The organism is Serratia sp. FDAARGOS_506 (assembly GCF_003812745.1).
Taxonomy (GTDB): Bacteria; Pseudomonadota; Gammaproteobacteria; order Enterobacterales; family Enterobacteriaceae; genus Serratia.
In genome coordinates this window covers 4,562,538-4,674,356 of sequence record NZ_CP033831.1, presented here as the reverse complement: position 1 = coordinate 4,674,356, position 111,819 = coordinate 4,562,538, and the positions used below count along the sequence as shown (strand labels likewise).

The following is a 111,819-nucleotide window of genomic DNA, read 5'->3' as shown; positions in this document are numbered from 1 at the left end:
GGGCCTCGCGCGAAACGCACTTCATCATGTTGAACGCCCGCACGCTGCGCAGCACCCAACTGTTGACGCTGAGCTCGCTGGAGTCGCTGGCGCTGTTGATGCGCGAAGGACCGCAGGCGCAGCGGCAGGCAGCGGCGGGGCAGCTGACGGAGATCGCCGGCGAGCTGAAAATGCTGATGCGGGAGGTCAGCCTCGGCCAGCACGGCGAAGCGCCGATTTACGGCTATGTCTGGCTCAGCATGGAGCTGGCGCAGCAGCTGGAAGAACTGGGGGATCTGCTTCAGGTCTGCACCGCTGCAGGGCGTGAATAAGGGGTCAGATCATGAAGGCGGCGCTTTGGGTTTTGGCCGCCGGGGCAAAGTGGGTAAGATAAGCAATCACTGTTGTGCCGGACCGCCACAAACCTGTATCTTGGTGCCATGTGGCCGTAAGCAAATGAATCTGTGTATTACTAAAGCAAGGGTATAAAGATGGATAATGCAAATAAGCCGAGTTTCCAGGACGTGCTGGAGTTTGTGCGTATGTTCCGCCGCAAAAACAAACTGCAACGCGAGATCGTCGACAACGAAAAGAAAATTCGTGATAACCAGAAGCGCGTGCTGCTGCTCGACAACCTGAGTGAGTACATCAAGCCCGGCATGAGCATTGAAGACATTCAGGGCATCATCGCCAACATGCGCAGCGACTACGAAGATCGCGTTGATGACTACATCATCAAAAATGCCGATCTGTCCAAAGAGCGCCGCGAGCTGTCCAAAAAGCTGAAAGCGATGGGCGAAGTGAAGTAACCCGCTCTAGCGGGCCGGGCATCCTGCCTGGCCCGCATCCTTATTCTGCCTGATTTGCCGTTCTTGCCGACACTGCCGTTTCCGTTGGGGCGTTCCCCGGCGGCCGAAGGCGCCTCCCCATCCTGCAGGCTCTGCAGGTGACCGCCGGGGAACGTTTGTTACTGCTCCGCGCCGTACATGTCGAAGTCGAAATACTTGTCGTTGATTTTCTTGTAAGTGCCGTTGGCGCGGATCGCCTGCAGCGCGGCGTTGAAGGCGTTAAGCAGCGCGGTATCGTCTTTGCGCACCCCGATGCCGTCGCCGACGCCGAAGTATTTGCTGTCGGTCAGCTCGGCGCCGATAAAGGCAAAGTCTTTGCCGCCGGGGGTTTTGAAGAACTCGCTGGCGCTGACGCTGGCCAGCAGCGAAGCGTCCAGCCGGCCGTTGGCCAGATCTTCATTCACCTCCTGTTGGCTTTGGTAGGCGACCACGTTGACGCCGGCCGGGCGCCACAGCGCATTGGCGTAGGCCTCCTGGCTTGAGCCTTGCTGCACGCCGACCGATTTGCCCTTCAGCGAGGCGACGGTAGGCTGCAGGTTGCTGCCCTTATGTGCCACCAGCCGCGCCGGGGCGTTGGAGACTTTGCTGGAGAAAGCGATCTGCTGCTGACGCTGCGGCGTGATGGTCATCGACGAGGCGATGGCGTCGAATTTTTTCGCCTGCAGGCCGGGGATCATGCCGTCCCAGCTGCTTTCCACCCACACGCATTTGGCCTGCATCTGATCGCACAGCGCTTGGGCGATATCGACGCCGAAGCCGGTCAGCTTGCCCTGCGGGTTTTTATACTCCAGCGGCGGAAAGGTGGGATCGATGCCCAGCTTGATCACTTTGCCGCTGAATTCACCGCTCAGCGCGGGAAAACTCGCTGCCAGCGGCAGCAACAACAACAGCCCTTTGATGGTTTTCATGTCATTTCCTCAGCGTTGGCGATTAAACTGCGGGACGAGCCAAAAAGCGCTCGACCAATTTGACCCAGTAGGTGGCGCCCAGCGACAGACTGTCGTCGTTGAAGTCATAACCGGGGTTGTGCAGAGAATTGCCCGGCGTGGCGGGGCCGTTGCCGATCGAGATGTAGCTGCCCGGGCACTTCTCCAGCATAAAGGCGAAATCTTCGCTGGCGGTGAACGGCCGCAGCGTGGGGATAACCCGGCTCTCTCCGGCCCATTCCAGCGCCACCGCGCGCGCCAGCTCGGTTTCTGCCTGATGGTTCACCAGCACCGGGTAGCCGTGCTGATAGTCGATCTCCGCGCGGGCGCCGAAGCTGGCGGCCTGCGCCGTGACCAGCTCGGTGATGCGCTGCTCCAGCCGCTCACGCACCGCCGCCGTCAGCGCGCGCACGCTGAGCGTCAGGGTGGCGGTCGCCGGGATTACGTTGGCGGCCTGGCCGGCCTGCATCGCCCCCACGGTGACGATCGCCGTTTCCTGCGGATCGATATTGCGCGCCACGATGGTTTGCAGGCTCATGACGATGGCCGCGCAGGCCACCACTGGATCGACGGTGCTCTGCGGCACTGCGCCGTGGCCGCCGTGGCCGTGCAGAGTGATGTGTACCGTATCGGCCGAGCACATGAAGGGGCCGCTGGCGAAGCCCAGGTGGCCGGTGGAGAAGCCGGGCACGTTGTGCATGGCGAACACCGCGTCGCAAGGGAAGCGCTCAAACAGGCCGTCTTCAATCATCACTCTGGCGCCGCCGCCGCCTTCTTCCGCCGGCTGAAAGATCAGGTGCAGCGTGCCGCTGAAGTTTGGCTGCCGCGCCAGATAGCGCGCCGCCGCCAGCAGCATGGCGGTGTGCCCGTCGTGGCCGCAGGCGTGCATCACTCCGGAATGGGTGCTGGCGTGCGGTAAACCGGTCGTTTCGGCGATCGGCAGGGCGTCCATATCGGCGCGGATGCCGAGCGATCTTCCCGGCCCGCGCTGCAGTGTGGCGACAACGCCGGTTTGTCCTACGCCTCGCGTGACGTGGTAACCCCATTCCTCCAGCCGCTGCGCCACCAGATCCGACGTTGCGAACTCCTGGAAGCCCAGTTCCGGGTGGGCGTGAATATGGCGGCGAAGCGCGACCATCTCATCATGAACGGCGGCGATCTCAGGCAGTACGAGTGAAGGGCTCATCACGGTCTCCGGCAAAAGGGTCCCGGCCAACGGGCGGGGAGCGGGGCAGAGGGGGTAGGCATCGAGACTAGCAAACTCCGTTTTTGCCGGGTAGCCGCCGTTCGGTTATGCTGACAACCAATGATTGTCAGGAGGTGAACATGAAACTGCACCAACTGCAGGCGCTGGTGGCCAGCGCCGACAGCGGCAGCATTCGCGCTGCGGCACGGCATCTGGGGCTGTCGCAGGCGGCGGTGACCCGCGCACTGCGTGAACTGGAGCAGGAGCAGGCGCTGCCGCTGCTGATCCGCACCCCGACCGGGCTGGGATTTACCCCCTACGGCAAAACCCTATTGGCGCACGCCCGGCTGGTGTTGAATCAGCTGGAGCAGGCGCAGGGCGAAATGGCGGCGCTGCGCGGGCGAACGGCGGATCTGGTCAAGGCGGCGATCACCCCCTGGCTGATGCTGACGGTGTTGCCGCCGGCGGTGATGGCATTTCGCAGCAAGGCGCCGGCGGTGCGGCTGGAACTGTCGGAAAGCCTGATGGCCAACGCCCAGTCGCAGCTGCGCGAGGGCACGATGGATTTCGCCATCACGCCGCTGCCGGCGTCGTCGGCGCCGCAGGAGTTTCACTGCGAACCGCTGCTGGAGTATGAAACGGCCTACATGGTGCGGCGCGGCCACCCGCTGGCGCACAGCACCTCGCTGCACCAGTTGCTGGAGCAAGATTGGGTGATGAGCTATACCCAGGAAAGTTTCGATGCGCTGCTCGACGCGGTGTTCCACCGCCACGGCGTGCGCCTGCCGCACCAGCGCATTATTCAGGCGCATTCGTTCGGCATGCTGCAAGCGCTGGTGGAATCCGCCGAGATGTGCACCTGGTGCCCGCGGCCGATCGCCGCGCTGCCGCAGTTTGCCTCCCGCCTGCAGCCGCTGGCGCTGCGGGAAAGCGGCCAACCGACGCAGCTGAATATCGTCACCCGGCGCAACAGCATTCTGAGCGCCGCCGCCCATACGTTTATCGACACACTGGTGCGCACCCTGCGCCAGCAGGCGCGATCGTCACGGCCGGAAGACCGCCAGATCTACGATCGCGTACGCCTGCTGATGTAGCGGAACTGCCTGGATCGACGATCCCGTAAATGGGATCGCGATCCGTATTTGTAGCATTTTTAGCCGCAATGTTAACGATATGTGATTTTGCTCAAATAATTATTTTTGCAGCTTTGGTTATATGTCGTCATATGTTCACGTTGTCATTTTTAGTTATCGGGATGTGTCATGATTAATCTATTGAAATTTATAGTTTTATAGTATTGATTGTTTTTTGTTAGATAAAAATGACAACGTCAACATTTATAAGATTCAAGCATTTAACGAGTGTATTGGAGGAAGAGATGAGCCAGTTGCCGGAAAAAATGCGCGCGGTCGTTTGCCATGGCCCGCAGGACTATCGTTTCGAACAGGTGCCCACGCCGCTGCCGAAGGCGCGCGAGCTGGTGATCAAGGTGGAAGGCTGCGGCATCTGCGCCGGCGACTGCAAGTGCAAGAACGGCGCGCAGATGTTTTGGGGAGAGAACCCGTGGGTTAAACCGCCGGTGGTACCGGGGCACGAGTTTTACGGCCGCATCGCCGCGCTGGGCGAGGGCGCGGAAGGCAAATACCAGATCGGCGAGCGGGTGATCGCCGAGCAGATCGTACCGTGCTGGGAGTGCCGTTACTGCAAATCCGGCAGTTACTGGATGTGTGAGACGCATAACATTTACGGTTTCCAAAAAGACGTGGCGGAGGGCGGCATGGCGGAGTACATGCGTTTTTCCGAGAACGCCATCGTGCACAAGATCCCGGAAAGCCTGAGCCATGAAGATGCGGTATTGATCGAGCCGATGGCCTGCGCCATCCACACCGTGGCGCGCGGCGACATCCAGCTGGACGACGTGGTGGTGCTGGCCGGCGCCGGGCCGCTGGGGCTGTGCATGGTGCAGGTGGCGCGCCTGAAAACGCCGAAGAAACTGATCGTGATCGACGCCATCGACGAGCGGCTGGCGCTGGCGAAGGAGTTCGGCGCCGACGTGGTGATCAACCCGCTGAAGGAAGACGCCGACCAAATCGTCAAATCGCTGACCGGCGGCTACGGCTGCGACGTGTATATCGAGGCCACCGGCGCGCCGATCGGTGTCACCCAGGGGCTGCAGATGATCCGCAAGCTGGGCCGCTTCGTGGAGTTCAGCGTGTTCGGCAAGGAAACCACCGTCGATTGGTCCATCATCGGCGATCGCAAAGAGCTGGACATTCGCGGCGCGCACCTGGCGCCCTACAGCTACGAAATCGCCATCGATCTGTTCGAGCGCGGGCTGGTGACCTCAAACGGCGTGGTCACCCACAGCTATTCATTGAACGACTGGGACGAAGCCTTCGCTCTGGCGGACTCGACCGATTCCATCAAGGTGATCCTGGTTCCCTGACCCTCCCGCCGTACCGCTGTTGCAGTCACGACCGCCGGCCCGTCCGCAACGGAGGGGCCGGCCGGTCGGCCAAACGTAAAGACATGCTGTTGCTCTGATAACCACAACAAGAAGCTTCCCTACAGGAGAATTGGCTATGTTTTCATTTTTCAAAAAGACTCTGCCTTTTATCGTCGCCGGTGGAATGTTGGCGGCCAGCCATGGGGCGCTGGCCAAGCAAATCACTATCGGTATGTCGTTCCAGGAAATGAACAACGACTACTTCGTCACCATGAAACAGGCGCTGGATCAGGCGGCGGCGGATATCGGCGCCAAGGTGTACGTGGCCGATGCACGCCATGACGTCGCCAAACAGATCGGCGACGTGGAGGACATGCTGCAGAAGAAGGTGGATATCCTGCTGATCAACCCGACCGATTCGGTGGGGGTGCAGTCGGCGGTGATCTCCGCCCATAAGGCCGGCGCGGTGGTGGTGGCGATCGACGCCCAGGCGGAAGGGCCGCTGGACTCGTTCGTCGGCTCGGAAAACTACGACGCCGGTTTCCAGGCGGGCGAATACCTGGCGAAAGCGCTGGGCGGCAAAGGCAAGGTGGCAATCCTCGACGGCATCCCGGTGGTGCCGATCCTGGAGCGCGTGCGCGGCTTTGAAGCGGCGATGAAGAAATACCCTGACATCAAGATCGTTACCAAGCAAAACGGCAAGCAGGAGCGCGACACCGCGCTGACCGTGACCGAAAACATGCTGCAGTCGGCGCCGGATCTGGCGGGCATCTTCAGCGTCAATGACGTCGGCGCGCTCGGCGCCCTGGCGGCGATCGAAAGCAACGGCGCCAAGGTCAAGCTGGTGAGCGTCGACGGCCAGCCGGAAGCCATCAAAGAGATCCTCAAGCCGAATTCGCCGTTCATCGCCACCTCGGCGCAGTTCCCGCGCGACCAGCTGCGCATCGCACTCGGCATTGCGCTGGCCCGCTACTGGGGCGCCACGGTGCCGAAAACCGTGCCGGTCAAAGTGAAGCTGATCGACCGCAGCAATGCGGCCGGCTTTAGCTGGTAACAGCGGCCAGGTTCGCCCCGCTGCGGCGGGGCGTTCGGCGCGGAGGGCAATGCGGTGACACCTTTACTGGAACTGAAGCGAATAAAAAAGAGCTTTCCCGGCGTGAAGGCGCTGGACGGCATCGATCTGGCCATTCAACGTGGCGAAGTGCACGCCCTGCTGGGCGAAAACGGCGCCGGCAAATCGACGCTGGTGAAAATCATGTGCGGCATTTATCAGCCGGACGAGGGCGATATTTTTATCGACGGCGAGCAGCGCCGCTTTAACAACTATCGCCAGGCGATTGAGGCCGGCGTCGGCATTATTTTTCAGGAATTCTCGTTGATTCCCTACATGAGCGCCATCGACAACATCTTCCTCAACCGGGAGATCAGGAACCGCTGGGGCCTGCTGGATCGGCGGGCGATGCGGCGCAAGGCCGAGGCGATCTTCAAGCGGCTGACGGTGGCTATCGATCTCGATTGCCCGGTGGAGCAGCTGAGCGTGGCGCAGCAGCAGTTTGTGGAGATTGCCAAGGCGCTGTCGCTGGAGGCGCGGGTGCTGGTGCTGGACGAACCGACCGCCACGCTGACGCCGGGCGAGGCCGAGCACCTGTTCAGCGTGATGAACGATCTGCGGCTGCTGGGCGTCGGCATGGTGTTTATCTCGCACCACCTGGACGAGATCTTCACCATCTGCGATCGCATCACCGTGCTGCGCGACGGTGCCTACATCGAAACGCTGGCCACCGGCGACACCAACGTGGAAGAGCTGGTGCGGCTGATGGTCGGGCGCAAAATCGAGAACGCCTTCCCGGTGAAACAGCACCCGGTCGATACCGCGACGGTGCTGCTGGAGGCGGAGATCCAGCGCGAGAAGCACGGTGCGACCGACCGCTTCCACCTGCACAAGGGCGAAATCCTCGGCTTCGCCGGGCTGGTGGGCTCCGGGCGTACCGAGACCGTCTCGGCGCTGATCGGCGCCAGCCGCTGCCACCGCAAACGCGTCACCCTCGGCGGCCAACCGGCGGCGCTGCGCTCCCCGGCGCAGGCGCTGGCGCAGGGCATCGGCCTGCTGCCGGAGAGCCGCAAAACCGAGGGCCTGGTGCTGCCGTTTTCGGTGGCGCAGAACATCACCCTCAACCGGCACCACCGGCGCGGCAAGATCTTCGTCAGCGCGCGCAAGGATCGCGACGTGGTGCAGCGGCTGATCCGCGCCGTGGGGGTGAAAACCCCGGACGCCGAGACCGCCGTCAGCACCCTGAGCGGCGGCAACCAACAGAAGGTGGTGATCGCCCGCTGGCTCAACAACGACTGCAACATCCTGATCTTCGACGAACCGACGCGCGGCATCGACGTGGGCGCCAAGGCCGAGATCTACCAGCTGATGCAGCAACTGACCCAGCAGGGTATCTCCATCATCATGATTTCCTCCGAACTGCCGGAGATCATCGGCGTGTGCGACCGCGTGCTGGTGTTCCGCGGCGGCCACATCGTCGCCGAGCTGACCGGCGACGACATCGAATCCAACCACATCATGCTTCACGCGACCGGGAGTGCCTTATGATCGGAATTGAACAACCCGCCGTGGCGCGCCGCGCCGCCGGCCCCAGTCTCGGCAAGCGCTGGGACAAACTGCTGCATCACCCGGCGATCTTGCCGTTTATCGGCTTCGCTGTCCTGTTCGTATTGATGAGCCTGCTGAACGACAGCTTCCTCAGCGTCAACAACCTGACCAACGTGGCGCGCCAGGTGTCTATCAACGCCATCATCGCGGTAGGCATGACCTGCGCCATCCTGACCGGCGGCATCGATCTCTCGGTGGGGCCGGTGATGGCGCTGGCCGGTTCGGTCGCCGCCGGGCTGATGCTGGCGGCGGTGCCTATCCCGTTGGCGATGGTGGCGGCGCTGGCGGTCGGCGCGCTGTTTGGCCTGGCCAACGGCGCCTGCATCGCCTACCTGCGCATGCCGCCGATCATCGTCACCCTGGCGTCGATGGGCATCGCTCGCGGCCTGGCGCTGCTCTATACCGGCGGCTACCCGATCTCCGGCCTACCCGACGTCTTCTCCTTCTTCGGCCGCGGCACGGTGCTGGGCATCCAGGTGCCGATCCTGATCATGCTCGGCGTGTACGTGTTGGCCTGGCTGATGCTCAACCAGCTGCCGTTCGGCCGCTACGTCTACGCGATGGGCGGCAACGAAGAGGCGGCGCGCCTGAGCGGCATCCGCGTGCCACGTTACAAAATGTTGGTATACGTGATCAGCGGCCTGACCGCCGCGCTGGCCGGGCTGGTGCTGACCTCGCGCCTGATGAGCGGGCAGCCCAACGCCGGCGAAGGCTTCGAGCTGGACGCCATCGCCGCGGTGGTGCTGGGCGGGGCGGCGATCTCCGGCGGGCGCGGCGCCATCGTTGGCACGCTGGTGGGGGCGATGATGCTCGGGGTGCTCAACAACGGCCTCAATCTGATGAACGTGTCACCGTATATCCAGAACGTGGTGAAGGGCGGCATTATCCTGGCCGCCATCTACCTCAGCTCCGTGCGGCGCAAATAGGAGGCGCGATGTCAGTCTTTCTTGGCATAGACGTCGGCGGCACGGTGATCAAGGCCGGGCTGTACCGGGCAAGCGGCGAAGAGCTGGCGATCGCCGAGCGCGACGGCGCGGCGATTGCCGCCCGGCCGGGCTTCAGCGAACGCAATATGGACGCGCTGTGGGATGACGTGTGTGCGGCGATCCGCCAGACGCTGCACGCGGCGGGGCTGGAGGCCGGGCAGGTGCGCGGCGTCAGCTTCTCGGCGCACGGCAAAGGGCTGTACGCCATCGATCGCCACGGCAAACCGGTCGGCAACGGCATTCTCTCTTCGGACAACCGGGCGGCGGCCACGGCGGCTGAGCTGCGCCGCGCCGGGGTGGACGCGCAGACCTACCCGCGCAGCTTGCAGCCGCTGTGGCCCAGCCACCCGGCGCTGCTGCTGCGCTGGCTGAAGCAGCAACAACCGGCGCAGTACGCCGCCGTCGATCGTATCCTGATGGCGCACGACTACCTGCGCTTTCGCCTCACCGGCGAGGCGGCGGCCGAGGTGACCAATATCTCCGGCAGCAACCTGTTTAACCAGCGCAGCGGCGCTTACGATCCGGTGCTGCTGGCGGCCTTCGGCATCGAAGAGGCGCAGGAGAAGACCGCGCCGGTGATCGGCTCGGCGCAGCTGGCCGGGCGGGTGACGGCCGCGGCGGCGGCGCAGTGTGGTCTACGAGTAGGCACCGCGGTGTATGGCGGCCTGTTCGACGTGGTGGGCGCGGCGCTCAGCTCCGGCGTGGCCGACGATCGTACGCTCAGCGCGGTGGCGGGCACCTGGTCGATCGCCACCTGCGTGACCGAGCGCATCATTCCCGCCGAGTACCCCTACGCCTGGGGGCGCTACTGCATCGACGGCCGCTATTTCGTGCACGAAGGCAGCCCGACCTCAGCCGGCAACCTGGCCTGGTTCCTGCGCCAGTTCTGCGCCGACGACCGGCAGCGCTACGCCCAGTTCAATGCCTGGGTGGCCGAGCGCCGCGAGCAGCCCAGCGGGCTGCTGTTCCTGCCTTATCTGTACGGCTCCAACCTCGGCGGCAACACGCCGGGCGGGCTGATCGGCCTGAGCGCCCACCACGAGATGGCGGACGTGGTGCAGGCGATCTACCAGGGCATCGTGTTCTCGCACCTGATCCATCAGGAGCGCATGGTGCAGCTGAACCCGCGCATCGAGCGGGTGCGCATGACCGGCGGGCCGACACAGTCCGAGGTCTGGATGCAGATGTACGCCGACGCCGGCAACCTGCCGCTCGAGGTGGTGGAAACCCGCCAGAGCGGCTGTCGCGCCGCCGCCCTGTGCGCCGCCGTCGGCGCCGGGGAGTACGCCGGGTTCGCCGAAGCGATCGCCGCCGCGCCGCCCAAGCTGCGCTGTTATTATCCCGCGACCGCCGCCCATCGGCGCCTGCGCGCCCAGCAGGCGCGCTATCTGGCGGTCGCCCAGGCTTTGAGTGAGGTGACTGATGCAAACGACTAACGCCGCCTGTCTGGGGCTGTATGAAAAGGCGCTGCCCGCCGATCTGAGCTGGCCGCAGCGGCTGGCCACCGCCGCCGAGCTGGGCTTTGAGTTCGTGGAGATGTCGATCGACGAGCAGCCGGCGCGCCAGCAGCGGCTGGACTGGGATCGCCGCCAGCGGCTGGCGTTTATCCAGGCGCGGCTCGACAGCGGGGTGACGGTGCCGAGCCTGTGCCTGTCGGCGCACCGGCGCGATCCGTTCGGCAGCGCGGACGCCGCCACCCGCGAACGGGCGCGGGTGCTGATGAGCAAGGCGCTGGAACTGGCGACGGATCTCGGCATCCGCAACATCCAGCTGGCGGGCTACGACGTCTATTACGAACCCGCCGATCGCCACAGCCGCGAACGCTTTATCGAGGGCATGCAGTGGGCGGCGGCGCAGGCCGCCAGGGCGCAGGTGATGCTGTCGGTGGAGGTGATGGACACGCCGTTCATCAACAGCATCAGCAAATGGCGCGACATCGCCCGCCATGTCAACTGCCCGTGGTTCACGGTGTATCCCGATCTCGGCAACCTCAGCGCCTGGGGCAACGACGTCGCCGCCGAGCTGGCGCTGGGCATCGGCAGCATCACCGCCATACACCTCAAAGATACCGTCGCGGTGGGGCCGGGCAGCGCCGGGCAGTTCCGCGACGTGCCGTTCGGCGAGGGCTGCGTGGATTTCGCCCATGCCTTTTCCGTGCTCAACGCGCTCGGCTATCGCGGCCCCTACCTGCTGGAGATGTGGGCGCGCGAAGACGGGCAGGATAAGCAACGTATCGCCCAGGCCAAGGCCTGGATCGAACAACAGATGATCGAGGGAGGCATCGCATGCTGAACGAACTCAAGCGGCAGGTGCTGGCCGCCAACCTTAGCCTGCCGGCGTACGGGCTGGTGACCTTTACCTGGGGCAACGTCTCGGCAATCGACCGCCAAAGCGGGCTGGTGGTGATCAAGCCTTCGGGCATCGCCTACGAGGCGATGACGCTGGAAGATCTGGTGGTGGTGGATCTGGAGGGCAAGGTGCGCGAAGGGCACCGCAAGCCCTCATCCGACACCGCCACCCACCTGGCGCTGTACCGCGCCTTCGCCGAGATCGGCGGCGTGGTGCACACCCACAGCCGCAATGCCACCATCTGGGCGCAAGCCGGGCAGCCGATCCCGGCGCTGGGTACCACCCACGCCGACTACTTTTACGGCGACATTCCCTGCACCCGGCCGATGAGCGAGGCGGAGATCGCCGGGGATTACGAAGGGGAAACCGGCAAGGTGATCATCGAGACCTTCAACCAGGCGGGGCGCGATCCGCAGCAGGTGCCGGGGGTGCTGGTTTATTCCCACGGCCCGTTCGCCTGGGGAAAGAGCGCGGCGGATGCGGTACATAACGCGGTGGTGCTGGAAGAGGTGGCGATCATGGCGATGGCGACGCGCCAGCTGGCGCCGGCCATCGCCCCGATGCAGCCGGAGCTATTGGACAAACATTTCCTGCGCAAGCACGGCAAACACGCTTACTACGGGCAATAGCGCCCGTCAGCGATTCAACAGCGAGCCGGTGAAGAACTCTCTGCGCACCGGCAACTCGCCGCGCGGGCTGTTAATGGCGCTGAACAGCAGCTCCGCGGCGATCTCCCCCAGTTTCTGCGTATCGTGATACACCCCCGGAATGTGCAGGCCGTAAGCGCCGGCGCGCGGCGGTTCGTCTATCGAGAAGAACTTCACCTGCTGATAGAGCCCCATCTCGTGGCAGATGGCGATGGCGCCCAGCGTAATGATGCCATTCAGGCCGATGATGTAATCCGGGCGGTTCTCCGGCTGCGCCAGATAGGTGCGCACCTCGCTCTCTTGCGAGGTGAAATCGTAGTCGCCGTTGATGATGTGAATCTCACGCCCGCTGCCCTGCAGCGCCGCGACGATGCCGGCGGTGCGCGTTAGCGTAATTTCCGAATCCGCCGGGCCGCCGATAATCAAAAGCTTCTGCTCCGGCTGCTCCGCCAGATAACGGCCGGCCAGCACGCCGATCTCGCGGTTATCGAGGAACACGCCGCTCAGCTGCTGATCGTAAAGGTCACGGTCGATCAGGATCAGCGGCACGCCGTACACCTCGGCCAGCTCGAGATAGGCGGGGCGGTAGCGCTTGTCGTCGCGCACCGCCGACAGCAGAATGCCGCGCGCCTTGTAGCCGAACAGCGCCTGAATGGCGCGCATTTCCGCCTCTTCGCTGCCGTCGGTGTCGAACAGCATGATCTGGTAGCCCTGCTGGCGCGCAATGCGCGACACGGTCTTGATCAGGCCGGAATAGAACGGGTTGTACATGCTGCTGGTGACGATGCCGATAATCTGGCTGCTGCTGCTTTTCAGCCCCTGCGCGAAGGCGTTGGGCACATAGTTCAGCTCTTTGGCGATGGCGTGAATGCGCTCGCGGGTTTCCGGCTTGACCAGCTCGGGCTTATTGAAGGCGCGGGAAACGGTGATATTGGTCACCCTGGCGCGGCGGGCGATATCCACGATAGTGGCATTGGGATTGGCTTTCGACACCGTCTTTCCTTGCGTTATGCCTCAACAGATCCCTTATTGTAGGGAAAGGGCGGGGGCGGTGCTAGGGGGGAGTTGGGGGGCTGGAGCTGGGGGAGGTAAAATAATGGAATGAATATAGAGGTAATAATGTCGTTGATTTATTAATTGTGAGTCAAATCATTTTGTGTGGTTGTGTTTTTTTGAGGAGAGGTTGGTAAGGTGTGTTTCATTGTTGAAGTTAGGTATCAATGGCTGCTTTGTGCCAGAAGCGGAAGTTGCTTGCATCATGTTATGTTAGTTTACGGGAGCAGGTCACCCAGATAAAAATAAACATTTATTGAAACCTTGTGTTAGTTCAAGATAATGAAATTGTAAATCTTGTTATGCTTTAACTATGAAATGTTGGAGAGTTAATTTAAATGCCATTGTTTTAAGAAAAGTGTATCGGTTAGCTTCTTGGGCTGTGTTCAACTCATGGATAGGTCAAATGTATACTTCTGATAAGTCGTTTTCTTTAACCAGTGGTCAAGCTGCTAAGGTGAAAAATTTTTAGCTTACTTCTAAAGATTTAGGGAAGAGATGATGGCACCCCGTAAAAGCATCCCAAATGAAATCAAATTACAATTGTTTTCTGCATCAGCAGGGCATTGTCAGCATCCTGATTGTCATAAGCCACTGTTTCCTCAAGAGATGGGCGGTTATAAGCATATCGGGGAAATGGCACATGTCATTCCCCATGGTAATAAGGGGCCAAGGCATGAGGAGAGACCTGAAGAGGTATTTGAAGCAGACTCTTTTGAAAACCTTCTTTTACTATGCCCTAATTGCCACACTCTCATCGACAAGGCTCCTGAGGCTTATCCCAGAAGCCTCCTTCTAGACTGGAAGACAAACCACCTTGTTGCTTTGGCCAATCGGCAAGGCATTATTCGCTATGAAAACAGAGAGCAAGCAAGAGAGGCTGTTTTAGCCGCTATGGATGAAAATAAAGCTCTTTGGGCAAAATTTGCGCCTGGTGAAGGAGAGCGTTTTACCTATGATCCTGAATCTGAAACGGCGGAATTATGGTCTCTAAGAATACGTAGTGTCATTTTACCTAATCATTATCGAATTCAAGCTATTTTAGGCCTGAACAGATGTCATATGACACCTGATGAGAGAGGTATTTTTGCGCAGTACCTTGAGCACGTTCGTGGGCTTACAGAACGTCATGTCTGTGGCGTTTCCGGTAAAGCCATAAGGTTTCCAAGAGAAATGGATGGAATATTAGCATGAGTTGGCAAGTAAATTATGCGATTGAATATATTAATGATGATCTAAAAGAATCAGGGTCTGCAGTGCATGTGAATGGAGATGCTATTAGAATATCTATTCGCGATAGGCCTGATGTATTAGCGGTAATTTCAGCATCAGAAGAAATTAGCCTGGAGATTGCTCAGAGATATCATCATGATTTCCCGGATGTAGATTTTATATGTGGGTATAGAAAAGAGTGTGTATGGACTGGAGAGGCCATTAGCTATCTTACATCAGCTAAAATAGGATGGGGTAACGCTGGAACCTTTTACAGCGCACTGTCTAATGACACTCTCAATACTGCCTCCCATAAAGACTACTTTTTCTCGTATCGGCTCATAACGCAGATGAGGGTAGTAAAGGAAGTAGAGAGACAGTTTGATCGTGTTTTTATTATTACTTTAGCAAATAATCGAAAGTTAAGAGTAGGTATGTTAACTGAATACGAACCGACTGCAGATTCTGTGCGCACTTTTTGGGGAATATTTGGCCCTGTTGATATTTTGTGGAATATAAATCCCAATGGAAGTCCTGCTCGAAATGCCTATGAGGCAGGTAGTGAACTTGGTTGTGAGGTAATGAAATGGCCGGAGTTAAAAGCGTTGATCACTCAAAAATAATGACCGCGAGTGAAGTTGCAAAACATCTGTTAAATAATTGCAAGACATTAGCTTTGTATGAGAGTTTTATGTTTGGTTCGTCCCTTTTAGGGATAGGTTGTGATTACGATATATTGATTATTGGACCATCAGGTGATGCTTTGCATAAACTTAAAGGTGAAATGAAATATGCTGGCGCCGAATTACCGTTAGATATTTTATATATGCTGCCAATCGAAGCTGAAGAAACACAGTTTGTGAAGAAACAAAAATGTGTATCTCTTGCACTTTTAGCTTCACAAGGGCGTTAGAAAATAATTCGCATTATGTCTTTGGGTTCAGATGGTGTCATCTGTAACTTAGCATTTCGACCACAAAGGTTCATCTGTGCAAAGCTAAATTTTTCCATATTAACATATATTAATGTCCGCATCTCGCTCAAGGTGGATCTAAGTCTCCTCACAAATCCGCTCCGTGCCAACTGCGGACATTACGAGCTAGATCATCTATATAGATAAAATACACTCACCATCCTGTGCGTTGGAAAATACTACCTAGCAGTTACCGAACCTGCACGTCTTTTCGCGTAATTCCGGTTTACTGCTACATTGATAGCCTGAAGTCTTCAATTTTCTGCCCCAATATTTCTTCAGGCTGGCGACCATCTGACTTGGCAACTAGCATCGCTTTAACATCTTCGTCATCCAGCACCAAGATCATTTTTTTATGAACTAGCCATTGTTCTCTCAACGTATGTTCACAACCTAATGCGTCGCCACCCTTGCGAGATATGATTAACCCAAAGAGACCAGCTCCATGTGGTTTCAAGTAGTTCGCGATTTGCAAGATCTCAGACTTTTTGACTTTTCTTGAGTAGTTTTTTGCATCAATCACAATGTAATCAGCTTCATACTTTTGTCGCAAGAAAGACCAGAATCCCTTATCAGTATAGTTTGGCATGATGAAGTCGCGGCGATTGGCTTTCAACTTGTCAGATAGCTCTGGAATTGGCTTCCCAAGAGGGGGCGTGAACAAATGTTCAAGAATATCTCCAACGAGGTTCTGATACACATAGCAGTCGTTCTTCCCTGGAATACAGGAAGATAAAGAATTAATTAACTCTTGCTCGCGAGTAATCTTTTTTGTTGGACGCGTGATCCGTGCAAGAAATAATGCCCTATAATAGCTTGGAGATGCAGCCTCTATTTGTTTAGAAAAATTGTTTGCAATGTATTTAATATCCCACGCTTCAATGTCCGCCGCATTCAGAGCCGACAAGTCAGTTGCTCTCAAGGTTGCTGGAATAGCGAGGACCATCCTGCCATTACCGTAACTGGATTTGTATTTTTCCAATTGTCCAATGACATTATGAATATGGCCGGAAGTTAGTGCTAAATAGGTCTTGCACTCGATTAGCAAAACTTCCTTTGTATCATTTAACCGTCGGTTTACTAGAAGATCAGCCCTATAACGAATTTCGCGGCCTAACAGTATATCCTGTTGTATGTCACTGAAGTTAGGATGATTTTTCAATAGCTCAGTGAGAAAACTGACAAATTCATATTCACGTGGCTGGCGATCAAATGTTCGGTGACAATTTGGGCAAAGAATTGTCAAATTGTCTTCAGATGATTCACCACCTGCATAGGTGGGAACAAGATGAGCAAGCTCAAGTGGAACCACGTCATCTTTAACACCACAGGCAGCGCAAGCATGATCGTATTTCTCAAGCAATTTACGTCGGATCGCTACAGGAACTCCGCGATTTCGTTTTAATCTTGATACATTCTCGATGCTCATTAAGGATCTCGCCTTGTAGCCTTAAAAGTGTTTATGTGGGCATCGCCCTTACCCAGATGGCCATTATTTCACTCGTTCGACAAGTCTTTCAATCCTTAGTCATGATTTTTCCGTTGACCCGCTCCCAGTTGATTGGCACACGGCTTTGCTAGCAACATTTATGGCGATTCAATTACGAACGTCCGCTCCTCGTTCAAAGTTGCCCCTCAGCTCCACGCCAGGCGCGGAGTAAACGCATCCGTGTAAGTGCACAATTTTCATGTGCCACTAAAGCAGCGTGTTCCCATCGACATTCAGTCAGCTTTATACGCCTGCCACTCGCGCCAGACATTCTCAGGATCAATATCGCGGTAGCCACGCTCTCTGATTATATCCTCGGCTGCTTCGGCCGGCAGGCGGATGGCTGTAGCGTCATCGCGGATGGACTCAACCTCATCGCGGGTCAATTCCCGTCCCATGTCCTGTTCTTTATCAATCAGGACTATGATCAACGCAGGGATAAAAACAATCTTCATACTGATAAGCCTCTGAAATATTCGCATGCCACTGTATCACTGACAGTTTTGATATAGTTTGACCTGTTCCTAGTTGATTGATACACGACATTGTGAGCAGGATCTATGGCGACTCAAGTACGAACGTCTGCTCCTCGCTCAAAGCCGCCCCTCAAATGCCACCATTCAAAGCAATAAGCCAGCGCCAGCAGCGGTGGGGCGAAGGTGGAGAGGGGCTCCATTAGTAGAAAACAGCAATCCCCGCCAAAGAACGATCGAATAAGCAACGCGGACGATGAACGCTGCGATCCACTACCAGTAACAACACCGCTAATCTACAGCGACGTTTCACCCACCAACCCCCATCCACAACCCCGGCAACAACCCCAACGTCTCATCAATCAGCGCACGCCGGTCATTGCCCGGTTTCCAGATGGTCACCATGGTTTGGCTGATCCCCTGGCTGCCCACTTCGGTGCGCAGCGTGTTGACGTTTTTCCACCGTTCGGCATGCATATGTGTCGGCAGGAATCCCCAGCCGCAGCCCTGTTCGAGCAGGGCGCGCAGCATCTCCAGCTCGTTGGTGAAGATAGTGTGCCCTGAAATTTGCAGGCGGCGCGCCACCGGTTCGTCAGAGTCCGGGTGCATGATTACCTGCGGCGTGAGTGAGAGCTCCAGCAGCGAAAGCGGCTGTTCCGCGCCGGGGAAAAGCGTTTTGGCGGCGTAAAAATCCATCTCTATCGCCCCTAAGGCGCGCCACTCCATGGTGTCGCCCACGCTGCGGTTGCGCGCCTGGCAGATGCCCAGATCGGCCTGGCCGCTTGCCAGCAGGCTTTCCGCTTCGTCGCGCGAGGCGTTAATCAGGCTCAGGCGCGTGTTGCGCTGGGCCATGGCGGCAATCAGCGCCTGCAGCAATGCGCGTGGCGTGAAAGGATCGTAGACCAGCGAGATTTCCTGCGCCGCGCTCTTCGGCACGTCTTTAGCAAACGCCTCAAACGCTTTCACCTGGCGCATCAGCAGGTGCGCCTGGCGCTGCAGCTGTTCGCCTTCCGGCGTCAGGTGCAGGCTGCGTCCCTCGCGCAGGAACAGCGCATAGCCTAAGCCATCCTCGAGAAAATCAATCAAATCGCGTAGCGTCGTGCGGTCTTTGCCCAGCTTGAGCGCGGCTTTCGCCAGGCTGCCGTGCTCGGCCACGGCGGTGAAGGCTTCCAGTTGGGCAAAGGAATAAATCAGGCTCGGCACGCGGTTCCCCCGTCGATTTTGCGGGGGATTTTCCCCCATCAGGCGTTTTTTATTATAGGCCGCGTTTTTTTAAGCTGAACGCCTTCCTGAGCTAAGCGAGAAAAAATATGAAAAGCAAAGTGTTTAACCGCAGCCTGCTGGCGGGCGTTGTCATCAGTCTCTGCAGCGGCCTGTTGGCGCCCGCCGCGCTGGCCGCCTGTGCGGGCACCGAACTCAGCGCCTGTCCCGCGCCTTTCGATACGCAATTGCCGGACACGCACAAGATGCTCACCTGGAGCCAGAGCGACCGGGTGATCGGTTTTCGTAACGACTACCGCAACTATGCCGGGGATGTGTTTCACCACGGCAACGCCGCGCCGCTGCTTACTGCCGCTAAACCGTTAACGGACGCCACCTATCGGGTGAATGGCAAAACCTACCACCTGCAGGATTACCTACAGCGCCAGAACGTCAGCGGCATGCTGGTATTGAAAGACGGTAAAATCGCCTGGAAATATCTGGGGCAGGGCAATACCGACGCTACCCTGTGGACGTCGCGCTCCGTGGGAAAATCCGTGGTCGCCACGCTGGTGGGCGTGGCGATTAAACAGGGCAAGATCCGCTCGCTTGACGATCTCATCACGCAATACGAACCCGATCTGAAAGGCACCGCGTGGGACGGTGTGACCCTCAGGCAGCTGATCACTCACACCTCCGGCGTGGCGTGGAATGAGGATTACACCAACCCGAAATCGGACTTCGCGCAGCTGACCGAGTGTGAAGCCAAGCCCGGTACCTACGCCTGCGTGCGCAAGCTGGTAGCCGGTTTGCACCGCGCGCACCCGGCAGGGCAGAACTGGTCTTACTCCTCCGGTGGCGCGTGGCTGCTGGGCGACGTGCTGGAGCGCGCCACCGGCATGCCGCTGGCGGCCTATCTGCAGCAAAGCATCTGGCAGCCCTACGGCATGGCGAGCGACGGCGTGTGGCATGCCTACGCCAAAGGCCAGCACGACGTGGGCGCGCACGGCTTCAACGCCACGCTGGAAGACTGGGGGCGTTTCGGCGAATTCATTCTGCATAACGGAAAGTTGCCGAACGGCAAACAGATCCTACCGGAAGATTGGGTAGCCCAGTCGTCCAACTGGACGCGGGCGGCAGGCTCGGTGTCGGCGGCGCATCCCAACGGCATCTACGGCTTCCAGTGGTGGAACAACGAAGTGCCGGTGAATGCGACCAACGTCGAACCCGCTCCGCAGGCCTCCCTCAAGCATTCCCTGTGGGCGCTGGGGATCTTCGGCCAGATGATTATGGTCAATCAGGCTGAGAATCTGGTGATCGTCCAGTGGTCCACCTGGCCGCAGGCGGAGCCGTCCTTCAGCGCCCAACCGCTGGAGGCATCGCTGATGTTCAGCGCGATAGCGCAGGAATTGCGTTAATTCCACGGAACGAGCAGGGGCGGATGGCGGTTGCCATTCTGCCTCTGAGCGGCATATTCCATGTCTTCGACGCTGACCTTAAGGGAGTCTCAATTCTCTACAGGTAGAGGAGGCCAGTCTCCACCGTTTTTAATTAATAACTCTTTTATCTTGTTAATTTTCTCTTTATCCTCGGCATCGCCTACCCCTCTATCTATAAAGCGTTGGAGCTGATTGCCCATAGTCCAACCAAACTTACCCTTGATTTTATTATCTGCACCTCTCTCCAACAGAAGTATAGTATGATCAAACGAACGAGAATCCAGAGAGCTTATTAATATGGTATTCCCCAATGAATCCATTGTATTTATATCCGCACCATAATCCAGCATCACCTTTAACGTTTCAGGGTTTTTCGCTTCTAAAGCTTCGAATATAATGGGTTGATTGAATACCTTATCTTTTGCGTTTGGTGATAAACCGCCGTCGAGCATGGCCTTGATCCAAATTCCCTTATCGGCTTTCATGACAAATTCCGCCGGGCTGCTTCCCCCTTCCGGTCGGGGCTGCAACGGGTCTGCGCCCGCTTTAACCAGGTCGGTTATTATTTTCAGCCTTTCCGGCGTATTTTTATCATAGATTGCGTTCAGCACCGACCAAAACAGCAGGGTCATGTCTGCTTTCACCGGTCGATTCAGTTCTTCCTTGCTTATAGAGGGAAGCTTCTCTTTCAGTTTCACTTTATCGCCATCATAAATCAGCTGTGCGATGTCCAACTGCCGGCCTTCAAAAAAATCCTGTGGCTCATATTCCATGCTTTTGTTGCATCCTTGCACCATGAGAACAGCAAACAGTAGTGCTATTGCCATTATCAATTTACTCATATTCTTCCCCTGAGAATGGTGACATCCTCGTCTTTCTGGTCTTCAATACGTTTTATTGCGTGGTCTATAGCGTGTGTATCGAAAACCAGATGCAATCTGACAGCCCCAGTATAATAACCGGCAGCTGTCAGATCTGCGTTGATGAAATTACGGCGTTTCCTTTGCTCCTTTCAAAAGCATGAGTTCGAGTATTTTCTTACACTGTACATTGTATTCTGAGCCATCTTGGCTGTCTTTTATTTGCCGGTTTACTGCTGTTAACAGCGAAAGATTGTTTATATTTACCGGGTTAGGATCCGCACCCCGATTGAGCAGTAGGGCCATGTGCTCAAAGGCTGAGCTAAAAAAAGCATCCATTAATAAGGTTTGTTGCAAGGAGTCTCTGATATTTATATCCGCGCCATAATCCAGCATCACCTTTAACGTTTCAGTGTTTTTGGCTTTGATTGTTTGGAATACAATGGGTTCATTGAATACCTTATCTTTTGCGTTTGGCGGTAAACCACCGTTGAGCATGGCTTTGGCCCAAATCCCCTTGTCGGCTTTCATGACAAATTCCGCAGGGCTGCTTCCTCCCTCTGGTCTGGGCTGCAACGGGTCTGCGCCAGCTTTAACCAGGTCGGTTATTATTTTCAGCCTTTCCGGCGTGTTTTTATCATAGATTGAGTTCAACACCGACCAAAACAGCAGGGTCATGTCTGCTTTCACCGGTCGATTCAGTTCTTCCTTGCTTATTGAAGGAAGCTTCTCATTCAGTTTCACTTCGTCGCCATCATAAATCAGCTGCGCGACTTCCAGTTGACGGCCTTCAAAAAAATCCTGTGGTTCATATTCCATGTTTTTTTTGCATCCTTGCATCATGAGAACAGTAAACAGTAGCGCTATTGCCATTATCAATTTACTCATATTCTCCCCCTGATAGTGGCGACATCCTCGTCTTTCTGATCTTCAATCAACTTTATTGTCTGGTCTATACCGTGTTTATCGAGCAGGGTTCCTGTCCCACCGGCAAGCGTGTGCGGTATGCCAGCGGCATCAGGCATCGCCAGTGACGACCACTCTTTCAAGGTGAAAGGCAATGCTACGCCCCAGGGTTTTTGCAAAGAATCGGGCAGGGAATTTTTTATAAGCTCATAGTCACTTTCGTTATTAACCTCCTGTAACGTGGTTAATAGTTCTCCCTCAACTCGATAGGCCTGTATGTTCTTGGCTGAACCAATCATCTCAGCTCCGTATCTTCCTACAGTTCCATGATGGAGTCCGGCTGCATTGAACGTCCAGGCGGGTTTTCCACTGGACATTGATGCAGCTGAGGCCATTCCCCCGCCCAATGAATGACCAGAAATATCGACGCCGGAGGAGTTCTTTACTTGTAATCCTATTTTAACCGCCTGCTTATAATAATCTGAGTTCGCCCCCATCCCCTGAGCACCATTATTTATCCAGTCATTCACATTTTTAACACCTGAGAAGTCGCCCCTAAGGGCCTTTTTGGCGGCGCTGCCGATTCCCTCCGGGAATTCTGGCGCTCTTGATCCTCTGAACACGACCGTTGGGTTCATCTCTTTACCAAAAACAGTGCTATCAGGTTGATATACCCTTGCCAAAAAATCCGGAGATTCATCTCTGTCGAAGAGCATATTTCTGTTTAGCCCAATTTTACTCAGGGCCGCATTATCGTTACTGATATCTTTCCAACCCTCGGGAACGCCGGGAGTCTCCTTTAGCGGATTCGTGCTCTTGTAGATATTCTCCGCCAGTTTTGCCTTCTCGACGGCGACATTGTTTGCCGCCAGGCGTTCCGAGGCGATTCGGGCGTCCGGGTAGATACTCCGTTGCCCGCGGCCAATGAGGTATTTTCGCTCCTGCCAGCGTTGCGCCTTGGTCAAGGGGCCAAACACGACCGACTGTGAGGCTCTTGCACCTTGCGCCGGGATATCCGGGCCAAGGGCCGGTTTGGCCCGCGTGACTTGTGCGGGGAAGACGGACGGGCGCGCCCGGCGGCCGCCGTAAGACTTCACGGCCTCTTCGTACCGCTTCACTATCCTGTCCACCGGGTAGTTGGGCTCTTGTCTCCCCTGCGGTATCAGGTAGCCGTCGATGTCGGCGTAAAATGGCCCCATCGTCGCCAACACGCCGGGCCGGGTTTCGACCGCTACGACAACGCCGCTCATTAGGTCGCTCTGCACTCTTGCGCGCAGGTTAGAGCTTATTCCGTTTTGCGTAACGCCGACTTCACGGCGGATCCGTTCACCACCGCGAAAACCAGAAAAAAGCGACAGAATGTCATTGTCCGGCATGTATGAAAGGCCGTGACAGGCGCGGGAAGGGCTGACTATACGGGGGAATTCATCAGGTGAAATAATATCATCGGCGATATACAGCAGTTTCAAACTGGAAAACATAGTGTGTCTCTTCCTTTGCTTGCTGCACCTTGGCCTGTTCAGGCGGGCGCTCGCACTCCTTGCACTCGATGGAGCCCCGAGGGGCATGTTATCGAACGGCAGTCAGCGATAGCTAACGGCGCATAGGACACCAGATAAGGGATGATAACGGCTTAGGCCAATTTGTAAAGCCGGCCAAATGTTAACCGGAAAGTTCTTGTTTTCCAAAGGCTGCTGCGGCGGCAAGGCAGCACCCGTCTTATCTTAGACGCCTGATCGTCAGTCCATCAGCCTGGCAAGCGTTTTGCGGCCCACCGATACCTCAATCTCCCACCGGTGGTTCAGAGCGGTTTCATCGCTATTGCCATCGCGGCTATAATCGGGCCTGACGACGCTATCCCCTGTGAACCGGCGTTTACCGCTAAGGCGGGCGGGCGCAGGAGATGTCTTGATATTCCTTGAGGCAATGCATCATTGTAACCAAATCCCATTATGGTCACTCGTTGTTGATCTGGGTTCATTGAGCTAAGCTTAAAAAATGACTGAATACACAAATGCGAATCCCTCTCGGGGCCCCTCTGACCATAGCGTCCGCGATCAGATCGTGGACGCCGCCACGGAGCATTTCGGGCACTTTGGCTATGAAAAAACCACGGTATCCGATCTGGCTAAATCAATAGGCTTCTCCAAAGCCTATATCTATAAATTCTTTGACTCCAAGCAGGCGATAGGCGAGGTGATCTGCGCCAACCGGCTGGCGACAGTCATGGAGATTGTCAATGCAGCGATCGCAGAGGCGCCGACGGCAGCCGAAAAAATGAGGCGCTTATTGAGGGCGCTCACTGAGGCCGGCAGCGATCTGTTCTTTCACGATCGCAAGCTGTATGACATTGCGGCGGTGGCTGCGCGCGATAAGTGGCCTTCCGCCGTGCGGCATGAAGAGCGCCTGCGGCAACTTGTTGAGCACATTATCCTTGAAGGACGGCAGACGGGGGAATTTGAACGAAAAACGCCGCTGGATGAGACCGCGGATGCAATATATCTGGTCATGCGGCCTTACATCAGCCCGATACAGCTGCAATGCAATCTGGAGACGGCATCCTCAGCTGCCGCGCTCCTGTCATCGCTGATACTGAGAAGCCTGTCGCCTTGATTTGTGACTATTGACAATATTGGTCACTAGTCTGAGAATGCGGTTACTGTCCTGTTAATTCAGTAAGGGAACCCATGCTCCGGCTTAACCCCGCCACCTTCGCTATTTGCCTGTTGCCGTTTGCCCTGGCGGGCTGCAACGATGCTTCCGGTATTGACGATCCGCGAACGCAACCGCCTTTGGTGAGGGCGGCGACCGTAGTCAATGCCGTCGATACGGCTCGCGCATTCAGTGGCGTGGTCGTCGCACGCATTCAAAGCGATCTCGGTTTTAGAGTGCAAGGTAAAATCCTTGAACGTCTGGTGGATGCCGGCCAGAGCGTTAAACGCGGCCAGCCCTTAATGCGCCTGGATCCTGTTGATCTGCACCTGCAGGCGCAGGCTCAGCAACAGGCCGTCGCCGCTGCGCGGGCCCGTGCCCGGCAGACCGCCAATGATGAAGCTCGCTATCGCGGTCTGGTTACCGCCGGCGCCGTCTCGGCATCGGCTTACGATCAGATCAAGGCCACTGCGGAGACGGCCAAAGCGGAACTCAGTGCTGCCCAGGCCCAGGCTAACGTGGCGCAAAACGCGACGGGCTACGCGGTGCTGCTGGCCGATGCCGACGGCGTGGTCATGGATACGTTGGCTGAACCCGGTCAGGTTGTCAGCGCGGGTCAGCCCGTCGTCCGGCTGGCCAGGGCGGGGCAACGCGAGGCCTTGGTGCAGTTGCCCGAGACGCTGCGCCCGGCGATCGGAAGCGAAGCCCAGGCTGCGCTGTACGGGAACGATAAACAGTCAGTGCCTGCGAAACTGCGCCTGCTCTCCGATGCGGCTGACCCAGTGACGCGAACCTTCGAGGCGAGATATGTGCTTGAGGGCGCGCTGGCGAGCGCACCGCTCGGCTCCACCGTCACGCTCCACATTACCGAAGATAAAATAACCCGTCAGGTAGTGCAGGTGCCTTTGGCGGCCATCTATGATGCGGGCAACGGGCCGGGCGTCTGGGGGATTGTCGGCAAGCCGGCCAAAGTGTCATGGCGATCCGTCCAGGTGCTGAGCCTCCGGGACGATGCGGCAAACGTCACGGGCGCACTGCAAGCCGGTGAACAGGTGGTCGCGCTCGGGGCGCATTTGCTGCATGACGGTGAATCTGTACGCACGGCGCAACAAGACGCTGGTGCTGTCGCGGGGAACCGGCCATGAGCGGCGGGCGCTTTAATCTCTCGGCGCTCGCCGTTCGTGAGCGATCCATTACTTTATTCCTGATCGTCCTGATTACGGTCGCCGGGATCCTTTCGTTCTTCGAACTGGGGCGTGCGGAAGATCCGCCGTTCACGGTCAAGCAAATGACGATCGTTTCCGCCTGGCCGGGGGCCACCGCGAAGGAAATGCAGGAGCAGGTCGCCGAACCGCTTGAAAAACGGTTGCAGGAGCTCAAGTGGTATGACCGCAGTGAGACTTACACGCGTCCAGGCCTGGCTTTTACCCTGCTGTCATTGCAGGACAGCACGCCACCCGCACAGGTGCAGGAAGAATTCTATCAGGCGCGCAAGAAGCTGGGCGATGAGGCGAAAAACCTGCCGGCAGGCGTGATCGGGCCGATGGTGAATGACGAATTCTCCGACGTGACCTTCGCGCTTTTTGCGCTGAAGGCGAAAGGGGAGCCGCAGCGGTTACTGGTTCGCGATGCGGAATCGTTACGCCAGCGTCTGCTGCACGTGCCTGGGGTCAAGAAGGTCAATATTATCGGCGAGCAGGCGGAGCGCATCTTTGTTTCGTTCTCGCATGACAGGCTGGCGACGCTGGGCGTTTCTCCTCAGGAAATTTTCTCCGCTCTCAACGACCAGAACGTTTTGACGCCGGCCGGTTCGATAGATGCCCAGGGAGCGCAGGTCTTTATTCGCCTGGATGGCGCCTTTGACAAGCTGGAGAAGATCCGCGCAACGCCTATCGTCGTCCAGGGCCGGACGCTGCAGCTCTCAGACGTGGCGACGGTAGAACGCGGCTACGAAGATCCGGCGACTTTCCTGGTGCGCAATCAGGGGGAGCCGGCGCTGCTGCTGGGCATCGTCATGCGCGAGGGGTGGAACGGTCTGGATTTGGGCAAGGCGCTGGATGCGGAAACGGTGAAGATCAATCAGGGCATGCCGCTGGGCATGACATTGACGAAGGTCACCGATCAGGCGGTTAACATTAGCTCCGCCGTTGACGAGTTCATGATCAAATTCTTTGTCGCGCTGCTCGTGGTCATGGGGGTTTGCTTCGTCAGCATGGGATGGCGCGTGGGGGTGGTGGTCGCGGCGGCGGTGCCGTTGACGCTGGCTATCGTTTTTGTGGTGATGGCGGCGTCCGGCAAAAACTTCGACCGCATTACGTTGGGCTCCTTAATCCTGGCGCTGGGGTTGCTGGTGGATGATGCCATCATCGCCATCGAAATGATGGTGGTGAAAATGGAGGAGGGATACGATCGCATCAAAGCCTCCGCCTATGCCTGGAGCCACACCGCCGCGCCGATGCTGGCCGGTACGCTGGTCACGGCGGTCGGTTTTATGCCGAACGGATTTGCACAGTCCACCGCCGGCGAATACACCAGCAACATGTTTTGGATCGTGGGTATCGCGCTGATGGCCTCCTGGGTGGTGGCGGTGGTGTTTACGCCTTATCTGGGCGTGAAAATGCTGCCGAACATCAAAACGGTGCAGGGCGGGCACGCGGCTATTTACGACACCCGGCACTACAACCGTTTTCGCCGGCTGCTGGCCAGCGTCATCGCGGGCAAATGGCGAGTCGCGGGCGCCGTTGTTGCCGTCTTTATCGTGGCGATTCTCGGCATGGGGCTGGTAAAAAAACAATTTTTCCCTACATCCGATCGCCCGGAGGTGTTGGTAGAAGTTCAGATGCCTTATGGCACCTCTATTGAGCAGACCGGCGTCACCACGGCGAAAATCGAAGCCTGGTTGAATAAGCAGGAAGCCGCGAAAATCGTCACGTCTTACATCGGACAGGGCGCGCCGCGTTTTTATCTGGCTATGGCCCCTGAGCTTCCCGATCCCTCGTTTGCGAAAATTGTCGTGCTGACGGACAGCCAGGCCGCGCGTGAGACGCTCAAGTTGCGCCTGCGTGAAGCGGTGGCGGGCGGGCTGGCGCCGGAGGCGCGTATCCGCGTGACTCAACTGGTGTTTGGGCCGTATTCACCTTATCCGGTGGCATTCCGCGTCATGGGGCCGGATCCCGCCAAACTGCGCGAGATTGCTGAGGGCGTGGAAAGGGTGATGCGGGCCAGTCCGATGATGAGGACCATCAACACCGACTGGGGCCCGCGCGTGCCGACGTTGCATTTCGCGCTCAATCAAGATCGCTTGCAGGCGGTGGGATTAACCTCGAATGCGGTGGCCCAACAGCTTCAGTTTTTGCTCTCAGGTATTCCTGTCACCTCCGTACGTGAAGACATCCGCTCGGTGCAGGTCATGGCGCGCGCAGCGGGCGATATTCGGCTCGATCCGGCGAAAATAGCGGGTTTTACCCTCGTCGGATCTTCCGGGCAGCGCATTCCGCTGTCTCAGATCGGGACGGTTGACGTGCGAATGGAAGATCCCGTCCTGCGTCGCCGCGATCGCACGCCGACCATGACCGTGCGGGGGGACATTGCCGAAAACCTGCAGCCGCCGGATGTCTCCACGGCAATCATGAAAGCGCTGCAACCCACCATTGACGCGCTTCCGGCCGGATATCGCATTGAGCAGGCCGGATCCATTGAGGAGTCGGCAAAGGCGACCAAAGCGATGGCGCCCTTGTTCCCGATCATGATTGCCGTGACGCTGTTGATCATCATTCTGCAGGTGCGTTCGATGTCGGCAATGGTCATGGTGTTTCTCACCGCGCCGCTGGGGCTGATTGGTGTGGTGCCAACGCTACTGCTCTTTAACCAGCCCTTTGGCATCAATGCGCTTGTGGGGTTAATCGCGCTGTCGGGCATTCTGATGCGCAACACCTTGATCCTGATTGGCCAGATCCATCACAACGAGCAGCAAGGGTTGGCGCCTTTCCACGCGGTCGTGGAGGCGACGGTACAGCGAGCCCGGCCGGTGTTGCTGACGGCGATGGCCGCCATATTGGCATTTATCCCGCTGACTCACTCGGTGTTTTGGGGAACGCTCGCTTATACCCTGATTGGCGGGACGTTTGGCGGCACCGTTATCACGCTGGTGTTTCTGCCGGCAATGTATGCCATTTGGTTCAAGATACGCCCAGACGATCGGCAGCAGAAGGAAAAGGCTGCGTCTTAGGCCTGTGTTTGGCCCGCATTATTCACCGCGTAGTCTAACCGCAGACCATGGCCATTGGGCGACGGTCTGCGGTTTTTCATCATTGGCGGAGAAAGGAAGGTTTGCAAGCGAACGATCACCGCCTCTCTCTGAATTCTAACCCCGCCGATCAAACCGATAAACCAGTGCCAACGCCAACGCCAGGATCAAAAGCGGCGGGGCGAGGGCGGTGAAGGGCGCGTTGAGGGCGAACAGCAACCCCAGGTTGAGGACGATCTGGTAAGCGATGTAGGTCAGCAGCCCGACGATCGCGCCGAGCGCTAACCGGCTGCCCATGCCGGGCGCGCGCGGGGCGGTGAAGGTAAACGGGATGGCCAGTAAAATCATCGCCAGCACCAGCAGGGGCTGGCCGAGTTTTTTCCACAGCGCCAGGCGGTATTCGGTGCTGGGCTGCCCCGATCCCTGCAGGTAATCAATATAGCGATCCAACTGCCGGAGCGAGAAGCTGCCGGCGGGCAGGGTCAGCTCTTTCAGGCTCGGCACGGTGAACAGCGAGCGCCACGGCAGGCTGCTTTGCCGCACAATCGTCTCTTTTCTGCCTTGCCAGCTTTTCTGCATCACGTTGTACAGCAGCCAGCTGCCGTCGGCGGCGGTGCTGGCGCTTTCGGCGTAGATATAAGACGCCAGCGTGCGGTTGGCCTGATAACGGAAGATCTCAATGCCGTGGGGCTGGTCGTTCTCATCGACGGTTTTGACCGTCACAAACTCGTTGCCGTGCCGCGCCCACAGCGGGTTAACGGTGACGTCGTTATCGTTCGACTGCGCCAGGGCGTTGTTCTTCATCTGCAGCGCGCGTTGCTGCAGCGGCGAGGCCGCCCACTCATCGAGGGCGCCGAGTGAGAGGTTCATCAACAGCCCGGCGGCGAGCATCACCAGCGCAATACGGAATATCGACATCCCGGCGGAGCGGATCGCCGTCAGCTCCAGGGTTTTAGACAGCTGGCCCAGCCCGACGATGCCGCCGAGCAGCGAGATAAACGGCCCCAGATCGACCAGGCTGCGCGGCAGGGTCATCAGGGTCACCAGCAGCGCCTGCTGCCAGCGGTAGCCGCCCGGGGTCACGTCCTCCAGCTCGTTGATCAGCGTAAAGGTGGTGAACAGCGGGATGAGCAGCCCGGCTACGGCGGCGAAGCCGATAAACACGTTGCGGATCAGGTAACGGCTAAAAATAGTCATCGGGAGATTTTCCGCAGCAGGGATAAGTCGCGCGCCAGCAGCAGGGCGATGCCGACAGCCATCGCCAGCGGCACCAGCCAAACGCCGGGGATCGTCGGCAGAGAGCCGTTGGCCACCAGCGTGCGGCAAATGTTGCCGCCATAGAAAATTACGGTAAACAGCACCGTCAAGGGCAGCAGCGCGGCGTAGCGCCCCTGTCGCGGCTTGATGCGGCTAAAGGGGATCGCCAGCAGCACCATCAGCACGGTGGTCAGCCCGCGGCTTTCGCGCCATTGCAGTTCGGCGGCGTCACCCGGATCGGCGGAGCGCGCCAGCTCCGCCGGCGAGGCCGATTTGTGCCGGCTCTCGGCGCTGGGCACGAACGGCTTGAGCGCGATGTCAAAGTTGTCGTAGTTCTGCCCGTTGTCGTCGGCGCCCTGGCGATCCAGCACATAGGCGGTGCCGGTTTTCAGCCGTACGGCGGGGCTGGCGGGGGAGGCGTCGAGCACCTCCACCGACTGTGCGCGGTACAGGTTGGTGTGATGGCCGCCGCGTACATAAATCAGGGCGTCCGTCAGGTGATTGGCCGTTTTGTCGACGTGATTGGCGAGGATCATGCGGCCGTTGCCGCTGACGTTGAATTTGTCGGCCTGCAGGTGGCTCACGTCCAGCACCGATTGCGACTCTTGCTGCAGCTGATAAATATTGGCGTACGCCCAGGGCCTGCCATACAGCGAAAGCAGCGTGACCGCTATCGCCAGCGGCACGGCAAGTATCAGCACCGCCTTATACAGCCGCAGCGGGCTGGCGCCGGCGGCCAGCATGGCGGTGATCTCCGCATCGCTGTACAGCTGGCTCAGCGCGACCGCCACCGAGACATACAGCGCAACGGGCAATATCATCTCCAGCGCGATCAGCGATTTATAGAAAACCACGTCGGCCACCACCCGCAGCGCCAGCGTGCCGTTGGCGGCGTCGGTCAGGTAGCGCTGGGCGGAATAGCTGGCGAACATGAAGATCAGAAACCCGGCGATCATGATCACCAGGCGGCGGATCTCAGCCGTGATGTAGCGTTCAATCAAATACATGCGTCATCGGCTCCCGGCGGCGTGCGCTTCATGGCGTCTCCCGCGCGATCAGGGTACGCAGCAGGGCGATCACCAGGTCAACTTCCTGCGGGGTGAGTGCGCCGTCCTTCGCCCACTGCACGCGCCCGGCCTTGTCCAGCACCACGATGGTGGAGCTCTCTTCCGGCAGCTGCCAGGCCATGCGCCCCAGCCCGTCGCTGTCGACGATAAACTGCGCCCAGGGGTAATGCCGCTTGTTTTTCTCGATCTTGCCGCGCACGAAGAAGCCGGAGCCCGGTATCGCATCGTCGGTGTTGACGATGGTGGTGGGCTGGAAGCGATCGCCCGGCAGGTTCGCGTTTTTGACGGCGTTGATCAGCAGCGAGTTCTTCTTTTTGGCGGAGGTGCGCCCGGCGATGTACTGGATCACCCGCACCTTGCCCGCCAGCTTTGCGCTGTTCCACGGCCGGTAGTGGAAATCGCCGTTGCGCAGCAGCAGCTCGCCGCGATCGGCGATAGCGACTGGCGTCACCGGCCGGCCAGGAACGAAGTTATGCGCTGATGCCGCCAGCGGCGACAGCAGCAGGGCGAGGGTCAGCAAGCGACGTAACGTCATCATGGCTCCGCGCAATGCGCTTATCTGCCCGCCGCGATGGCCGGCTGGGAAAACGACAGCGGAAAGCGCGCCAGCAGCAGCTCCAGGCGCTGACGGATGTCGATATCCAGGATCGCCGGCCGGTCATAGATATCGCCGCCGGCCAACTTATCGGCCACCATTACGTCATGCCGATCGCCCATCAGGCCGTTAATCGCGGCCAGGAAGCGCGAGATCTGCCGGGCTTCGCGGTTGTCGGGGTCGATCGATCTCAGCGTGTCGTAAAATGACACCTGGCGGCTGACAATTTTGCGCACGTCATGGAACTGATGCCCGGTCAGCGCCGGGCTGGCGATCAGCGTTTGCAGCTGGCGCATTTGTTCCTGGCGGTAGGTGATAAAGCCCTGTGCGCTTTCCAGACGAGTGTGGCGTAGCGCATAGCGCACATACGACCAAACCGGCTTGCTAAGCAGCAGCCGCAGCAGGTTACCGTAAAGCTTCAGGTTCTTCTGGTTGCCGTTGCGAAACGCGTCCTGAAAATGGCCGAGCACCACGGTGGTGGTGTGGAACAGGCGGTTGGCGCGGTGGGGCGCGCCGTACAGCTGCTGGGCGAAGCGCAGGTGCTTATAGCGAGCGCGGATATATTTGTAGCGCATGCGGGTAGCCGCCGCCAATTGCGGGTCCTTCAGGAAACCGTTCACCAATTGCAGCAGTTCGCGGCGGGAAAAGCCGTCCTCCCAAAACTGCAGGCACAGCGCGTAGTTGTCCCGGATGTTCTCGAGAGAACATTGCAAATCAATCTGCTGCGGCAGGCTGATATTCGCCTCAACCAGGTCGTCTTCTTCCACTGCGACAAACAGCGCCTGGGTGGTATCAGCGGAGAACTTTTTCCAATTATCGTTAGCGGTCATTAATTACTCTCTTTGGGCACATTCAGCCCCAACATAAAGCGATTGCGGTAGGCGCCGATCGTCGGTATCAGGGATAACAGAACGTCTAAACATTGCCCCAGTAAATAAGCGAAGGCGGCGCCTTGCACGCCGAAGGCATATGCCATCGACACCAGCAGCGCAATGTAGGCCGCCGAGGCCGTCGCCTGCGCGATCAGGAAGGCGCGTTGCTTGCCCGCCATAAACAGTAAGGATTCCTGCGGGAAGCCCATCATGGAGACGATGATCGCACCCAGCATGATTTGAATCAGATCATAGGCTTCCAGGTATTGTTGCCCGAAGACCGCGGAAATGAGCGGCTTGCCGACCAGCAGCATCAGCACCGCGACGGCGAGGCCGATGCCGCCGGCAAGCAGCGAAGAACGCAGACCCAGCAGCCACGGGGTCTTGGTGCGCGGATCCAGGCGCATGATCTCGGGATAGAAGCTCTTCTCCAGCAGTTTGGCCGGAGTACCCGTCGCATCGAAGAAGGTCATGGCGATCTTGAACAGCCCGGCGGCGGCCGGCCCGAGCACCACGCCCACCAGCACGGTGGTGCAGGAGTTGCGCGCGGCCCAGATGGTATGGGCGATGTTGGTGGTCCAAACGAAGTTCCAGGCGCCCTCGATGCGGCGTGCGACGTTGAACAGCCGTGGCTTCAGCGCGCCGTGGATATCGCGGCGGCGCAGCTCGCGCGCGGTGAACCACCAAAACAGCGTGCCGCCGATCAGGTTAGAGGCGTACCAGGTGACGATGAAGCCGGGGAATCCCAGATCGAAATAATAGGAGATGACGCTGCCCACCGCCTGCAGGAACGGTTTGATCGCCTGCTGGATGGCGATGAGATCGAAGCGGTTGAAGGCGCGCAGCACGCCGGTCGGCGTGGATGAGGTCATCGATGGGATCAGGGTGCAGTACAGCATGGCGAGCCAGAAGCTTTCGCTGTCCAGCCCCAGGGCATGGGACAAGAACGGCAGCATGATCATGCCGCCCAGCACGGCGATGATGCCGCTGGCGATATCCAGGCCGAAGGAGAAGGCGACCACGTCGCGGAAGCGCCCGGTGTTTTGATGTTCCAGCGCCGGGGTGCCGAACTGCACCACAAACTGCCAGGTCTGGAATTTGATGAAATCGCTGACCGCTTTGGTATAAGCCTGGATCACCACCAGCACGCCGAACATTTCAGGCGACATGCCTTTACCGGCGCAGGAGAGCGCCAGCAGGCCGAGCAGCGCGCTGGCCACGCTACCCGAGCCTAAGTAGGCGGCATTACGTAGAATGGAACGAAACGCGCCATCGGAAAACCACCGTTTCATAACCCAAACCAGCCGTTATCGTTGTTTTGCTGCATCTTGTGTTCCGCAGTCATGCGCTTGCCTTGTATTCGTTTAATAAACCTGAGTTTCTTTACCGGCCTTTTCACCGGACTGCCCGATGTCGCTCTGTGAACGCTTCGCGGGGTTCACCACGGCCGAAATGGCGTTGAGCGCGTTGCTCAGCACTTCGTCGTACGGGGCTCTGGCGTCCAGCTCGATGATGCGTGCGCCGTTGTATTGCAGGCGCACCATGGCGCCGATCTTGTCTTCGAGCTCTTCATAGCTGTGATCGGGCTTGCGGGAAAACGCCGTATCGACGTCGATATCGAGGCGAATGATCAGTTCCGGCCGATAGGCGGCCATGTGTTGATACAAACGGCGTTCGCGCGCCGCCAGGCGGCTCAGCAGCCGGCCTTTTGCGCGTTCCACACCGATACCTGGCCCGTCGTAGTAAAAACCTGATATTTCCGCCTGCGGGTAGCGATCGCTGATCACCAGCACGCCGCTTTGCGCCAGCCGCCGCACTTTGCGCAGGTTGGAGGCGCGCCACAGCGAGAAGCCGTACATGATGAGTGCCGCCCATAGCGCCGGCGGCCTATTGCTCATGCGCTGGGTTTTATCGGATTTGGCCGCCAGACGCCGTTCCAGCCACACGCCGATAATCGGCAGTCGCTTGATTTTGTCGCCATCTTCGCCGGAGATCAGTCCTAAATAGCGCCGTTTTGTCGGGCGATGTTGCTGCAGGTTCTTGACCAGATCGGCGGTCAACGTGGATTTGCCCGTGCCGTCGCTGCCCACCACGGCAATCAGCCCGCGAATGCAGGTGGAAGAGGGGGGCTGTTCGGCAGAAAGTTTATTTTTTTTCATCTGTTTCGGTACGAAAAGGTTATTTGTCGGCTAGGCATTGGCGGCCCTCAACGATATTTTAACGGCGCGCAGCGATTCGTCGAAAATATGGCTGGCCGGCTCACGGCCGTCTAAATCCAGTATGTTAGCGCCGTTAAACGTCAGGTGCGGGATGACGGCGATCTTTTCACGCAATGCCGCCAGCGAGTGATCGGGTTTGCGTGAATAGGCCGTTTGTTCGTCAATGTCCAGCCGAATTAGTAATAAGGGCTGATAAGACGCCATCCATTGATACAGGCTTTGTTCGCGCTTTCTCAGCCAGCGTACCCAGCGATTGCCGCCGGCGGTTTTCGCCAGCTGCGGGCCATCGAAACGAAATCCCGCTACTTCGGCCTGCGGATAACGATCGGTAATCAGCAATGCGCCCTGGCGACTTTTCTTCAGCATGCGGCGGAATTTATAAACGCGCCAATAGGAGAGTAAAAAGATCACCAGCGCTGTGGCATTATCCGGCGGTGCGGAAGGGCGATCGTGCACACGCTGCGATTTCTTCAACAAATAACGCCCGAAGGGCGCGCCAATAATCGGCAGCGAACTGATCCATTCGCCGATACGCCCTGAAGACTGGCCGAGATAAAGCAGTTCTGCGGGTTCCTTTGCCGATAAGGCGTTGACCAAACTGGCGGCCAATGTGGATTTTCCCGAGCCGTCACAGCCGGTTATCGCTATTACGCGCACGGGCGAGCGATCAGATGAAGGTCTTATCTGCTGACTCACAATAATTGATCCAATGCGAAAAAAACTATTGTATTCCAATACGCCTTGGGTTCAAGATATTTATTGTGCTTTGCTACGATAAAATAATGGGATTGGTGTTTTTGTTCGTTATTTGAATTGATATTCATGGCGTTCATTCTTGTTATTTCGTGCTAATTGTTCGTGCGTGGGTCATTTTCGCTTTTTATGTTAATTTCCGGCATGGCTCGCGGCGGAAAAAGAGCAGAGGTTTTCAATTTTCGCTTAATGTTTTGTGCTTTTTGGCGCTGCTTGAGGCAATTTATTTTGCGCGGCTGCTGCGGCAACGTTAAGCGTGATTTCGCTTCAAACATGGCACGCCGTTTCTGGTGTATTGAAAGAGAGTCTTATTATGAGTGCAAAATTTCCGCCGTTGATTGCGGTTATTGGCAGCGACGGATCGGGTAAGTCCACCGTTTGTGAACATCTGATCAAATATGTGAAACATTATGGCCCGGCGGTACAGGTGCATCTGGGTAAACAGGCGGGCAATGTCGGGCGCGCGGCGGCGAAATTGCCGCTGCTCGGGCGATCGGTAGGCAAGGCTATCGAGAGCAACACCAAAAAAGTCAAAACGAAAAAATCCCGGATTGGCCTGTTGCCGTCGGCGGTAATCATCGCTTTTGTGGGGCGGCGGCTGCTGCGGTTTCGTCGCATGCTGGCGTTTCGTCGGCAAGGCTTCATTGTGTTGACTGACCGTTTTCCGCAGGCCCAAATCCCCGGCGCTTATGACGGCACGGTATTTCCCGTCGACGTTGAAGGGAGCCGTTTTGTCCGTTGGCTGGCGGCGCGGGAACGGGCGGCATTCCAATGGATGGCGGAGCAAAAACCGGATCTGGTTCTCAAGCTGAATGTCAGTCTGGACGTGGCCTGCGCGCGCAAACCCGATCACCGCAAAGCGTCGCTGGAAAAGAAGATCGCCGTCACGCCGTTATTGACGTTTGAAGGCGCCGACATCGTGGATCTTGATGCCGATCGGCCGATCGAAGAAGTGCTTTCGGCGGCGGAAAAAGCCATCGAGGAATTTATGGTGGCTCAGGGATATCGTTATTCAGTTAGTGAGGCATCAACCGCTGCGCACTAAGGTGCGCATGGGGTCGGCAGAGCGGCGATGGCGTTTTCGGCACCGCCGCCGCAGCCGGTAGGGAAGGCGCTATTTTTTCAGCGCAGCAAAGGCGCGCACGATAGTGTCGATCTCTTCATCGCTGTGCGCGGCATTGACGCTGCAGCGCAGCAGGGTAACGCCAGCCGGCGCGGCCGGTGGCAGCACCAGATTCACATACACGCCATGGGCGATCAGTTCGCGCCAGAAACGCAGCCCTTCTTCCTTCGAACCGATCATTACCGGCACTACCGGGCTGATGCGTGGCCCCAGGGTATATCCCAGCTCGGCGAGGCCGTGGTACAGGCGGTGCGCGTTGCTCCACAATTTTTCCCGCAGCTCGGGATGGCGCGCGATTTTTTGCAGCGCCGTGCGTACCGACGCGATGCTGGATGGCGACGGCGAAGCGGTAAAGATATACGGCCGGCTGCTGTAGCGCAGCACGTCCATCCCCTTGCCACCGACGGCGAAGCCGCCGATTGAGGCCAGGCTTTTGCTGAAGGTGCCCAGAATGATATCCACGTCTTGCTCAACGCCCAGCGCTTCGGCCAGACCGCGGCCATGTTCGCCCATCACGCCGAAGGAGTGTGCTTCGTCGACCAGCAGATATCCGCCGAGGCGCCGCTTGATGTCGACGATTTCCACCAGCGGGGCGACGTCACCCAGCATGCTGTAGATACCTTCCACGATAATGATCGCCTCGCGCGCGCGCTCGCCCAAGCGCACCATACGGCGCTCCAGATCGGCGGCGTCGTTGTGGCGGAAGCGAATAATCTCCGCGCCGCCCAAGGCGCAGGCGTCGTAAATGCTCGCGTGGCTGTCCGCGTCGATCAAGACCACGGACCCCGGCCCCGCCAAGGTGCTGATGACGCCCAGGTTGGCGGTATAACCGGTGGAGAACACGATGGCGCTGGGGCGATCGAAGAATTCCGCCAGCTCCCGTTCCAGCGTTAGGTGCGAACCGTAGCTGCCGTTCGCCATGCGTGAGCCGGTGGTGCCGGTGCCGAGAGCGGCCAGGGCCGTTTGGCCGGCGGCGATCGCCTGCGCATCAAACGTCAGGCCAAGGTAGTTATTGGTGCCGGCGAGGACAATCTTTTGATCGCCGATGCGGCCTTGGGTGGCGGAATACACTTCGTCGATACAGGTGCCGAACGGATTCAGACCGGACGTTTGAAATTGTTCGCGGTCATTGGCGAGCCGCGCAAACTTATCATACAGTCCCATGGCTTTTCTCCAGATAAGGGCGCAGCGCGTCAAGCAGTTGCTCAGGCGTTCTGACATCAAGCAATATATTGATAGGAATGGAGATATCTAATTCATCTTCCAGCATCATCAGCAGATCCAATACTCTGATGGATTCCAGGCCAAGATCATTGACGAGATCGCTATCAGGTTTTATTTCTACTCCGCCTTCGACGATACCTTGCAAACACGTCAGGATATAATCCATTACAGCATCGCGATTTAGCATAAGAATGTTGACACACCTCTACTTGGAATAATTAAAACAGCCCTTCACGCAGCGCGCGTTCCAAACTCACCTGTGGAAACCAATTAATCTGTTGCGACAGCGCATGATTGTTGGCGGACCAGTCGTGATGGGTTAACTCGCGTATTTTGCTGCGCGTCAGCATCGGCTCTTGTTTTACCAGGCGGTTCCACAACACGCTGATATCCGCCATGGCTTTCAGCAGCGGCAGCGGAATGCCCACCAGGCGCACCGGGCCGCGCCGCACGGCGGCGCCGATGTCCCGCAGGCGCAGCCAGTTGTAGCCTTCGGCCACGCCGTCGCACAGTTCGTAAATATTCGGCTGCGCGGGGTGCGCCAGTAGCCATTGGCTGACCGCCTTCGCCAAATCGCTTACGTGCAGGAAAGAGAGTCTGGCCTCAGGCGCGCCCAGCCGGGGCAACACGCCGCGCAGCAGGCCGTTGAACAGCGGTTTCAGCTCTTTATCGCCCGGCCCGTAAACCGCCGTCGGGCGGAAAATCCCTAGCGCGATGTCGCCCGTGGCGGCGATTAATTGTTGCTCGGCGGCCTGTTTTGAATGGGCGTACCAGGACAGCGCCGGGTGGCGGGCCGCCAGCGACGACATGAACAAGAAACGATTGCAGCGGCCATTCTGTCTGGCCGCCTGCATCAGGTTCAGGCTGCCGGTCACGTTGCAGCGGGTGAACACCGCTTCCGCATGCCCGCGTACCTGGCCCGCACAGTGCACGACGCACTCCGCGCCGCGCACCAGTTCGGTGAGCGATGACCGATCTTCCAGTGCGCCGGGGATCCACTGCAGGTTGTCGGCCGCGGCTTTTTCGGCGCGCCGAGTCAGGGCGCGCACGCTAAATCCTTGCGCCAGCAGTTCCTGGACGATATGCCGGCCGATAAAGCCGGTCGCGCCCGTCACTGCGACGGTGCCGCTCATTGCGCGAAACCGGCCAGCTGCGGCATTTGCGGATAGAGCGAAGCACTCAGCCAGCGTTTTTTGGCCTCGGCGCGGGCGGGTTTGCCCGACGACGTGCGGGGAATGCTGTGCGGCGGCAGCAGCTCGATGTCCACCGCGATGCCGAACTCGCTTTGAATGCGCGCGCTCAGCGAATGCACGATTTGCTCCCGACGTTCTTCCGAGCTGACTCGGCACTGGATTTGCAAAATAATCCTGGCCGCTTCGTCGTGCTCTTCGGTCACGAAGGCAATCGCATCGCCGGAACGGATTTCCGGTTCGGATTCCGCGACGTACTCGATATCCTGCGGCCAGATGTTGCGGCCGCGAATGATGATCAAATCCTTCTTGCGGCCGGTGACGTACAGATAGCCGTCCAACAGGTAGCCGAGATCGCCGGTGTCCATCCAGCCGGTTACCTGGATCTGCTGCTGGGATTCATCGTCGCAGAAATAGCCGTTCATCAGGCTGGGGCCGGAAATCGTGATATGGCCGACCTGGCGTTCCGGCAGCGGTTGCCCGGTTTCGCTGCGGATCTCGATGCGGTGGCCGGGCAGCGCTCTGCCGCAGTTGACGAAGGTCGAGATGGCGCGGGTCTTCTTGCCGGGCGCGACCGCTTTACCTTCGTACTCTAAAATATCGCGGTCGACCGCGTTGGTTTGCGGGCCGGAGCAAGGATCGGAAAAGCTCACCGCCAGGGTGTTCTCGGCCAGGCCGTAGCAGGGCATGAAGGCTTTGCTGTCGAAGTTGATGCTGCTGAAGTGTTCGCCAAACTGGCTGAGCAACTCGGCCGGAATAGGCTCGGCGCCCACGCCCGCGACCCGCCAGCTGGAGAGATCCAGATCGGCCAGCTCTCTGGCGTTGCTGCGGCGCAGACACAGGTCGTAGCCGAACGGCGGGGCGACGGAGACCGTGCCGCGGTTCTTGGCGATCAGTTTCAGCCACTGCATCGGGCGCATGGCGAAATCTTGCGTGCGCAGATAGTCGACGGACAGTTGGGTCGCCACCGGGGTCAGCAGGAAACCGACCAGGCCCATATCGTGATAGAAGGGCAGCCAGGAGACGCAGCGGTCACCCGCGCGCAGCTTGATCCCGTCGTGGCTGATCGCGTTCAGGTTCGCCATGGCCGCCCGCTGGGTGATGATCACGCCGCGCGGAAAGCGGGTACTGCCCGAGGTGTATTGGAGATAGGCGATATCGTCGGGCGAAGGCGCCGGCAGCGTGATCTCCGGCTCTGGCAACGCGTTAAAGTCCGCATCGCTGAGGATGTGCAACGACGGTGCCTTTTCCGTGGCCGAGGCAATCAGCGGCGTCCACTCTTCGCTACTGATGATCGCCGCGGGGTTACAGCTGGCGATCAGCCCTTTCAGCTTGGTGGTGTAAGAGTCGCGTTGGCCCACGCCCATCGGGATCGCCAATGGCACCGCCACCAGGCCGGCATATTGGCAGGCGAAAAAGGCTTCGACGAATCCCGCGCTGGTTTCGGCGATAAGCGCCACGCGATCGCCTTTCTTGAGTTTCAGGGACAATAAACGCCGCGCGCCCGCGATCGCTTTTTGCTGCAGCGTGCGGTATTCGAGCACGGTCACAAGTTGATTGCGACGGTCATAAAAATTCATTCCCGTATTGCCCAGCGCCGCATAATCCAAAGCGTCCACTAAAGTGGGGAAGTCTGCATAACGCATGGGAAGAGAATGAACGGAACTTGTTTCAGACATAGACAAACTAGCCATAGATTAAAAATCACCAAAAGAAATAAATCACTCTTGGCGAGGTAATTGATATTTTACTATGAATAGGTTTTGAATAAGTTTGTTATTCAACCATCTTCATTCCGCGAACAGCGTATATTGCCGTGCTTGAGTGGTACGCCGATTATTAACCGGGCAGGGCGTGACTGGCCTGAGTTATCAGCCTTGGACGGCGCCCTGGCGATATGCGAGAACCACGGGTAATACCCTGGCTTTGCCGTTCTTTCGTCTGCATGTGTTGAGCAGGAAATAACTGTCGGCTCATAGGCTATGACCTCATGTATGGCTATCTTGGAACTTAAACACTTCCTAAACAGTATGCCGCAAGAAATCCAAAAGTGAATGCTTGATTTAACCTGAATCTTAAAAAGAGCATTAAGTGGTAAAAATGGCGATCCCCCTCCTGATTAAAGTCGGTACACTAAAGGCGGCAGGTTTCTTTTGCCCAAACAGCACGAAATAATAAAAGAGCACCATTAGCGTAGCATGTCAGCGCCGCTTTTTGTTTCCCTTTTTTTGAACAATCACGGAGGCCTTCGGATGAATATCGGGCAATGAGCGCGCTGATTCATCGGGGGTAATATTCGGTTTTTCTTATCGTTGAACCGGAGGCAGTACACAATCCAATTAAAGAGAACAGCATAAAAAATGCTAAAGGCGTTGTCGCGCGCTTATTTAATTATTTTATTAAAACGTAAGGCTATTTATGATCCGCATTGAGAAAGTTCTGGATAAACGCGAGCTTAAAGAATTTATTGCTTTCCCTTCGTCACTGTTTCGCGATGATCCGAACTGGATTGAGCCGCTGTATTTAGAGCGCGAAGAGCACCTGTCAAAGAAGAATCCGGGCACCGACCATATCGAATGGCAGGCGTGGGTGGCCAAAAAGCAGGGAAAGGTCGTTGGGCGCATCACTGCGCAAATTGATTCTCTGCACCGTGAGCTGCATGGCGAGGATACCGGCCACTTCGGCATGATTGACGCTATTGACGATCCCGCCGTATTCAGCGCGTTGTTCACGGCCGCAGAGGAGTGGCTGAGGTCGAAAGGCGCGCGCAAAATCACCGGGCCGTTCAGCCTCAATATCAATCAGGAAAGCGGCCTGTTGGTCGAGGGATTCGACACCCCGCCGTCGGCCCTGATGACGCACGCCAAGCCTTACTACGCGCCCCAGATAGTGCAGCAGGGTTACACCGAAGGCATTGATTTGCTTGCCTATTGGATGAAAAGAACCGACCTGCATTTCTCGCCTTCGTTAACCCGGATGATGGATCAGGTACGCAAGAAGGTGACCGTTCGCCGCCTCAACCGTAAGCGCTTTCGCGAGGAGATGCAGGTGCTGCGAGAGGTGTTCAACTCTGGGTGGCAGCATAACTGGGGGTTTGTCCCGTTCACCGAGCACGAGTTCGCCACCATGGGGGATCAGCTGAAGTTCCTGGTGCCCGACGATATGATCCATATCGCCGAGGTGGATGGCGCCCCCTGCGCCTTTATCGTCGGCTTGCCGAACATTAACGAAGCGATTGCCGATCTGCAGGGGCGATTATTGCCCTTCGGCTGGGCGAAGCTATTGTGGCGGCTGAAAGTCAGCGGCGTGCGCACCGCGCGCGTGCCGTTGATGGGCGTGCGCCAGGAATATCAATTCAGCCGCATCGGGCCCATTATTGCGCTGTTGCTGATTGAGGCGCTGCGCGAGCCGTTTGCCAAGCGCAATATCGACGCGCTGGAAATGTCGTGGATCCTGGAAACCAATACCGGCATGCGGACGATTTTAGAACGCATCGGGGCGGTTCCTTATAAGCGCTACCGTTTGTACGAGAAAACGCTTTAACCGGCTGATAATGTATCGTCTTTTAACGTCCTCAGGATAATAACCGCGTCAGGGCATTTTTCGTGCTGATCGTTTCAATGCTGCGCGGGCACCGCGTGAGTGAATGAATTGTCTCCTGAGGGCGAACGGTTAAGGTCTTTAATTAATAAACCCGAGATAAATTCACGGCGCGTGATTTATTTTCGGGAGTTGTCGTGATGTTGATGAGAGCAGATGGCATGCCTGGAACAAAGAAAAAGGGAATAAATCGATTAACATACAGCATAAGGAACTCATGGGCGGGTGTTATTGACGCCGTGCTTACCGAAGATGCGTTTCGCCAATTATTGGTTATTAACGCCATTTTACTGGTTGTTACATTTACTTTAGATATTACAAAAATGGAACGGCTGTTATTAATCGCCTGCAGCTTCCTGCTATTGGTCGTGGAACTGCTTAATACGGCGATTGAAACCGTGGTCGATCGCATTTCGCTGGAATTACATCCGTTATCCAAACGTGCCAAAGATCTGGGTGGCGCAGCGCAGCTGGTGGCGGTGGTGCTGACCATCGTTGTTTGGGCAACGCTGCTGCTGGGAGGATAACGGCGATGCGCACTCCGGCGTTAAACCGGTTGCTGCGGCTAAATAAGCGGCTATTATCGTTGCCTTACTCCTTTGGCGCCCAGATAAGGATAGATTGCCGTTATGCCCGTGAATTTTGATCTCAACGATCTCTATGCGTTTCGCGCGCTCGTGGAGTACGGCAATTTTCGGCTGGCCGCAGAGTCCATCTGCCTGTCGCAGTCGGCATTGAGCCGCAGAATTGAGAAGCTGGAAAATGCGCTGGGCATCAAACTTTTCGATCGCACCACCCGGCGCGTGACCTTGACGCTGTACGGGCAGGCCTTCGCCGAGCGTTCGGAGCAGTTGCTGATGAACGTCGAAGCGGTGATGGCCGATATCGATAAGGTCAGCCAGGAACGGGTGGGGCTGGTCACCGTCGCCACGGTGCCGTCGGCGGCCTACTATTTCATGCCCGACGTGATACGGCGTTTCCGGCTTCGCTATCCGCGCGTGCGCGTTAAGCTGATCGACGGCAGCGCAGGCAATGTCATTGAGGCGGTCACTGGCGGTCAGGCCGATTTCGGCATCTGCTTCGCCGGGCGGCTGCAGCCTAATCTTGAGTTTGTGCCGTTGGTGGGGGACGTCTACGTAGCCGCCTGCCGGCGCGACCATCCGCTCGCCGCTAAAAAAAGCCTCACCTGGCGGCAATTTTATCAGCAGGATTACGTGTCGCTGGATAAAACCTCCGGCAATCGCAATCTGCTCGACCAGCGCCTGGAACACATCGCGCCGGAACGCCCTAGCGTGTGTGAAACTCGCCATGTGACGACCATGCTCGGCATGGTTGAGGCGGGCGTCGGCATTGCCGCCGTGCCCGCCATGTCGATGCCCGCCTCAGAGCATTCGGTGTTGACGTCGGTGCCGTTGGTCGAGCCGGTGGTGAAACGTACCGTAGGCCTTATCAGACGTGGCGGCCGCATGCAGTCTTTCGTCGCCGCCGAGCTGGAAAAGCTGATTACTGAACAGTATCACTCTGCCTGACCGGCTGCTGCGCCGGCACGGTCCGCATGCCGGTCGCGCGAATGGTCGGCTGCGCCTGAGAGGAGGCGAGGAAGTCCAGCAGCGCTTTGCCCTCGCGGCGGTGCTCCGCCTTGGCGGTCACCGCGCCTGCGAAGCGGGTGATGTACTGCACGTTTTCCGGCAGTTCGCCGATAAAGGTGACGCCCGCCACGGGCAGTAATTTGCTGACCTGCTGGAAGCCCAGCGCGTATTTCCCTTGCGCCACTTCAGAGGCCACCGGAATGCGCTCAACCCTATGTGCTTTTCCTTTCACCTGTTCCTCGATGCCCAGTTTTTGGAACAGTTGGCCGCTGACATAGCGGCCGCTGGCGCTGTCGGAATAGGCGAAAGAGTCGGCTTGCAGCAAAACATTGCGCAGATCGGCATCCGTTTTTATCGCCGGTTTGGGCGCGCCCTGTTTGACCACCATGCCGATCGGCGAATCGGCCAGCTCCACGCGCGAACCCGGCTGAGTCCAGCCGCCTTTGTCCAGTTGGGCCAGCGCGTCGCCCACCATGATTACCACATCGGCTTTCTCTCCGCGCGCCAGCCGCGCGGGGATTGCCTGCGGCGTTTTACCCATGGAAGGGCCAGACACCAGAATGATTTTGTCGCCGCTTTGGGCTTCATATTCCGGGGCCAGCTTCTCCAGCGCGGCTTTGAAGCCGCCGGAGATCATCACTGTCACGTCTTTGGCCAGCGCCGCCGTACTGAAAGTGGCGCACACCAGCGCGGCGAGGATCGAACGAGTGAGTTTTTGCATGACATCATTCCTTATTGCGATGGTGGCTTAGCGTGCGGTTTGCAGCGGCATGGCGATGCGACGATACAGATACAGCGTCGCCAGCAGGGCGCACAGCGCGGCGAAGCTCATCCAGTAGCCCGGTGAAGCCTTGTCACCGGTGTATTCGATCAACGCGGTGGAGATCACCGGCGTAAAGCCGCCGAACACCGCCGTCGCCAGGCTGTAGGCCAGCGAGAATCCGGCCACCCGCACCTCCGTTGGCATGATCTCCGTTAAGGCTGGGATCATCGCGCCGTTATAGAGGCCGTAAATGAAGGACAGCCACAGCAGCACGGCCAGCATCCTGCTGAAGCTCGGTGCGGCGGCGAGCAGGCTGAGTGCCGGGTAGGCGGTGGCCAACGTCAGCAGCGTCATGGCGACCAGCACCGGCTTGCGGCCGAAGCGGTCCGACAGCGCGCCGCCGATGGGCAGCCAGATGAAGTTGGAAATCGCGACCAGCAAGGTGACCAGCAGGCTGTCGGAGGCGCTGAGCAGCAACACCTTTTTGCCGAAGGTCGGTGCATAAACGGTGATCAGGTAAAACGCGGTGGTGGTCATGGCGACCATCAGCATGCCGGCGATCACCACCGGCCAGTTTTTCAGCAGGGTTTTAAACACGTCGCGCATCGCCAGGTGGTGACGGCGGGCGCTAAATTCCTGTGTCTCTTCCAGCTTGCGGCGCAGGAGGAAGATGAAGGGAACGATCAGGCAGCCGAACAGGAAAGGGAGGCGCCATCCCCACTCGCGAATGGCGCTTTCTTCCAGCGTCGCATTGAGTGCGAAACCCATGGCCGCCGCCACCATGATCGCCACCTGCTGGCTGCCGGACTGCCAGCTGGTGTAGAAGCCCTTACGGCCCGGCGTGGCGATCTCGGCCAGATAGACGGACACGCCGCCCAGCTCCGCGCCCGCCGAGAAGCCTTGCAGCAGGCGCCCGCACAGCACCAGCAGCGGCGCCCAAAGCCCGATGCTTTGATAAGAGGGGATCAGCACGATCAGGAAGGTGCCTGCGGCCATGATCGACAGGGTCACGATCAGCCCTTTGCGGCGGCCGACTTTATCGATGTAAGCGCCCAGCACGATGGCGCCGATGGGGCGCATCAGAAAACCTGCGCCGAATACCGCGAAGGTCATCATCAGCGAGGCGAACTCGCTGCTGGCCGGGAAAAAGGTGTGTGCGATATAGGTGGCGTAAAAGCCGAACAGAAAGAAGTCGAACTGTTCCAGAAAGTTGCCGGAGGTGACGCGCAGTATCGCGCCGGTTCTGGCCCGGATGGTCATGGGTGAGGAAGAGGAATGCATCTTTATCTCCAGTTTGCTATTGGCGCCTGACGCCGCGCCTGTTGTTGAAGACTCGCTCAGGAAAATAAACTAAATAAGCGCAATAAACGCATGGCGCGATGCGTTTGGCGCATCAATCTGCGTTAACAACTTTGCTCAACCTTGCGTAACGTGGTGTTAACAAATTTATTGCTCATCGCCCGCTGCGTAGAACGCCGAAAACGTTATGCGCGTTTTGTGACAGGGTTCATAAAGGGGCGGCGAAGGAATGCCTCTGCCTCTGACCGATTGTTCGATACCGCTCGTAAAAAGGTGAATGCCTCGCATTGCGTTTGCAAAATGCGTGGATGTACGTTCAGCCTTGCAGTAACCACGCATGCCTCTACATGCCATTCTGATGCCTCTCTGCTATAGCTTTACATCTATATAGTTGCTGTTCTATATTTGCAGGGAGGTCCCGTGTGGGAAATTAAGACAACGGATGCGTTTGATAACTGGTTTAGCTCACTCACCGATGCCGATCGGGCCGGCGTGCTTGCCGCATTGATGGTCCTGCGGGAAAAGAGGCCGGGGCTGCCCAGGCCCTATGCCGATACGGTTAAAGGTTCACGTTACAGCAATATGAAAGAGCTGCGCATTCAGTGCCGAGGCGAACCGTTGCGGGCATTCTTCGCCTTCGATCCGTACCGTATCGGCATTGTGCTTTGTGCGGGCAATAAAGCCGGTAATGAAAAACGTTTTTACGATCGGATGATCCAGGCTGCCGATCGGGAATTCACGAACTGGCTGAACACATTAAACGAGAAGGAGTGACGCGATGGGCAGAACGTTGGAACAGCTTATTGCCGATGAAAAGCCCGAGGTCGTGGCCAACGCGCAGGCGCTGGCGGCGGACATCATGCTGAACATTCACCTTGCCGAGCTGCGCGAAAAAGTGCAGAAAACGCAGGTTGAAATGGCGCAGGTGCTGGGGATCCGGCAGCCGACCGTTGCCGTGATGGAAAAACCGGGCCGCGATCTGAAGCTGTCTTCGCTAAAACGCTATGTTGAGGCTGCGGGTGGCAAACTGCGCCTGGATGTTGAACTGCCGGACGGCTCTCACTACGAAGTTGTGCTGTAAACGCCGTCGTTCGGTTAACGGCAGAAAGCAAAAAGCCCGCTCAGGCTTCCCTGAGCGGGCTTTTCTCAATGTGGCTCCTCTGACATGGGGAGGCGGTGGTGAAAGCAGATCAAGCTGTATGGGCGTTTCCGTTTGGGCCAGATAGCGTTAAACAACCCACCAGAAGCACCTGCACGATGTCCTGCTTACCAGGATCCTCCCTCTTGCTTTTAAGCTGAAACGATACGACTTATGTTGATGTATCGCTCATTTAATGTGCAAAAACTAAATGCATTTCATTAAAATTGCGATGATATCCGTATTTTTACCGCACTATTTATCCAAATATTCACCCGGTGAAGTTCATCACATTTCTTTAACCTGCTTAACAGTAGATTTTTCTTGTGAATAAAAAATCGATTCAGCTAAAGGGGAAGGGAAATGAAAAAGACATGGGTTATGGCGGTGTTTTCGGCTCTGGTTTCAGGGCAGGCAGCGGCGCAGAGTTGGGTGCTGACCAGCGCTGAAGAGGGCGTGGAGAAAGGAAACTGGCAGATAACGAGCGAGGCGCTGAAGGTTAAGGATAAAACGTTCAGCATTGAGCAGAAAGTGTTGCACGGTGGCAAGCAGGAAGGCAGCAAAGTCGTCATTATCCGCAGCGAGGATGGCCTGACCATCACGCTGAGTCCCACCCGTGGCATGAACCTCCTGCGGGCAGAAGGATTTGGCGCGAAAATGGGATGGGATTCCCCTGTCAAGGAGGTGGTTAACCCTGCCTTTATCAACCTGGAAAGCCGCAATGGGCTAGGCTGGCTGGAAGGTTTCAATGAGATGATGGTGCGTTGCGGCTATGAGTGGACCGGTCATCCGGTGACCGCAGGAGGGCAAATTTACACGCTGCACGGCAAAGCGGGCAATACGCCGGCCTCGTTGGTTGAGGTTGAGGTAGCGGATACCGCGCCGTATGAAATTCGTGTTCGCGGCCTGATCAAAGAGAGCACATTCAAAAAAGCCGATCTGCAAACCCTGACTGAATTACGCTACGTGCCCGGCAGCAACAGTTTCAGCCTGCATGATGTGTTAACCAATCGGGCGGATTACCCGCATGACTACCAGATTATCTATCACAGCAATTTCGGCGCGCCGATCCTGGAAAATGGCGCTCGCTTCCTGGCGCCGATGGCCAGCATCAGCCCGTTTAACGACTATGCCAAAGCCGGACTGAAGACCTGGGGAACCTATGCCGGTCCAACCAAAGGGTTCGATGAAATGGTCTTTAACATTAAGCCATTATCGGATCCGAATCATCAGACTCTGGCGGCGCTGGTCAATAACGCGGGCGACAAAGGGGTGGCGATACAGTTCGACACCCGTCAATTGCCCGTTCTGACGCTCTGGAAGAATACGGATACGTTAAAGCAGGGGTATGTGACGGGGATTGAGCCTGGCACCAGCTATGCCTACCCGGTCACTGTCGAGCGTGAACAAAAACGCGTTAAGCAGCTGCAGCCTGGCGCCAGTGCGCAGTTTGATTTGACCTATACCTTGCTGCACAGCAAGGCGCAGGTGGCGGATCTGGAGAAGAAGATTGCTGATATTCAGGGTGAGGTAAAAATCGATGAGAATGCCGCGCCGATAGCCAAGGAGTAACGCTTCCTGTCGATGCGTTTGGCGTTAAAAGCAAAAAGCCCGCTTAAGTTTCCTTAAGCGGGCTTCTCTAAATATGGCTCCTCTGACTGGACTCGAACCAGTGACATACGGATTAACAGTCCGCCGTTCTACCGACTGAACTACAGAGGAATCGTGTGAACGGGGCGAATAATAGCGGGGCGCCTGGGGTTTGTCAAAGCGCTAAACTGCAAAAAAAGTGCGTTTGCTGAGGGAATGAGCACCTTGCGCTGTTTTTCGGCATTTTTCATCGCTATGCGCTGATTTTTGCATCCCAAATCGTTTTGACGCTGTTTGCACAAGCCTTTGCACAGCGATGGTGCAGAGCCGCTCTGCCTCTCATACCCCCTCTCACGTTAATCGTACGATCCAGACCCCCGTTATCCCCGCCAAGCGCCGCGCCGTAACTAATATGTAGGATGAATAAGCAAAGAATATGTATTCGTCGTCACAATGGCTGGATTTTTGCTTACCCATTTTTGGGGAATGCGACTGCGCTCTCAAGAAAATTATTTTCCCCGTCTACACATAAAGTGAAAGTTCCGCGCCCCCGGGCGTTCCGCTATACCCGTCATACTTGACGCTGCCTCGGTGTTGGCTGCGAGCATTTACCCCGGTCACTGACCTTGAGTCAGCACTCGGGGCTCATGCTCTTGCCGCCTGGAGCAACGCCAATTATCCAGGGTATGAAAACAGTGCTGAGGAAGATAACAATGTCATCGAAATTGATAAAAAGTCCGCTCGCTGCTTTGCTCATCGGTTGTTTAGGTACGGCGTTTTCCGCACAGGCCGATATCGTCATCGGCGTCGCCGGGCCGTTCTCCGGGCCGAACGCCACCTATGGCGATCAGTACTGGCGCGGTGCTTCGCAGGCGACGGCGGACATCAACGCCGCCGGCGGCATCAAAGGGGAAAAAATCAAGCTGGTGCAGGGGGATGACGCCTGCGAACCGAAACAGGCGGTTGCGGTCGCCAACCGGCTGGTGGATCAGGACAAGGTTTCGGCGGTGGTCGGCCACTTCTGCTCCTCTTCCACCATGCCCGCCTCCGAGGTGTATGACGAGGCCGGCATCATCGCCATCACCCCCGGCTCCACTAACCCGCAGATCACCGAACGCGGCATGAAGACCATGTTCCGCATGTGCGGGCGCGACGATCAGCAGGGCGTGATCGCCACCAACTACATGCTGGACACGCTGAAGGCCAAGCGCATCGCGGTGATCCACGATAAAGACACCTACGGCCAGGGGTTGGCGGACGCCGCCAAGGCGGCGATGAACAAGCGCGGGGTCAAAGAGGTGCTGTATGAGGGGCTGTCGCGCGGCGAGAAAGACTTCAACGCGCTGGTGACCAAGATAGCCTCGGTCAAGCCGGACGTGGTCTACTTCGGCGGCTGCCATCCGGAAGCCGGGCCGCTGGTGCGCCAGATGCGTGAGCAGGGCGTGACCGCCAAGTTCTTCTCCGGCGACTGCGTGGTGACCGAAGAGCTGGTGACCGCCGCCGGCGGACCGCAGTACACCAACGGCGTGCTGATGACCTTCGGCAACGATCCGCGTCTGATCCCGGAAGGCAAGGCGGTGATCGCCAAGTTCCGCGCCAGCGGCTTTGAGCCGGAAGGGTACACCCTCTACTCCTACGCCTCGATCCAGGCGATCGCCGCCGCCTTCAACGCCACCGGCGGCAAAGACAGCGCCAAGGCCGCCGAATGGTTGAAATCGCACGACGTGGACACTGTGATGGGCAAGAAAGCCTGGGACCAGAAGGGCGACCTGAAGGTCTCGGACTACGTTGTCTATCAGTGGGATGACAAGGGCAAATATCACCAGCTGTAAACGGCCGAACCTTGAAATTGTGATCCTATGACCGACGGGCTCGTCGCCTTGGCGAGCCCGTTCCGCGATGACCTTTGGGCCGCGTCGGACTGCGTTGGCGGCCTTACCAGGCGAGACTGCTCATTATGGATGTATTCTTTCTGCAACAGCTGATCAACGGCCTGACCCTTGGCGCGGTGTATGGCTTGATCGCCATCGGCTACACCATGGTTTACGGCATTATCGGCATGATCAACTTCGCCCACGGCGAGGTGTACATGATCTCCGCCTACCTGTGCGCCATCGGTTTGGCGCTGCTGTCGTTCTTCGGGCTGCACTCGTTCCCGCTGCTGATCCTCGGCACGCTGGTGTTCACCATCGTCATTACCGGGGTGTACGGCTGGGTGATCGAGCGCATCGCCTACAAGCCGCTGCGCAACTCCACCCGCCTGGCGCCACTGATCTCCGCCATCGGCATGTCGTTAATCTTGCAAAACTATGCGCAGATCAGCCAGGGGCCGCGCCAGCAGGGCATCCCGACGCTGCTGAGCGGCGTGTTCCGCCTGGAGTTCGACGGCGGCGTGGTGCAGATCACCTATACCAAGGTGTTCATTCTGGTGGCGTCGCTGCTCGGTATGGCGATCCTCACCTATATCATTCAGCGCACCCGGCTGGGGCGCATCTGCCGCGCCACCCAGCAGGATCGCAAAATGGCTTCGATTCTCGGCATCAATACCGATCGGGTGATCTCGCTGGTGTTCGTGATCGGCGCCGCCATGGCCGGGCTGGCCGGGGTGCTGATCACCATGAACTACGGCACCTTCGATTTTTACGTCGGCTTTATCATCGGCATCAAAGCCTTCACCGCCGCGGTGCTGGGCGGCATCGGCTCGCTGCCGGGTGCCATGCTGGGCGGGCTGCTGCTCGGGGTGGCGGAGGCGCAGTTCGCCGGCATGGTGAACTCGGATTACAAGGACGTGTTCTCCTTCGGGTTGCTGGTGGCGATCCTGATCTTCCGTCCGCAGGGCCTGCTCGGCCGGCCGCTGATCGCCAAGGTTTAAGGAGAACGCCATGTCGCAATCCGTGATCAACGGCGGGCTGAACGTTAAACGCAGCCTGCTGGACGCCGTCTTGGCCGGGCTGATCGCCCTGATCGTGTTCGGGCCGATCGTCGGCATCGTGCTGAACGGCTACAGCTTCAACTTCGAACCGCACCGCCTGGTGTGGATCATCGTCGCGGTGATGGCCGGGCGGCTGCTGCTGAGCTTGTTCCTGCAAACCGCGCCGGGGCGCAGGGTGCTGGCGCGCTTCGACGGCGGCAACGACGGCGTTTATGTGCGGCCGTTGGGCTATAAATCCAACCTGCGCTGGATCCTGCCGCTGATGGCGGCGATCGCGCTGCTGTTCCCGTTCGTCGCCACCAAATACCTGCTGACGGTGGCGATACTCGGCCTGATTTACGTGCTGCTCGGTTTGGGGCTGAATATCGTGGTCGGGCTGGCGGGGCTGCTCGATCTGGGGTACGTGGCGTTTTACGCCATCGGCGCCTACGGACTGGCGCTGGGCTATCAGTATCTCGGGCTGGGGTTTTGGGCGATGCTGCCGCTGGGGGCGCTGATGGCGGCGCTGGCCGGCGCGCTGCTGGGATTTCCGGTGCTGCGCATGCACGGTGACTACCTGGCGATCGTCACGCTGGGGTTCGGGGAGATCATCCGGCTGGTGCTGAACAACTGGATGTCGCTCACCGGTGGGCCGAACGGCATCTCGGTGCCGGCGCCGACGGTGTTCGGCCTGGAGTTCGGCCGCCGCGCCAAAGATGGTGGGGTGCCGATCCACGAGTTTCTTGGCATCGATTACAACCCCAACCTCAAGTTCATTTTCATCTATGCGGTGCTGTTTTTAGTGGTGCTGCTGGTGCTGTACATCAAGCACCGGCTGACGCGCATGCCGATCGGCCGCGCCTGGGAGGCGCTGCGCGAGGATGAGATCGCCTGCCGTTCCCTCGGGCTGAATCACGTGCTGGTGAAGCTGTCGGCCTTTATGCTGGGCGCCTCCACCGCCGGGCTGGCGGGGGTGTTTTTCGCCACCTATCAGGGGTTCGTCAACCCGACCTCGTTTACCTTCTTCGAGTCGGCGCTCATCCTGGCGATCGTGGTGCTGGGCGGCATGGGATCCACCCTCGGCGTGGTGCTGGCGGCCTTTGTGCTGACGGTGGCGCCGGAGCTGCTGCGCAGCTTCGCCGAATACCGGGTGCTGCTGTTCGGCGTGCTGATGGTGGCGATGATGATCTGGCGGCCGCGCGGGCTGGTACGCATCAGCCGCGCCAGCTTCGCCGAGCGTAAGGGGGTAGCGCCATGAGCGACGCCATTTTGCGGGTGGAGCACCTGATGATGCGCTTTGGCGGCATCAAGGCGCTGAATGACGTCAATCTGGAGGTGGAACGCGGCTCCATCACCGCCCTGATTGGCCCCAACGGCGCCGGCAAGACCACGGTATTCAACTGCCTGACCGGCTTCTACCGCGCTACCGGCGGCGCGATCCTGCTCAATACTCATAAACGGCCGACCGATGTGATCCAGGTGCTGGGGCAGAAGTTTCGCGCCGGCGACTGGATACGCCCGAAGCGGCTCGGTTCGCGCCTCTATTACAAGATGTTTGGCGGTACCCACCTGGTCAACCGCGCCGGGCTGGCGCGCACCTTCCAGAATATCCGCCTGTTTCGCGAAATGTCGGTGGTGGAGAACCTGCTGGTGGCGCAACACATGCAGAGCAACCGCAACCTGATCGCCGGGGTGCTGAACACGCCGGGCTACCGTCGGGCGGAGAGCGCCGCGCTGGATCACGCTTTCTACTGGCTGGAGGTGGTGGATCTGGTGGACTGCGCCAACCGGCTGGCGGGGGAGATGTCCTACGGCCAGCAACGGCGGCTGGAGATCGCGCGCGCCATGTGCACTGCGCCGGAGATGATCTGCCTCGACGAGCCGGCCGCCGGGCTGAACCCGGTGGAAACGGCTACGCTGAGCCGCATCATCCGTTTCCTGCGGCAGCATCACGGCATCACGGTGCTGCTGATCGAGCATGACATGGGCATGGTGATGGAGATCTCCGATCGGGTGATCGTGCTCGATCACGGCGACGTGATCGCCCGCGGCACGCCGCAGGAAATTCAGCACAATGAGGCGGTGATCGCCGCCTACCTGGGCGCGGACGAAGAGGAGCTGGCGGGATGAGCGAAGCGATGCTGGAATTTCGCGAAGTGGACGTGTTTTACGGGCCGATCCAGGCGTTGCGCCAGGTGTCGCTGCAGGTCAACGCCGGGGAGACGGTGGCGCTGATCGGCGCCAACGGCGCGGGCAAATCCACGCTGTTGATGTCGATCTTCGGCCAGCCGCGCATCGCCGGCGGGCAGATCCTGTTTGGCGGCGAGGACATCAGCCGCCGCTCCACGCACTACGTGGCCGCCGGCGGCATCGCGCAGGCGCCGGAAGGGCGGCGCATCTTCCCGGACATGAGCGTAGAGGAAAACCTGCTGATGGGCACCATCACCGTCGGCAACCGCTATCTGGCGGAGGACTTGCCGCGCATGTTCGAGCTGTTTCCACGCCTCAAGGAGCGGCGCAATCAGCGGGCGATGACTCTGTCCGGCGGCGAGCAGCAGATGCTGGCGATCGCCCGCGCGCTGATGAGCCGGCCGAAGCTGCTGCTGTTGGACGAGCCGAGCCTGGGGCTGGCGCCGATCGTGGTGCGGCAGATCTTCGGCGTGCTGCGCGAGTTGACCCGCAGCGGCATGACGCTGTTTCTGGTGGAGCAGAACGCCAACCATGCGCTGAAGCTGTCGGATCGCGGCTATGTGATGGTCAACGGCCAGATCCGCCTCACCGGCAGCGGGCAGGAACTGTTGAACGATCCGGAGGTGAGAAAGGCCTATCTGGGCGGCGGCTGAGCGCCGCCTGCGGGCAGGGAGGCCCGTGTTCATCCCTCGGTGGCGTTGCGCTCTTGGTCATCGTAGTGCGAGCGCGCCGCCCTGAAGGCGTCGGCGGAGGAGATAATCCACGACCAGAGCGGCAGCATGTTGAGCAGCATCTCTTCCCCCGCCGCGGTGATGGTGTAAACCACACGGGGCAGTTTTTCCTGATAATCGCAGCGCGATATCAACCCGTCCCGCTCGAGATGGCGCAGCGTCCGCGTCAGCATTCTTTGCGTGACGCTCGCCAATCGGCGACTTATCTCGCCGTGGCGCAGCGGCCCCTGGGTGCCCAGGATATGCAATACCCCCAGCGACCAACGGTTGCCCGCATGCGCGAGGATCTCGCGCTTCAATCCTTCATCGTCGTTGCTCAATTCTTCACAGAACGCCTGCGAAAATTGCAGCAGCGCTTCCCGATCGCTCGCCATATTCCTCTCCGGTATCACGCGTGTACCTAATTGAACCCATTTTTGTCAGCTGTCAGGATGGCGCAGTGTCAGGAGAGGAGGCAAGAATGAAATCCACAAATCTATCCATCAATACCGTGCTCATACTCGGCGCCGGTGAATTGGGGCTGCCGGTATTGCGCGCGATGAGTCGGCAGGCCCGGTTACATCACTCTTTAAAAATCAGCGTGCTGCTCCGGCCGGAGGCCGCCCGCGCCGTCACGGGCCCGCATCGGGCGCGGCGGGATGAGCTGGCGCGGCTCGGTATCGCCGTAGTGGAAGGCGATCTGCAGCAAAACAGCGTGGATGAGCTGAGCGCGCTGCTGCGCGGCTTTGACGCGGTGATTAACTGCAGCGGCTTTGTCGGCGGGGCGGGCACGCAGATAAAGATCACCCAGGCCATTTTGCAGGCGGGCGTGGCGCGTTACTTCCCGTGGCAGTTCGGCGTGGACTACGATGTTGTCGGCACAGGCAGCGGGCAACAGGTGTGGGATGAACAGCTCGAAGTGCGCCATCTGCTGCGTGCGCAGAGTGCGACGGAGTGGGTGATCGTTTCCACGGGCATTTTCACCAGCTACCTGTTTGAGCCCGGTTTTGGCGTGGTGGAGGCGGAAAGCAAAACCGTGCGCGCCCTGGGCGACTGGCACTACGCGGTGACGCTGACCACCCCCGAGGACATTGGCCGGCTGACGGCCGCGATTTTTTTCCATCGGCCCGCGTTTCGCAACCAGGTGGTCTATATCGCCGGGGACACGTTGACCTACCGCGAGCTTGCCGATGTCATGCAGGCGCACTGGGGTGTTGAGGTCAACAGAGTCCTGTTGGACAAAGAGCGGTTGCGGGAGGATGTGCGGAACCATCCGCATGACGTCGGCGCCAAATACCGGCTGGCTTTCGCCCGGCCCGATGGCGTGGCCTGGGATAAGGCGAAAACCTTCAATGCGCGCCAGGGCATAACCACCACCACCGCCGAGCAGTGGTTGGCGCAGCAATGGGCGACCGCTCATGACGGTTAATCGCCTGAGCGCCGCACTCAGAATTGGCGTTGCATCCAGCGCACGTTCAGCCGCACCAGGGCGATGATGGCGCTGGAGAGCAGCCGCAGCCCGCCGGGCATGTCGCGGCGGCGGATGTCCAGCAACAGCACGGTGCGCACCTGCGGGCTGTCGTTCCATACCTCGTGTTCGAAGGTGTCGTCCCACAGCATGAATTCGCCCTCGCGCAGCCGGTATTCGCGGCCGTCCACTTTCAGCACCGCCGCCGGCACCCCGTCGGCGCGTTTGGGCATGTCCAGCACCAGATAGCCGCGCAGAATGCCACGGAACGGCCCGCGGTGGGGCGGCACCTGCTTGCCGGGCGCCAGGAAGGAGAGCGAGGCGGACAGCACGTCCGGCGACGAAGCGATCAGCGTCGCCAGCGTCGGACAGCGTGCCAGGTTGCGGGCGATCGGCTGGCCGTAGGCCTTCATGATGAACATGCGCCAGTCGCGCGCGTCGTTGGCGGAGATCGACTCCTGCTGGATCATGATCTCGTGAAAACGGGGAATATTGTGCAGATCGTGGGCGACGGTCAGCGCCTCTTCGCGGATCTGCCGCCATTGGGCGGTGAAACGTTCGGCGTCGGGGAACAGCGCGGCGCTGTCGAGCACCGGCTTGCCCTGAATGCGGCGATCGTAAACATTGCGCAATGCGAGCACGGACCAATCATAAATCGCGGACATAATGACCTCGCCTCAGAAAACGCCAAATGGACACTGCGCGCGGTTCTTCGGCGCGGCGCGTCGTCTGCGGCGGCCGTAGGGGAAGAGCGGCAGGAAAAATTGGTACGCTTCAATAGATTAGCACAGCATTTGTGCAACCGTGTGTCTGCGAATGTGTCGAAATGCGGCGAAAAAAACCACACAATTAAAGTGTGACGCATATCGCATTTAGCGAGCCGGTTGGTTAAAATATCGCTACTTGCCCGCACCTGTCCGGATTTTGTTTACCATGGAACACGCTCCCGTTTCGCGCTCAACCGCCTGGTTGCGCGTGGTTATCCTCGCCGTCTCGGCCTTTATCTTCAACACCACCGAATTTATTCCGGTCGGTCTGCTGAGCGATATCGCCGCCAGCTTCTCGATGCAAACCGAACAGGTCGGCCTGATTATTACCATTTATGCCTGGATCGTCGCCGCCGCCTCGTTGGCGTGCATGCTGCTGACCAGCAAAATCGAGCGCCGCAAGCTGCTGATCGGCGTGTTCATGCTGTTTATCGCCAGCCACGTGCTGACCGCCGTGGCCTGGAACTTCACCACATTAGTCATCTCGCGCGCCGGCGTGGCGCTGGCGCACTCGGTGTTCTGGTCAATCACCGCCTCGCTGGCGATCCGCGTGGCGCCACCGGGCAAGAAAGCCCAGGCGCTGAGCCTGCTGGCGGGCGGCACCGCGCTGGCGATGGTGCTCGGGCTGCCGCTCGGGCGGGTGGTGGGGCAGCTGCTCGGCTGGCGCATGACCTTTATCGGCATCGCGGTGTGCGCCACCCTGGCGCTGGTGCTGCTGTGGCGTCTGCTGCCGGTGCTGAAAAGCGAACACTCCGGTTCGCTGGCCAGCGTGCCGCTGTTGTTCAAACGCCCGGCGCTGGTGGCGCTGTACATGCTGACCGTCATCGTGGTGACGGCGCATTTCACCGCCTACAGCTACATCGAGCCGTTTATCCAGACCGTGGCCGGGCTGTCGGAGAACTTCACCACGCTGATGCTGCTGCTGTTCGGCGCCGCCGGCATCGTCGGCAGCCTGCTGTTCAGCCACTACAGCGAGCGTTTTCCTTCCGGTTTCTTTATCGGTGCCATCGCGCTGCTGGCCTTGAGCCTGCTGCTGTTGTTGCCGGCCGCCGGCAGCGAAAGCCACCTGACGGTGCTGTGCATCTTCTGGGGCATGGCGATCATGGCCATCGGTCTGTCGATGCAGGCCAAAGTGCTGAGTCTGGCGCCGGACGCCACCGACGTGGCGATGGCGATCTTCTCCGGCCTGTACAACTTCGGCATCGGCAGCGGCGCGCTTCTGGGCAACCAGGTGAGCCTGCATCTGGGCATGGGCAACATCGGCTTCGTTGCCGCGCCGCTGGCGCTGATCGCCCTCGGCTGGTGCCTGCTGAACTTCTACCGCAGCGAACGGCTGCAGCAGCACCCCAGCCGTTAAGCCACCGATTCGGGATGCCGCTGCGGCATCCCGCGCTGTATTTTCCTGCGATAAAACAGGCTGCTGCAGCGTTTTATGCTTAACTTTTTTTCATAGTCTGCTAATTAAAAATTTAACTCCGACGCCGCTTCGCTAGCATAGAAAGTCATCAAAAATGTTAATGCGAGGTTAACGGTGAGTGACTCTGTAGCGGCGTCGCCGATCCATGCGCGGGATTTGGCGGCCAGAATCGACGCCTTGCCCGCGTCGGCCGGCCTGTGGCGCTTTATCATTCTGCTGTCGCTGGGCGGCTTTTTCGAACTCTACGATCTGTTCCAGACCGGCTATATCAGCACCGGTCTTATCGCCGACGGCATTTTCCACACCGGCGCACAGGGCGTCTTCGGCGTGTCGGACCAGGCGGCCTTCGCTTCCGCCACCTTTCTCGGCCTGTTCGTCGGCGCCAGCCTGCTGAGCCCGTACGCCGATCGTTTCGGCCGCCGCGCCACCTTCATGTTCGCTCTGATCTGGTATGGTGCCTTCTCGCTGCTGCTGGCGTTTCAACAGCAGGCGGAGTGGGTGATCTTTCTGCGCTTTCTGGTGGGCGTCGGGCTCGGCATCGAGCTGGTGACCATCGATACCTACCTGACGGAGTGGGTGCCTGCGCATCTGCGCACCCGGGCTTTTGCCTTCGCGTTCTTCGTGCAGTTTCTGTCGGTGCCGGCGGTGGCGCTGATGTCCTGGTGGCTGGTGCCACAGACGATTTGGGGCCTGAGCGGCTGGCGCTATGTGGTGATCGCCGGCGCGCTGGCCTCGCTGGTGATCTGGTTGGTGCGCAAGGGGTTGCCGGAATCGCCGCGTTGGCTGGTGCAGCAGCGGCGCTATGCGCAGGCCCGGCTGGTGATGCGGGATATGGAACGGCGCTGCGGCGTGGCGCCTGCGGACTTTCCGTCGCGCCCGGTTGACGATGCCGAGGGTGCGCCGCTGCGCGGCCGCTTTCGCGACATCTGGGCGCCGCAGTACCGCGATCGCACGCTGATGCTGGTGGTGATGAATTTCTTTCAGGCCATCGGCTTCTTCGGTTTCGGCAACTGGCTGCCGGCGCTGTTGTCGGGCAAGGGCGCTTCGGTCACCCACAGCCTGCTGTACGCTTTCTTCATCACGTTGGCCTACCCGCTGGGCTCGCTGCTGTGCAGCTTCTATGCTGACAAGATGGAGAACAAGTGGCAGATCGTGTTGTCGTGCCTGGTAACGGTGATCTTCGGCTCGCTGTTCGCGCTGCAGAACAACCCGCTGTGGCTGATCCTGTGCGGCTTCTTCATCACCTGGTCCAACGCCTGGCTGACCTACAGCTACCACTCCTATCAATCCGAGATCTTCCCGACCCACATTCGCGCCCGCGCCGTCGGCTTCTGCTACTCTTTCAGCCGCCTGTCGACCGTATTCAGCAGCATCATCATCGGCATTATCTTGCAGTACGGCGGCTCGCTGGGGGTGATCGCGTTTATCGTCGCCAGCATGCTGATCGTGATGCTGGTGATCGGGCTGTTCGGCCCGAAAACGCGCGGTATCGATCTGGAAAACATCTGACGTTTTACGCCGGCGGCGACGCCGGCCTCTTCAGCAAAAAAACTCGCGATCATGCGAAAATTATTCCGTTATCACTGCCTTTGCGCGTGCCGTACTGTTACCCGGTACAAAATCCAATTCAATACCGAGCGGGGAACACGTCATGAGCACCCTCACCGCGCACGATGGCGCGCGCATTTTCTATAAGGATTGGGGCCGCGGCCAGCCGATCCTGTTCTCCCACGGTTGGCCGCTGTCCGCCGACGCCTGGGACAACCAGCTGCTGTTTTTCGGCCAGAGCGGGTTCCGCGTGATCGCCCACGATCGCCGCGGCCACGGCCGTTCCGATCAGACCTGGCACGGCAACGACATTAACCAATACGCCGACGATCTGGCTCTGCTGATCGAAACGCTGGATCTGCGTGATCTGATTCTGGTCGGCCACGCCATCGGCGGCGGCGAAGTGGCGCGCTACATCAGCCGCCACGGCAGCGATCGGGTGGCGAAGGTGGTGCTGGTGGGCGCCGTGCCGCCGCTGATGCTGCAAACGCCGACCAACCCGGAAGGCGCGCCGATGGCGGCCTTCGACGGTATTCGCAGCGGCGTGGCGGGCAACCGCTCGCAGTTCCTTAAAGATCTGGCGGTGCCGTTCTACGGCTTCCGCTGCGACGAGGTGGAGAGCAATGCGGGGCTGATCGACCACTTCTGGCTGATGGGCATGCAGGGCGGCGTGAAAGGGCAGTACGACAGCGTGAGCGCATTCTCCGAAGTGGACTACACCGCCGATCTGTTGGCGATCGACAAACCGACGCTGCTGGTACACGGCGACGCCGATCAGATCGTGCCGATCGGCGCCTCGGCGCTGAAAGCCGCTAAGCTTATGCAACAGGCGGAGCTGAATGTTTACGCTGGCGGTGCGCACGGCCTGGTGCAGATCGATCCCGATCGCTTCAACGCCGATCTGCTGGCCTTTATCCAGAATTCGCCGTTTTAAGGGGGCGCGATGAACCTGACTGCTATCGCCGCCCGCTGCGCGCAGCGGCTGCATGCGCCTGCGGTGCGTTGGCTATTGCTGCTCGCGATTTGCGCCGCCTACATCCAGGGGGGATTGGTCAAGGCGCTGAACGTCGAAGGGGCGGTTGCCGAGATGATCCACTTCGGTTTGCAGCCGGCGGCGCTGTTCGCCGTGCTGGTGACGCTGCTCGAACTGGCGGCGTCGGCGCTGATCTTGAGCGGCTTTTATCGCTGGCTCGGCGCGTTGGCGCTGGCCGGTTTTACCCTGATGGCGACGCTGATGGCCAATCCGTTCTGGCAGTTCGACGGGGCGGAGCGCGGCCAGATGATGAACGGATTTTTTGAACACCTCGGGCTGGCCGGCGCGCTGTTGCTGGTGGCATTTAACGATTTGAAGGAGCGAACGGATGGCTGAACAGACGGAAAACAAGGCGGCGGCGGGCGGCTTCGCACCGCTGAAAATCCCATTATTTGCGGTGCTGTGGGGTGCCACGGTGCTCGGCAACGTCGGCAGCTTTATGCGTGATGTCGCCAGTTCGTGGCTGATCACCGACCTGTCGAGCAACCCCTCGGCGGTGGCGCTGATGCAAACCGCCGCCACGTTGCCGGTATTCCTGCTGGCGATCCCGGCCGGGGTATTGTCGGACATCCTCGACCGGCGGCGCTTTCTGATCTTCGTGCAAATTCTGCTGGCCTGCGTCAGTGGCAGCCTGTTGGTGCTGTCGCAGACCGGTGCGTTGACGGTGGAATACCTGCTGGCGCTGACCTTCGTCGGCGGCATCGGTGCGGCGCTGATGGGGCCGACCTGGCAGGCTATCGTGCCGGAGCTGGTGCCGCGCACCGAGCTGAAAAACGCCGTGGCGCTGAACTCGCTGGGCATTAACATCGCCCGCTCCATCGGCCCGGCGGCCGGTGGCCTGCTGCTGGCCAGCTTCGGCGCCGGCGCGGCCTACGGCGCGGACGTGATGAGCTATGTGCTGGTGATCGCGGCACTGCTGTGGTGGAAGCGGCCGAAGGTGGAGGACAGCGGCCTGTCGGAACACTTCTTCGGCGCCTTCCGCGCCGGCCTGCGCTATGCCCGTTCCAGCCGCGAGCTGCACGTGGTGCTGCTGCGGGCGGCGGTGTTCTTCGCCTTTTCCAGCTCGGTCTGGGCGCTGCTGCCGCTGGTGGCGCGTCGCATGCTGGGCGGTAGCGCCGGTTTTTACGGCGTGCTGCTGGGGGCGGTAGGCGCCGGGGCGATCCTCGGGGCGATCGTGCTGCCGCGCCTGCGCCAGCGGCTCAACGCCGACGGGCTGGTGCTGCTGGCGGCGGTGCTCACCGCCGTGGTGATGGCGGCCCTGTCGCTGGCGCCGCCGCAGTGGCTGGCGGTGGTGCTGCTGTTGGTGCTGGGCGCCGGCTGGATTATCGCGCTGACCACGCTCAACGGTGCGGCGCAGGGCGTGCTGCCCAATTGGGTGCGCGGCCGCGGCCTGGCCATCTACCTGATGGTGTTCAACGGTGCGATGGCGGCGGGCAGCCTGCTGTGGGGGCTGGTGGCGCAGGAGTTGGGCGTGGCCGCTACGCTGCTGGTCGGCGGCGTCGGCCTGTTGGCGGCGGGGCTGCTGTTCCACCGCCTGCGGCTGCCAACCGGCGAGGCCGATCTGCAGCCGTCGAACCATTGGCCGGAGCCGCTGGTCAACACGCCGGTTGAGAACGATCGCGGCCCGGTGATGATTCAGGTGGAATACCGCATCCGCGAACAGGATCGGCCGCAGTTCTTGCGCACCTTGCTGATGCTGGAGCGGGCGCGCCGCCGCGATGGCGCTTACGCCTGGGGCATCACCGAGCACACCGGCGACCCGGAATGCATCATGGAGTGGTTCCTGGTGGAGTCCTGGGCGGAGCATCTGCGGCAGCACCAGCGGGTGTCGCACGCCGACGCCGATCTGCAGCAGGAGGCGCTGCGCTTCCATATTGGGCCGGAGAAACCGGTGGTGCATCACTTCCTGTCGCTGGACAGGCGGCAGGCGAAGCACTAACTGCACGGCTCACAGGCCAGAAGGTGCTATGCTTTTCGTCGGTTCGGCGGCGCGGCCGCCGTAAGACGAATGTAGTCAGCACAGGGAGACACATTGATGACGGTACCTTCTGCTTTTGCCCGCGAGCTTGGGCTGCGCTATCCGATCGTTCAGGGGCCGATGAACGGCGCGTCGCCGCCGGCATTGGCGGTGGCGGTGAGCAACGCTGGGGCGCTGGGTTCGTGCGCCGCAGCGCTGTTTTCACCGGCGGTGATCCTCGAACGGGTGCAGCAGATCCGCGCGCAGACTGCCGCGCCGTTCAACATCAACCTGTTTCTGCTTGACGAGCAGCACCCGGATCTCGCCGAACTGAAGCGCGCCCAGCACCTGCTGCGACCGTTCCGCGAAGCGCTGGGGCTGAGCGAGCCACCGATCCCCACCCAATTCGCCGAAAACAACCGTGACCAGATCGCGGCCTTGCTGGAGGCTGCGCCGCCGGTGGCCAGCTTCACCTTCGGCGTGCTGCCGCGCGCTACGGTCACGCAGTTCAAAAAGGCCGGCTCGCGGGTGATCGGCACTGCCACCACGGTGGCGGAAGCCCGCGCCTGGGAAGAGGCGGGCGCCGACTTCGTGTGCGTCTCGGGCTCGGAGGCGGGCGGGCACCGCCCGACCTTCCTCGGTGACATCGAGCAATCCTGCGTCGGCCTGATGGCCCTGTTGCCGCAGGTGGTGGCGGCGGTGAAGATCCCGGTGATCGCGGCGGGGGGCATCATGAACGGGCGCGGCATCGCGGCGGCGCGCTTGCTGGGCGCGCAGGCGGCGCAGCTGGGCACCGCCTTCCTGTGCAGCCCGGAGTCGGGCATCGCCGACGCCTGGCGGGCGGCGCTGAGCAACGCCGGCGATGACAGCACGCGCCTGACGCGCGCCTTCAGCGGCCGCCCGGCGCGCGGCATCGTCAATGATTTCATGCGGCAGATGCGCGCGGAAGAGGCGCAGATCCTGCCTTATCCCGTGCAGAACGCGCTTACCGGCGATATTCGCCAGGCGGCTGCCAAAGCCGGTCGCGGGGAATTTATGTCGCTGTGGGCCGGGCAGGGTGTGGGCCTGGCGCGGCCGATGCCGGCGGCGGAGCTGGTCGCCACCCTGGCGGCGGAGTTGGAAGCGCTGTAAGGCAGGCGGGGCGCCCTGTTCGGCGCCCTTTTTCTTGGCGTTAAAAACTGTAGGTACCCTGCGCCAGCACGAAGTTCATGTTCTTCAGCCCGGCATGCTGCTGCAGGCTGTGGCCGACATCGAAATAGACATAGGCCACCTTGAACTGGAGATCGCTGCGCGGCGTCCAGGTGGTTTCGACCTGATACTGGTTGCCGATAAAGCGCGAGCCTTGCTCGCTGCCTTTCACCGGGCGCATCGGCCCGAGGTAGAAGGCATCCTCGCGGCGTTGCCGCCACAATGCGTCCCAGCTGAAATCGATGGACAGGGTTTGCCACGGCGTAATCGTGACCGAAGGATGGATGGCGATCAGGTTAGCCGGCGCCACCAGCCCGTTCTCGGTCAGGTAGGGCAGCTTGGGGTACATGGCGTTAAAGGTATTGAGCTGCCCATCATGACCGTTTTTATCGCCGCTGGCGATGCCAATCTTGCCGCCGAAGCGCGGTTGCCAGCGCCAGTCGCTCACCGTATACCCGGCGTGTGCCGACGCTGACCAAGCGCGTATGTCGCGCTGTTCTGCGCTGCCGAACTGCCAGGCAGCTTCATTATCCCAGTCGAACCCCTGCGCCGCGCCGAAAATGCGCGCGCCGACGGTATAGCGCCGCTCTTGCCCGCTGAGCTGCGCGTAGTGGGTATCGTTATCCTCAAAGCCGAAGGTGTAGAGATCGAGCGAGGACGCCAATGCTGCCAGCGGCGTGGTGCCGTACAGCCCCCACACCTTTTGGCTGTTGTCGGTATCGTCGTCGAAACTGCCGGTTTTGAGGGTGACGGGATGGCCGATAAAGGCGTCGAGGCGGTTTTTATCCTTGACCCAGCTGGCACGGATGGCGTCGAAAGAACGGCGCACGTTGGGGCCGTCGCGGGTGCCCATCAGGTGCAGCGAACCCAGCGCAACCTCCTGGCGGCCGACCCGCAGGGTGCCGAGGCCGTAGGCGGTGGGCAGTTTTAAGTCTACATAGCCCTGGCCGAGATAGGCATGATCTTCGTCGGTCGGCTTGCGCCCGCGATCGCGCGGCGTGGCCAGTGACGCTCCCAACTGAACATAGGCGCCAAAGTTATCGCCATAGTCGAGGCGCGCACCAATCAGCAGGCGCTGCATGAAGGTGTCGTCGCGTCCGCCGCTCAGATCTCGTTGATCCGTCCATTCATAGCGCTCGCGCAGTGAACCGTCGAAAGACAAGGTGGCCGCATCACCCAACGGGATGTTTTTCCAGGGCGAAGCGGCGGGTTCCGCCGCCAGGGCGGGGAGCGTGGAGAACAGCAACAGTGCGGGAAGCATGCGTTTCATCATGGATATCCGAAGAAAAAAGCGCGCCGCAGCGCGCCTTGGGTTTATTTAACCGTCTGGTGAATTTCGGCGATGTAGCCGCCGGGGAAACGCACCAGCGCCGAGGCGCGGCGCTCCGCCGCCGTCGAACGCCACAGCACCTGCGCGCCGCTGGCCGTCGCTTTGGCCAGCGTGGCAGGCAGATCGTCGACGCCATAGCCGGTGCGCTCATGGCCGAACGGATAAGGCAGATGCCCGTCGGTGACGAAAATGCGCGTTTTGCCGAAGCGGGAGTCCAGTTCGATCTGACGGATCTTGCCGTTGTCGCTGCGGCCGATCGCCGTATCGCTGACCAGTTCGTCGCTCACGACCTTGCCGTGCGAGAACGCCTGGTAGCTTTTCAGGAAATCGTCGACGCGGTAGGCGGAGAGATACAGGCGGTTTTCCGGCACGCTCAGCAGCGGCTTGTAGTTGGGCGCCTTGGTGTGCCAATAGAGCTGCATGTTGACGCCGCCGGGCCACTGGATCACCGCGTCGCGGCCGATCGGATCGTCGAAAGGTGCAACTTGCACATCGGCGCCGGCAGCCCTGGCCTGGCGGATGGCGGCGTCCATATCCCTGACCAGAAAACCGTTGCGCTCGGTGCCGAACGGGTGCGGGATCGGCGTTTTGAAATCGAACACCGAGAAGCTGCCGGCCGGCGTCAGTATCAGCTGGGAGTAGGTTTCGCTCGGCGTGGGCGTGACGTTGACCAGCACGCGTTCGGTGCTGGTGCCGCCGAAGGTTTTCAGGATGCTGTCGATAAAAGCATCCATCTTGCCGCGTTCGACGTAGACATGGGTGGTGTCATATTGCGGCCCTACGGCGAGAGACGCCGTATCGGCCGCCCAGGACATTGCCGGGAGAAGCAGCGCAAGGGCCGATATCCTCAGCCGACGAGAAGAAATACCGATAATATGTTGCATGATGACCTCCTGGTAGCGGTGATTTTCCTGAGTGAAGCGTAATTTGCTATGAGCTTTCCCGTCGGCTGAAAAATAAAAACGAAAAACGCAATGTGCGTCGTGAAACATTAAATAAGGGCGAGCGTCTGGCGCCCAAGCGAATATCGCGCAGGTGCAGAATCTCTCTTTTTATTGGCATAAGAACGGTGGGCGCCTTTGGCGGCCGGGCCCGCTGTCGCTAAGGGGCAGCGATGAGAATAAGGCCCGCCTCGTCGCGTGTTGAGGTGAATCGAGGATAATCCATAACGGTCTATCTCCTTGATGGGATATATCGTATTAGCCAGCTGAGTTTACGGTCTTCATTGCCGTCTAAATATAAATACAGCATTAAAAGAATTGCCGCCCATCAAATTTTTATATGACTTGTTGAGTAAATACGAATAAGCGGAAAATGAAATATAACGGCGCGTGCGACGGCCGGCATTGAGCGGAGGCGGTGTTGATCTTGGGAAAGAAAACGGCCTGCCGAAGCAGGCCGTTGTGGGTGGCTTAGGCCAGATCGAAACGATCGAGGTTCATCACTTTGTTCCAGGCGGCGACGAAGTCGTGGGCGAACTTCTCTTGCCCGTCGGCGCTGCCGTAGACTTCGGCCAGCGCGCGCAGCTGCGCGTGTGAACCGAACACCAGATCGACGCGGGTGCCGGTCCACTTGACCGCGCCGCTGCGGCGATCGCGCCCTTCGAACAGGCCGTCTTCACCGACCGGGTGCCAAGTGGTGCCCATGTCGAGCAGGTTGACGAAGAAGTCGTTGGTCAGTGCCTGCGGCCGCTGGGTGAACACGCCGTGCTGCGTGCCGCCGACGTTGGCACCGAGCACCCGCAGCCCGCCGACCAGCACCGTCATTTCCGGTGCGGTCAGGGTCAGCAGCTGCGCCTTGTCGACCAGCAGCGTTTCGGCCGGCACGCGGTATTTGCCCTTCAGGAAGTTGCGGAATCCGTCGGCGAGCGGCTCCATCGCTTCGAAGGAGTCCACGTCGGTCTGCTCCTGCGAAGCGTCCATGCGGCCCGGCGCGAACGGCACCGTCAGGGTCAAACCGGCGTTTTTCGCCGCCTGCTCCACGCCTGCGGCGCCGGCCAATACGATCAGATCCGCCAGCGAGACGCGCTTGCCACCGGTCCGCGCATCGTTGAAAGTGCGTTGGATGCTCTCCAGTTTGGCCAGCGTCGCGGCGAGTTGCGCAGGCTGGTTGACCGCCCAGTCTTTTTGCGGTGCCAGGCGAATACGTGCGCCGTTGGCGCCGCCGCGTTTGTCGGAACCGCGGAAGCTCGACGCGGAAGCCCAGGCGGTGGAGACCAGCGTTGACACCGGCAGGCCGGAAGCCAGCACGGCGCTTTTCAGTGCGGCGATGTCCTGCGCGTCGATCAGAGGATGATCGACCGCCGGGATCGGATCCTGCCAAATCAACTCTTCCTGCGGCACTTCCGGGCCGAGGTAGCGCGCGCGCGGCCCCATATCGCGGTGTGTCAGCTTGAACCAGGCGCGAGCGAAGGCGTCGGCCAACTCTTCCGGGTGTTCATAGAAGCGGCGCGAAATCTTTTCGTAGGCCGGATCGAAGCGCAGCGACAGGTCGGTGGTCAGCATGGTCGGGCGGCGCTTCTTGTTCGGATCGAAGGCGTCGGGAATGGTTTCACCGATGTCTTTCGCCACCCACTGATGCGCGCCGGCCGGGCTTTGGCTCAGCTCCCATTCGTATTCGAACAGGTGGCGGAAGAAGTCGTGGTTCCACTGGGTTGGGGTGGTGGTCCAGGTGACTTCCAGGCCGCTGGTGATGGCGTCTTTGCCGACGCCGGTGCCGAAGGTGCTGTGCCAGCCGAGGCCCTGCTGTTCCAGCCCGGCCGCTTCGGGATCGGCGCCGACGTTAGACGCCGGGCCGGCGCCGTGGGTCTTGCCGAAAGTGTGGCCGCCGGCGATCAACGCCACGGTTTCTTCGTCGTTCATCGCCATGCGGGCGAAGGTTTCACGGATGTCGCGCGCGGCGGCCACCGGATCGGGGTTGCCGTCCGGGCCTTCCGGGTTGACGTAGATCAGGCCCATCTGTACCGCCGCCAATGGGTTTTCCAGATCGCGGTCGCCCGAGTAACGGCTGTTCGGCCCGCCGCTCAGCTCCAGCCAGATCTTCTCCGAGCCCCAGTAGACATCGTCCGGCTCCCAGGTGTCGGCGCGGCCGCCGGCGTAGCCGAAGGTTTTGAAGCCCATCGATTCCAGCGCCACGTTGCCGGTCAGGATAATCAGGTCGGCCCAGGAGAGGTTGCGGCCGTATTTCTGCTTAATTGGCCACAGCAGGCGGCGCGCCTTGTCGAGACTGACGTTGTCCGGCCAGCTGTTGAGCGGGGCGAAACGCTGCTGGCCTTCGCCCGCGCCGCCGCGGCCATCACCGATGCGGTAGGTGCCGGCGCTGTGCCAGGCCATGCGGATGAACAGGCCGCCGTAGTGGCCGAAGTCCGCCGGCCACCATTCCTGTGAGTCGGTCATCAGGGCGTGCAGATCCTGTTTGACCGCCGCCAGATCGAGGCTGTTGAAGGCATCGGCGTAGTTGAAGTCTTTATCCATCGGATCGGATAGGGGGGAGTGCTGATGCAGCGGTTTCAGGCTGAGCTGATTTGGCCACCAATCCTGATTGGTGGGGCCGTTCTGCGGCGCGGGCTGCTTGCCGCCCGAAAACGGGCATTTGCTTTCAGTTGTCATAATGCGCTCTCTGCTTCCGTAAAGGTGCTCCAGCCGCCGGGCGTGGAGCGGTTAACAAGGCATGCGGGTCAGGCTTGCGTTGGGTGTTGCGCTAAATAACTGAACTCAATGGGATCACATCGCCCCAGCCGCTAACGGGCAAAGGGTGACTCATGGCTAAGCTTAGTCAGCGGCGGCGGAGAGATAAAATAGGAATGAGTGAATATTGCGATAGCTTGCGGCGATTTATGGCTGTGTTATTGATAGCCGGCACGCCGCCTTATCGGCGCCGCAGCATCACCTTGAGCACCGCGTCCGCCAGCTTGCCGAACGGCGCGCGCAGCAGATCGGTGAAGCGCCAGCGGCTTTGGATGAAGACGCCCTTGGCGTGGCTCAGCGCCCGGAATCCTTCAATGCCGTGATAGGCCCCCATGCCGCTGGGGCCGATGCCGCCGAACGGCAGATCGTCCTGGGCAAAATGCAGCAGGGTGGCGTTGACGCTGACGTTGCCGGAGGTGGTGCGCGCCAGCAGCCTGTCCTGCAGGGGGCCGCCTGGGCCAAAGTAGTACAGCGCCAGCGGGCGCGGCCCGGCGTTGATAACGTCGATCGTTTCATCAAAGGTGGCGTAGGTGCGTATCGGCAGCAGCGGCCCGAAGATCTCCTCTTGCATGATCCGGCTGTCGTCGGGGGCGCCGACGATCAGCGTGGGGGCGAGGGTTTTCGGCCGTTCCGCCGCCGAGTCCGGGCAGTGGCCTACCGGAACGATCCGCGCACCCCGTGCCTAGGCGTCGGTGAGCAGATCCTGCAAACGGTGGTAGTGCCTGTCGTTGATGATGGCGCCGTAGTCATGGCTCGTCGGCCCGTCGGGGTAAAACGCTTTGACCGCCGCGTCGTAGAGCGCGATGAAGTTTTCCACATCGTCCTGATGGATCAACAGGTAATCGGGTGCGATGCAGGTTTGGCCCGCGTTCGACAGCTTGCCGAACGCCAGGCTGTTAACGGTTCTGGCGGTGAGCGCGCCGGGCGCCACGACGGCGGGGCTTTTGCCGCCCAGCTCGAGCGTCAAGGGCACCAGATTTTTACCGGCCGCCTGCATGATCTGGCGGCCGATCGTCGTGCTGCCGGTGAACACCAGGTGATCGAACGCCAGTGTGCTGAACCCGGCCCCGACGTCCGGCCCGCCGGTCACCACCGCGACCTCATCGGCGGGAAACAGCGCCGCCAGCATGGTTTCGATGAGTTGGCTGGTGTGCGGCGTGAGCTCCGAAGGTTTCAGCATCACGCGGTTGCCGGCGGCCAGGGCGGTGGCCAGCGGGATGAAGGTCAACGAGAAGGGATAGTTCCACGGCGCCATGACGCCAATCACGCCTTTAGGTTGGTATTGCACGTAGGCGCGCCCGGCCTGGTACGGCAGGGCGACGTGGCGGCGTTCCGGCTGCATAAAGCGCTTCAGGTGGCGCAGCAGATAATCGATCGCCTGCACGGTGACCAGGATCTCCAGAATTTCGGTTTCGTAAGGCGAGCGGTGGCCGAAGTCCGCGCTGACGGCCGCCGTCAGCGCGTCGCGCTGGGCCAAAATGGCGCTCCGCAGGCGGCGCAGGGCGGCCTTGCGCTGAGCGATCGTCGGTGCGCCGTCGCGCAGGAAGGCATGGCGCTGGGCGGCAAGCCGTTGCTCCATCGTCATGAGGATGTCATCTCCCTGCACTTGAATTCTCCTGATGCCGAGTGAAAGCGGGAATGCAGTTTGCCGAACCCTGTTTGACCTTAAAGTGAGCTTTAAACCTATACTCGTTAAACGATCAACGCAAGATCGTCGGCCAACCGGGATGAGGGAGCCAGAGATCCCGGCGCCGCGCGCAGTATAAACCTTCTTTTTTAACCATAGTGTAAATGGGAGAAACGACATGGGTTATGTAACGACCAGTGATGGCGTCGAGATTTTCTACAAGGATTGGGGCCCAAAAAACGGCAAGGTTATCTACTTCCATCACGGCTGGCCGCTGTCCAGCGATGACTGGGATGCCCAGATGCTGTTCTTCGTGAACAAAGGGTTCCGCGTGGTGGCGCACGATCGCCGCGGCCACGGCCGCTCCAGCCAGGTGTCGGAAGGGCACGACATGGACCACTACGCCGATGACGTCGCTGCGGTGGTAAAACACCTGGGCGTGCAGGGCGCGATGCACGTGGGCCACTCGACGGGCGGCGGCGAAGTGGTGCGCTATATCGTGCGCCACGGCGAGGACAAGGTGTCCAAAGCGGTGCTGATCAGCGCGGTGCCGCCGCTGATGGTAAAAACCGACGCCAATCCGCAGGGCACCCCCAAAGCGGTGTTCGATGATTTCCAGGCGCAGCTGGCCGCCAACCGGGCACAGTTCTATTACGACGTGCCGGCCGGCCCGTTCTACGGCTATAACCGCCCGGGTGCCAAACCCTCTGAGGCGATTATCTGGAACTGGTGGCGCCAGGGCATGATGGGCGGCGCCAAGGCGCACTACGACGGCATTGTCGCCTTCTCGCAGACCGATTTCACCGAAGATCTCAAGAAGATTGCCATTCCGGTGCTGGTGATCCACGGCGACGACGACCAGGTGGTGCCTTATCAGGACTCCGGCGTGCTGTCGGCCAAGCTGGTGCAGAACGGCACGCTCCATACCTATAAGGGCGCGCCGCACGGCATCCCGACCACCCATGCCGATCAGGTCAACGCCGATCTGCTGGCGTTCGTGAACAGCTAAAGACTCAACGTGTCGCGAGCCTCACCCCTTACCGGGCGGGGCTTTTTATTGGCTGCGGGAGAGCGGATCACCAATGATAGCTGATGCCCATATCGAGCTTGTCCGACGCATCGACGCCGGCCGCGTGCTGCGAAAGGTTATTGAATTCATAGTTAATGAACACCTGCATATTGCCGTTGAGCAACCAGGTGACCCCTAACTCCTCATAGTTCAACAAGTCCGTGTTCCTGCCTGCCCGGGCCTGTATCAAGCGGGTATAGCCGATGTTGGGTTGAATATGGTCCGTCAGCCGATATTTGGCGAGCGCTTCATAACTTGACGCCGAACCGTGGTTAGCGGTTTGTTGCGGGCTGATGGCGTTGTCGCTTTGGGTGAACACGACCGCAAGATAGATTTTTTTCGACGCATAGAGAACCCCTTCGGCCAGCGTGTCGATGCGCCGGCGATAACCGGCGGCGTGTTGCTGCCGCTGCGTGGTTTGAGACGCCGAGGCGGCGGCGATGAGGCTGAGCGTCGGCGTCAGTGCATAACGGAACGAGGCGCCGAATCCGTTGCCGTTTTGTTTGCCCGGCGCTTGCCGTTCGTCGCCGTCTTTGAACTGGTATTGCAGCGCGAGGGCGGCGCGCCGCTGAAACAGGCTGAAAGTTTGGCGGTAGGTGAGCAGGTTATGCGCCCGGCCGCGCATAAAGTTGTCGATGTAGTTGTAGGCCATCTCTCTAAACAGCGGAGAGCGATCGGTCAGGGCGGTCACATCATAAAGCACGCCCCAGTTGCGGCCGATATCGAGGCTGCCTAGGGCGGCGTTTTGCACGCCGATATAGGCGAGCCGGGAGCTGTTGCGCGTTGCGTCGGCGAAGCTGACGGTATATTCCCAGTGGGCGTAGGCCTGCCAGCGCGGCGCGATCTTTTTTTTGCCTATCAGGCCGAAATAGAGGTAGCTGCGGTCGCCGTCGTCGCGTTCGTTTTGGCCGCTGTAGCGTCTGGCGATAATCGTGCCGTAGAAATTCAGGCTGTTTTGCTGCGATCCCGTCAACGACACGGCGGAGGCGCCGCACGGCAACAAGGCCAGCAGGGGGAAAAGCATGCCCGCCGAAAAATAACGAGGATTGCGTTTTATCATGATGGCACCGTCCCTGTGCGCGGCAAGCCCAAGAGCTTGCCGCCCCGGCGAAGCTTAAACGTGCGTTTCGCGTTTAAAGTAGCTGACGATCCCCTGAGCGATCGCCGTGGCAATTTTATTTCTGAAGGCGGGGGTGCCGAGCAGCCTTTCTTCCTCAGGGTTGGTGATGAAAGAGGTTTCCACCAAGACGGAAGGAATATACGGGGACTTTAAGACCACGAAGGCCGCCTGTTCGGTATTTTTGGCATGCAGATGATGGATGGGCGCAATATGTTGAATCAGGTGCGAGCCCAGCGCCAGGCTTTCTTTGATCGTTTCCGTCTGCTCCAAATCAAACAGTATCTTCTGCAAATAGCGGTCTTTCTTGATGACGTTAGGGCCGGCGAGATCGTCCGCCGCGTTTTCACTGTTCGATAAGTATTTCGCCATCGCGCTGCTGGCGCCTTTATTGGAAAGCGCAAAGACCGAAGCGCCGCAGGCGCTGGGGCAGGTAAAGCCGTCGGCGTGGATGGACATGAAAAGATCCGCGCCATGCCGGTGCGCGATCTCCACCCGATCGTAAAGCGGAATAAAAACGTCGCTGTCGCGCGTCAGGCGGGCATCGATGCCGTGTCGATCGAGCTGTGCACGCACATTTCTGGCGATCTCCAGAACGACATGTTTTTCCAGCGAACCGGTGTGGCCAATGGCACCGGAGTCGATGCCGCCATGACCGGGATCCAACATGACCAGGAATCTTTTTCGCGCACCGTGAGGTTTGGGGCGCGGCAGGCCGTGGGCGTGAGCCAGCGGGGAAACGGCGCCGTTCAGCGCCAGGGCCGCCAGCCCTGCCAACATCATTCTGCGGCGAGATAACCGGGTGTTCAAAAGGTCCGTCTTAGCCATAAGGGTAACCAGCATAAAAGGGAAGGGGGTTGTTGTTATAATATAACAATTCCGTGTGTCGGCGGGGTTGTCTGTTAGCGGCTGTTACTTTTAATGTCATTCCTTAAATTCACTGGTTTTTTATACTGAATTTATTTTGTTTATTGAATGTTCGTATTGCTATTTATTTGTTTTGTATTTGTTAATTCTTATTTTGACACACTATTTAATCTAATATTTCAAATGAGATTTATTCTCCTCTTTAATTGATATGTTATAACGTAATTATTAAAGCGGATAAAAAACGGGGTCTTTGCCGCCGGCATGAAGCCACTCACGTTTTTGGAGCGTTAACATGACTTTTAAACACCAGGAAAAAGAGACATTAAATATATTCGCCGTTCTCGCCGTCTCATTAAGCACGGTCATCGCCATGCTCGACAGTACCATCGCCAACGTGGCACTGCCGGTGATCGCCAAAGATTTCGGCGTTTCCGAATCGGCCTCCATCATGATTATTAATGCCTACCAGTTTGCCGTCGTTGCCTCTTTGATGCCCTTCGCGGCGCTGGGCCGCGCAGTGGGCAATAAAAAGATCTTTATAGCCGGGGTGGTGCTGTTCGCTTTTTCATCCTTGGGCTGCGCGCTTTCCGCGACGCTGTCGATGCTGACGGCATTCCGGGTGATACAGGGCTTCGGCGCGGCGGCGGTGCTCAGCGTCAATGCGGCGCTGATCAAGGAGATATACCCGGAAAGGCTGCTGGGGCGCGGCCTGGGCATAAACGTGATGGTGGTGTCGGTTTCCGCCGCCGCCGGGCCTTCCATCGCCTCGGCGATACTTTCTCAAACGAGCTGGAACTGGCTGTTTACCATCAATGTTCCCATCGCCTGCCTGTCGCTGTTGCTGAGCCTGATCTTCCTGGCCCCCCGCGAGCGGCGCAGCGTTGGATTCGACAGCGGGGGGGCCCTGTTGGTGTTTGTGCTGTTCATCGCTTTCTCGCTCAGCACCATGAGCATGACCACCCACCATCTGCCGGCGGCGGCGCTGAGCTTTGCGGTATTCGCCGGGCTGGCCGGGTTGCTGTATATCAATCAGAAAAGAAAGGCCAACGCCGCGCTGATCCCGATCGCGATGCTGCATAACCCGACGCTGTCATTGTCTTTGCTGATGTCGATGCTGTCCTACAGCACCCAGCTTTTGGCTTTTGTATCGCTGCCTTTCTATTTCCACAATGTCCTGCAAAGAAACGTGGTGGACATCGGTCTGTTGCTGACCGCCTGGCCGCTGGCCACCATGGCGTCTTCGCTGATTTCCGGCGATTTGGCCAAGAAGTACGATCCCAATCTTGTTGCCCTCTCGGGCCTTGCCTGTCTGCTGGCAGGCATGCTGCTGATGGCCAATCTGCCCAGCGATCCGTCGAATGGGGCGATCGTATGGCGCGTGGCGCTGTGCGGCATCGGTTTTGGCCTGTTTCAATCACCGAACAACCTGCTGATCATGACCTCGGTCTCCCATGAAAACAGCAGCATCGCCAGCGGCCTGTTGGGCAGCTCCCGGCTGATTGGGCAAATCGTCGGTTCGGCGTTAGTGGCGATTTTCTTCAATATGCGGGGCGCGCAAGCGACGAATATCAGTTTAATGGCGGGGGCGGCATTCTCGTTCCTTTCTCTGGTCGTGAGCTATATGCGCTTCAAGTCCGCCGTTACGTTAAAAACCAGCAAATAGAAGCACGAGGTTTCCCATGCGATTTATCCCATTAGTGCCGTTGGTTATCGGGATGGCGGCGTTTTCCCTTGCCGGCTGCACGACCTACCACGACGTGGCGTTGCAACAAAAAGAGACGGGGCCCAATAGCCAATATTACCTGCTGCAGCCGCCGGTCTATGTCGGCGACCAGTTGAAATATGGTCTGAAGGACGGCAGCGGCGGCGAGTTGACGGTGGCGAAGGTTGAACCGAAAGACTTGGTTGCCGACAGCGGAAAAATCATTCCTCTGTCGCAGCTCTCTTTCCTGCAACGAAAAGATCTTTCCACAGGAAAAACCGCCGCGTTGGTCGGCGGCGGCGCGGTCGCCACCACGGCAATCGTGTTTGTGGCCGGGATCACCATCATGGCCGCCGGCATCGCCGCGTCGGCCTAAAGCAGCCCATCGACGCACGCCGCCGAGCGTGCGCACAGGAGGCACCATGTGCGTCACAGTGAAATTTATTGCCACCGCTCTGCTGGCAATATTCGCCTTGCCGACGGCGCCTTGCGCCACCGCCGGCCAGCCGGCGGCGGCCGAACCGCCACAAAGCGTGGCGGCGCAAACGCTGCCCGGCAGCTACCCGCGGATCGTCATCACCGGCAACTGCCCCTTCGGCGTGATCCTGGCGAACGAGGCGGCCTACCGGCACGTCGTCGGCGTGGGGCCCTGGGCGTTCATGCATGCCGATAGGCATGTATTGGAGGACATGAAGCCTGACATCGGCAGGATCACCTCCGCCTTCATCAATAAGGACTACCGGGTCAACATGGAATCGTTAATGAATCTACGGCCCGACATTATTTATTACTACGGCAAAAGCCAGGACGATCGGCTGGAAAGAGCGGGCGTGATGACCGTCGATCTGGATGCCGGCGGGAAGACAAAATACCAGCCGATGGCCACCCAGGTGTATTGGGAAAACACTTTCGCCGACACGCTCGGCCTGCCGCGCACGCACAAATTCAAAGACGCCTGGGAAAAGACCCTGAAGCAGATCCGCCCCTATGCCGCAGCCATCCATGCGCAGCACGTCAGGGCGTTGTATCTCGAAGAAAGTGACGGCAGGCAGCTGAAGGTGAGTGGCCCGCATACCTATGGCGACACCTACCTGAAAATGGCCGGCATGGACAACGTCGCCGGGGATTTGCCGGTGAAAGGGGATGCCGGCAGGTACATCAACGTTTCGATGGAGCAGATCATGGCCTGGGACCCGGATGTGATTTTCGTGGTGTTCGGCAGCGCCAAAGCGCTGCTGCACGGGGGGATCCCCGGCCAGGCCTGGGAAACGCTCAGGGCGGTAAAAAACGGCAAGGTTTTCTCGACGCCGGTGGGCATTCATAACTGGGGGGGCCTGTCGGCGGAAACGTCACTGCTGCCGCTGTTTATGATCAACCGCTATGCCCCTGAAGACATTAGCGACAAGACGCTGCGGGAGGAGACGCGCCGCTATTATCAGACGATGTTCTCCTATGCGATCCCGGACCGGTTGCTGGATGAGGTGCTGGCACAGCGCTAGTGCCACGGTTGAATAGCATTCATTAATGGGGGGAGCTTGGGGATGCCGGGCAGAGGAAAATATGTGGCGATCCTGGCGGGGCTGTTTTTGGCCTTGTGTGTGGCCGCCGTCGCATCACTGTTTGCCGGCCGCTACGCCTTGTCGGCCCATGATGTGATGCAGATTTTATGGCAGGGGAACATGCAGGGGGAAAACCCGACCCGCTATTCGGTGATTTTTAACCTGCGCGCGCCGCGGGTGGTGGCGGTGATGCTGGTGGGCGGCGGGTTGGCGGTCGCCGGCGCGACCTTTCAGGCGGTGCTGAAAAACGCGTTAGCCAGCCCGGACGTGCTGGGCACCTCTTCCGCCTCCGCCTTTGGCGCTGCGCTGGGCATTTTATTGAGTCTGCCTTTTGCCCTGAGTGCCATGCTGTCGTTTCTTTTCGGCGTGGTGAGCCTGCTGCTGGTGTTCGGCATCTGCCGCCTGAAACGTCGGCAGGATGCACTGACGACGATCCTGTCCGGCATGATTATCGCGTCGTTGTTTATCGCGTTTGTCTCGGTCATAAAATATGTCGCCGATCCGCAGGATACCTTGCCGGCGATCGTCTTCTGGCTGATGGGCAGCTTCGCTTCGGTGGCGAAAGCGCAGGTCTATTGGCTAATCCCGCTGTTTGCGGCGTGTTACCTGACAATCTATCGGCTCAGGTGGAAAATGAACATTCTCTCGCTGGGGGATGACGAGGCGCGCATTGCCGGCCTAAATCCGCCCCGGTTGAAGATCCTGCTGCTGATCGCCGCCTCCCTGCTGGTTTCCGCCTCGGTGAGTTTGGCCGGCGTGGTGGGATGGGTCGGCTTGGTGATCCCGCATCTGGTGAGAAGCGTGCTGGGGTATAACCACGGCCGCCTGATCCCGGCCTCGGCGCTGAGCGGGGCGTTGTTTTTGCTGGTGATAGACAATATCGCCAGAGGCGCCACCTACGCAGAAATCCCGATCGGCATCCTGACCGCGCTGATCGGTGCGCCGCTTTTCGCCACGCTTTTTATTATGGGTAATCGATATGATCACCGCTAGCCGGCTATCCTTTGGTTTCAAAGGGCGGGAGCCCATTTTCGACAACGTCAGCTTCCAGCTTAAGCGCGGCGAGATCCTCAGCGTGCTGGGCCCGAACGGCGCCGGCAAAACAACGCTGCTGAGAAATATTGCGGGCCTGTGTCGGCCCAGCGCCGGCTGGTGCGAGATCGGCCGCGTCGATAATCGAGAGGCGCGCCTGGCCTATGTGCCGCAGGCGAAGGCGCCACATTTTTCCTATGGCGTACTCGATTTTGTCACTTTCGGCTGCGTTCGTCAGGCCGGACTGTTTGCCCGGCCGGGAAAGCACGATTTCGCCAGGGCGCAGGCGGTGCTGCAATCCCTGGAAATCGGCCCATTGGCGCAGAAAAGCATCGATCAGATCAGCGGCGGTGAACTGCAGATGTGTTATTTCGCCAAGGCGCTGATGGCAGATCCTGACGTCATGATCCTTGATGAGCCGGAGTCGAACCTGGATTTTTACAATCAGGCAAAAATGATCGAGATGCTCTGGCACCTCGCCAAAGAGCGGCAGATGACGATCGTGCTGAATACGCATTTCCTCAATTACGCCGAACGCATCTCCGACAAGTGTTTACTGATGACAAAACGGCAGTCGTTGTTTGGCGTTAAAAGCGCTGTGCTGCGGGAAGATATCCTGGAGCGCTATTTTCGGGTGCCGGTAAGAAAGTGCCACTATCAATACCAGGGCGCCGGCGAAGAAACCTTTATTATCGCTCTGCGCAATCTCGCCTGAGTTTCGGCTGCAAAGATTGCTTGAGGGATATCCCTCATTGCGGCCCCGCCGGCGGTTATTTAAGCTGAAAGGGCAACGTAACGGTGAATATGGAGATAATCATGACTGATTCAGTGTCCAACGATCGTAATCCCACCCCGGATGTGGCGGAAGACAACGCGTTCTTCCCATCGCCTTACTCCCTCAGCCAGTACACCTCGTCCAAAACCGACTTCGCGGGCGCCAGCTACCCGAACGCCTATCGCGGCGGCAAGTGGAAGGTGCTGATGATCGCCTCGCAGGAGCGCTACCTGCTGATGCAAAACGACAAGTTCTTCTCTACCGGCAACCACCCGGTCGAGATGCTGTTACCGATGTATCACCTGGATCTGGCCGGTTTCGAGATCGACATCGCCACGCCGTCCGGCGATCCGGTGAAGCTGGAGATGTGGGCGTTCCCGCAGGAAGACGAAGCGGTCAAGGCTACCTATGAGAAGTACCGCAGCCAACTCAAGCAGCCGAAAAAGCTGACGGAAGTAGTGAAGGATCTGGATGGCGGCAACTACCTCGGCGTTTTCATCCCCGGCGGCCACGGCGTGCTCAACGATATCCCGTTCAGTGAAGAGGTGAAAAAGACGCTGCACTGGGCCCATGACAACGAGCGCTACGTGATCTCGCTGTGCCACGGGCCGGCCGGTTTGCTGGCAGCGGGCATCGGCGAGCGCAAAGACGATTTCCTCTATCGCGGCTATGAGATGTGCGTGTTCCCGGACTCGCTCGATACCGGCGCCAACATCGACATCGGCTACATCCCCGGCCCGATGCCCTGGCTGGTGGGCGAACGCCTGCGTGAGTTGGGCGTGAAGATCGTCAATGCCGACATCACCGGCAAGGTGCATAAAGATCGGCGCCTGCTGACCGGCGACAGCCCGCTGGCCTCCAACAACCTCGGCAAGCTGGCGGCGGAGACGTTGTTGGCCGACGTCGCCGCGCGATGAGCGAAGCGCTCGCGCAGCGCGCTTTTCAGACGGCGCTGGCGATGGACAATGAGCGAACCCTGTCTGCCATTCAGGGGCGGGTTCGCGCCTTTGCCGCGCCGTTCGGTTTCGATCGCTTTGTGCTGTTTTCCACTTCCGCCACGGCGGAGGCGGGGATCGAGCATATCTATTGGGTCGAGGGCGACTGGTTCGGCGACGGCGAGGCGGTCGATGCGCTGACCTACGTGCGGCACTGCCCGGTGACCCGGCACATGCTGCGGGTCAGCGAGCCGTTTTTCTGGACCAAGACCCGGGCGCAGCAGAGTGAACGCTACCGGATTGTGCGCACGCCGCGCGGCGCGGGCCTGCACGGCGTGCAGATCCCGGTGTTCGGCCCCGCTGGTTTGGAGGGGGCCGTCAGCCTGGGGGGCGAGCGCATCGACGCCTCACCGCCGGTGCGGTTGGCGCTGTCGCTGGTGGGCAACGCGGCCTTTCAGGCGGCGCGGGGGCTGTTTGAACCGGCGGCCGGTGAGGGAGCGGGGCGACTGTCGGCGCGCGAGCGCGAGGTGCTGAGCTGGACCGCCATCGGCCGGCGGCAGGCGGATATCGCCGCGATGCTCGGCCTGTCTGAACGCACGGTGGAAAACCACCTGCGGCGCATTCGCCAACGCCTTGGCGCCGCCACCACCGCACAGGCGATCGGCGTGGCGATCCGTCTGGGGGAAATCGCCCCCGAAAGCCGTTAGCCCGCCGCCATTTGTCGCAGCAGCCACTCGCGCAGCGCGATGATATCGGAGCGCTGCGCGGTCTCTTCGGTGGCCATCAGATAGTAGTTAGCGCCGGGTAACGACATCTCGAACGGCGCGGCCAGCACGCCGCGCTGCAACAAATCGCGCGCCAGCAGCCGGCTGGCGATCACTACCCCTTGGCCCGCCACCGCCGCCTGCAGCGCATGGGTTTCGTCGCTGAAGGTCAGCCCGGCTTCCACGTTCAACCCTTCCGGCCCGTAGCGTCGCCGCCAGTTTTCCCAGGTTGGCGCGTCGGCAGGCACCTGCCGATGCTCCACGTGAAACAGCGTTACCCGCTGCAAATCCTCAATGCGCTCCAGCGCCAGCGCCGGGCTGGCCACCACGATAAAGCGATCCTCATGCAGCAGGGTGCAGTGCAGATCGCTTTCCGGCGTTTCACGGTAGCGGATGGCGACGTCCACGGTGCGCTGGTTGAGATCGACCCGCTCGACGCTGGTGTGCAGGCGCAGATCGATGGCGGGAAACTCTGCCTTGAAATCCGCCAGGCGCGGCACCAGCCAGTGGGTGAGAAAATTGGAGGTGGTGGTGACGGTCAGCGCCGGCGGCTGCTGGGCGCGGGTGATTTGGGCGACGGACTGCTCCAGCGCGGCAAAGGCGCGCTGGGTGCCGGCATACAGGATCTCGCCGGTCTCGGTCAGGCTGACACCCTGCGCGCTGCGCTCGCACACCCGGCATTCCAGCACCGACTCCAGCAGCTTGATCTGATGGCTGACCGCCGTCGCGCTGACGCCCAGCGCCTCGGCGGCCAGCTTGAAGCTGCGGCAGCCGGCCACGGCGTGGAAGGCGCGCAGCGCGCCCAGCGGCGGCAAACGGGGTTTTCTCATGGCTGAGTTATTCTCATCTAATGCTGAAAACTATGAGTTTGTCTGACCGATTATACAAGAGATAGGCTACTGATATGTGAACAGGGGAATGAATTAATTTCATCATTTCCACATGTCGGGAGTTAACGATGAGCCTTTATATCAACAACGGCGCCCTGGGCGCCGTGGCACACACGGGAACGGCGGCGAGCGGTCTGGCGCTCAGCGTGCCGGTCGCGGCAGGCGCTTTGCTGCTGGAGGCGGAGAGCCTGCTGGGCATCGGCGCAACGCTCATGCTGCTAACGGCATTGGCGCTGGCGTTTCTCGGTGGCGCCGCGCTGGCCCGCTGGCAGCCGCTGCGGAAGCGGCCTGCGCTGGCTATGCTCCGCTACGGTTTTTTGCTGGCGGCGGCGGGGTGGCTATTGACGCTGCTGATGCTGTTCGGCGGCCATGATTGGCCGGCCCTGCTGGCGGGCATCGCCCTCGGCGGTCTGGGGCAGGGCGTGGCCTATCGCACGGCGGCGGGGGAGAAAATGGCGTTCGCCGTGGCGTGCAGACTGACGACGGTGGTGACTATCGTGGCCATAGTGGTTGCCGCTTCGCTGGTGCAAACCTACGCCGCGCCGGGGATAAAGGGAGCCTGCTTCGCGCTGGCGCTGCTGGTCGATTTGGCGCTGCTGGGGGCATTGATGGCACGGATTGCGGAGCGGGATGGGGGCTGAAAAATTGCTGAAGGTTAAAGGCCTGCCTGGGGGACGGGGTGGGCCTTTAGGTGCTTGTGGGGACGTGTTAGGGGTGGCGATCTGACGGGGCGGTTTTGTGCCAGGAGCGGACATTGATTGTGAATTGAAAGTCGTGGTGATGTGTTTTCATTAACGTAGCTTTAGTTAGAATAGCCTCATTGAAAACGAGAGAACTGGAGTGAAAATGTTTGCTGATTTTGGTGTCGTGAATTTCTGGACGTACCTGCTTGGTGCGACGCTGATAGTCCTTGTGCCAGGCCCTGAAACCATGTTCGTGATTAAAACGAGCATTACCAGCGGCATCAAGCGAGGCTTTGCTGCAATATTTTCCATCCTCCTGAGCGACGTTATCCTGGTTCTTTTGGCCTGGTGCGGGCTGGCGGCAGTAATCAGCTCAACACCAGCCTTGTTTAACGCCATTAAATACGCAGGTGCTGCTTATCTGTTCTATCTCGGAGTCCAGACGATACGCGCTATCTTTAAGCCAGCTGTCGAAACGCGTGAAGAGAAGAAATCTTCAGCTGAGGCTAAGGGGATCATCGGGCGCGGAATGCTGGTTACGCTATTGAATCCAAAGACGCTGCTGTTCTATATCTCTTTCTTCGCCCAGTTCATCAATGTTCAGGCTGAGCACTCCTGGATGGCGTTTATCATTCTTGCAGCAGTGATGTTCGCAATTACTCTCGTTTATTTCGGCTTTCTCGTTTTCTGTGGCTCTTATCTGCTCAGCCGTCTGAAAGGCAACCGTAGGTTATCTGTCACCGGAAACGCGCTGGTAGGTATGTTCTTCATTGGATTTGCAGCACGGCTCGCCAGCGCAACTTCCTGATTGGATAACTAAACCGCCGCGAGGCGGTTTTTTTACGTTCCTTCGCTGGATGGGACGTCCGCTCTGCGTATAGTAGCCCTTAGGATTGAAAGCACAAAGATACCACATAACACGATTCTGCACAGTGAAGGCTCGGTCATCGCTAAACGTTCAGATTTTCAATGTTTCAATGACCATTCGCAGAGCGGGGGATACATTGCGATGAGGGTAATAGAGAAACAACCCCTCCATTCGCAGGCTGTAACGCTGTAAAACTCTGATAAGCGCCCCGCGTTCCAGATCATCTGTGACCAGCTCGACAGGAACATAGGCCAGCCCCAAGCCCAGCCGGGCGGCTTCTGCTTCCATGTAGCTGTCAGATAAGGCCCATTGTCCTTCAGGCCGATGCGTAATTTTTTTATCATCCTGATTGAGTTCCCACTGGTACACGCTGCCGTCGGCAAACTGATAGGCGATACAGGGATGCGCCTTTAAATCTGTCGGGGTTTGCGGAAAGCCGTAGCGACGAAAATGCTCAGGGGCACCCACAATCGCCATCTCCATATCGGGCGTAATGCGTACAGCAACCATGCCAGGGCTTACTTCGGGCCCCAGGCGAACGCCCGCATCGAATCTTTCTTCGATAATATCGACGAACCTGCTCTCGTTTATGAGTTCCAGCCTGATATCAGGATAGCGCTGTTTAAATATCGCAAGCTTTGGCAGCAGGCATTTATCAATCGCGTGCTGGCTGGCATTGATACGAACCGTGCCGGAAGGGGTCTCGCGATAATGTGCCAGCGTGGCAAGCCCTAGATCTAGCGTATCAAATCCAGATGCCGTCTTCTGGTAGAGTTGCTCGCCCGCTTGCGTCAGCGACAGTTTACGCGTGGTGCGCACCAGTAGCTGGACACCCAACCTTTCCTCAAGCTCACGAATGGAACGGCTGACCCCTGATTGAGCAAGCCCCAGCCGCTGAGCCGCCGCGGTAAAACTGCCTTCCCGTACCACTTGCATAAATAGGTACAACTCGTTGTAGTTCTCCCTTTTCGCCATTGAATAATCCCTCCTTAACGACAGCAAACCCAACATTAATTTATAACAATATGGTATCAATCTTAGCAGTAATACCCCTCTAATCAGCACTAATTCTGCTCACTATAATGACCCCATCAAAACAAAGCACCGCAGCGTTGTCCGTAGGAAACCTGTATCTCTCTTGTTTTTCATGGGGATTTTTATGAAAACCTTCACCCGAACGCTAAAAACCGCGATGCCGGCCATGCTGTTATTCGCATCATTAAGTGGAGTCACGACAATGAGTTATGCTGATTCAACCAATCCGAACGCCCCTGTTTCCATGACAGATAAATGGGATAAAACGTTCGCCGAGAGCCAGAAAGTCGATCATCGTAAAGTCTCGTTCCAGAATCGATATGGCATCACCTTAGTGGGCGATCTTTACCTGCCCAAAGATCGCGGCGATCGCAAGCTGGCGGCGATTGCGGTCAGCGGGCCTTTTGGCGCGGTGAAAGAGCAATCCAGCGGTCTGTATGCGCAGACGCTGGCGGAACAAGGGTTTATTACCCTGGCGTTTGATCCCTCTTACACGGGGGAAAGCGGCGGCTATCCGCGAAACGTCGCCTCACCGGATATCAACACGGAAGATTTCAGCGCGGCGGTGGATTTCTTAGGGCTGCAAAAAGAGGTGGACCGCAACCGTATCGGGCTGCTCGGCATTTGCGGCTGGGGTGGCATGGCGTTAAACGACGCCGCGATGGATACCCGCGTTAAAGCAGTGGCAACAAGCGTAATGTACGATATGAGTCGGGCGATGGGCCATGGCGTGGGGGATGGCAAAGACCGTTATTCCACCGCTGACCGTCGTGCCGTTCTGCAGTATCTGAATAAACAGCGCTGGAAGGATGCGGAAAGTGGAACGTTCGCTCACGGCGCTCATGATATTAACGTCGACAGAAATGGCAAGGTTAGCGCGGATCAGCGTATTCTGCCAGAAACCCTGCCGGCCGATCCGCATCCGGTGCTGAAGGAGTTCTTTGATTACTACCGCATGCCGCGCGGTTTCCACGCGCGTTCCGTTAACTCTACGGGAGCGTGGACGGCAACGATGCCGCTGTCGTTTATGAATATGCCGCTGCTGAGCTACGCCCGTGAAATCACCATCCCGACGCTTATCGTGACCGGCGAGAAAGCGCATTCACGCTATTTTGCCGAAGATGCTTATAAGGCGGTCGGCAGTAAAGACAAAGAGCTGGTAATTGTCCCCGGTGCAAATCATGTGGACCTGTACGATAACGTTGCCGGAAAAATACCTTTCGCTAAGTTCGAGCAATTTTTCAAAGCCAATCTGAAATAAACCCTCTACTGACAACATTAAAAGCCACCTGTCTACGCGGTGGCTTTATTCTGACTTTTGTGAAATCTGACTATGTCTATACTTAGCCAAACACCATCACCGAATAATCAGCACGCTCACTGGAGCGGCATTTTTGCCATGACCCTGTGCGTCTTTGTGCTGATTGCATCGGAATTTATGCCCGTCAGCCTGCTTACGCCGATTGCCCGTGATTTAGGCGTGACGGAGGGGCTGGCAGGACAGGGGATTGCCATCTCCGGTGCGCTGGCCGTCCTGACCAGCCTGACGCTTTCGGCGCTGGCTGGAAACAGGGATCGCAAGTCCCTGTTACTGGGGATGACGTTTCTGATGGCCGTGTCGGGGCTCGTTATCGCACTGGCCTCCAGTTATCTGGTGTATATGGCAGGTCGCGCGATGATAGGTATTGCGATCGGGGGATTCTGGTCGATGTCTGCGGCAACGGCGATTCGTCTGGTGCCACAACATCAAGTCGCGCGTGCCCTGGCTATTTTCAACGCCGGCAATGCGCTGGCAACGGTAGTGGCAGCCCCGCTGGGGAGCTACCTTGGCGCCACTGTCGGATGGCGAGGCGCTTTCTTGTGTCTGGTTCCTATCGCGGTGGTGGCCTTTATCTGGCAGTGCGTTAGTTTGCCTGGTATGAACGGCAATAAAGCTCCTGCATCACGTGGAACCGTACTCCGCCTGTTCGCTCGTCCTGTTGTCTCTCTTGGCATGCTGGCCTGTGGACTGTTCTTTATGGGGCAGTTTGCGCTATTTACCTATGTGCGCCCATTCCTGGAGACGGTGACGCGTGTTGATTCCTCTGGTTTGTCGTTGATTTTACTGATTATCGGCGTGGCCGGTTTTATTGGCACGCTGGTTGTCTCGGCATTCCTCAACAGGAAATTCTACCTGACGTTGATGGTCATCCCTGGGCTGATGGCCGTCATTGCCGTCGCCCTGATTCTTACCGGGCATCACGTTTGGGCTGTCTCGCTGCTGTTAGGTCTCTGGGGCATGCTGGCCACCGCCGCTCCAACGGGATGGTGGACATGGATTGCCCGCACGCTTCCCGACAATGCGGAAGCCGGAGGCGGACTGATGGTTGCGGTGATTCAGCTCTCGATTGCGCTTGGTTCAACGACAGGAGGCATGGTGTTTGACCATCTCGGCTGGCAGAGCGCCTTTGCCATCAGTAGCGTGCTGCTGCTTTGCGCCGGAGTGTTGACGTTTTTCACCTCACGCCAGAAGAGCAGTGCGCCTTAATCCGGCGAACGCCCGCGCGCTAGAAACGTGGGAAGCGCGATATCGCTGTGCACAGAGCGTACGCCCTCCAGGCTCTGAATCTCCATCAGGAAATTCTTCAGCGATTCGGTATCGGCGGCGCGTACTTTGATAAAGACGCAGCCGTCGCCGGCAACGGTATGCCATTCTTCCACTTTCTTGCGGCTGGTGAACTGCAAAAGGGCGCGCGTTGCTTGATAGCTGCTGGTGGTATCGTTCACCAGAAATGTTAGCACTCTATACCTCAAGGCAGAGTTCGCCATACCAAATAAGCCTCAGTGCGATGAAACAAATACCGAGGCAGGCTGCGCGGGCGGAATGGCGAAGTTTCGCTGCATGCGTTTTATCTCCTCTGCCGGCGGCAGGCCAAACAGACGTTTGAATTCGCGATTAAATTGCGATGGGCTTTCATAGCCAACGGCGTAACTCGCGGCGGCGGCGGTGATTTGTTGGCGCACCATCAGCATCCGTGCCTGATGCAGGCGTACCGATTTCACATACTGCATTGGCGGCATCTGCGTTATCGCCTTGAAATGGCTATGAAAGGTCGGCACGCTCATGCCGGCCCTCATCGCCAGCTGCGTCAGCGTTAACGGCTCTGCGTAAGCGGCGTGGATGTGCTGCAAGGCTTTACCGATTTTGCCAAACTGGCCTTGCAAGGCCAGCGCGGCACGCATCGCGTTGCCCTGTGCGCCTGTCAGCACGCGGAAATAGAGCTCTCGCACCCGGGCTGGGCCGAGGATCGCCGCCTCAAGCGGGTTGTCCAGGACGTCAAGTAAGCGAAGTACGGCCATTTTTACCCTGTCGTCCATGGGGCTCGACATCATGCTTTGCGGCGCGGCGGGAGGATGCGGGGCGCCATGCTGTTCAATCTGCAACATCAGTTCAGCGGCAAGCTGCAAATCCAGATGCATATAAATCGCCAGCAGCGGATGTGCTGCCGACGCGTCGGTTTCCATCACAAACGGCACCGGCACCGAAACCGCCAGGTAGTGCTGCTCATCATATAAATAGGTCTGTTGACCGAAATAACCGCGTTTGCTGCCCTGGCAGACGATCACGATCCCCGGATCGTAAAGCACCGGCGTTCTGGCAAGCGGGCGATCGGAGCGCAAAATTCGCACATCAGGTAGGGCAGTGAGGTTGTATCCCTCTTGCACCGCAAGTCTATTCATCAGGGCAATCATGTCGGACATCCCACCACCTCATAAAATCAGGCAAGAAAAAGAGAAGATACGGCCTAAAAATGCGGCAGAGTAGAGAATACCATGCAACCTTCATGGTTCATGGGAGTTCTTTTATGGCATCTGCAAAAACGATTTTAATCACCGGCGTCAGCAGTGGTTTTGGCCAGGCGCTGGCGCGGGAAGCCCTCGCCGTGGGGCATCGGGTTGTAGGGACGGTGCGCAACGGCGAAGCACTGCAGGCTTTCGGCGCGCTCGATACGCAGCGGGCTTTTGGCTATCTGCTTGATGTCACGGACGTTGAGCGTATTGATGAGGTGGTTGGAGAAATTGAGTCCGCCGTCGGTCCGATAGATGTGCTGGTGAACAATGCCGGTTACGGCCATGAAGGCATTCTGGAAGAGTCCCCGCTTGCAGAGCTGCGCCGCCAGTTTGACGTCAATGTGTTTGGCGCGGTGGCGATGATCAAAGCCGTGCTGCCGGGCATGCGCCAGCGCCGTCGCGGCCACATTATCAATATCACCTCAATGGGCAGCTTCATTACCTTGCCCGGTATCAGCTATTACTGCGGCAGCAAATTTGCACTGGAAGGGATATCAGAAACGTTAAGTAAAGAGCTTGCCCCGTTCAACATCTACGTGACCGCAGTAGCGCCCGGCTCGTTTCGAACGGACTGGGCCGGGCGTTCAATGGTACGTAGCCCTCGCCGTCTCCCGGACTATGACGCGTTATTTGAACCTGTTCGTCAGGCGCGCCAGGAAAAAAGCGGTAAGCAACTCGGCGATCCTGTGAAGGCGGCTCACGCCATGCTGGCATTGATCGAGAGCGGGAACCCACCCACGCATCTGTTATTAGGCAGTGATGCATTAAGTTTAGTGCGGCAAAAGCTCGAGGCGTTGGGTAAGGAAATTGAACAATGGGAGAAACTCACCCGTTCAACGGATGGCTGAACGGTTTCGGGTAGGGAGAGTGCAGGGGATCATCGATGATGACCGCCCAACAGCAAAAAGCCCGCTCAGGTTTCCCTGAGCGGGCTTCTCTAAATATGGCTCCTCTGACTGGACTCGAACCAGTGACATACGGATTAACAGTCCGCCGTTCTACCGACTGAACTACAGAGGAATCGTTGGAACGGGGCGAATAATAGCGAGGCGCCGTCGGCATGTCAAAGGCGGATTACACATTCTGTGACTGTTTGCTTACAGAATGCGCAACCCGTTGAGTTTTTTGGCAGATTTAGCTCTCTGGCGCCCGCTGCAGGCGCAGCTGATAGCGGTAAACGCCGGCGGTGAGCAGGGAGTCCCGGTGCACGCTCGGGCTCCAGGAATCGTCGCCGCCCACCCCCATGTGGAAGCCGTCCAGATGCAGCCAGGTGCCCGCTTCCGGCTGCAGCAGATGCTGGTGGCTGCAGGCCATCAGCTGTTGCAGGCCGTAGCGGCTGAGCGAGAAGTGGAAGCGGCCGTCGATGCGCCAGCCGCCGTAGCGCAGGCTGCGGGTGTCGCAGCGCAGGCCGTTCTCGCCGGGGAAAATATACGGCGTGTGCAGATCCGCCAGCGGCAGGCGCCAAAGCCCGTGCTGCGCGGCCAGCCGGCGATCCGGGTAGTTCTCGTGCGGGCCCAGGCCCAGCCATTCCGCCTGCGGTTGCACCGCCGCCAGTTGGCAGTGCAGGCCGATGCGCGCCGGCGGCGGCAGGGTGTCGGCCACCTCGACCTCCACGTTTACGCTCACCGCGCCCAGCGCGTCGAACAGCCACTGTTTGCGGCTGAGCAGTAAAACCTTCCCGTCCACGCCGAACTGGTGTTCGCTCACCACTCGCACGCCGTTTTGCAGCGCATCAGCCTGCAGCCGCGTGCAGCGTTCCTCCAGCCGGTACAGGCCCGCCAGCTTCCAGCGTTCGACCCAGGCGTTGGGATCGATATGGTTCGCCTCGCTGACGCCGATGTCGTTATCGATCGGCGCGCGCGCAAAGCCGTCGCGCAGCGGCGTCAGCAGCTGCGGCTGCTCATTCTGCCACCACTGCGTCAGGTGGCCGCTGCTGCGCTCGAAGCGCCAGCGCTGGTCGCCGTGGGTGAGGGTCAGCCCCTGATCGTCTTCAATCAGCGTGGGCGGCACGCCCTGCGGCGGCGGCGGTGCGGGATGCAGCGCGCGCGGCACCCGCCACTGATCCCAGGCGCAGCGGTGGTGCGCTTCGGACCAGTCGGTGGCCTGCGGCTGCACCACCTCCACGTTCAGCCACAGCTCGCCGGGCTGGTGCAGCATCGGCAGGCGATCGATCAGGGTGAAGCTAGCGCTGCCCTGCGGCGGCAGCGCCAGATCGAAGCTGCCGCTGGCGCGCTCCACGCCGTCCAGCTCCAGCCGCCAGTTGAGCTGCTCGTTGTCGGTGTGGCGGAACAGGTAATCGCTGGTGACGGTCAGCGTCAGCGAGGCGGCGTCGAAGGCGAAGCGGAACAGCTGCTGCGTCCGCTGCGCTTCGAACAGCGCCGGGTGCGGGGTGCGATCGGCGAACACCAGCCCGTTCAGGCAGAACTGGCGATCGTTGGGGGTATCGCCGAAGTCGCCGCCGTAGGCCCAGTATTCTTCGCCCTGAGCGTCGCGCTTGATCAGCGCCTGATCGACCCAGTCCCAGACAAAGCCGCCCTGCAGGCGCGGGTAATGGTGGAACGCGCGCCAGTAACGCTCAAAGCCGCCGAAGCTGTTGCCCATCGCATGGGCGTATTCGCACAGGATCAGCGGCCGCTGTTCCTCCGGCAGGCCGATCCACTTGCCGAGCGCCCATTTGGGCACCGCCGGGAACGGCTGATCCTGATCCACCCGCGCATACATCGGGCAGATGATGTCGGTGGCGGCGGTGTCGGCGCCGCCGCCTTCATATTGCACCGGGCGGGTCGGATCCTGGCTTTTCACCCAGCGGTACAGCGCATCGTGGTTCACGCCGTGGCCGGACTCGTTGCCCAGCGACCAGATAATGATGCAGGGGTGGTTGCGATCGCGCTGCACCATGCGGGTAACGCGCTCGCTCATCGCCGGCAGCCACAGCGGATCGTCAGCCAGGCGGTTCATCGGCTGCATGCCGTGGGTCTCGATATTGGCTTCGTCCACCACGTACAGCCCGTAGCGGTCGCACAGCCGGTACCACAGCGGGTGGTTGGGGTAATGGGAACAACGTACCGCGTTGAAGTTGTGCTGCTTCATCAGCAGGATGTCGTGGCGCATCGTCGCCTCGTCCATCACCTGGCCGTGGCGCGGATGATGCTCGTGGCGGTTAACGCCACGGATCAGCAGCGGTTGCCCGTTGAGCTTCAGCAACCCGCCGCTGATTTCCACCTGGCGGAAGCCGACGTCATAGGCCTCCACCTCGATAATCTCCCCCTCGGGTGAGAGCAGGGCGACGGTGGCGCGATACAGCGCGGGTGTTTCGGCGCTCCACAGCGCCGGGCGTTCTACCGGCAGGCGCAGCGTGACGCGATCGTCATAGGCGCCGCGCTCGTCCACGATCTCGCTGCCGAGCGGCTGGGTGCGTTCGGCCACCCGCGCGCCATCGCGCCACAGCTGAACCTGCACCTGCAGCGGGCCGGGCCGGCTGGCGCGCGCCGTCACCACCAGTTCGCCGCGGGTAAAGCTGTCATGCAGCGGGGTGGTGATGCGCACATCGCTCAGATGTGCGGCGGGTTTGTGCAGCAGGCTGACGTCGCGGAAGATGCCGCTCATGCGCCACATGTCCTGATCTTCGAGATAGCTGCCGTCGCACCAGCGCAGCACCATCACCGCCAGCCGGTTTTCTCCCGGCTGCAGCCACGGGCTGAGATCGAACTCCGCCGGCAGACGGCTGTCCTGCGAATAGCCGACCCAGTGGCCGTTGCACCATAAGTAGAATGCCGAGTTGACGCCGTCGAAGATGATGCGCGTCTGGCCGGCGGCCAGCCAGGCCGGATCGACGCTGAAGGTGCGTGAGTAGCAGCCGGTCGGGTTGTCTTCCGGCACGCGCGGCGGATCAACCGGGAACGGGTAGCGCACGTTGGTGTAGATCGGCGCGTCGTAGCCGGCGAGCTGCCAGTTGCCTGGCACCGCCAGCGGGGCGGCGTCCGGCAGATCCTGCTGCAGCCAGTCTTCCGGCGCCGCCTCTGGGCGCGGGAAATAGCTGAAGCGCCACTCGCCGTTCAGCGACCTGCGGCTGGCGCTGGGGGCATCGTCGCGCGCGTCTTCCAGCGTGCGCCAGCTGGCGAACGGCGGGTGGGCGTCCAGCCGGCGGTAATGAGTGCAGGCCGGGTTTTGCCAGTCACGGCGGGCGAGGATCTCGGTCAGGGAAGCAAGGGGCGCAGCGGGCATCGGCGATCGTCCAGTTGGCTAGGTGATGCTCACCAAGATGCTGACCGATGCATAAAAAGTAAAGCGGTTACACACAACCTTGCAATGGCGATCAAATAACCGTTAATGCGGTTCGCCGGCGCGATAGATCCGCTGCGGGCGGCCTACCTTGCCGTAAATGATCTCGGCGCGCAGCTGCTGCGCGGCGGTGCAAAACTCGAGGTAACGGCGCGCGGTGGTGCGGCTGAGCCCCATTTTTTGCGCAACGCTTTCAGCGGTGTGGCGCGCGGCGGGCTCGGCAAACAGCGCGCGGACCTTGCCCAGCGTCAGCTCGTCGATGCCGGCGGGCAGCGCCGCCTGCTGTTCGCCGCGGGCGTAGGTGTTGAACATCTCGTCGATGCGGCGCTGGTTGAGGCGCGCTTTGTCCTTCAGCGCTTCGCGGCGTTGGCTGAAGCGCTGCAGCGTCTGGCTCAGCCGGTCATAGGCCAGCGGTTTGATCAGGTAGTCGAACACGCCGTAACGCAAAGCCTCGGCCACGGTGGCCATGTCGCTGGCGGCGGTGATGAACACGATGCCGCCGCGATACCCGCTCAGCGTCAGTTCGCGCAGCAGGGTGATGCCCTGGCCGTCGGGCAGAAAATTGTCCAGCAAGATCAGGTCCGGCTTGAAGCGCTCGGTCATGGCGCGCGCCTGCGCCAGCGTGCCGGCCAGCCAAATTTGGCGGCAGCCGCCGTTCTGGCGGATAAACTCCGCGTGCATCTCCGCCAGCGGCGTTTCGTCTTCAACAATCAGGATGTTCAGCCATTCCATAATGAAACCTACTATTGCAATCAAGATGCTAAATGAATGTAAGTAAATTGCGGCGCCAAATAAAGATTATCTCAATAATAAACACCATAAGATTAATTAAGCAAATAAAGAACATTAAATAACTTATTAACCGAGAACGGTTTGTGAAATAGGTCAATAATCCGCGTTTTTTTTCTGTTTACCATTGATTTGTTGAACGCAAGGTTACGTTTATCTTCATGGTTTTTAAGGTTTTAATTGCCCTTGTTGATGTTAATTAAAATGCCTTTTTGTATTTAATTTGTTGTTTGCCAGTTAACCCAGAGAGCGTGTTATGTTAGGCGATGCCGTATTTAATCGGGTAAAGCGATCGGATCATAAAGCGATTTCGGAAATAAGCGCCTTCTTGCGCAGTAACGATCTGAATATCGACACCACGGTTGAAATATTTATTACCGTTACCCAGCACGACAAATTGGTCGCCTGCGGCGGCATCGCCGACAATATTATCAAATGCGTCGCCATCAGCCCGCTGATGCGCGGCGAAGGGTTGGCGCTGGCGCTGGCGACCGAGCTGGTGAACTTGGCCTATGAGCGCCACCACACTCAGCTGTTTATCTACACCAAGGTGCAGAACGAGCCGCTGTTCCGCCAGTGCGGTTTCTACCCGATCGCCACCGTGCCGGGCATCGTGGTGCTGATGGAAAACAGCCCGTGCCGCCTGAAGCGCTACGCCGCCCAGCTGGCGAGCCAGCGCCGGCCGGGCGACACCATCGGCAGCATCGTGATGAACGCCAACCCCTTCACCCGCGGGCATCAGTATCTGGTGCGTCAGGCGGCCAAGCGCTGCGACTGGCTGCACCTGTTTCTGGTGAAGGAAAACACCTCGCGCTTCAGCTATGAAGACCGCCGCCGGCTGGTGCTGGCCGGCACTGCCGATATTCCCAACCTCACGGTACACGAAGGCTCGCAGTACGTGATCTCGCGCGCCACCTTCCCCTGTTACTTCATCAAGGATCAGGGCGTGGCCGACGACTGTTACACCGAAATCGATCTGAAGATCTTCCGCCAGTATCTGGCGCCCGCGCTGGGCATTACGCACCGCTTCGTCGGCAATGAGCCGTTTTGCGCGGTGACCGCGAAATACAACCGCGACATGCGCTACTGGCTGGAAACGCCGGCACTGCCCAGCCCGCCGATCGCGCTGGTGGAAATCGAGCGTTTGCAATATCAGGGCACGGCGATCTCCGCCTCCTGGGTGCGCAAGCTGCTGGCGGCGGGGGATTTCCACGCCGCCGCGCCGCTGGTGCCGCCCGACACCCTGTACTACCTGCAGGATCTGCAAACGCAGCGCCGGGCCAAGGCGGCCCCGCATCCTTTTGAGTCTGCACAATCAGGTGAATGATGAAAATTATCCGAGAAGCAATGGCCGGCACGCTGGAATCCAGCGATGTCATGGTGCGCATCGCGCCCGCCGAGGGGCCGCAGCACGATCTGTTGATCGCCAGCAGCGTGGAAAAACAGTTCGGCGCGGCGATCCGCCACACTCTGCTGGAGGTGCTGCAGCGTTATGACGTGGAACCGGTGCAGGTGATCGTCGACGACAAAGGCGCGCTGGACTGTGTGCTGCGCGCCCGGCTGGAAACTGCGCTGATGCGCGCCTGCGAGGGCGGCCAACTGCCGTGGGAGGCGAAAGATGAAAACGCTGAATAAAACCCGGCTGCGTCGCAGCATGCTGTTCGTCCCCGGCGCCAACGCGGCAATGGTCAGCAACGCCTTTATCTACCAGGCCGATGCGCTGATGTTCGATCTGGAAGACTCGGTGATCCTGCGTGAAAAAGACGCGGCGCGCCGGTTGGTGTACCACGCGCTGCAGCATCCGCTGTACCAGGAGGTGGAAACCATCGTGCGCGTCAATGCGCTCGACTCCGCCTACGGCCTGGCGGACCTGCAGGCGGTGGTGCGCGGCGGCGCGGACATCGTGCGCCTGCCGAAGACCGACAGCGCGCAGGATGTTGTCGACATGGAGCGTGAGATTGCCGCCATCGAAGCGGCCTGCGGCCGGCCGGTCGGCAGCACCGGGCTGCTGGCGGCGATCGAATCGGCGCAGGGCATCACCAACGCGGTGGCGATCGCGCACGCTTCGCCGCGTCTTATCGGCATCGCGCTGGGGGCGGAAGACTACGTGCGCAATCTGCGCACCGAACGCTCGCCGGAGGGCATCGAGCTGCTGTTCGCCCGCTGCTCGCTGCTGCAGGCGGCCCGCGCCGCCGGCATTCAGGCGTTTGACACCGTCTATTCCGACGCCAACAACGAGGCCGGCTTCCTGCAGGAAGCGGCGCTGATCAAACAGCTTGGCTTCGACGGCAAATCGCTGATCAACCCGCGCCAGATTGAGCTGCTGCACAACCTGTATGCGCCGACCGCCAAAGAGGTGGCGCACGCGCAGCGGGTGGTGGAGGCCGCCGAAGCGGCGGAGCGGGAAGGGCGCGGCGTGGTGTCGCTCAACGGAAAAATGGTCGACAGCCCGGTGATTGAACGCGCCCGGCTGGTGCTGGAGCGCGCCGCGCTGTCCGGCTTACGGGAAGAACCGGCGCAGCACGGGGAGGAAGCATGATGAACCGCCAACAACGATTGATGACCTTCGCCAACCCGGCGGATCTGCCGGGCTATCAGGACGTGTCCAAGGCCAATCTGCAGGCGCGCAAGCCGCGCGATCTCAAGCTGTGCGACTCCTTGCAGGAAGCGGTGCGCCGCAGCGGGCTGCAGGACGGCATGACCATTTCCTTCCACCATGCGTTTCGCGGCGGCGATTTGACGCTCAACCAGGTGATGGAGACGCTGGCGGCGATGGGGTTCCGCAACCTGACGCTGGCCTCCAGTTCGCTGACCGACTGCCATGCGCCGCTGGTTGAGCATATCCGCCACGGTGTAGTGAGCCGCATTTACACCTCCGGGCTGCGCGGCCCGCTGGCGGACGCCGTTTCGCGCGGCCTGCTGGCGGAGCCGGTGCAAATTCACTCGCACGGCGGCCGGGTCAACCTGATCGAATCCGGCGAGCTGAAGATAGACGTGGCCTTCCTCGGCGTGCCGGCTTGCGATGAGTTCGGCAACGCCAACGGCTACAGCGGTGAAGCCTGTTGCGGCTCGCTCGGCTATGCGCGGGTGGACGCCGAGGCGGCGGGCACCGTGGTGCTGCTGACCGAGCAACTGGTGCCGTATCCGCATCATCCCGCCAGCCTGGCACAGGATCGGGTGGATCTGATCGTGCAGCTCGAGCGAGTGGGCGACGCCGACAAGATCGGCGCCGACGCCACGCGCATGACCTCGAACCCGCGCGAGCTGCTGATCGCCCGCCGCGCCGCTGAGGTGATCGCCGGTTCCGGCTACTTCACCGAAGGCTTCTCGCTGCAAACCGGCACCGGCGGCGCCTCGCTGGCGGTGACCCGGTTCCTGGAGGACAAGATGCGCGCCCGCGGCATTCGTGCCGCGTTCGCCCTCGGCGGCATCACCTCGACCATGGTGGACCTGCACGAGAAAGGGCTGATCGGTAAGCTGCTGGACGTGCAGAGCTTCGATCGGGCGGCGGCGACCTCGCTGGCGCGCAACCCGCGCCATATCGAAATCAGCGCCAACCAGTACGCCAACTTCAGCTCCAAGGGCGCGTCGGTCGATCGGCTCGACGTGGTGGTGCTGAGCGCGCTGGAAATCGACACCGGCTTCAACGTTAACGTGCTGACCGGCTCAGACGGCGTGCTGCGCGGCGCGTCCGGTGGCCACTGCGACACCGCCGCCGCCGCGCGGCTGGCGATCATCGTTGCGCCGTTGGTGCGCGGGCGCATCCCGACGCTGGTGGAGCAGGTGACCACCTGCGTCACGCCGGGCTCCAGCATCGACATTCTGGTGACCGACCACGGCATCGCCGTCAACCCGGCGCGGCCGGAGCTGGCGCAACGCCTGCGGGAGGCCGGACTGGAGGTGGTGAGCATCGGCTGGCTGCGCGCCCGCGCGCTGCAGTTGACCGGCGAACCGCAGCCGATCGCCTTTACCGACAAGGTGGTGGCGGTGGTGCGCTATCGTGACGGCTCGGTGATCGACGTAGTACATCAGGTGGCGGAGTAACCGATGGCCGCCGTCGATCCCCAACTGGCCGCTGAACGCGCGGTCAGCCTGCCGGAGCTGCTCACCAGCCGCGAATGCCGCCAGGCGCGCCAGCAGGCGTGGTTGGCGCAGCACGAGTGCACGCTGCTGGTGCTGACGCTGGTGGTGCCCGGCCCGGTGAAGGACAGCGCGCTGACGCGCGGCATCTTCAACCTGGGGTGGGCAGCGCTGCTGCGGCTGTGCGCCGAACAGGGCTGGTCCAGCCCGCAGGCCGAGGCGCTGGCGCTCTCCACCGGCTGCGAAGGGTTTGTCGCGCTGCGCGCCGATGCCCAGCGGGTGAAGGACTGCGCCATGCAGCTGGAGGTGAGCCGCCCGATCGGCCGACTGTGGGATATCGACGTGCTGGATACGCAGGGGCGCATTTTGTCGCGCCGCGACATCGGCCTGCCGGAACGGCGCTGCCTGCTGTGCAGCCAACCGGCCAAGATCTGTGCCCGCCAGCGTCGGCATAGCAGCGAGCAGCTGCTGCATGAAATGGAAAGGATGTTCAACGATGCGATCTCTGCCGATTAATCTGCCTGCCCGCCGTGCCGAACCGGCCTGCGATTTCGCCCGTGCCGCCTTCCGCGCACTGCTGGTGGAGGTCAATCTCACGCCCAAACCGGGGCTGGTGGATCGTCATAACACCGGCGCCCACCGCGATATGGATCTCGGGCACTTCTACCGCAGCGCCCGCGCCATCGGCGTGTGGCTGCCGCGCTTTATCCAACGCGGGCGTGAAGACGCGGCTTTGCCGGCAGAGCTGCAGCTGGCGCGGCTGCGGCCGCTTGGCCTGGCCTGTGAAAACCAGATGTTTCGCGCCACCGGTGGCATTAACACCCACAAGGGCAGCGTGTTCTCGCTCGGTTTGCTGTGCACCGCTTTCGGCCGCCTGCAGCAGCAAGGCCGGGCCATCGGCGCCGAAGCGCTATGCGCCGAGGTGGCGGTGATGTGCCGAGGATTGGTGGATCGCGAGCTGCGGCGCAACAACGCCGGGCAGACCGCCGGCCAGCGGTTGTTCGCCGCGCACGGGCTGAGCGGCGCACGCGGCGAGGCGGAGGCCGGTTTCCGGCTGGTGCTTGACGGCGCGCTGCCGCTGTATCGGCAACGGCTGGCCGCCGGCGGCGACGAACAGCGGGCGCTGCTGGACAGCCTGCTGTGGCTGATGGCCCACAACGACGACACCAACGTCGCCTCGCGTGGCGGTCTGCACGGGCTGCGCTGGCTGCGGCGCCGGGCGGCATTGCTGCTGGCGCAGGGCGGCTCGGCGGGGGAGGCGGGCCTGGCGCGCCTGCGGCGCTTCGATGCCGACTGCATCGCCCGCAACCTCAGCCCCGGCGGCAGCGCCGACCTGTTGATAGTGACCTGGCTGCTGGCGCAGCTGGGTGCCCAAGAATAATAACCAAGCCTTCAGGAGAGTCCCTATGTCCCAAACCCAGGAAAAGATCTGGAAAGCGATAGCGCCGCTGGCGGTGCTCGCGATCCTGTTATTGATACCGGTACCCGACGGCATGCCGCCGCAGGCCTGGCACTACTTCGCCATCTTCGTGGCGATGATTGTCGGCATGATTCTGGAGCCGATCCCGGCCACCGCCATCAGCTTTATCGCGGTGACCGTCAGCGTGCTCAGCGCCAACTGGGTGCTGTTCGGCGCGCAGGAACTGGCGGAGCCGGGCTTCAAGGCCGGTAAAGAGGCGCTGAAATGGGGGCTGGCGGGCTTTTCCAGCACCACCGTCTGGCTGGTGTTCGGCGCCTTTATCTTCGCGCTGGGCTACGAGGCCACCGGGCTGGGGCGGCGCATCGCGCTGTTCCTGGTGAAGTTCATGGGCAAGCGCACGCTGACGCTGGGCTATGCGGTGGTGATCATCGATATCCTGCTGGCGCCGTTCACGCCGTCCAACACCGCGCGCACCGGCGGCACGGTATTCCCGGTGGTGAAAAACCTGCCGCCGCTGTTCGATTCCTTCCCCAACGATCCCTCTTCACGCCGCATCGGTGGTTACCTGATGTGGATGATGGTGGTCGGCACCAGCATCAGCTCCTCGATGTTCGTCACCGGCGCCGCGCCGAACGTGCTGGGCATCGAGTTCGTCGGCAAGATCGCCGGAGTGCACATCAGCTGGATGCAGTGGTTCCTGGCGTTCCTGCCGGTCGGCCTGCTGCTGCTGATCATCGCGCCGCTGATCTCCTACTACCTGTACAAACCGGGCGTGACCCACAGCAGCGAAGTGGCCGCCTGGGCGGATACCGCGCTGGGGGAAATGGGCAAGCTGACGCGTAAGGAATACACCCTGATTGGCCTGGTGCTGCTCAGCCTGTGCCTGTGGGTGTTCGGTGGTAAAATGCTGGACGCCACCGCGGTGTGCCTGCTGGCGGTGTCGCTGATGCTGGCGCTGCACGTGGTGTCGTGGAAAGAGATCACCAAATATTCCAGCGCCTGGAACACGCTGGTTAACCTGGCGACGCTGGTGGTGATGGCCAACGGCCTGACGCGTTCCGGCTTTATCGACTGGTTCGCCCAGACCATGAGCACTCACCTGGACGGCTTCTCGCCGAACATGACGGTGGTGGCGCTGGTGCTGGTGTTCTACTTCGCCCACTACCTGTTCGCCAGCCTGTCGGCGCACACCGCGACCATGCTGCCGGTGATCCTGGCGGTCGGCAAAGGGTTGCCGGGCGTGCCGATGGAGCAGCTGTCGATGTTGCTGGTGCTGTCGATCGGTATCATGGGCGTGCTGACGCCGTACGCCACCGGGCCGGGGGTGATCATCTACGGCTGTGGTTACGTGAAGTCGAAAGACTACTGGCGCCTGGGCGGCATTCTGGGCGTGGTGTACATCGCCGCGCTGCTGCTGATCGGCTGGCCGATCATGAGCCTGTGGTACTGAGTTGAAGCCACGCGGCCACCGCCCGGTGGCCGCGGTTACGATCCTTTCCCGTGAACCCTGTCACACACTTGTCACACTAACCCCGCCATCATACTCGGGCAAACGCTAACACCTTAAAAATAATCATTTTCCGGGAGCCTCTGCGGATGAGAAAAAAAACCTTATTGCTGTGCCTGCCTTTGTTATTCACCGAGAACGCGCTGGCGGAAGCCGGCGGTTATCAGCTGGAACAGGTACTGGTCATGAGCCGCCATAACCTGCGCGCACCGTTGGCCAACAACGGCAGCGTGCTGGCGCAGTCCACGCCGAAGGCCTGGCCGGCCTGGGAAACGCCGGGCGGCCAGCTGACCACCAAGGGCGGGGTGCTGGAAGTGTATATGGGGCACTACTTCAACGCCTGGTTGAAGCAGACCGGCCTGTTGCCGCAAGAGGGCTGCCCGACCGCCGGCAGCGTGTACGTTTACGCCAACAGCCTGCAGCGCACGGTAGCCACCGCACAGTTCTTCAGCAACGGTGCGTTCCCGGGGTGCGACGTCAGCGTGCACCATCAGGACAAGATGGGCGAGATGGATCCGACCTTCAACCCGATCATCACCGACACCAGCGAAGCCTTCAACCAGCAGGCGCTGGCGGCGATGAACGCCGCGCTGGGATCGCTGAAGCTGGACGCGTCTTACCAACAGCTGGCGAAGATCATCGACTACAAGGATTCCGCCGCCTGCAAGACCGACAAACACTGTGACCTGACCAAAGAAGCCAGCGTGATGAGCGCGGTGCCGGGCAAAGAGCCGGGCGTCTCCGGCCCGCTGCGGGTGGGCAACTCGCTGGTGGACGCCTTTATGCTGCAGTACTACGAAGGTTTCCCGATGAAAGAGGTGGCCTGGGGCAAAATTGCCACTCCGCACCAGTGGCAGCAGCTGGCGCAGCTGAAAGACGGCTATCAGGATTCGCTGTTCACCTCGCCGGTGGTGGCGCAGAACGTCGCCAAGCCGCTGCTGACCTACATCAACAACGCGCTGCTCGGCGAACGCAAACCGGACGCGCCGAAGCTGACGGTGCTGGTCGGCCACGACTCTAATATCGCCTCGCTGCTGTCGGCCATGCAGTTCCAGCCGTATCAACTGCCGCAGCAATACGAGAAAACGCCGATCGGCGGCAAACTGGTGTTCCAACGCTGGCGCGACGCGCAGAACGACCGTGAATTGCTGAAGATTGAGTACGTCTATCAATCCACCGAACAGCTGCGCAAGGCGACGCCGCTGACGCTGCAAACCCCGCCGCAGCGGGTAACGCTGGCGCTGAAAGGCTGCCCGATCGACAAAGACGGTTTCTGCGCCTGGAGCGATTTCGAGAAGACCATGAAAGGTATCTTGTAATGCCCAGCCTCTCTCCCGATCGCGGGGGAGAGGTGTAGGCGCTGCTGCCGGGGGGATTGTGCTTGAATCCCCTCAACCGATCACCTAGCATTTCGTTAGGTGTAACGGGGAGAGAAAACCATGCGACCATCCATTGTTCTTGCAGAACATCGCCAGGCGATCCGAAAAACGGTTGGGCTGTTCCCTGCGGCTAATCCGCGTATTTTCGGCTCGGTGCTGCATGGCACCGATCGGGAGGGCAGTGATTTGGATCTGTTGGTCGATGCGTTGCCGGGTGCCACGTTGTTTGATCTGGGAGGGCTGCAGTCGGAACTGGAAGCGCTGCTGGGCATACAGGTGGATCTGCTGACGCCGCTCGATTTGCCGCCGACCTTTCGTCAGCAGGTTTTGGCGGAGGCCCAGCCGGTATGAAAGATGCGCGGTTGGTCGATTATCTGAGCCACATGCAACAGGCGGCGCAGGATGCCTGCGATTTCGTTGATGGCTTGGCGGTGGTAGATTTTATCGAAGATAAACGCACTCAGCAGGCGGTCATTATGAGCCTGATTATTATCGGTGAAGCCGTGACGAAAATCATGGATGGTAGCCCCGCGTTTACGCAACGCCATCCTGAAATCCCCTGGCGAAACATGCGTGGCATGCGTAATCGCATTGCGCACGGTTATTTTGATATCAACCTTGAAGTGGTCTGGGCGACGGTGCAAACGGCGTTGCCGGAACTGCTTACACAGCTGGTGGCGGTACGCCAGGATGCTGAGAAGTTAACTGACGGTGATTAAGCTTTCTTTGGATAGTGATTCTGGTTCCTGCCGGCTACCCACTTTTATCCGCAATATCGAATTTTTCACGCCGGACGGCTATCCGGGCCAAGTGGCGCGCTGCCATTTTGCGCTGGCGGAGTATCGTGACGAGAGTTTTCCCGAGGCGGGTTTTGCGTTGCCGGATCATCTGGCGCGCGCGGTGCCGAAGCGCCGCGCGGAGTATTTGGCCGGGCGTATTCTGGCGCGGCAACTGTTGGCGCCGCTCGGTTTTGCCGACTTCACCCTGGCGCGCGGCGAAGATCGCGCGCCGCAGTGGCCAGCGGGTATCGCCGGAGCGCTGAGCCATAATTCCGATACCGCGTTGTGCGCCGTGCACCGCGAGAGCGGGCTGGGCGGCGTTGGGCTGGATGTGGAGACGCTGCTCTCCGACGTGCGGGCGGAGGAGCTGTGGGGGGCGATCGTTTCCCTGGCGGAGCGTGAGGCGTTGCTGCGCGAGACGCTGCCGTTCAATGAACTGCTGACGTTGACCTTTTCCGCCAAAGAGAGCCTGTTCAAGGCGCTTTATCCGCAGGTGCGTTGTTACTTCGATTTTCTCGATGCGCGCATGGTCGCCGTGGACCCACAGCGGCAGACGTTTGTATTAGCGCTGCTTAAGACGCTGACGCCAAATTGCCCCGCCGGCCGCCGGTTTAACGGGCGTTTTTGGCGTGAAGGTGACGACGTCACGACTTTTATTTTCTGCTAAAACACAATAATAACAGGGTGTTATTTCTTGCTTTGCCGTAACGCGGATTTGCCGCAGCGGGCGGAAAGATTCATTCATCGGAGATTGACCCACGGTGGGGATCCGGTGTAATTTATCCTCCTTTTATAGCTAATGATAATTATTCGCATAAACATTATCATTGGTAGGGCGCAACAAAGGAGTGGTCTTGTGGCGACACTGACGACAGAAAACCAAACCTTCACCGGGTTTGCGTACGCCGAACAATCGACCTTTTTGTACCGGTCCGAGTTCCGTTCCCTCTCCGCCGACGGCGTGTTCGAGCGTATCGAGACACCGGCGTTCGGCGGCGAGCAGGAAGGCAGCGCGCTGGCGCAGCATATCCGCCAGGCGCTGGCGCGCGCCAAAGCCGCCGGCCAGGAGACGCCGGTGGTGGTGGGGGCCATTCCGTTTGATACGCATCGGCCTTCCTGCCTGTATGTGCCTGAAAACTGCCAGTTTGTCGCCAACGACAGCTTTACTCGCGCCGCGCGCCCGATGCTGCAACAGCCGCATCGCCTGGCCGCCTGCACCAGCATTCCGGACGAGCCGCGCTTCAAGCACGCGGTGGCGGAAGCGGTCACCCGCTTTAAACAAGGCGAGCTGGACAAAGCGGTGTTGTCGCGCATCCTCGACATCGAGCTGGAGCAGCCGGTGGCGGGCCACCAGATCCTCAATAACCTGATGGTGCAGAACCCGACCGGTTACCACTTTTCCCTGCCGCTGGCCGATGGCGGCGTGTTGATCGGCGCCAGCCCGGAGTTGCTGATCCGCAAGCAGGGCGGCGAGATCCACACCAATCCGCTGGCGGGCTCGGCGCGTCGCCAGGACGATCCGCAGCAGGATCGCCTCGGCAGCGAGCGCCTGATGCGCTCGACCAAAGACAAATACGAACACAAGCTGGTGATCGACGACATTCGTCGGCACCTGGCGCCGCTGTGCGCCAGCCTGAGCGTGCCCAGCGGCCCGTCGCTGCTCAGCACCGGCACCATGTGGCACCTCTCCACCCGCATTCGCGGCGAGCTGCTGAACCCGAATCTCAACGTGATGCAGCTGGCCTGCCTGCTGCATCCGACGCCGGCGCTGTGCGGCTTCCCGACCGAGAGCGCCCGCCAACTGATCGCCGATCTGGAACCGCACGATCGCGGCCTGTTCAGCGGCATCGTCGGCTGGTGCGACGCCAACGGCGACGGCGAGTGGGCGATCGTCATCCGCAGCGGCCTGCTGCGCGGCAACCGGGTGCGGCTGTTCGCCGGCGCGGGTATCGTCGCCGCCTCGACGCCGCAGTCCGAGTGGATGGAAACCGCCGCCAAGCTGGGCACCATGCTCAACGCTTTCGGCCTGAACAGCGGATCGCTGTAGGCCTCTTTGCGGCGCAGTGCGCGCCGCGTCATACGCTTTCGCAGGAGACAACGATGAACAACAACATGACCCGGCAGCATGCCCGGATGGCGGTGCGCGCATGAGTATTCAGATGGATTTCACCGGCAAACGCGTGTGGGTGACCGGCGCGGCGCGCGGCATCGGCGAGCAGATCGCCCGGCATTTTTTGACACAGGGCGCTGAGGTGGTGGGGTTTGACCGCGAGTTCGCCAACCCGGATCTGCCTTACCCTTGCGTGACGCTGGACATCAGCCGGCCGGAGCAGGTAGAGACGGTGTGCCGCCAACAGTTGGCGGAGAACCCGCGACTGGACGTGTTGATCAACGCCGCCGGCATTCTGCGCATGGGCAATACCGAAGATCTGAGCGTGGATGACTGGCATCAGTGCATCAACGTCAACGCCTCGGGGGCGTTTTATCTGTTCCGCGCCGTGCTGCCGCACTTCAAGGCGCAGCGCAGCGGGGCGATCGTCAGCATTGGCTCCAACGCCGCGCACGTGCCGCGCGCGCAGATGGCGGCCTACTGCGCCTCCAAGGCGGCGCTGACCAGTCTGAATCACTGCGTGGGGTTGGAGATGGCGCCGTTCGGCGTGCGCTGCAATCTGGTGTCGCCGGGCTCGACCGACACGCCGATGCAGCGCGGCATGTGGCAGACCGACGATGCGCAGCAACGCACCATCGCCGGCTTCCCCGAGATGTTCAAGCTGGGGATCCCGCTGGGAAAAATCGCCCGCCCGGATGAGATCGCCAACGCGGTGTTGTTCCTGGCCTCGGATTTGGCCAGCCACATCACCATGCAGGACATCGTGATCGACGGCGGCGCCACGCTGGCCGCCTGAGTCAGACCCGCTGGCGGCGCAGCAGGTGCCGTGCGCCCTCCGTCGCCAGCAGCAGCACCGCCAGCCAGATCGCCAGATAGGTTGGCCATTCGCTTTGGCTGATGCTCTCGCCGAGCAGCAGCGCGACGAGCACCAGCAGCACCGGTTCCACATAGCTCAGCAGGCCGAACAGGCTGAACGGCAGCAGGCGGCTGGCGAGGATGTAACACACCAGCGCCACGGCGCTGATGACGCCGAGCAGCGGAATGCGCCAATACAGCTCGGCATTGATCTGCAGTGCCGCTGCGCCGCCGTCGCCGAAGGCGAACCAGGCCGCCGCCGGCAGCATCAGCGCCAGCTCGCACCACAGCCCGCCGAGATTGTCGGTGCCGAAATGCCGCCGCAAAATAAAGTAGAGCGGATAGCCCAGCGCCACCATCAGCGTCGGCCACGAGACGCCGCCCGCCTGATACAGTTCATTGCCTACCCCCACCATGGCGCACGCCACCGCCAGCTTTTGCAGCAGCGAAAGCCGATCGCGGTAGAAAAAACGGCCCGCCAGCACCATGGTCAGCGGCAGCAGAAAATAGCCGAGCGATACGTCGAGCGCCTTGCCGTGCAGCGGCGCCCACAGGAACAGCCACAGCTGCACCCCCAGCAGCGCCGAGGTGAGCAGCAGGCCCAGCAGGCGCTGCGGCCGTTGGCCGATCCAGGCCAGCGTATCGCCCACTTTGCGCCAATCGCCGGACAGCGCCATGAACAGCGTCAGGAACGGCAGCGTCAGCAGCGTGCGCCAGCCGTAGACCTGTTCGCCGTTCAGCGGGGTGAGGGTAGAGGTGAAGTAATACATCGCGCCGAACAAGATGGAGGCGACGACCGACAGAGTAATGCCCTTAATCACACGCATTCCCGGTGAGTGATTGATTTTATGGCGGCTACTGTAGAGAAATTTGCCGCCAACGACAATGGCGTTGCCGGGCGCTGGACAATTGGCGGCGGCGGGTTAGAATGATTACTGTGTATTCATACAGGTTTTGGCGATGACAATCGATCTTTTTGAAGACGCGCTGCCGCCGCCGTGGCGCGAAGAGATCGCCCCCGGCGCGGTGGTGATGCACGGCTTCGTACGCGATCACGGGCCGGAACTGCTGGCGGCGGTGCAGGGCGTGGTGGCCCAGGTGCCGTGGCGGCATTTGACCACGCCCGGCGGGCACGTGATGTCGGTGGCGATGAGCTGGTGCGGCAACGGCTGGACCAGCGACAGCCGCGGTTACCGCTATTCGGAACGCGACGCGCGCAGCGGCAAACGTTGGCCGGCCATTCCCCCCATCCTGATGGCGCTGGCGGACGAAGCCGCGCAGCAGGCGGGATTCGGCCCCTTCGTGCCGGATTCTTGCCTGATGAACCGTTACGATCCGGGCAGCAAGCTGTCGCTGCATCAGGATAAAGACGAGCACGACTTCGGTGCACCGATCGTCTCGGTGTCGCTCGGGCTGCCGGCGGTGTTTCAGTTCGGCGGGCTGCAACGCAGCGATCGGGCGCGGCGCATCCCCTTGGCGCACGGCGACGTGGTGGTATGGGGCGGCCCGGCGCGGCTCTGTTTTCACGGCATCCTGCCGGTCAAGGAAGGCTACCACTCGTTGGTGGGGCCGCACCGCATCAACATCACGCTACGCAAGGCGCTTTAGCTGCGGCTCCTGCGCCAGGCAGGCGACGAGATAGTCGATAAACACCCGCAGTTTGGGCGGCAGATACTGGTTAGGCGCGTAAAGCAACCACAGGCCGCCGTGATAGCTGCTGAGGAAATCCCACTCCGGCAACACCTGCACGATCTCGCCGTCGTCGAGCGCCTGGCGGGCGGTAAAGTACGGCAGGCTGCCGATGCCGATATGTTGTTTCACCGCGTCCAGCCGCACGCCGGTGTGGTTGGCGGCGTAGCGGCCGCGCACGTTGACCGTTACCGCTTTGCCGCTGCGGCGGAACTTCCATTGCGCGTCGCTCGGCGTTTCGCCCAGATAGATGCAGCTGTGCGCCGCCAGATCGTGCGGGTGCTGCGGCGTGCCGTGCTGCGTCAGGTAGTGCGGCGTGGCGCACAGCAAATGGTCTATTCTCATCAACTGGCGGCCGATCAACCCGGGCGACGGGCGATCGGTGATGCGCAGCGCCAGATCGACCCGGTCGTCGATCAAATCCATGTAGCGATCTTCCAGCCGCAGCCTCACGTCCACCTTCGGATAGCGGCGCAGGAACTCCGGCATGTGCGGATGCAACACGAAGCGGCCCACCGCCTTCGGCACGCTGACGCTGACCAATCCCTCGGGCTCCGCGGCGCCGCGCCCGCCAATCGCCATGACCGCGTCGGCCGCCGCCAGCAGGGTGCGGCAGTGCGCAAACGCCTCTTCGCCGCTTTCGCTTAGCCGCAGTTTGCGAGTGGTGCGGTGCAGCAGCTGCAGCGCCAGCGCCTGCTCGAGCTTCGCCACGCTGCGGCTGACGGCGGAAGGCGAAGTACCCAGTTTGCGAGCGGCGGCGGAAAAGCTGCCGCTCTCTACCACCTGAACGAAAACGGCCATTTCGGGCAACAGCGCGTAAGAAAGATTTGTGCTCATGACGCAAAGGTCCATTGTGATGGCGGCGGATTATACATCGATTATGACATGAATATAATGGCTCTTCGAACCGAGGAGAAAAATGATGACCGAACGACGTTATTACTACAGCGACGATGTACAGGGCCAGGCGCAGGTGTTGAGCTGCGCGCCGGCCGAGGCGGGCGCTTACGCCGTAGAGCTCGACGCCACGCTGTTCCACCCGCAGGGCGGCGGCCAGCCGTCAGACGTTGGGGCGTTAGGTGGCGTCGCCGTGCTGCGGGTGCAGCAGCAGGGGGATACCGTGGTGCACTTTACTGCCGCGCCGCTGCCGATAGGGCCGGTTACGATGCAAATTGATGAAGCGCAGCGCCGCCTGCATGCCCGCTGGCACTCCGGTGGGCATCTGATCGGCTGGCTGGGGGAAACCCGCGGTTGGCGGCCGGTGAAAGCGCATCATTGGCCGGGGGAAGGGCGCATCACGTTTACGCCAGGGCCGGATGCGCAGACGATAGAAGCGGACTTTTTGCAGGCTGAGCTGGCGCGCTTGATCGCCGCCGATTTGCCGCGCCGCCAACAGGCGGTGGACGGGATGCGCCAGGTCGGCTTCGGCGAACTGCCCGCCTACGGCTGCGGCGGCACCCATGTTGCCAGGCTGGGCGAGGTGGGGGCGATCGCTATCACCGGCGTAAGGATGAAGAAAGGGCAGCTGATCGTGCAGTATGAGCTGGGGTGAATAAGGGGGCTTCAGCGCCCGGCCTGCCGCAGCTGGGTGCAGAACGCGCATTGGCATCCTGCTACCGGCACCGCTGCGCAGCTGCCGATGCTCACCGGCTGGGCGTCCATGGCGTGAAAGCCGTAAAACAGATTTTCGATGTTTTGTTCCGCCGCGCGCGCCTGTTCCGGGCGCGGTTCGGGCACTTTTGACTGAAACGCCGCGGCCTTGCCGGCCAGCAGGCTGAGAAACAGCAGCGACAGCTGGATTTTCATCGTCGTCTTCCTTTGGCTGAAGTTGTGATACGTTATAACAAAACCCCCTCAATGCCAAGCAGCAGTGCCATTCACGTTATTTTTACGCGCTGCAACAATTTTTCATTCCATTAACACTTAGACACATCTCTTGTCGGTACGCTAACTAATAATTCAAATTACATAAATTGCCTCATTAAACGAATATTTAGATACTCGCTACACGGCCTGGCCAGTGCTGACACGTTTTTAAATTCTGAGCATACAGAAAGATGCCTCTGTAGGCATTGTCATGCACTCTGGACAGGATATCGCCACCATGGGGTCTTTTTTTAAGCAGGTCTATCGCTATTCCCATCCGCGCCCTTATCGGCATAACGAAAACCTCTGGCCTTACGTGAAGATCGTACGCGGCGAAGGCGGTGAAATCGCCGCCTTATGGTACAAGCACCGGCCGGTGCCGATCGTCCCGTTGAGTGAACTGCGCAACAGCTGCCGGGGTGAGGTGCTGCTGACGGCCACCGGCCCATCGGTGAAGACGCTGCGCTTCGAAAATATTCCCGCCATGCCCGCTATCGGGGTCAACGGCGCCTATTTTCTGCATCGGCAGGTGGATTTTCGCTTCTACGTCATCGTGGACATGGGCTTTATCGACAGCCGCCCGGAGATCGTGCACGACGTCATTCAACGGCCCGAGCTGACGCTGTTCACCACCGTGCACGGCGTGGCGCGCATTCTCGATCGCTTTGGTCAGGCAGCGATCGGCTGCCGATTGGCGATCGTCGAAGACGCGGCCTGCAAGATTTATCACCCCCGTATTGACAGCAGCGCGCTGTGGGAGCACTACTGCCGGGAAAACGGCGTGGTCTTCGCCGCCGCGAGCCGCACGCTCGGTTTCAGCCAGGATATCCGCTGCGGTATTTTTGACGCCGGCACCGTGGCCTACTGGGCGCTGCAAATCATCGCCTATCTCGGCTTCGGACAGTTGTTTATCGCCGGGCTGGACATGAACAACTTCCACCAACCGCGTTTTTACGAAACGGAGCAGGACCGGTTGCCGACGTTCCTGGCGGACAAGGTAGAGTCGCTGGTGATCCCCGCTTTCCGGCATGCCGGCGCGATCATGAGAAAGCAGCAGATCGCGATAAAAAACCTTTCTCTGCACAGCGCTATCGACAGTGACATCTTCGAGAAGGTGGATGGCAATGTTTACTTTCAGCAAGCCTGAGCGGTGTTATCGCTTCGGCAGCGCGCTGTTCTTGGCCTTCGCGTTTTTCAGCGCGATATTTTGCGGACAAACCCGCGTCAACAACCTGTTTCATCTGGCGGCGCTGCTGTGGCTGGCCGCAGTGTTCACCTGGCCGCCGCTGCGGCGGCAGCTGTTGGCCAATCGCCAGGCGCTGTGGGGCGGCGGGCTGGCGCTGATGTTTCTGCTTTATTACTCCCTCAGTGCGCTGTGGGGCGAGACGCCGGGCGACATGCCGTCGGCCTTGACCCACAGCGCCTATATTCTGCTGTATCTCGCCTGGCTGGTAACGTTGCTCGACGGTGAACGGCGTCATCACCTGCAGTGGGCGATACTGGCCGGCATTACGACGCTGTGTCTGTATCTGACGCTGGTTGACGCACCGTCGATTTATCACCTGCGTGAAACCACTGCCCGCAATCCGGGGCCAAGCAACGTGATCGATCTGGCCGGCTACGCCGCCCTCGCCATTCTGTTGAGCCTGATGATTTTCCGCGATACCCGGCAGAAGGCGGCGCTGTGTTTTATCCCGCCGCTGCTGGCATTCATGGTGCTGACGCAAAGCCGTGGTCCGCTGATCGCACTGGCGCTTGCGGTGGTGGTGGCGATACCTTATCGACAGCGGCCGGGGAGATGGCTGTGGATCCTGCTGCCTGTCGCGCTGGCCGTGGGGGTGGTCATCGTATACAGCGCGATCGGCGAGATGCTGCTTACCCGCTTTGGTGAACTGTATCAACAAAGCTTTGTCCGTATCAGCATCTGGCACCACAGCATGACGCTGATCGAACAGGCACCGTTCTTCGGCTATGGCTTTGATAAGCAGCTTAACTTTCTCAATTATACCGGCGAGCTGAACCATACCACGCACAGCCTGTACCTTGGTGCGTTGCTGAAGGGGGGCTGCGTGGGTTTCCTATTGCTGCTGGCACTGCTGGGATACGGCGCGCGGCTTGCCATCGCGCACTGGCGCGCAGGGCGGCGTTGGGAAGCCGCCCTGTTTCTGTTCATGCTGGTGTTCTACAGTTCGCAGGGCATGTTTGTGATCGCCAATCCGGCGGAATTTTGGTACCTGTTTTGGCTGCCGCTGGCGCTGCTGCTGTCGCAGCCCAAACGGCGGACCGATGGCCCGCAACAGATTGCGACAGAGGCTGACGTTATGTTTGCAATTGCCTCAGAGCACCCTACTTACCCCTCCCAGACCTGCGTGCTGCGCGGGCTGTCCATCTGATAATCCGAATAGGGGCGAGTGAAGAATTCGCGCCCCAGCGCGCGGGCGGCCTGCAGCGGGTTGCGCGGATCGCGGGCGATCTCGCCGCGCTGGTTGCCGGCACCGTGCACCACGCCGACGAAGGCGGAGTGGGTGTAGCGGCTGAATTCCTGGAGCTGATGTACGATGCCCAGCGCTGCACCGGGGTAGGTTTCTTCAGACGCTACCGCCAGCCCGATGCGTTTGCCGCTCATGCGCTGGTGCACCTGTTCCGCCTGAGGGTAGGCGTTGGAATAGAAGCTGAACGAGCGATCGAAAAAGGCTTTGGTTTGCGCCGACATGCCGTACCAGTAAATCGGCGTACAAAATACTGCGCCGTCGGCCGGCAGGAAGTGCTCCAGAAACAGCTCGGCGTAGCGATCGCCCGGCGGCGGCGTGTGGCGTTCATCGCTCAGAAAACCGCTCAGGTAATCATCGAGAAAATGCAGACTGGCGGATGTACCGGCTTCGGCGGCACCCGCCAGGATCGCCTGCGCCAGCGTGGCGCTGTTGCCGTCGCGGCGCGGGCTGCCGACCAGCACCACCAGACGTTTGGGCTGATGAGTTGAATTCATGTCATGCTCCTCGGTGTGAAGTAAATTCAGCTCTACTCTAGAGACAAGTGTCGGCAAGCGACAAATGACGGCTTTTCTGCCAGGATGAGATCAACTCATCTCAAGAGGCTTCGCCATGTTCGCCACGCTGCCCGTCAACGCATTGCGCACCTTTGAATCCGCCGCTCGCCTGCGCAGCTTCAAGCTGGCGGCAGCCGAACTGGCGGTGACGCCGACGGCGATTTCGCACCAGATCAAAGCGCTGGAACAACAGTTGGGGTTTGCGCTGTTCGAACGGGTGCCGCGCGGCGTGCGGCTGACGCCGAAGG

At 59.9% G+C, this 111,819-nt stretch carries 106 protein-coding genes, 2 tRNA genes and 1 pseudogene (2 of these 109 running past the window's edge); 67 read left to right on the top strand and 42 right to left on the bottom strand.

Features of this window, described 5'->3' with window-relative positions; all coding sequences use genetic code 11:
• Positions 1-311: the final stretch of an FUSC family protein gene (locus tag EGY12_RS22650; RefSeq protein WP_123895667.1), read on the top strand. It extends 757 nt beyond the left edge of the window; 311 of the gene's 1,068 nt are visible here — the last part of the coding sequence; the start codon falls outside the window, past its left edge; its stop codon occupies positions 309-311.
• 159 nt (positions 312-470) lie between these two features.
• Positions 471-788, top strand: a complete 318-nt coding sequence (tmaR, locus tag EGY12_RS22645; protein WP_004935612.1) for a PTS system regulator TmaR — start codon at positions 471-473, stop codon at positions 786-788.
• 158 nt (positions 789-946) lie between these two features.
• On the opposite strand, the gene EGY12_RS22640 is transcribed toward tmaR, so the two are convergent.
• Together EGY12_RS22640 and EGY12_RS22635 are read right to left on the bottom strand one after the other, a co-directional pair.
• A complete protein-coding gene (locus tag EGY12_RS22640) occupies positions 947-1,735 on the bottom strand; it encodes an ABC transporter substrate-binding protein (RefSeq protein WP_123895455.1) in 789 nt (262 codons plus the stop codon).
• Between the two features lie 22 nt (positions 1,736-1,757).
• Positions 1,758-2,939 (bottom strand): M20 aminoacylase family protein, encoded by a 1,182-nt coding sequence (locus EGY12_RS22635; protein WP_123895454.1) that lies wholly within the window; start codon positions 2,937-2,939, stop codon positions 1,758-1,760.
• Positions 2,940-3,079: 140 nt separating this feature from the next.
• On the opposite strand from EGY12_RS22635, the gene EGY12_RS22630 reads away from it, so the two are divergent.
• The 8 genes from EGY12_RS22630 (at position 3,080) to araD (ending at position 12,008) form a co-directional block, all read left to right on the top strand.
• Positions 3,080-4,033 carry a LysR family transcriptional regulator gene (locus EGY12_RS22630; protein ID WP_123895453.1) on the top strand — a complete coding sequence of 318 codons (954 nt, stop codon included), beginning with the start codon at positions 3,080-3,082 and terminating at the stop codon, positions 4,031-4,033.
• A 284-nt stretch (positions 4,034-4,317) separates the two neighbouring features.
• Complete coding sequence (locus EGY12_RS22625; RefSeq protein WP_123895452.1) at positions 4,318-5,385, top strand: zinc-binding dehydrogenase; 1,068 nt, start codon at positions 4,318-4,320, stop codon at positions 5,383-5,385.
• 136 nt (positions 5,386-5,521) lie between these two features.
• Entirely contained in the window at positions 5,522-6,439 is a 918-nt protein-coding gene (locus tag EGY12_RS22620) for an ABC transporter substrate-binding protein (RefSeq protein WP_019453590.1), read from the top strand.
• Between the two features lie 54 nt (positions 6,440-6,493).
• Positions 6,494-7,984, top strand: coding sequence for a sugar ABC transporter ATP-binding protein (locus tag EGY12_RS22615; RefSeq protein ID WP_123895451.1), 1,491 nt, complete (start codon positions 6,494-6,496; stop codon positions 7,982-7,984).
• The gene (locus EGY12_RS22610) at positions 7,981-8,970 is read left to right on the top strand and encodes an ABC transporter permease (RefSeq protein WP_123895450.1); all 990 of its coding nucleotides are present in this window, start codon (positions 7,981-7,983) and stop codon (positions 8,968-8,970) included. Before EGY12_RS22615 ends, EGY12_RS22610 begins: the two co-directional genes overlap by 4 nt.
• An 8-nt stretch (positions 8,971-8,978) precedes the next feature.
• Complete coding sequence (locus EGY12_RS22605; protein WP_123895449.1) at positions 8,979-10,466, top strand: FGGY-family carbohydrate kinase; 1,488 nt, start codon at positions 8,979-8,981, stop codon at positions 10,464-10,466.
• The gene (locus tag EGY12_RS22600; RefSeq protein ID WP_123895448.1) at positions 10,453-11,322 is read left to right on the top strand and encodes an L-ribulose-5-phosphate 3-epimerase; all 870 of its coding nucleotides are present in this window, start codon (positions 10,453-10,455) and stop codon (positions 11,320-11,322) included. Before EGY12_RS22605 ends, EGY12_RS22600 begins: the two co-directional genes overlap by 14 nt.
• A complete protein-coding gene (araD, locus tag EGY12_RS22595) occupies positions 11,316-12,008 on the top strand; it encodes an L-ribulose-5-phosphate 4-epimerase (RefSeq protein WP_123895447.1) in 693 nt (230 codons plus the stop codon). The genes EGY12_RS22600 and araD overlap by 7 nt, the downstream gene beginning before the upstream one ends.
• Positions 12,009-12,014: 6 nt before the next feature.
• Here araD and EGY12_RS22590 read toward each other — a convergent pair whose 3' ends face one another.
• The gene (locus tag EGY12_RS22590) at positions 12,015-13,019 is read right to left on the bottom strand and encodes a LacI family DNA-binding transcriptional regulator (protein WP_094461371.1); all 1,005 of its coding nucleotides are present in this window, start codon (positions 13,017-13,019) and stop codon (positions 12,015-12,017) included.
• A 558-nt stretch (positions 13,020-13,577) separates the two neighbouring features.
• On the opposite strand from EGY12_RS22590, the gene EGY12_RS22585 reads away from it, so the two are divergent.
• The 3 genes from EGY12_RS22585 to EGY12_RS22575 are packed head-to-tail and all read left to right on the top strand — an operon-like array spanning position 13,578 to position 15,204.
• A complete protein-coding gene (locus EGY12_RS22585) occupies positions 13,578-14,273 on the top strand; it encodes an HNH endonuclease signature motif containing protein (RefSeq protein WP_216641506.1) in 696 nt (231 codons plus the stop codon).
• Positions 14,270-14,914 (top strand): hypothetical protein, encoded by a 645-nt coding sequence (locus EGY12_RS23515; protein ID WP_253722904.1) that lies wholly within the window; start codon positions 14,270-14,272, stop codon positions 14,912-14,914. The genes EGY12_RS22585 and EGY12_RS23515 overlap by 4 nt, the downstream gene beginning before the upstream one ends.
• On the top strand, positions 14,878-15,204 hold the full coding sequence (locus EGY12_RS22575) for a hypothetical protein (RefSeq protein WP_196531410.1): 327 nt from the start codon (positions 14,878-14,880) through the stop codon (positions 15,202-15,204). The genes EGY12_RS23515 and EGY12_RS22575 overlap by 37 nt, the downstream gene beginning before the upstream one ends.
• Positions 15,205-15,496: 292 nt before the next feature.
• On the opposite strand, the gene EGY12_RS22570 is transcribed toward EGY12_RS22575, so the two are convergent.
• From EGY12_RS22570 to EGY12_RS22560, 3 genes are all read right to left on the bottom strand, one after another.
• A complete protein-coding gene (locus EGY12_RS22570) occupies positions 15,497-16,693 on the bottom strand; it encodes an HNH endonuclease (protein ID WP_123895445.1) in 1,197 nt (398 codons plus the stop codon).
• 293 nt (positions 16,694-16,986) lie between these two features.
• A complete protein-coding gene (locus tag EGY12_RS22565; RefSeq protein ID WP_123895444.1) occupies positions 16,987-17,208 on the bottom strand; it encodes a hypothetical protein in 222 nt (73 codons plus the stop codon).
• A 327-nt stretch (positions 17,209-17,535) separates the two neighbouring features.
• On the bottom strand, positions 17,536-18,429 hold the full coding sequence (locus EGY12_RS22560) for a LysR family transcriptional regulator (protein ID WP_123895443.1): 894 nt from the start codon (positions 18,427-18,429) through the stop codon (positions 17,536-17,538).
• A 107-nt stretch (positions 18,430-18,536) separates the two neighbouring features.
• Here EGY12_RS22560 and EGY12_RS22555 point away from each other — a divergent pair, with 107 nt between their 5' ends.
• Positions 18,537-19,844, top strand: coding sequence for a serine hydrolase (locus EGY12_RS22555; RefSeq protein ID WP_123895442.1), 1,308 nt, complete (start codon positions 18,537-18,539; stop codon positions 19,842-19,844).
• 89 nt (positions 19,845-19,933) lie between these two features.
• Here the strand turns inward: EGY12_RS22555 and EGY12_RS22550 are convergent, their stop codons facing one another.
• The 3 genes from EGY12_RS22550 to EGY12_RS22540 all read right to left on the bottom strand — a co-directional run bounded on the left by EGY12_RS22550 (position 19,934) and on the right by EGY12_RS22540 (position 23,112).
• The gene (locus EGY12_RS22550) at positions 19,934-20,707 is read right to left on the bottom strand and encodes an ankyrin repeat domain-containing protein (RefSeq protein WP_123895441.1); all 774 of its coding nucleotides are present in this window, start codon (positions 20,705-20,707) and stop codon (positions 19,934-19,936) included.
• Positions 20,708-20,854: 147 nt separating this feature from the next.
• Positions 20,855-21,613 carry an ankyrin repeat domain-containing protein gene (locus EGY12_RS22545; protein WP_172962949.1) on the bottom strand — a complete coding sequence of 253 codons (759 nt, stop codon included), beginning with the start codon at positions 21,611-21,613 and terminating at the stop codon, positions 20,855-20,857.
• The gene (locus EGY12_RS22540; protein WP_123895440.1) at positions 21,610-23,112 is read right to left on the bottom strand and encodes a phospholipase; all 1,503 of its coding nucleotides are present in this window, start codon (positions 23,110-23,112) and stop codon (positions 21,610-21,612) included. The genes EGY12_RS22545 and EGY12_RS22540 overlap by 4 nt, the downstream gene beginning before the upstream one ends.
• A 517-nt stretch (positions 23,113-23,629) precedes the next feature.
• On the opposite strand from EGY12_RS22540, the gene EGY12_RS22535 reads away from it, so the two are divergent.
• From EGY12_RS22535 to EGY12_RS22525, 3 genes are all read left to right on the top strand, one after another.
• Complete coding sequence (locus tag EGY12_RS22535; RefSeq protein WP_123895439.1) at positions 23,630-24,244, top strand: TetR/AcrR family transcriptional regulator; 615 nt, start codon at positions 23,630-23,632, stop codon at positions 24,242-24,244.
• A 74-nt stretch (positions 24,245-24,318) separates the two neighbouring features.
• A complete protein-coding gene (locus EGY12_RS22530; RefSeq protein WP_123895438.1) occupies positions 24,319-25,428 on the top strand; it encodes an efflux RND transporter periplasmic adaptor subunit in 1,110 nt (369 codons plus the stop codon).
• The gene (locus EGY12_RS22525; protein WP_123895437.1) at positions 25,425-28,511 is read left to right on the top strand and encodes an efflux RND transporter permease subunit; all 3,087 of its coding nucleotides are present in this window, start codon (positions 25,425-25,427) and stop codon (positions 28,509-28,511) included. The genes EGY12_RS22530 and EGY12_RS22525 overlap by 4 nt, the downstream gene beginning before the upstream one ends.
• A 135-nt stretch (positions 28,512-28,646) precedes the next feature.
• On the opposite strand, the gene lptG is transcribed toward EGY12_RS22525, so the two are convergent.
• From lptG to EGY12_RS22490, 7 genes are all read right to left on the bottom strand, one after another.
• The gene (lptG, locus tag EGY12_RS22520) at positions 28,647-29,726 is read right to left on the bottom strand and encodes an LPS export ABC transporter permease LptG (RefSeq protein WP_123895436.1); all 1,080 of its coding nucleotides are present in this window, start codon (positions 29,724-29,726) and stop codon (positions 28,647-28,649) included.
• Positions 29,723-30,793, bottom strand: a complete 1,071-nt coding sequence (gene lptF, locus EGY12_RS22515) for an LPS export ABC transporter permease LptF (protein WP_123895435.1) — start codon at positions 30,791-30,793, stop codon at positions 29,723-29,725. The genes lptG and lptF overlap by 4 nt, the downstream gene beginning before the upstream one ends.
• Before the next feature lie 28 nt (positions 30,794-30,821).
• Entirely contained in the window at positions 30,822-31,388 is a 567-nt protein-coding gene (locus EGY12_RS22510; RefSeq protein WP_123895665.1) for a YtfJ family protein, read from the bottom strand.
• Between the two features lie 20 nt (positions 31,389-31,408).
• Positions 31,409-32,278, bottom strand: a complete 870-nt coding sequence (locus tag EGY12_RS22505; protein WP_123895434.1) for a hypothetical protein — start codon at positions 32,276-32,278, stop codon at positions 31,409-31,411.
• The gene (locus EGY12_RS22500) at positions 32,278-33,612 is read right to left on the bottom strand and encodes a lipopolysaccharide biosynthesis protein (RefSeq protein ID WP_123895433.1); all 1,335 of its coding nucleotides are present in this window, start codon (positions 33,610-33,612) and stop codon (positions 32,278-32,280) included. The genes EGY12_RS22505 and EGY12_RS22500 overlap by 1 nt, the downstream gene beginning before the upstream one ends.
• Positions 33,613-33,684: 72 nt before the next feature.
• Positions 33,685-34,479: a hypothetical protein gene (locus EGY12_RS22495; protein ID WP_123895432.1), complete on the bottom strand. Its 795-nt coding sequence runs from the start codon at positions 34,477-34,479 to the stop codon at positions 33,685-33,687.
• Between the two features lie 30 nt (positions 34,480-34,509).
• The gene (locus EGY12_RS22490) at positions 34,510-35,235 is read right to left on the bottom strand and encodes a hypothetical protein (RefSeq protein WP_123895431.1); all 726 of its coding nucleotides are present in this window, start codon (positions 35,233-35,235) and stop codon (positions 34,510-34,512) included.
• 370 nt (positions 35,236-35,605) lie between these two features.
• On the opposite strand from EGY12_RS22490, the gene EGY12_RS22485 reads away from it, so the two are divergent.
• Positions 35,606-36,337: a thymidylate kinase gene (locus EGY12_RS22485; protein WP_123895664.1), complete on the top strand. Its 732-nt coding sequence runs from the start codon at positions 35,606-35,608 to the stop codon at positions 36,335-36,337.
• A gap of 69 nt (positions 36,338-36,406) precedes the next feature.
• Here EGY12_RS22485 and EGY12_RS22480 read toward each other — a convergent pair whose 3' ends face one another.
• From EGY12_RS22480 to EGY12_RS22465, 4 genes are read right to left on the bottom strand one after another with little or no spacing between them, the layout of a single operon-like run.
• Positions 36,407-37,579: an aminotransferase class I/II-fold pyridoxal phosphate-dependent enzyme gene (locus EGY12_RS22480; RefSeq protein ID WP_102984385.1), complete on the bottom strand. Its 1,173-nt coding sequence runs from the start codon at positions 37,577-37,579 to the stop codon at positions 36,407-36,409.
• Positions 37,566-37,826, bottom strand: coding sequence for an acyl carrier protein (locus EGY12_RS22475; protein WP_019453571.1), 261 nt, complete (start codon positions 37,824-37,826; stop codon positions 37,566-37,568). Before EGY12_RS22475 ends, EGY12_RS22480 begins: the two co-directional genes overlap by 14 nt.
• Before the next feature lie 31 nt (positions 37,827-37,857).
• Positions 37,858-38,772 carry an NAD(P)-dependent oxidoreductase gene (locus tag EGY12_RS22470; RefSeq protein ID WP_123895430.1) on the bottom strand — a complete coding sequence of 305 codons (915 nt, stop codon included), beginning with the start codon at positions 38,770-38,772 and terminating at the stop codon, positions 37,858-37,860.
• A complete protein-coding gene (locus tag EGY12_RS22465; RefSeq protein WP_172962948.1) occupies positions 38,769-40,508 on the bottom strand; it encodes a fatty acyl-AMP ligase in 1,740 nt (579 codons plus the stop codon). Before EGY12_RS22465 ends, EGY12_RS22470 begins: the two co-directional genes overlap by 4 nt.
• Positions 40,509-41,247: 739 nt before the next feature.
• Here EGY12_RS22465 and EGY12_RS22460 point away from each other — a divergent pair.
• The 3 genes from EGY12_RS22460 (at position 41,248) to EGY12_RS22450 (ending at position 43,958) form a co-directional block, all read left to right on the top strand.
• The gene (locus EGY12_RS22460) at positions 41,248-42,372 is read left to right on the top strand and encodes an N-acetyltransferase (RefSeq protein ID WP_123895429.1); all 1,125 of its coding nucleotides are present in this window, start codon (positions 41,248-41,250) and stop codon (positions 42,370-42,372) included.
• 197 nt (positions 42,373-42,569) lie between these two features.
• A complete protein-coding gene (locus EGY12_RS22455) occupies positions 42,570-42,956 on the top strand; it encodes a diacylglycerol kinase (protein ID WP_253722901.1) in 387 nt (128 codons plus the stop codon).
• Positions 42,957-43,058: 102 nt separating this feature from the next.
• Positions 43,059-43,958, top strand: coding sequence for a LysR family transcriptional regulator (locus EGY12_RS22450; protein ID WP_123895428.1), 900 nt, complete (start codon positions 43,059-43,061; stop codon positions 43,956-43,958).
• On the opposite strand, the gene EGY12_RS22445 is transcribed toward EGY12_RS22450, so the two are convergent.
• Positions 43,933-44,739, bottom strand: a complete 807-nt coding sequence (locus EGY12_RS22445) for a substrate-binding domain-containing protein (protein ID WP_123895427.1) — start codon at positions 44,737-44,739, stop codon at positions 43,933-43,935. The two genes, EGY12_RS22450 and EGY12_RS22445, sit on opposite strands and share 26 nt — an antisense overlap.
• A 27-nt stretch (positions 44,740-44,766) precedes the next feature.
• Entirely contained in the window at positions 44,767-46,062 is a 1,296-nt protein-coding gene (locus tag EGY12_RS22440) for an MFS transporter (RefSeq protein WP_123895426.1), read from the bottom strand.
• Between the two features lie 438 nt (positions 46,063-46,500).
• On the opposite strand from EGY12_RS22440, the gene EGY12_RS22435 reads away from it, so the two are divergent.
• From EGY12_RS22435 to EGY12_RS22425, 3 genes are all read left to right on the top strand, one after another.
• Complete coding sequence (locus EGY12_RS22435) at positions 46,501-46,854, top strand: type II toxin-antitoxin system RelE/ParE family toxin (protein ID WP_123895425.1); 354 nt, start codon at positions 46,501-46,503, stop codon at positions 46,852-46,854.
• Between the two features lie 4 nt (positions 46,855-46,858).
• Positions 46,859-47,161: an XRE family transcriptional regulator gene (locus EGY12_RS22430; protein WP_123895424.1), complete on the top strand. Its 303-nt coding sequence runs from the start codon at positions 46,859-46,861 to the stop codon at positions 47,159-47,161.
• 420 nt (positions 47,162-47,581) lie between these two features.
• Positions 47,582-48,790: an aldose 1-epimerase family protein gene (locus EGY12_RS22425; RefSeq protein ID WP_123895423.1), complete on the top strand. Its 1,209-nt coding sequence runs from the start codon at positions 47,582-47,584 to the stop codon at positions 48,788-48,790.
• A 74-nt stretch (positions 48,791-48,864) separates the two neighbouring features.
• Here the strand turns inward: EGY12_RS22425 and EGY12_RS22420 are convergent.
• A tRNA-Asn gene (locus tag EGY12_RS22420) sits at positions 48,865-48,940 on the bottom strand.
• A gap of 581 nt (positions 48,941-49,521) precedes the next feature.
• On the opposite strand from EGY12_RS22420, the gene EGY12_RS22415 reads away from it, so the two are divergent.
• From EGY12_RS22415 to EGY12_RS22395, 5 genes are all read left to right on the top strand, one after another.
• On the top strand, positions 49,522-50,640 hold the full coding sequence (locus EGY12_RS22415; RefSeq protein ID WP_123895422.1) for a branched-chain amino acid ABC transporter substrate-binding protein: 1,119 nt from the start codon (positions 49,522-49,524) through the stop codon (positions 50,638-50,640).
• Positions 50,641-50,765: 125 nt separating this feature from the next.
• Positions 50,766-51,680, top strand: coding sequence for a branched-chain amino acid ABC transporter permease (locus EGY12_RS22410; protein WP_004928592.1), 915 nt, complete (start codon positions 50,766-50,768; stop codon positions 51,678-51,680).
• Between the two features lie 10 nt (positions 51,681-51,690).
• Positions 51,691-52,977: a high-affinity branched-chain amino acid ABC transporter permease LivM gene (livM, locus tag EGY12_RS22405; RefSeq protein ID WP_123895421.1), complete on the top strand. Its 1,287-nt coding sequence runs from the start codon at positions 51,691-51,693 to the stop codon at positions 52,975-52,977.
• On the top strand, positions 52,974-53,849 hold the full coding sequence (locus EGY12_RS22400) for an ABC transporter ATP-binding protein (RefSeq protein WP_025303490.1): 876 nt from the start codon (positions 52,974-52,976) through the stop codon (positions 53,847-53,849). Before livM ends, EGY12_RS22400 begins: the two co-directional genes overlap by 4 nt.
• Positions 53,846-54,562 carry an ABC transporter ATP-binding protein gene (locus EGY12_RS22395; RefSeq protein ID WP_123895420.1) on the top strand — a complete coding sequence of 239 codons (717 nt, stop codon included), beginning with the start codon at positions 53,846-53,848 and terminating at the stop codon, positions 54,560-54,562. The genes EGY12_RS22400 and EGY12_RS22395 overlap by 4 nt, the downstream gene beginning before the upstream one ends.
• Positions 54,563-54,591: 29 nt before the next feature.
• Here EGY12_RS22395 and EGY12_RS22390 read toward each other — a convergent pair whose 3' ends face one another.
• Entirely contained in the window at positions 54,592-55,014 is a 423-nt protein-coding gene (locus EGY12_RS22390) for a helix-turn-helix domain-containing protein (RefSeq protein ID WP_123895419.1), read from the bottom strand.
• Between the two features lie 86 nt (positions 55,015-55,100).
• Between EGY12_RS22390 and EGY12_RS22385 the strand changes: the two genes are divergently transcribed.
• Positions 55,101-56,048, top strand: a complete 948-nt coding sequence (locus EGY12_RS22385; RefSeq protein WP_123895418.1) for an aromatic alcohol reductase — start codon at positions 55,101-55,103, stop codon at positions 56,046-56,048.
• A gap of 17 nt (positions 56,049-56,065) precedes the next feature.
• Here the strand turns inward: EGY12_RS22385 and EGY12_RS22380 are convergent, their stop codons facing one another.
• The gene (locus EGY12_RS22380) at positions 56,066-56,752 is read right to left on the bottom strand and encodes an aspartyl/asparaginyl beta-hydroxylase domain-containing protein (RefSeq protein WP_123895417.1); all 687 of its coding nucleotides are present in this window, start codon (positions 56,750-56,752) and stop codon (positions 56,066-56,068) included.
• Between the two features lie 268 nt (positions 56,753-57,020).
• On the opposite strand from EGY12_RS22380, the gene EGY12_RS22375 reads away from it, so the two are divergent.
• The 6 genes from EGY12_RS22375 (at position 57,021) to EGY12_RS22350 (ending at position 63,940) form a co-directional block, all read left to right on the top strand.
• Positions 57,021-58,211, top strand: coding sequence for a sugar transporter (locus EGY12_RS22375; RefSeq protein ID WP_123895416.1), 1,191 nt, complete (start codon positions 57,021-57,023; stop codon positions 58,209-58,211).
• Between the two features lie 174 nt (positions 58,212-58,385).
• Entirely contained in the window at positions 58,386-59,780 is a 1,395-nt protein-coding gene (locus tag EGY12_RS22370; RefSeq protein ID WP_172962947.1) for an MFS transporter, read from the top strand.
• A 142-nt stretch (positions 59,781-59,922) separates the two neighbouring features.
• Positions 59,923-60,753 (top strand): alpha/beta fold hydrolase, encoded by an 831-nt coding sequence (locus EGY12_RS22365; protein WP_123895415.1) that lies wholly within the window; start codon positions 59,923-59,925, stop codon positions 60,751-60,753.
• A gap of 9 nt (positions 60,754-60,762) precedes the next feature.
• On the top strand, positions 60,763-61,188 hold the full coding sequence (locus tag EGY12_RS22360) for a DoxX family protein (protein ID WP_123895414.1): 426 nt from the start codon (positions 60,763-60,765) through the stop codon (positions 61,186-61,188).
• Complete coding sequence (locus tag EGY12_RS22355) at positions 61,181-62,791, top strand: MFS transporter (protein WP_123895413.1); 1,611 nt, start codon at positions 61,181-61,183, stop codon at positions 62,789-62,791. Before EGY12_RS22360 ends, EGY12_RS22355 begins: the two co-directional genes overlap by 8 nt.
• Positions 62,792-62,887: 96 nt before the next feature.
• Positions 62,888-63,940, top strand: a complete 1,053-nt coding sequence (locus EGY12_RS22350) for a nitronate monooxygenase family protein (protein ID WP_123895412.1) — start codon at positions 62,888-62,890, stop codon at positions 63,938-63,940.
• Positions 63,941-63,980: 40 nt separating this feature from the next.
• Here the strand turns inward: EGY12_RS22350 and EGY12_RS22345 are convergent, their stop codons facing one another.
• The 4 genes and pseudogenes from EGY12_RS22345 to EGY12_RS22330 form a co-directional block, all read right to left on the bottom strand.
• A complete protein-coding gene (locus tag EGY12_RS22345) occupies positions 63,981-65,270 on the bottom strand; it encodes an alginate export family protein (protein ID WP_123895411.1) in 1,290 nt (429 codons plus the stop codon).
• Positions 65,271-65,311: 41 nt separating this feature from the next.
• Positions 65,312-66,211 (bottom strand): glyoxalase, encoded by a 900-nt coding sequence (locus tag EGY12_RS22340; protein ID WP_172962946.1) that lies wholly within the window; start codon positions 66,209-66,211, stop codon positions 65,312-65,314.
• 528 nt (positions 66,212-66,739) lie between these two features.
• Entirely contained in the window at positions 66,740-68,935 is a 2,196-nt protein-coding gene (katG, locus tag EGY12_RS22335; protein WP_123895410.1) for a catalase/peroxidase HPI, read from the bottom strand.
• Positions 68,936-69,194: 259 nt separating this feature from the next.
• Positions 69,195-70,592, bottom strand: a pseudogene (locus EGY12_RS22330) (coniferyl aldehyde dehydrogenase).
• A gap of 226 nt (positions 70,593-70,818) precedes the next feature.
• Here EGY12_RS22330 and EGY12_RS22325 point away from each other — a divergent pair.
• Positions 70,819-71,649 carry an alpha/beta fold hydrolase gene (locus tag EGY12_RS22325; RefSeq protein ID WP_038877959.1) on the top strand — a complete coding sequence of 277 codons (831 nt, stop codon included), beginning with the start codon at positions 70,819-70,821 and terminating at the stop codon, positions 71,647-71,649.
• Positions 71,650-71,716: 67 nt separating this feature from the next.
• Here the strand turns inward: EGY12_RS22325 and EGY12_RS22320 are convergent, their stop codons facing one another.
• Together EGY12_RS22320 and amiA are read right to left on the bottom strand one after the other, a co-directional pair.
• Positions 71,717-72,769: a porin gene (locus EGY12_RS22320; RefSeq protein ID WP_123895409.1), complete on the bottom strand. Its 1,053-nt coding sequence runs from the start codon at positions 72,767-72,769 to the stop codon at positions 71,717-71,719.
• A gap of 54 nt (positions 72,770-72,823) precedes the next feature.
• Positions 72,824-73,654 carry an N-acetylmuramoyl-L-alanine amidase AmiA gene (gene amiA / locus EGY12_RS22315; RefSeq protein ID WP_123895660.1) on the bottom strand — a complete coding sequence of 277 codons (831 nt, stop codon included), beginning with the start codon at positions 73,652-73,654 and terminating at the stop codon, positions 72,824-72,826.
• A gap of 334 nt (positions 73,655-73,988) precedes the next feature.
• Between amiA and EGY12_RS22310 the strand changes: the two genes are divergently transcribed.
• The 7 genes from EGY12_RS22310 to EGY12_RS22280 all read left to right on the top strand — a co-directional run bounded on the left by EGY12_RS22310 (position 73,989) and on the right by EGY12_RS22280 (position 80,406).
• Complete coding sequence (locus EGY12_RS22310; RefSeq protein WP_060451691.1) at positions 73,989-75,359, top strand: MFS transporter; 1,371 nt, start codon at positions 73,989-73,991, stop codon at positions 75,357-75,359.
• Between the two features lie 16 nt (positions 75,360-75,375).
• Entirely contained in the window at positions 75,376-75,774 is a 399-nt protein-coding gene (locus EGY12_RS22305; RefSeq protein WP_253722899.1) for a hypothetical protein, read from the top strand.
• A 46-nt stretch (positions 75,775-75,820) separates the two neighbouring features.
• On the top strand, positions 75,821-76,897 hold the full coding sequence (locus tag EGY12_RS22300; protein ID WP_253722896.1) for an ABC transporter substrate-binding protein: 1,077 nt from the start codon (positions 75,821-75,823) through the stop codon (positions 76,895-76,897).
• A gap of 42 nt (positions 76,898-76,939) precedes the next feature.
• Entirely contained in the window at positions 76,940-77,950 is a 1,011-nt protein-coding gene (locus tag EGY12_RS22295; protein ID WP_123895408.1) for an iron ABC transporter permease, read from the top strand.
• Positions 77,937-78,704, top strand: coding sequence for an ABC transporter ATP-binding protein (locus EGY12_RS22290; protein ID WP_123895407.1), 768 nt, complete (start codon positions 77,937-77,939; stop codon positions 78,702-78,704). The genes EGY12_RS22295 and EGY12_RS22290 overlap by 14 nt, the downstream gene beginning before the upstream one ends.
• Before the next feature lie 101 nt (positions 78,705-78,805).
• On the top strand, positions 78,806-79,681 hold the full coding sequence (gene hchA, locus EGY12_RS22285) for a glyoxalase III HchA (RefSeq protein WP_123895406.1): 876 nt from the start codon (positions 78,806-78,808) through the stop codon (positions 79,679-79,681).
• Positions 79,678-80,406, top strand: a complete 729-nt coding sequence (locus tag EGY12_RS22280) for a PA1136 family autoinducer-binding transcriptional regulator (RefSeq protein ID WP_123895405.1) — start codon at positions 79,678-79,680, stop codon at positions 80,404-80,406. The genes hchA and EGY12_RS22280 overlap by 4 nt, the downstream gene beginning before the upstream one ends.
• On the opposite strand, the gene EGY12_RS22275 is transcribed toward EGY12_RS22280, so the two are convergent.
• On the bottom strand, positions 80,403-81,293 hold the full coding sequence (locus EGY12_RS22275; protein ID WP_123895404.1) for a LysR substrate-binding domain-containing protein: 891 nt from the start codon (positions 81,291-81,293) through the stop codon (positions 80,403-80,405). The genes EGY12_RS22280 and EGY12_RS22275 overlap by 4 nt on opposite strands.
• A 128-nt stretch (positions 81,294-81,421) precedes the next feature.
• Between EGY12_RS22275 and EGY12_RS22270 the strand changes: the two genes are divergently transcribed.
• Entirely contained in the window at positions 81,422-81,994 is a 573-nt protein-coding gene (locus EGY12_RS22270; RefSeq protein WP_123895403.1) for a hypothetical protein, read from the top strand.
• Positions 81,995-82,199: 205 nt separating this feature from the next.
• On the top strand, positions 82,200-82,844 hold the full coding sequence (gene leuE / locus EGY12_RS22265; protein WP_123895402.1) for a leucine efflux protein LeuE: 645 nt from the start codon (positions 82,200-82,202) through the stop codon (positions 82,842-82,844).
• A 150-nt stretch (positions 82,845-82,994) separates the two neighbouring features.
• Here the strand turns inward: leuE and EGY12_RS22260 are convergent, their stop codons facing one another.
• Positions 82,995-83,879 carry a LysR family transcriptional regulator gene (locus tag EGY12_RS22260; RefSeq protein ID WP_123895401.1) on the bottom strand — a complete coding sequence of 295 codons (885 nt, stop codon included), beginning with the start codon at positions 83,877-83,879 and terminating at the stop codon, positions 82,995-82,997.
• Between the two features lie 262 nt (positions 83,880-84,141).
• Between EGY12_RS22260 and EGY12_RS22255 the strand changes: the two genes are divergently transcribed.
• Entirely contained in the window at positions 84,142-85,200 is a 1,059-nt protein-coding gene (locus tag EGY12_RS22255) for an alpha/beta hydrolase (RefSeq protein ID WP_123895657.1), read from the top strand.
• 138 nt (positions 85,201-85,338) lie between these two features.
• A complete protein-coding gene (locus tag EGY12_RS22250; RefSeq protein ID WP_123895656.1) occupies positions 85,339-86,466 on the top strand; it encodes an MFS transporter in 1,128 nt (375 codons plus the stop codon).
• Here EGY12_RS22250 and EGY12_RS22245 read toward each other — a convergent pair.
• Positions 86,463-86,705: an Lrp/AsnC ligand binding domain-containing protein gene (locus EGY12_RS22245; RefSeq protein ID WP_253722893.1), complete on the bottom strand. Its 243-nt coding sequence runs from the start codon at positions 86,703-86,705 to the stop codon at positions 86,463-86,465. The genes EGY12_RS22250 and EGY12_RS22245 overlap by 4 nt on opposite strands.
• A gap of 54 nt (positions 86,706-86,759) precedes the next feature.
• On the bottom strand, positions 86,760-87,680 hold the full coding sequence (locus EGY12_RS22240) for an AraC family transcriptional regulator (RefSeq protein WP_123895399.1): 921 nt from the start codon (positions 87,678-87,680) through the stop codon (positions 86,760-86,762).
• A gap of 104 nt (positions 87,681-87,784) precedes the next feature.
• Here EGY12_RS22240 and EGY12_RS22235 point away from each other — a divergent pair, with 104 nt between their 5' ends.
• Positions 87,785-88,618 (top strand): oxidoreductase, encoded by an 834-nt coding sequence (locus tag EGY12_RS22235; RefSeq protein WP_123895398.1) that lies wholly within the window; start codon positions 87,785-87,787, stop codon positions 88,616-88,618.
• 96 nt (positions 88,619-88,714) lie between these two features.
• On the opposite strand, the gene EGY12_RS22230 is transcribed toward EGY12_RS22235, so the two are convergent.
• The 3 genes from EGY12_RS22230 to dpiA all read right to left on the bottom strand — a co-directional run bounded on the left by EGY12_RS22230 (position 88,715) and on the right by dpiA (position 92,783).
• Positions 88,715-88,790: transfer RNA gene (locus tag EGY12_RS22230), tRNA-Asn, on the bottom strand.
• A gap of 114 nt (positions 88,791-88,904) precedes the next feature.
• On the bottom strand, positions 88,905-91,994 hold the full coding sequence (locus EGY12_RS22225; protein WP_123895397.1) for a beta-galactosidase: 3,090 nt from the start codon (positions 91,992-91,994) through the stop codon (positions 88,905-88,907).
• A gap of 102 nt (positions 91,995-92,096) precedes the next feature.
• Positions 92,097-92,783 (bottom strand): two-component response regulator DpiA, encoded by a 687-nt coding sequence (dpiA, locus tag EGY12_RS22220; RefSeq protein WP_021505854.1) that lies wholly within the window; start codon positions 92,781-92,783, stop codon positions 92,097-92,099.
• A gap of 313 nt (positions 92,784-93,096) precedes the next feature.
• Between dpiA and citC the strand changes: the two genes are divergently transcribed.
• The 13 genes from citC (at position 93,097) to dhbA (ending at position 104,911) form a co-directional block, all read left to right on the top strand.
• The gene (citC, locus tag EGY12_RS22215) at positions 93,097-94,167 is read left to right on the top strand and encodes a [citrate (pro-3S)-lyase] ligase (protein WP_004940809.1); all 1,071 of its coding nucleotides are present in this window, start codon (positions 93,097-93,099) and stop codon (positions 94,165-94,167) included.
• Positions 94,167-94,475 carry a citrate lyase acyl carrier protein gene (citD, locus tag EGY12_RS22210; RefSeq protein ID WP_123895396.1) on the top strand — a complete coding sequence of 103 codons (309 nt, stop codon included), beginning with the start codon at positions 94,167-94,169 and terminating at the stop codon, positions 94,473-94,475. Before citC ends, citD begins: the two co-directional genes overlap by 1 nt.
• Positions 94,459-95,379 carry a citrate (pro-3S)-lyase subunit beta gene (gene citE / locus EGY12_RS22205; protein ID WP_123895395.1) on the top strand — a complete coding sequence of 307 codons (921 nt, stop codon included), beginning with the start codon at positions 94,459-94,461 and terminating at the stop codon, positions 95,377-95,379. The genes citD and citE overlap by 17 nt, the downstream gene beginning before the upstream one ends.
• The gene (gene citF, locus EGY12_RS22200; RefSeq protein WP_123895655.1) at positions 95,379-96,884 is read left to right on the top strand and encodes a citrate lyase subunit alpha; all 1,506 of its coding nucleotides are present in this window, start codon (positions 95,379-95,381) and stop codon (positions 96,882-96,884) included. Before citE ends, citF begins: the two co-directional genes overlap by 1 nt.
• 3 nt (positions 96,885-96,887) lie before the next feature.
• Positions 96,888-97,436 carry a citrate lyase holo-[acyl-carrier protein] synthase gene (gene citX / locus EGY12_RS22195; RefSeq protein ID WP_123895394.1) on the top strand — a complete coding sequence of 183 codons (549 nt, stop codon included), beginning with the start codon at positions 96,888-96,890 and terminating at the stop codon, positions 97,434-97,436.
• Complete coding sequence (gene citG / locus EGY12_RS22190) at positions 97,417-98,301, top strand: triphosphoribosyl-dephospho-CoA synthase CitG (protein ID WP_123895393.1); 885 nt, start codon at positions 97,417-97,419, stop codon at positions 98,299-98,301. Before citX ends, citG begins: the two co-directional genes overlap by 20 nt.
• A 25-nt stretch (positions 98,302-98,326) precedes the next feature.
• Complete coding sequence (locus tag EGY12_RS22185) at positions 98,327-99,790, top strand: anion permease (RefSeq protein ID WP_004940821.1); 1,464 nt, start codon at positions 98,327-98,329, stop codon at positions 99,788-99,790.
• A gap of 146 nt (positions 99,791-99,936) precedes the next feature.
• Positions 99,937-101,166: a bifunctional glucose-1-phosphatase/inositol phosphatase gene (gene agp / locus EGY12_RS22180; protein WP_123895392.1), complete on the top strand. Its 1,230-nt coding sequence runs from the start codon at positions 99,937-99,939 to the stop codon at positions 101,164-101,166.
• A 120-nt stretch (positions 101,167-101,286) separates the two neighbouring features.
• Entirely contained in the window at positions 101,287-101,577 is a 291-nt protein-coding gene (locus EGY12_RS22175) for a nucleotidyltransferase family protein (protein WP_049204986.1), read from the top strand.
• Positions 101,574-101,945 carry a DUF86 domain-containing protein gene (locus EGY12_RS22170; RefSeq protein WP_123895391.1) on the top strand — a complete coding sequence of 124 codons (372 nt, stop codon included), beginning with the start codon at positions 101,574-101,576 and terminating at the stop codon, positions 101,943-101,945. Before EGY12_RS22175 ends, EGY12_RS22170 begins: the two co-directional genes overlap by 4 nt.
• 7 nt (positions 101,946-101,952) lie before the next feature.
• Positions 101,953-102,672: a 4'-phosphopantetheinyl transferase gene (locus EGY12_RS22165; RefSeq protein WP_253722891.1), complete on the top strand. Its 720-nt coding sequence runs from the start codon at positions 101,953-101,955 to the stop codon at positions 102,670-102,672.
• A 189-nt stretch (positions 102,673-102,861) separates the two neighbouring features.
• On the top strand, positions 102,862-104,052 hold the full coding sequence (locus EGY12_RS22160; protein WP_123895389.1) for an isochorismate synthase MenF: 1,191 nt from the start codon (positions 102,862-102,864) through the stop codon (positions 104,050-104,052).
• A gap of 100 nt (positions 104,053-104,152) precedes the next feature.
• The gene (gene dhbA, locus EGY12_RS22155; protein WP_123895388.1) at positions 104,153-104,911 is read left to right on the top strand and encodes a 2,3-dihydro-2,3-dihydroxybenzoate dehydrogenase; all 759 of its coding nucleotides are present in this window, start codon (positions 104,153-104,155) and stop codon (positions 104,909-104,911) included.
• 1 nt (position 104,912) lies between these two features.
• Here the strand turns inward: dhbA and rarD are convergent, their stop codons facing one another.
• Complete coding sequence (gene rarD, locus EGY12_RS22150) at positions 104,913-105,791, bottom strand: EamA family transporter RarD (RefSeq protein ID WP_123895387.1); 879 nt, start codon at positions 105,789-105,791, stop codon at positions 104,913-104,915.
• Positions 105,792-105,930: 139 nt separating this feature from the next.
• Here rarD and alkB point away from each other — a divergent pair, with 139 nt between their 5' ends.
• Positions 105,931-106,578 (top strand): DNA oxidative demethylase AlkB, encoded by a 648-nt coding sequence (alkB, locus tag EGY12_RS22145; protein WP_019452474.1) that lies wholly within the window; start codon positions 105,931-105,933, stop codon positions 106,576-106,578.
• Here alkB and EGY12_RS22140 read toward each other — a convergent pair.
• Positions 106,561-107,496: a LysR family transcriptional regulator gene (locus EGY12_RS22140; protein WP_123895386.1), complete on the bottom strand. Its 936-nt coding sequence runs from the start codon at positions 107,494-107,496 to the stop codon at positions 106,561-106,563. The genes alkB and EGY12_RS22140 overlap by 18 nt on opposite strands.
• Before the next feature lie 85 nt (positions 107,497-107,581).
• On the opposite strand from EGY12_RS22140, the gene EGY12_RS22135 reads away from it, so the two are divergent.
• Positions 107,582-108,211, top strand: coding sequence for an alanyl-tRNA editing protein (locus tag EGY12_RS22135; protein WP_123895654.1), 630 nt, complete (start codon positions 107,582-107,584; stop codon positions 108,209-108,211).
• Positions 108,212-108,222: 11 nt separating this feature from the next.
• Here EGY12_RS22135 and EGY12_RS22130 read toward each other — a convergent pair whose 3' ends face one another.
• Positions 108,223-108,465 carry a hypothetical protein gene (locus tag EGY12_RS22130; RefSeq protein WP_016927098.1) on the bottom strand — a complete coding sequence of 81 codons (243 nt, stop codon included), beginning with the start codon at positions 108,463-108,465 and terminating at the stop codon, positions 108,223-108,225.
• 298 nt (positions 108,466-108,763) lie between these two features.
• On the opposite strand from EGY12_RS22130, the gene EGY12_RS22125 reads away from it, so the two are divergent.
• A complete protein-coding gene (locus tag EGY12_RS22125) occupies positions 108,764-109,672 on the top strand; it encodes a sugar glycosyltransferase (protein WP_123895385.1) in 909 nt (302 codons plus the stop codon).
• A complete protein-coding gene (locus EGY12_RS22120; RefSeq protein WP_123895384.1) occupies positions 109,650-110,918 on the top strand; it encodes an O-antigen ligase in 1,269 nt (422 codons plus the stop codon). The genes EGY12_RS22125 and EGY12_RS22120 overlap by 23 nt, the downstream gene beginning before the upstream one ends.
• Here the strand turns inward: EGY12_RS22120 and EGY12_RS22115 are convergent.
• Positions 110,876-111,511: a flavodoxin family protein gene (locus tag EGY12_RS22115; protein ID WP_123895383.1), complete on the bottom strand. Its 636-nt coding sequence runs from the start codon at positions 111,509-111,511 to the stop codon at positions 110,876-110,878. The two genes, EGY12_RS22120 and EGY12_RS22115, sit on opposite strands and share 43 nt — an antisense overlap.
• Before the next feature lie 115 nt (positions 111,512-111,626).
• On the opposite strand from EGY12_RS22115, the gene EGY12_RS22110 reads away from it, so the two are divergent.
• Positions 111,627-111,819, top strand: partial view of a LysR substrate-binding domain-containing protein gene (locus EGY12_RS22110; RefSeq protein ID WP_123895382.1) — the start only. The gene runs 698 nt beyond the window's last position; 193 of the gene's 891 nt are visible here — the first part of the coding sequence; it begins with the start codon at positions 111,627-111,629; the stop codon falls past the right edge of the window.

What these genes read in the sequence shown, in the direction of transcription:
- EGY12_RS22440 (WP_123895426.1), bottom strand. Translation starts at nt 46,062, where the DNA reads ATGCATTCCTCTTCCTCACCCATGACCATCCGGGCCAGAACCGGCGCG.
- EGY12_RS22300 (WP_253722896.1), top strand. Translation starts at nt 75,821, where the DNA reads ATGTGCGTCACAGTGAAATTTATTGCCACCGCTCTGCTGGCAATATTC.
- EGY12_RS22295 (WP_123895408.1), top strand. Translation starts at nt 76,940, where the DNA reads ATGCCGGGCAGAGGAAAATATGTGGCGATCCTGGCGGGGCTGTTTTTG.
- EGY12_RS22585 (WP_216641506.1), top strand. Translation starts at nt 13,578, where the DNA reads ATGATGGCACCCCGTAAAAGCATCCCAAATGAAATCAAATTACAATTG.
- EGY12_RS22170 (WP_123895391.1), top strand. Translation starts at nt 101,574, where the DNA reads ATGAAAGATGCGCGGTTGGTCGATTATCTGAGCCACATGCAACAGGCG.
- EGY12_RS22325 (WP_038877959.1), top strand. Translation starts at nt 70,819, where the DNA reads ATGGGTTATGTAACGACCAGTGATGGCGTCGAGATTTTCTACAAGGAT.
- tmaR (WP_004935612.1), top strand. Translation starts at nt 471, where the DNA reads ATGGATAATGCAAATAAGCCGAGTTTCCAGGACGTGCTGGAGTTTGTG.
- EGY12_RS22355 (WP_123895413.1), top strand. Translation starts at nt 61,181, where the DNA reads ATGGCTGAACAGACGGAAAACAAGGCGGCGGCGGGCGGCTTCGCACCG.
- dhbA (WP_123895388.1), top strand. Translation starts at nt 104,153, where the DNA reads ATGAGTATTCAGATGGATTTCACCGGCAAACGCGTGTGGGTGACCGGC.
- EGY12_RS22400 (WP_025303490.1), top strand. Translation starts at nt 52,974, where the DNA reads ATGAGCGACGCCATTTTGCGGGTGGAGCACCTGATGATGCGCTTTGGC.
- alkB (WP_019452474.1), top strand. Translation starts at nt 105,931, where the DNA reads ATGACAATCGATCTTTTTGAAGACGCGCTGCCGCCGCCGTGGCGCGAA.
- EGY12_RS22175 (WP_049204986.1), top strand. Translation starts at nt 101,287, where the DNA reads ATGCGACCATCCATTGTTCTTGCAGAACATCGCCAGGCGATCCGAAAA.
- EGY12_RS22385 (WP_123895418.1), top strand. Translation starts at nt 55,101, where the DNA reads ATGAAATCCACAAATCTATCCATCAATACCGTGCTCATACTCGGCGCC.
- EGY12_RS22425 (WP_123895423.1), top strand. Translation starts at nt 47,582, where the DNA reads ATGAAAAAGACATGGGTTATGGCGGTGTTTTCGGCTCTGGTTTCAGGG.
- citG (WP_123895393.1), top strand. Translation starts at nt 97,417, where the DNA reads ATGCGATCTCTGCCGATTAATCTGCCTGCCCGCCGTGCCGAACCGGCC.
- EGY12_RS22135 (WP_123895654.1), top strand. Translation starts at nt 107,582, where the DNA reads ATGACCGAACGACGTTATTACTACAGCGACGATGTACAGGGCCAGGCG.
- EGY12_RS22115 (WP_123895383.1), bottom strand. Translation starts at nt 111,511, where the DNA reads ATGAATTCAACTCATCAGCCCAAACGTCTGGTGGTGCTGGTCGGCAGC.
- EGY12_RS22620 (WP_019453590.1), top strand. Translation starts at nt 5,522, where the DNA reads ATGTTTTCATTTTTCAAAAAGACTCTGCCTTTTATCGTCGCCGGTGGA.
- EGY12_RS22640 (WP_123895455.1), bottom strand. Translation starts at nt 1,735, where the DNA reads ATGAAAACCATCAAAGGGCTGTTGTTGTTGCTGCCGCTGGCAGCGAGT.
- EGY12_RS22500 (WP_123895433.1), bottom strand. Translation starts at nt 33,612, where the DNA reads ATGAAACGGTGGTTTTCCGATGGCGCGTTTCGTTCCATTCTACGTAAT.
- EGY12_RS22380 (WP_123895417.1), bottom strand. Translation starts at nt 56,752, where the DNA reads ATGTCCGCGATTTATGATTGGTCCGTGCTCGCATTGCGCAATGTTTAC.
- EGY12_RS22415 (WP_123895422.1), top strand. Translation starts at nt 49,522, where the DNA reads ATGTCATCGAAATTGATAAAAAGTCCGCTCGCTGCTTTGCTCATCGGT.
- EGY12_RS22480 (WP_102984385.1), bottom strand. Translation starts at nt 37,579, where the DNA reads ATGGGACTGTATGATAAGTTTGCGCGGCTCGCCAATGACCGCGAACAA.
- EGY12_RS22450 (WP_123895428.1), top strand. Translation starts at nt 43,059, where the DNA reads ATGCCCGTGAATTTTGATCTCAACGATCTCTATGCGTTTCGCGCGCTC.
- citF (WP_123895655.1), top strand. Translation starts at nt 95,379, where the DNA reads ATGAACCGCCAACAACGATTGATGACCTTCGCCAACCCGGCGGATCTG.
- lptG (WP_123895436.1), bottom strand. Translation starts at nt 29,726, where the DNA reads ATGACTATTTTTAGCCGTTACCTGATCCGCAACGTGTTTATCGGCTTC.
- EGY12_RS22340 (WP_172962946.1), bottom strand. Translation starts at nt 66,211, where the DNA reads ATGCAACATATTATCGGTATTTCTTCTCGTCGGCTGAGGATATCGGCC.
- araD (WP_123895447.1), top strand. Translation starts at nt 11,316, where the DNA reads ATGCTGAACGAACTCAAGCGGCAGGTGCTGGCCGCCAACCTTAGCCTG.
- EGY12_RS22525 (WP_123895437.1), top strand. Translation starts at nt 25,425, where the DNA reads ATGAGCGGCGGGCGCTTTAATCTCTCGGCGCTCGCCGTTCGTGAGCGA.
- amiA (WP_123895660.1), bottom strand. Translation starts at nt 73,654, where the DNA reads ATGGCTAAGACGGACCTTTTGAACACCCGGTTATCTCGCCGCAGAATG.
- EGY12_RS22505 (WP_123895434.1), bottom strand. Translation starts at nt 32,278, where the DNA reads ATGACCGCTAACGATAATTGGAAAAAGTTCTCCGCTGATACCACCCAG.
- hchA (WP_123895406.1), top strand. Translation starts at nt 78,806, where the DNA reads ATGACTGATTCAGTGTCCAACGATCGTAATCCCACCCCGGATGTGGCG.
- EGY12_RS22235 (WP_123895398.1), top strand. Translation starts at nt 87,785, where the DNA reads ATGGCATCTGCAAAAACGATTTTAATCACCGGCGTCAGCAGTGGTTTT.
- EGY12_RS22575 (WP_196531410.1), top strand. Translation starts at nt 14,878, where the DNA reads ATGGCCGGAGTTAAAAGCGTTGATCACTCAAAAATAATGACCGCGAGT.
- EGY12_RS22475 (WP_019453571.1), bottom strand. Translation starts at nt 37,826, where the DNA reads ATGCTAAATCGCGATGCTGTAATGGATTATATCCTGACGTGTTTGCAA.
- EGY12_RS22360 (WP_123895414.1), top strand. Translation starts at nt 60,763, where the DNA reads ATGAACCTGACTGCTATCGCCGCCCGCTGCGCGCAGCGGCTGCATGCG.
- EGY12_RS22255 (WP_123895657.1), top strand. Translation starts at nt 84,142, where the DNA reads ATGAGTTATGCTGATTCAACCAATCCGAACGCCCCTGTTTCCATGACA.
- EGY12_RS22410 (WP_004928592.1), top strand. Translation starts at nt 50,766, where the DNA reads ATGGATGTATTCTTTCTGCAACAGCTGATCAACGGCCTGACCCTTGGC.
- EGY12_RS22260 (WP_123895401.1), bottom strand. Translation starts at nt 83,879, where the DNA reads ATGGCGAAAAGGGAGAACTACAACGAGTTGTACCTATTTATGCAAGTG.
- EGY12_RS22125 (WP_123895385.1), top strand. Translation starts at nt 108,764, where the DNA reads ATGGGGTCTTTTTTTAAGCAGGTCTATCGCTATTCCCATCCGCGCCCT.
- EGY12_RS22555 (WP_123895442.1), top strand. Translation starts at nt 18,537, where the DNA reads ATGAAAAGCAAAGTGTTTAACCGCAGCCTGCTGGCGGGCGTTGTCATC.
- dpiA (WP_021505854.1), bottom strand. Translation starts at nt 92,783, where the DNA reads ATGGAATGGCTGAACATCCTGATTGTTGAAGACGAAACGCCGCTGGCG.
- EGY12_RS22140 (WP_123895386.1), bottom strand. Translation starts at nt 107,496, where the DNA reads ATGAGCACAAATCTTTCTTACGCGCTGTTGCCCGAAATGGCCGTTTTC.
- EGY12_RS22610 (WP_123895450.1), top strand. Translation starts at nt 7,981, where the DNA reads ATGATCGGAATTGAACAACCCGCCGTGGCGCGCCGCGCCGCCGGCCCC.
- EGY12_RS22310 (WP_060451691.1), top strand. Translation starts at nt 73,989, where the DNA reads ATGACTTTTAAACACCAGGAAAAAGAGACATTAAATATATTCGCCGTT.
- EGY12_RS22550 (WP_123895441.1), bottom strand. Translation starts at nt 20,707, where the DNA reads ATGAGTAAATTGATAATGGCAATAGCACTACTGTTTGCTGTTCTCATG.
- leuE (WP_123895402.1), top strand. Translation starts at nt 82,200, where the DNA reads ATGTTTGCTGATTTTGGTGTCGTGAATTTCTGGACGTACCTGCTTGGT.
- EGY12_RS22445 (WP_123895427.1), bottom strand. Translation starts at nt 44,739, where the DNA reads ATGCAAAAACTCACTCGTTCGATCCTCGCCGCGCTGGTGTGCGCCACT.
- EGY12_RS22430 (WP_123895424.1), top strand. Translation starts at nt 46,859, where the DNA reads ATGGGCAGAACGTTGGAACAGCTTATTGCCGATGAAAAGCCCGAGGTC.
- EGY12_RS22545 (WP_172962949.1), bottom strand. Translation starts at nt 21,613, where the DNA reads ATGAGTAAATTGATAATGGCAATAGCGCTACTGTTTACTGTTCTCATG.
- EGY12_RS22485 (WP_123895664.1), top strand. Translation starts at nt 35,606, where the DNA reads ATGAGTGCAAAATTTCCGCCGTTGATTGCGGTTATTGGCAGCGACGGA.
- EGY12_RS22495 (WP_123895432.1), bottom strand. Translation starts at nt 34,479, where the DNA reads ATGAAAAAAAATAAACTTTCTGCCGAACAGCCCCCCTCTTCCACCTGC.
- EGY12_RS22470 (WP_123895430.1), bottom strand. Translation starts at nt 38,772, where the DNA reads ATGAGCGGCACCGTCGCAGTGACGGGCGCGACCGGCTTTATCGGCCGG.
- EGY12_RS22510 (WP_123895665.1), bottom strand. Translation starts at nt 31,388, where the DNA reads ATGACGTTACGTCGCTTGCTGACCCTCGCCCTGCTGCTGTCGCCGCTG.
- EGY12_RS22185 (WP_004940821.1), top strand. Translation starts at nt 98,327, where the DNA reads ATGTCCCAAACCCAGGAAAAGATCTGGAAAGCGATAGCGCCGCTGGCG.
- EGY12_RS22460 (WP_123895429.1), top strand. Translation starts at nt 41,248, where the DNA reads ATGATCCGCATTGAGAAAGTTCTGGATAAACGCGAGCTTAAAGAATTT.
- EGY12_RS22345 (WP_123895411.1), bottom strand. Translation starts at nt 65,270, where the DNA reads ATGATGAAACGCATGCTTCCCGCACTGTTGCTGTTCTCCACGCTCCCC.
- EGY12_RS22290 (WP_123895407.1), top strand. Translation starts at nt 77,937, where the DNA reads ATGATCACCGCTAGCCGGCTATCCTTTGGTTTCAAAGGGCGGGAGCCC.
- EGY12_RS22565 (WP_123895444.1), bottom strand. Translation starts at nt 17,208, where the DNA reads ATGAAGATTGTTTTTATCCCTGCGTTGATCATAGTCCTGATTGATAAA.
- agp (WP_123895392.1), top strand. Translation starts at nt 99,937, where the DNA reads ATGAGAAAAAAAACCTTATTGCTGTGCCTGCCTTTGTTATTCACCGAG.
- EGY12_RS22540 (WP_123895440.1), bottom strand. Translation starts at nt 23,112, where the DNA reads ATGTTTTCCAGTTTGAAACTGCTGTATATCGCCGATGATATTATTTCA.
- EGY12_RS22225 (WP_123895397.1), bottom strand. Translation starts at nt 91,994, where the DNA reads ATGCCCGCTGCGCCCCTTGCTTCCCTGACCGAGATCCTCGCCCGCCGT.
- katG (WP_123895410.1), bottom strand. Translation starts at nt 68,935, where the DNA reads ATGACAACTGAAAGCAAATGCCCGTTTTCGGGCGGCAAGCAGCCCGCG.
- livM (WP_123895421.1), top strand. Translation starts at nt 51,691, where the DNA reads ATGTCGCAATCCGTGATCAACGGCGGGCTGAACGTTAAACGCAGCCTG.
- citC (WP_004940809.1), top strand. Translation starts at nt 93,097, where the DNA reads ATGTTAGGCGATGCCGTATTTAATCGGGTAAAGCGATCGGATCATAAA.
- lptF (WP_123895435.1), bottom strand. Translation starts at nt 30,793, where the DNA reads ATGTATTTGATTGAACGCTACATCACGGCTGAGATCCGCCGCCTGGTG.
- EGY12_RS22465 (WP_172962948.1), bottom strand. Translation starts at nt 40,508, where the DNA reads ATGTCTGAAACAAGTTCCGTTCATTCTCTTCCCATGCGTTATGCAGAC.
- EGY12_RS22600 (WP_123895448.1), top strand. Translation starts at nt 10,453, where the DNA reads ATGCAAACGACTAACGCCGCCTGTCTGGGGCTGTATGAAAAGGCGCTG.
- EGY12_RS22455 (WP_253722901.1), top strand. Translation starts at nt 42,570, where the DNA reads ATGTTGATGAGAGCAGATGGCATGCCTGGAACAAAGAAAAAGGGAATA.
- EGY12_RS22120 (WP_123895384.1), top strand. Translation starts at nt 109,650, where the DNA reads ATGTTTACTTTCAGCAAGCCTGAGCGGTGTTATCGCTTCGGCAGCGCG.
- EGY12_RS22605 (WP_123895449.1), top strand. Translation starts at nt 8,979, where the DNA reads ATGTCAGTCTTTCTTGGCATAGACGTCGGCGGCACGGTGATCAAGGCC.
- EGY12_RS22275 (WP_123895404.1), bottom strand. Translation starts at nt 81,293, where the DNA reads ATGAGAAAACCCCGTTTGCCGCCGCTGGGCGCGCTGCGCGCCTTCCAC.
- EGY12_RS22530 (WP_123895438.1), top strand. Translation starts at nt 24,319, where the DNA reads ATGCTCCGGCTTAACCCCGCCACCTTCGCTATTTGCCTGTTGCCGTTT.
- EGY12_RS22305 (WP_253722899.1), top strand. Translation starts at nt 75,376, where the DNA reads ATGCGATTTATCCCATTAGTGCCGTTGGTTATCGGGATGGCGGCGTTT.
- EGY12_RS22625 (WP_123895452.1), top strand. Translation starts at nt 4,318, where the DNA reads ATGAGCCAGTTGCCGGAAAAAATGCGCGCGGTCGTTTGCCATGGCCCG.
- EGY12_RS22280 (WP_123895405.1), top strand. Translation starts at nt 79,678, where the DNA reads ATGAGCGAAGCGCTCGCGCAGCGCGCTTTTCAGACGGCGCTGGCGATG.
- citD (WP_123895396.1), top strand. Translation starts at nt 94,167, where the DNA reads ATGAAAATTATCCGAGAAGCAATGGCCGGCACGCTGGAATCCAGCGAT.
- EGY12_RS22635 (WP_123895454.1), bottom strand. Translation starts at nt 2,939, where the DNA reads ATGAGCCCTTCACTCGTACTGCCTGAGATCGCCGCCGTTCATGATGAG.
- EGY12_RS23515 (WP_253722904.1), top strand. Translation starts at nt 14,270, where the DNA reads ATGAGTTGGCAAGTAAATTATGCGATTGAATATATTAATGATGATCTA.
- EGY12_RS22390 (WP_123895419.1), bottom strand. Translation starts at nt 55,014, where the DNA reads ATGGCGAGCGATCGGGAAGCGCTGCTGCAATTTTCGCAGGCGTTCTGT.
- citE (WP_123895395.1), top strand. Translation starts at nt 94,459, where the DNA reads ATGAAAACGCTGAATAAAACCCGGCTGCGTCGCAGCATGCTGTTCGTC.
- EGY12_RS22270 (WP_123895403.1), top strand. Translation starts at nt 81,422, where the DNA reads ATGAGCCTTTATATCAACAACGGCGCCCTGGGCGCCGTGGCACACACG.
- EGY12_RS22375 (WP_123895416.1), top strand. Translation starts at nt 57,021, where the DNA reads ATGGAACACGCTCCCGTTTCGCGCTCAACCGCCTGGTTGCGCGTGGTT.
- citX (WP_123895394.1), top strand. Translation starts at nt 96,888, where the DNA reads ATGGCCGCCGTCGATCCCCAACTGGCCGCTGAACGCGCGGTCAGCCTG.
- EGY12_RS22395 (WP_123895420.1), top strand. Translation starts at nt 53,846, where the DNA reads ATGAGCGAAGCGATGCTGGAATTTCGCGAAGTGGACGTGTTTTACGGG.
- EGY12_RS22320 (WP_123895409.1), bottom strand. Translation starts at nt 72,769, where the DNA reads ATGATAAAACGCAATCCTCGTTATTTTTCGGCGGGCATGCTTTTCCCC.
- EGY12_RS22535 (WP_123895439.1), top strand. Translation starts at nt 23,630, where the DNA reads ATGACTGAATACACAAATGCGAATCCCTCTCGGGGCCCCTCTGACCAT.
- EGY12_RS22130 (WP_016927098.1), bottom strand. Translation starts at nt 108,465, where the DNA reads ATGAAAATCCAGCTGTCGCTGCTGTTTCTCAGCCTGCTGGCCGGCAAG.
- EGY12_RS22365 (WP_123895415.1), top strand. Translation starts at nt 59,923, where the DNA reads ATGAGCACCCTCACCGCGCACGATGGCGCGCGCATTTTCTATAAGGAT.
- EGY12_RS22240 (WP_123895399.1), bottom strand. Translation starts at nt 87,680, where the DNA reads ATGTCCGACATGATTGCCCTGATGAATAGACTTGCGGTGCAAGAGGGA.
- EGY12_RS22350 (WP_123895412.1), top strand. Translation starts at nt 62,888, where the DNA reads ATGACGGTACCTTCTGCTTTTGCCCGCGAGCTTGGGCTGCGCTATCCG.
- EGY12_RS22250 (WP_123895656.1), top strand. Translation starts at nt 85,339, where the DNA reads ATGACCCTGTGCGTCTTTGTGCTGATTGCATCGGAATTTATGCCCGTC.
- EGY12_RS22630 (WP_123895453.1), top strand. Translation starts at nt 3,080, where the DNA reads ATGAAACTGCACCAACTGCAGGCGCTGGTGGCCAGCGCCGACAGCGGC.
- EGY12_RS22570 (WP_123895445.1), bottom strand. Translation starts at nt 16,693, where the DNA reads ATGAGCATCGAGAATGTATCAAGATTAAAACGAAATCGCGGAGTTCCT.